The 115343-nt window shown below is 57.7% G+C and carries 79 protein-coding genes and 7 pseudogenes (1 of these 86 running past the window's edge); 32 read left to right on the forward strand and 54 right to left on the reverse strand.

All coding sequences use genetic code 11. The features are described 5' to 3' along the window. From YUU_RS0124445 to YUU_RS0124455, 3 genes and pseudogenes are all read right to left on the reverse strand, one after another. Nucleotides 1-854, reverse strand: a pseudogene (locus YUU_RS0124445) (glutamine--fructose-6-phosphate aminotransferase); the annotation flags it as partial. Nucleotides 855-2102: 1248 nt separating this feature from the next. Continuing rightward, nucleotides 2103-4169, reverse strand: coding sequence for a hypothetical protein (locus tag YUU_RS55210; RefSeq protein WP_027524772.1), 2067 nt, complete (start codon nucleotides 4167-4169; stop codon nucleotides 2103-2105). A gap of 1003 nt (nucleotides 4170-5172) precedes the next feature. Next, complete coding sequence (locus YUU_RS0124455; RefSeq protein WP_084801526.1) at nucleotides 5173-10758, reverse strand: trifunctional serine/threonine-protein kinase/ATP-binding protein/sensor histidine kinase; 5586 nt, start codon at nucleotides 10756-10758, stop codon at nucleotides 5173-5175. 655 nt (nucleotides 10759-11413) lie between these two features. Between YUU_RS0124455 and nolL the strand changes: the two are divergent. Beyond that, a pseudogene (gene nolL / locus YUU_RS62745) lies at nucleotides 11414-12459 on the forward strand (nodulation factor fucose acetyltransferase NolL). Nucleotides 12460-13280: 821 nt separating this feature from the next. Continuing rightward, on the forward strand, nucleotides 13281-13919 hold the full coding sequence (locus YUU_RS61315) for a hypothetical protein (protein ID WP_245288078.1): 639 nt from the start codon (nucleotides 13281-13283) through the stop codon (nucleotides 13917-13919). A gap of 398 nt (nucleotides 13920-14317) precedes the next feature. On the opposite strand, the gene YUU_RS0124470 is transcribed toward YUU_RS61315, so the two are convergent. Further along, entirely contained in the window at nucleotides 14318-14695 is a 378-nt protein-coding gene (locus YUU_RS0124470) for a hypothetical protein (RefSeq protein ID WP_156944493.1), read from the reverse strand. A gap of 570 nt (nucleotides 14696-15265) precedes the next feature. On the opposite strand from YUU_RS0124470, the gene YUU_RS58865 reads away from it, so the two are divergent. The 11 genes from YUU_RS58865 to YUU_RS56560 all read left to right on the forward strand — a co-directional run bounded on the left by YUU_RS58865 (nucleotide 15266) and on the right by YUU_RS56560 (nucleotide 26934). Next, nucleotides 15266-15424: a hypothetical protein gene (locus YUU_RS58865; RefSeq protein WP_156944494.1), complete on the forward strand. Its 159-nt coding sequence runs from the start codon at nucleotides 15266-15268 to the stop codon at nucleotides 15422-15424. A gap of 950 nt (nucleotides 15425-16374) precedes the next feature. Further along, nucleotides 16375-17850 carry an acetyl/propionyl/methylcrotonyl-CoA carboxylase subunit alpha gene (locus tag YUU_RS0124480; RefSeq protein ID WP_027524776.1) on the forward strand — a complete coding sequence of 492 codons (1476 nt, stop codon included), beginning with the start codon at nucleotides 16375-16377 and terminating at the stop codon, nucleotides 17848-17850. Nucleotide 17851: 1 nt separating this feature from the next. Next, entirely contained in the window at nucleotides 17852-18355 is a 504-nt protein-coding gene (locus tag YUU_RS0124485) for an acetyl-CoA carboxylase biotin carboxyl carrier protein subunit (protein ID WP_027524777.1), read from the forward strand. A gap of 1 nt (nucleotide 18356) precedes the next feature. Then, entirely contained in the window at nucleotides 18357-19964 is a 1608-nt protein-coding gene (locus tag YUU_RS0124490) for an acyl-CoA carboxylase subunit beta (protein ID WP_027524778.1), read from the forward strand. A gap of 248 nt (nucleotides 19965-20212) precedes the next feature. Further along, the gene (locus YUU_RS0124495; RefSeq protein ID WP_027524779.1) at nucleotides 20213-20401 is read left to right on the forward strand and encodes a hypothetical protein; all 189 of its coding nucleotides are present in this window, start codon (nucleotides 20213-20215) and stop codon (nucleotides 20399-20401) included. Nucleotides 20402-20834: 433 nt separating this feature from the next. Continuing rightward, on the forward strand, nucleotides 20835-21584 hold the full coding sequence (locus YUU_RS0124500) for a hypothetical protein (protein WP_027524780.1): 750 nt from the start codon (nucleotides 20835-20837) through the stop codon (nucleotides 21582-21584). 14 nt (nucleotides 21585-21598) lie between these two features. Further along, nucleotides 21599-22279 (forward strand): hypothetical protein, encoded by a 681-nt coding sequence (locus tag YUU_RS0124505; RefSeq protein ID WP_027524781.1) that lies wholly within the window; start codon nucleotides 21599-21601, stop codon nucleotides 22277-22279. A 307-nt stretch (nucleotides 22280-22586) separates the two neighbouring features. Next, nucleotides 22587-24122, forward strand: a complete 1536-nt coding sequence (locus YUU_RS0124510; RefSeq protein ID WP_027524782.1) for a class I adenylate-forming enzyme family protein — start codon at nucleotides 22587-22589, stop codon at nucleotides 24120-24122. Nucleotides 24123-25410: 1288 nt separating this feature from the next. Further along, nucleotides 25411-25644 carry a hypothetical protein gene (locus YUU_RS55215; RefSeq protein ID WP_027524783.1) on the forward strand — a complete coding sequence of 78 codons (234 nt, stop codon included), beginning with the start codon at nucleotides 25411-25413 and terminating at the stop codon, nucleotides 25642-25644. Then, nucleotides 25641-26192 (forward strand): transglycosylase domain-containing protein, encoded by a 552-nt coding sequence (locus YUU_RS55220; RefSeq protein WP_027524784.1) that lies wholly within the window; start codon nucleotides 25641-25643, stop codon nucleotides 26190-26192. Before YUU_RS55215 ends, YUU_RS55220 begins: the two co-directional genes overlap by 4 nt. 496 nt (nucleotides 26193-26688) lie before the next feature. After that, entirely contained in the window at nucleotides 26689-26934 is a 246-nt protein-coding gene (locus YUU_RS56560) for a hypothetical protein (protein WP_084801545.1), read from the forward strand. 387 nt (nucleotides 26935-27321) lie between these two features. On the opposite strand, the gene YUU_RS0124525 is transcribed toward YUU_RS56560, so the two are convergent. Next, a complete protein-coding gene (locus tag YUU_RS0124525; RefSeq protein WP_027524785.1) occupies nucleotides 27322-28230 on the reverse strand; it encodes a LysR family transcriptional regulator in 909 nt (302 codons plus the stop codon). A 251-nt stretch (nucleotides 28231-28481) separates the two neighbouring features. On the opposite strand from YUU_RS0124525, the gene YUU_RS61320 reads away from it, so the two are divergent. Then, the gene (locus YUU_RS61320) at nucleotides 28482-28628 is read left to right on the forward strand and encodes a hypothetical protein (RefSeq protein ID WP_245288079.1); all 147 of its coding nucleotides are present in this window, start codon (nucleotides 28482-28484) and stop codon (nucleotides 28626-28628) included. 1319 nt (nucleotides 28629-29947) lie between these two features. On the opposite strand, the gene nifA is transcribed toward YUU_RS61320, so the two are convergent. The 12 genes and pseudogenes from nifA to YUU_RS56570 all read right to left on the reverse strand — a co-directional run bounded on the left by nifA (nucleotide 29948) and on the right by YUU_RS56570 (nucleotide 44731). Continuing rightward, nucleotides 29948-31759, reverse strand: a complete 1812-nt coding sequence (nifA, locus tag YUU_RS0124535; protein ID WP_084801530.1) for a nif-specific transcriptional activator NifA — start codon at nucleotides 31757-31759, stop codon at nucleotides 29948-29950. Nucleotides 31760-32279: 520 nt separating this feature from the next. Continuing rightward, a complete protein-coding gene (locus YUU_RS58870) occupies nucleotides 32280-32459 on the reverse strand; it encodes a hypothetical protein (RefSeq protein ID WP_156944495.1) in 180 nt (59 codons plus the stop codon). 922 nt (nucleotides 32460-33381) lie between these two features. Further along, nucleotides 33382-34353 (reverse strand): nodulation protein NodZ, encoded by a 972-nt coding sequence (locus YUU_RS51585; RefSeq protein WP_035663231.1) that lies wholly within the window; start codon nucleotides 34351-34353, stop codon nucleotides 33382-33384. Between the two features lie 428 nt (nucleotides 34354-34781). Continuing rightward, a pseudogene (locus YUU_RS51590) lies at nucleotides 34782-35871 on the reverse strand (IS5 family transposase). Between the two features lie 73 nt (nucleotides 35872-35944). After that, nucleotides 35945-37993, reverse strand: a complete 2049-nt coding sequence (locus YUU_RS0124560) for a carbamoyltransferase (protein WP_027524788.1) — start codon at nucleotides 37991-37993, stop codon at nucleotides 35945-35947. Nucleotides 37994-38082: 89 nt separating this feature from the next. Then, the gene (locus YUU_RS0124565) at nucleotides 38083-38871 is read right to left on the reverse strand and encodes an ABC transporter permease (protein WP_027524789.1); all 789 of its coding nucleotides are present in this window, start codon (nucleotides 38869-38871) and stop codon (nucleotides 38083-38085) included. Continuing rightward, complete coding sequence (gene nodI / locus YUU_RS0124570; RefSeq protein ID WP_027524790.1) at nucleotides 38871-39785, reverse strand: nodulation factor ABC transporter ATP-binding protein NodI; 915 nt, start codon at nucleotides 39783-39785, stop codon at nucleotides 38871-38873. Before nodI ends, YUU_RS0124565 begins: the two co-directional genes overlap by 1 nt. A 9-nt stretch (nucleotides 39786-39794) precedes the next feature. Then, nucleotides 39795-41501 (reverse strand): nodulation protein NodU, encoded by a 1707-nt coding sequence (nodU, locus tag YUU_RS0124575; protein ID WP_027524791.1) that lies wholly within the window; start codon nucleotides 41499-41501, stop codon nucleotides 39795-39797. A gap of 25 nt (nucleotides 41502-41526) precedes the next feature. Then, a complete protein-coding gene (nodS, locus tag YUU_RS0124580; RefSeq protein WP_027524792.1) occupies nucleotides 41527-42138 on the reverse strand; it encodes a nodulation methyltransferase NodS in 612 nt (203 codons plus the stop codon). A gap of 14 nt (nucleotides 42139-42152) precedes the next feature. After that, nucleotides 42153-43466 carry a chitooligosaccharide synthase NodC gene (gene nodC, locus YUU_RS51595; RefSeq protein WP_084801531.1) on the reverse strand — a complete coding sequence of 438 codons (1314 nt, stop codon included), beginning with the start codon at nucleotides 43464-43466 and terminating at the stop codon, nucleotides 42153-42155. Between the two features lie 15 nt (nucleotides 43467-43481). After that, nucleotides 43482-44141 carry a chitooligosaccharide deacetylase NodB gene (nodB, locus tag YUU_RS51600; protein ID WP_051389870.1) on the reverse strand — a complete coding sequence of 220 codons (660 nt, stop codon included), beginning with the start codon at nucleotides 44139-44141 and terminating at the stop codon, nucleotides 43482-43484. Then, nucleotides 44138-44731 carry a NodA family N-acyltransferase gene (locus YUU_RS56570; protein ID WP_084801532.1) on the reverse strand — a complete coding sequence of 198 codons (594 nt, stop codon included), beginning with the start codon at nucleotides 44729-44731 and terminating at the stop codon, nucleotides 44138-44140. Before YUU_RS56570 ends, nodB begins: the two co-directional genes overlap by 4 nt. Nucleotides 44732-45663: 932 nt before the next feature. Here YUU_RS56570 and YUU_RS51605 point away from each other — a divergent pair. Beyond that, nucleotides 45664-46653, forward strand: a complete 990-nt coding sequence (locus YUU_RS51605) for a LysR family transcriptional regulator (RefSeq protein WP_051389871.1) — start codon at nucleotides 45664-45666, stop codon at nucleotides 46651-46653. A gap of 318 nt (nucleotides 46654-46971) precedes the next feature. On the opposite strand, the gene YUU_RS0124605 is transcribed toward YUU_RS51605, so the two are convergent. The 3 genes from YUU_RS0124605 to YUU_RS0124610 form a co-directional block, all read right to left on the reverse strand. Continuing rightward, complete coding sequence (locus YUU_RS0124605; protein WP_027524794.1) at nucleotides 46972-48081, reverse strand: branched-chain amino acid ABC transporter substrate-binding protein; 1110 nt, start codon at nucleotides 48079-48081, stop codon at nucleotides 46972-46974. Nucleotides 48082-48214: 133 nt separating this feature from the next. Beyond that, nucleotides 48215-48673, reverse strand: coding sequence for a MerR family transcriptional regulator (locus YUU_RS56575; RefSeq protein ID WP_084801533.1), 459 nt, complete (start codon nucleotides 48671-48673; stop codon nucleotides 48215-48217). 231 nt (nucleotides 48674-48904) lie between these two features. After that, nucleotides 48905-49123 (reverse strand): hypothetical protein, encoded by a 219-nt coding sequence (locus YUU_RS0124610; protein WP_245288080.1) that lies wholly within the window; start codon nucleotides 49121-49123, stop codon nucleotides 48905-48907. Nucleotides 49124-50021: 898 nt separating this feature from the next. Here YUU_RS0124610 and YUU_RS0124615 point away from each other — a divergent pair. Beyond that, nucleotides 50022-50921 carry a LysR family transcriptional regulator gene (locus YUU_RS0124615; protein ID WP_027524796.1) on the forward strand — a complete coding sequence of 300 codons (900 nt, stop codon included), beginning with the start codon at nucleotides 50022-50024 and terminating at the stop codon, nucleotides 50919-50921. Nucleotides 50922-51025: 104 nt separating this feature from the next. Next, nucleotides 51026-52762 (forward strand): ubiquinone-dependent pyruvate dehydrogenase, encoded by a 1737-nt coding sequence (gene poxB / locus YUU_RS0124620; RefSeq protein WP_027524797.1) that lies wholly within the window; start codon nucleotides 51026-51028, stop codon nucleotides 52760-52762. Between the two features lie 140 nt (nucleotides 52763-52902). Here the strand turns inward: poxB and metC are convergent, their stop codons facing one another. Continuing rightward, nucleotides 52903-54144, reverse strand: coding sequence for a cystathionine beta-lyase (gene metC / locus YUU_RS51610; RefSeq protein WP_051389872.1), 1242 nt, complete (start codon nucleotides 54142-54144; stop codon nucleotides 52903-52905). 968 nt (nucleotides 54145-55112) lie between these two features. Here metC and YUU_RS0124635 point away from each other — a divergent pair. After that, nucleotides 55113-56204, forward strand: a complete 1092-nt coding sequence (locus tag YUU_RS0124635) for a histidinol-phosphate transaminase (RefSeq protein ID WP_027524799.1) — start codon at nucleotides 55113-55115, stop codon at nucleotides 56202-56204. 43 nt (nucleotides 56205-56247) lie between these two features. Then, nucleotides 56248-57282 (forward strand): LLM class flavin-dependent oxidoreductase, encoded by a 1035-nt coding sequence (locus YUU_RS56580; protein WP_084801534.1) that lies wholly within the window; start codon nucleotides 56248-56250, stop codon nucleotides 57280-57282. A gap of 581 nt (nucleotides 57283-57863) precedes the next feature. On the opposite strand, the gene YUU_RS51615 is transcribed toward YUU_RS56580, so the two are convergent. After that, entirely contained in the window at nucleotides 57864-58388 is a 525-nt protein-coding gene (locus YUU_RS51615) for an ImmA/IrrE family metallo-endopeptidase (protein ID WP_198031815.1), read from the reverse strand. A gap of 98 nt (nucleotides 58389-58486) precedes the next feature. Here YUU_RS51615 and YUU_RS0124655 point away from each other — a divergent pair, with 98 nt between their 5' ends. Together YUU_RS0124655 and YUU_RS0124660 are read left to right on the forward strand one after the other, a co-directional pair. Further along, nucleotides 58487-58675 (forward strand): type II toxin-antitoxin system HicA family toxin, encoded by a 189-nt coding sequence (locus YUU_RS0124655; protein ID WP_027524801.1) that lies wholly within the window; start codon nucleotides 58487-58489, stop codon nucleotides 58673-58675. 46 nt (nucleotides 58676-58721) lie between these two features. Beyond that, nucleotides 58722-59114, forward strand: coding sequence for a type II toxin-antitoxin system HicB family antitoxin (locus YUU_RS0124660; protein WP_027524802.1), 393 nt, complete (start codon nucleotides 58722-58724; stop codon nucleotides 59112-59114). Nucleotides 59115-59579: 465 nt separating this feature from the next. Here the strand turns inward: YUU_RS0124660 and YUU_RS56585 are convergent, their stop codons facing one another. The 3 genes from YUU_RS56585 to trpD are packed head-to-tail and all read right to left on the reverse strand — an operon-like array spanning nucleotide 59580 to nucleotide 62001. Next, nucleotides 59580-60155, reverse strand: a complete 576-nt coding sequence (locus tag YUU_RS56585) for a flavin reductase family protein (RefSeq protein WP_245288081.1) — start codon at nucleotides 60153-60155, stop codon at nucleotides 59580-59582. Further along, nucleotides 60152-60979 (reverse strand): indole-3-glycerol phosphate synthase TrpC, encoded by an 828-nt coding sequence (gene trpC, locus YUU_RS0124670; protein WP_035663235.1) that lies wholly within the window; start codon nucleotides 60977-60979, stop codon nucleotides 60152-60154. The genes YUU_RS56585 and trpC overlap by 4 nt, the downstream gene beginning before the upstream one ends. Nucleotides 60980-60984: 5 nt before the next feature. Then, the gene (gene trpD / locus YUU_RS0124675; protein WP_027524805.1) at nucleotides 60985-62001 is read right to left on the reverse strand and encodes an anthranilate phosphoribosyltransferase; all 1017 of its coding nucleotides are present in this window, start codon (nucleotides 61999-62001) and stop codon (nucleotides 60985-60987) included. Between the two features lie 2554 nt (nucleotides 62002-64555). Here trpD and YUU_RS56590 point away from each other — a divergent pair. Then, entirely contained in the window at nucleotides 64556-64882 is a 327-nt protein-coding gene (locus tag YUU_RS56590) for an H-NS family nucleoid-associated regulatory protein (protein WP_371260501.1), read from the forward strand. Between the two features lie 324 nt (nucleotides 64883-65206). Here the strand turns inward: YUU_RS56590 and YUU_RS0124680 are convergent, their stop codons facing one another. Together YUU_RS0124680 and YUU_RS0124685 are read right to left on the reverse strand one after the other, a co-directional pair. After that, complete coding sequence (locus tag YUU_RS0124680; protein WP_027524806.1) at nucleotides 65207-65860, reverse strand: FkbM family methyltransferase; 654 nt, start codon at nucleotides 65858-65860, stop codon at nucleotides 65207-65209. A 290-nt stretch (nucleotides 65861-66150) separates the two neighbouring features. Continuing rightward, nucleotides 66151-66546 (reverse strand): response regulator, encoded by a 396-nt coding sequence (locus tag YUU_RS0124685; RefSeq protein ID WP_198031817.1) that lies wholly within the window; start codon nucleotides 66544-66546, stop codon nucleotides 66151-66153. Nucleotides 66547-68006: 1460 nt separating this feature from the next. Here YUU_RS0124685 and YUU_RS58880 point away from each other — a divergent pair. Further along, nucleotides 68007-68495, forward strand: a complete 489-nt coding sequence (locus YUU_RS58880) for a hypothetical protein (RefSeq protein ID WP_156944497.1) — start codon at nucleotides 68007-68009, stop codon at nucleotides 68493-68495. 932 nt (nucleotides 68496-69427) lie between these two features. On the opposite strand, the gene YUU_RS51625 is transcribed toward YUU_RS58880, so the two are convergent. After that, the gene (locus tag YUU_RS51625; RefSeq protein WP_051389876.1) at nucleotides 69428-70675 is read right to left on the reverse strand and encodes a dicarboxylate/amino acid:cation symporter; all 1248 of its coding nucleotides are present in this window, start codon (nucleotides 70673-70675) and stop codon (nucleotides 69428-69430) included. 48 nt (nucleotides 70676-70723) lie between these two features. Next, on the reverse strand, nucleotides 70724-71578 hold the full coding sequence (locus YUU_RS0124710; RefSeq protein ID WP_027524808.1) for an electron transfer flavoprotein subunit beta/FixA family protein: 855 nt from the start codon (nucleotides 71576-71578) through the stop codon (nucleotides 70724-70726). 1574 nt (nucleotides 71579-73152) lie between these two features. Between YUU_RS0124710 and YUU_RS0124715 the strand changes: the two genes are divergently transcribed. Next, complete coding sequence (locus YUU_RS0124715; protein ID WP_156944498.1) at nucleotides 73153-73362, forward strand: hypothetical protein; 210 nt, start codon at nucleotides 73153-73155, stop codon at nucleotides 73360-73362. Between the two features lie 328 nt (nucleotides 73363-73690). Here the strand turns inward: YUU_RS0124715 and YUU_RS51630 are convergent, their stop codons facing one another. Together YUU_RS51630 and YUU_RS51635 are read right to left on the reverse strand one after the other, a co-directional pair. After that, nucleotides 73691-74350, reverse strand: coding sequence for a dihydrodipicolinate synthase family protein (locus YUU_RS51630; protein WP_198031818.1), 660 nt, complete (start codon nucleotides 74348-74350; stop codon nucleotides 73691-73693). Between the two features lie 673 nt (nucleotides 74351-75023). Beyond that, a pseudogene (locus YUU_RS51635) lies at nucleotides 75024-75299 on the reverse strand (hypothetical protein); the annotation flags it as partial. Between the two features lie 72 nt (nucleotides 75300-75371). Between YUU_RS51635 and YUU_RS62750 the strand changes: the two are divergent. From YUU_RS62750 to YUU_RS51645, 3 genes and pseudogenes are all read left to right on the forward strand, one after another. Further along, entirely contained in the window at nucleotides 75372-75599 is a 228-nt protein-coding gene (locus YUU_RS62750) for a hypothetical protein (RefSeq protein ID WP_027524810.1), read from the forward strand. 866 nt (nucleotides 75600-76465) lie between these two features. Next, nucleotides 76466-77550 (forward strand): annotated as a pseudogene (gmd, locus tag YUU_RS51640) (GDP-mannose 4,6-dehydratase). Beyond that, nucleotides 77531-78461: pseudogene (locus YUU_RS51645) on the forward strand (GDP-L-fucose synthase family protein). Before gmd ends, YUU_RS51645 begins: the two co-directional pseudogenes overlap by 20 nt. A 307-nt stretch (nucleotides 78462-78768) precedes the next feature. Here YUU_RS51645 and YUU_RS0124750 read toward each other — a convergent pair. Together YUU_RS0124750 and YUU_RS0124755 are read right to left on the reverse strand one after the other, a co-directional pair. Beyond that, a complete protein-coding gene (locus tag YUU_RS0124750; RefSeq protein WP_027524811.1) occupies nucleotides 78769-80106 on the reverse strand; it encodes an IS5 family transposase in 1338 nt (445 codons plus the stop codon). A gap of 275 nt (nucleotides 80107-80381) precedes the next feature. Then, nucleotides 80382-81158, reverse strand: a complete 777-nt coding sequence (locus tag YUU_RS0124755) for a DUF4239 domain-containing protein (protein ID WP_027524812.1) — start codon at nucleotides 81156-81158, stop codon at nucleotides 80382-80384. A 371-nt stretch (nucleotides 81159-81529) separates the two neighbouring features. On the opposite strand from YUU_RS0124755, the gene YUU_RS58895 reads away from it, so the two are divergent. Further along, nucleotides 81530-81667 (forward strand): hypothetical protein, encoded by a 138-nt coding sequence (locus YUU_RS58895; protein ID WP_156944499.1) that lies wholly within the window; start codon nucleotides 81530-81532, stop codon nucleotides 81665-81667. Nucleotides 81668-81823: 156 nt separating this feature from the next. Here YUU_RS58895 and YUU_RS62755 read toward each other — a convergent pair whose 3' ends face one another. The 3 genes from YUU_RS62755 to YUU_RS51650 all read right to left on the reverse strand — a co-directional run bounded on the left by YUU_RS62755 (nucleotide 81824) and on the right by YUU_RS51650 (nucleotide 90952). Further along, nucleotides 81824-82543 (reverse strand): 4'-phosphopantetheinyl transferase superfamily protein, encoded by a 720-nt coding sequence (locus YUU_RS62755; protein ID WP_084801538.1) that lies wholly within the window; start codon nucleotides 82541-82543, stop codon nucleotides 81824-81826. Nucleotides 82544-83067: 524 nt separating this feature from the next. Beyond that, nucleotides 83068-84495: an MATE family efflux transporter gene (locus tag YUU_RS0124765; protein WP_027524813.1), complete on the reverse strand. Its 1428-nt coding sequence runs from the start codon at nucleotides 84493-84495 to the stop codon at nucleotides 83068-83070. After that, nucleotides 84488-90952: a non-ribosomal peptide synthetase gene (locus YUU_RS51650; RefSeq protein ID WP_051389877.1), complete on the reverse strand. Its 6465-nt coding sequence runs from the start codon at nucleotides 90950-90952 to the stop codon at nucleotides 84488-84490. The genes YUU_RS0124765 and YUU_RS51650 overlap by 8 nt, the downstream gene beginning before the upstream one ends. A gap of 2155 nt (nucleotides 90953-93107) precedes the next feature. Here YUU_RS51650 and speD point away from each other — a divergent pair. Next, nucleotides 93108-93443 (forward strand): adenosylmethionine decarboxylase, encoded by a 336-nt coding sequence (gene speD / locus YUU_RS51655; RefSeq protein ID WP_245288086.1) that lies wholly within the window; start codon nucleotides 93108-93110, stop codon nucleotides 93441-93443. An 81-nt stretch (nucleotides 93444-93524) separates the two neighbouring features. Here speD and YUU_RS62385 read toward each other — a convergent pair whose 3' ends face one another. The 14 genes from YUU_RS62385 to sfnG all read right to left on the reverse strand — a co-directional run bounded on the left by YUU_RS62385 (nucleotide 93525) and on the right by sfnG (nucleotide 105502). Continuing rightward, the gene (locus YUU_RS62385; protein WP_256375297.1) at nucleotides 93525-93647 is read right to left on the reverse strand and encodes a hypothetical protein; all 123 of its coding nucleotides are present in this window, start codon (nucleotides 93645-93647) and stop codon (nucleotides 93525-93527) included. Between the two features lie 84 nt (nucleotides 93648-93731). Further along, nucleotides 93732-94259 (reverse strand): MarR family winged helix-turn-helix transcriptional regulator, encoded by a 528-nt coding sequence (locus YUU_RS0124790; RefSeq protein WP_245288082.1) that lies wholly within the window; start codon nucleotides 94257-94259, stop codon nucleotides 93732-93734. Between the two features lie 684 nt (nucleotides 94260-94943). After that, entirely contained in the window at nucleotides 94944-95150 is a 207-nt protein-coding gene (locus tag YUU_RS56605) for a cold-shock protein (protein WP_084801548.1), read from the reverse strand. A gap of 299 nt (nucleotides 95151-95449) precedes the next feature. Then, nucleotides 95450-95818 carry an acyl-CoA dehydrogenase family protein gene (locus YUU_RS61340; protein ID WP_027524816.1) on the reverse strand — a complete coding sequence of 123 codons (369 nt, stop codon included), beginning with the start codon at nucleotides 95816-95818 and terminating at the stop codon, nucleotides 95450-95452. Between the two features lie 155 nt (nucleotides 95819-95973). Next, complete coding sequence (locus YUU_RS0124800; RefSeq protein ID WP_027524817.1) at nucleotides 95974-96990, reverse strand: IS1595 family transposase; 1017 nt, start codon at nucleotides 96988-96990, stop codon at nucleotides 95974-95976. A gap of 10 nt (nucleotides 96991-97000) precedes the next feature. Next, nucleotides 97001-97693 (reverse strand): nucleotidyl transferase AbiEii/AbiGii toxin family protein, encoded by a 693-nt coding sequence (locus YUU_RS51665; protein ID WP_035663245.1) that lies wholly within the window; start codon nucleotides 97691-97693, stop codon nucleotides 97001-97003. Nucleotides 97694-97708: 15 nt separating this feature from the next. Continuing rightward, on the reverse strand, nucleotides 97709-98002 hold the full coding sequence (locus YUU_RS56615; protein WP_084801539.1) for a hypothetical protein: 294 nt from the start codon (nucleotides 98000-98002) through the stop codon (nucleotides 97709-97711). A 70-nt stretch (nucleotides 98003-98072) separates the two neighbouring features. Then, nucleotides 98073-99269 (reverse strand): acyl-CoA dehydrogenase family protein, encoded by a 1197-nt coding sequence (locus tag YUU_RS0124810; protein ID WP_027524818.1) that lies wholly within the window; start codon nucleotides 99267-99269, stop codon nucleotides 98073-98075. 28 nt (nucleotides 99270-99297) lie between these two features. Further along, on the reverse strand, nucleotides 99298-100086 hold the full coding sequence (locus YUU_RS0124815) for an ABC transporter ATP-binding protein (RefSeq protein ID WP_027524819.1): 789 nt from the start codon (nucleotides 100084-100086) through the stop codon (nucleotides 99298-99300). Nucleotides 100087-100156: 70 nt separating this feature from the next. Then, nucleotides 100157-101491, reverse strand: coding sequence for an ABC transporter substrate-binding protein (locus YUU_RS0124820; protein ID WP_027524820.1), 1335 nt, complete (start codon nucleotides 101489-101491; stop codon nucleotides 100157-100159). Beyond that, the gene (locus YUU_RS51670; protein WP_371260502.1) at nucleotides 101488-102495 is read right to left on the reverse strand and encodes a branched-chain amino acid ABC transporter permease; all 1008 of its coding nucleotides are present in this window, start codon (nucleotides 102493-102495) and stop codon (nucleotides 101488-101490) included. The genes YUU_RS0124820 and YUU_RS51670 overlap by 4 nt, the downstream gene beginning before the upstream one ends. A 72-nt stretch (nucleotides 102496-102567) precedes the next feature. Beyond that, entirely contained in the window at nucleotides 102568-103455 is an 888-nt protein-coding gene (locus YUU_RS0124830; protein ID WP_027524821.1) for a branched-chain amino acid ABC transporter permease, read from the reverse strand. Further along, complete coding sequence (locus tag YUU_RS51675) at nucleotides 103455-104384, reverse strand: ABC transporter ATP-binding protein (RefSeq protein WP_084801540.1); 930 nt, start codon at nucleotides 104382-104384, stop codon at nucleotides 103455-103457. Before YUU_RS51675 ends, YUU_RS0124830 begins: the two co-directional genes overlap by 1 nt. A gap of 11 nt (nucleotides 104385-104395) precedes the next feature. Then, a complete protein-coding gene (gene sfnG, locus YUU_RS0124840; protein ID WP_027524822.1) occupies nucleotides 104396-105502 on the reverse strand; it encodes a dimethylsulfone monooxygenase SfnG in 1107 nt (368 codons plus the stop codon). Between the two features lie 1706 nt (nucleotides 105503-107208). On the opposite strand from sfnG, the gene YUU_RS56625 reads away from it, so the two are divergent. Both YUU_RS56625 and YUU_RS0124855 read left to right on the forward strand, forming a co-directional pair. Further along, nucleotides 107209-107544: a helix-turn-helix transcriptional regulator gene (locus YUU_RS56625; protein ID WP_245288084.1), complete on the forward strand. Its 336-nt coding sequence runs from the start codon at nucleotides 107209-107211 to the stop codon at nucleotides 107542-107544. Further along, nucleotides 107531-108814 (forward strand): type II toxin-antitoxin system HipA family toxin, encoded by a 1284-nt coding sequence (locus tag YUU_RS0124855; RefSeq protein ID WP_027524824.1) that lies wholly within the window; start codon nucleotides 107531-107533, stop codon nucleotides 108812-108814. The genes YUU_RS56625 and YUU_RS0124855 overlap by 14 nt, the downstream gene beginning before the upstream one ends. 728 nt (nucleotides 108815-109542) lie before the next feature. Here the strand turns inward: YUU_RS0124855 and YUU_RS0124860 are convergent. Further along, nucleotides 109543-110604: an alpha/beta hydrolase gene (locus tag YUU_RS0124860; RefSeq protein WP_156944500.1), complete on the reverse strand. Its 1062-nt coding sequence runs from the start codon at nucleotides 110602-110604 to the stop codon at nucleotides 109543-109545. Nucleotides 110605-110606: 2 nt separating this feature from the next. Continuing rightward, nucleotides 110607-112181, reverse strand: coding sequence for a bifunctional 3-(3-hydroxy-phenyl)propionate/3-hydroxycinnamic acid hydroxylase (locus YUU_RS0124865; protein WP_027524826.1), 1575 nt, complete (start codon nucleotides 112179-112181; stop codon nucleotides 110607-110609). A 98-nt stretch (nucleotides 112182-112279) separates the two neighbouring features. Here YUU_RS0124865 and YUU_RS0124870 point away from each other — a divergent pair, with 98 nt between their 5' ends. Then, nucleotides 112280-113188, forward strand: a complete 909-nt coding sequence (locus YUU_RS0124870; RefSeq protein ID WP_027524827.1) for a LysR family transcriptional regulator — start codon at nucleotides 112280-112282, stop codon at nucleotides 113186-113188. A 314-nt stretch (nucleotides 113189-113502) separates the two neighbouring features. Here the strand turns inward: YUU_RS0124870 and YUU_RS0124875 are convergent, their stop codons facing one another. Both YUU_RS0124875 and YUU_RS51680 read right to left on the reverse strand, forming a co-directional pair. Further along, a complete protein-coding gene (locus tag YUU_RS0124875) occupies nucleotides 113503-113853 on the reverse strand; it encodes a hypothetical protein (protein WP_156944501.1) in 351 nt (116 codons plus the stop codon). A 239-nt stretch (nucleotides 113854-114092) separates the two neighbouring features. Then, nucleotides 114093-115343, reverse strand: a pseudogene (locus tag YUU_RS51680) (efflux RND transporter permease subunit); its annotated part runs 933 nt beyond the window's last position; the annotation flags it as partial.

Raw genomic sequence — 115343 nt, forward strand, 5'->3', positions numbered from 1 at the left:
GGCAGCTTCACCGGCAGCGACACGCGCTCCGATGCCATGTCGACATAGCGGGCTAGCGTGTGGCCGACGACCTCGGGCTGCTCGTGGATTTCCTTCGCCATGAAGTGGCGGTAGTTGGCCTTGTCGACCAGCGAGGTCGAGGTCGCATGCTTGATCTTGTCGCGCTGGACGGCGCGGCCGTCCTTGTCGAAGATGGCAACGCTGTTGCGGGTCAGCACGACCCAGTCGCCGTCCTCGAGATAGCTGATCGTGTCGGTGAACGGACCAAGCGCGATCGCGTCCGAGCCGAGGAACATCTCGCCATCGCCGTAGCCGATCGCGAGCGGCGGACCGTTGCGGGCGCCGATCATCAGGTCGCCCTCGCCCGCGAAGATGAAGCCGAGCGCGAACGCGCCGCGCAGCCGGCTCAAGGCGAGCTTNACCGCNTCGACCGGCTTGTTACCNCGCGTGAGCAGATCGTCGACCAGATGCAGAACGATCTCGGTNTCGGTCTCGGTGCGGAACANCGTCCCCTTCGCTTCGAGCTCCTCGCGCNACTCGCGGAAATTCTCGATGATGCCGTTATGGACCACCGCGAGGCGCTCNGTGGCGTGCGGATGGGCATTGTGCTCGGTCGGCTTGCCGTGGGTNGCCCANCGGGTGTGNCCGATGCCGNTNGTCCCCTTCAGCGGCTTGTCACGCAGCCGCGCCTCGAGGTTCTTCAGCTTGCCTTCGGCGCGGCGGCGCTCCAGGTGATCGCCTTCGAGCGTGGCAACGCCTGCGGAGTCGTAGCCGCGATATTCAAGCCGCTTGAGCGAATCCACCAATTGCTCCGCAACCGGTTCGCGCCCGAGAATGCCGACAATCCCGCACATGCGGATCAATATCCCCCAACTTCAGTAAAATTGATTTTCAAAGTCGCTTTACTTTCTTGCGACGCTCGATTGCCAAAGATGCTCAAAGAATTGTTGCGAGGTCAGATGGTTTTGGTCCTACGATTCGCTGTCGGACCATTTAACCCCATGCGTTCTTACGTATGAGGTCGCTTCAACAGTGCCATTTCGCCAAGACGCAGTGCGGCTTCGGTGAGTGCGATCGAATACCAGCATGTAGCGGCAGCAAAGGAAACGACAGTTTCGATGTGAGTGAAATAATCACGCGCGAGCCGACGGACGCCGTATCTAATCGCGAGCCACGGCACGCATAGTCCCTTCTCCCGGTTGCAAAGATAGCAATCGTAGCCGCAATAGGGCTCCCGCGTGGACATATCTCGCAAGTAGCCGACTTCTAGTGGTCGATGACACTCGATGCAGATCGACGAGCTGCTTGGTGTCCTGTGATTTACCAAAATGAACTTCATGATCATCGGTTATATGGAGAGTGATTCATGATGCGCCGGCGCGACTGTTAATGGATGCGCGGCCGCTGCCGGAATGAAGCGCATACTGGATTACGAACTGCCGCCTGCACGCTGTCACTCGTCCGCGCCACACAAAAGATGCCCGGCCACTTTCGGTGGCCGGGCAGAAGTCAGTCTCGGAAGGAGCGATGCGACTGCACATCGCGCCAGCTTCCGTCGGCAGAGGGAGGGGCTGCTGCCGACGGTCCATTTGCGGCGAGGGCATTCGCCGCTAACCTTAGCCACAGATCGCCAATGTCCGTCCCGAACGAAATCTGGTGTTGCTTTCTTCTGTTCTATCGAAACGGGATCCACTGAATTCGGCCACATGCCAACCGAAGCACGTGGCCGGACTTGACGTGCGCTGGTATTGACGCTCGACGTACATCGACTGTTTCTCCAGGCCAGTTAAGCAAGGATCGATAACCATCCGATATGACTGAAGGCTTTTCTCCAAGCCGACTTTTGCCTTATGCGGCATCCTATCAGACTGGTAAAATCGATTGTGTTGATGGGCTGCATCTACGCTGTGGATCACTTTAAGACTTACCTTTCGGGGCCGTCGTGGCGACTTCGCGGTTTCGAGGTCCTCGCCTGCGCTATCTGTACGAGCTGGGCAGGTCCGCGGCCTGCCAATTATCGAGTTTGCGCTACAAGGGCTCACCTTCCTTCGCTAAAGCCGAGGATTACCAGATTAGAATGCGTTGCCGTCAAAGCGCGCTCTTCAGCCAAGCTCAGGATGGATCCGAACGCGTTCGCCGCTGTCCGTTTGTACCAACTCGGCCCTGTAAGGCACACCGTGGATGTTGACATACGTTGGGCGCCCGACAGCGGGCATGAGGCCCTCGCCTTCCAAGGCTCGGGCAAGGTAATTCGGAAGCAAGCGTTCGCGATGTTGCCACCCACCGCGGATGAGATAGCCAAGATCGGGTACAGGCCGAAGGGATTGCCCAGTGGCCCGAACGGATGGCCCAGCTTCATCTATCTGGCTAGCGCGCGGATGATGGATGAGACGAACGTCGTTGCGCCCTCCCGGCCCCAGCGTGACCGAGTAAAGCTCTCCGTGGATCTCGACCTGCCGCGGGCCGAACTGGTTTGGCAGTCGATCAATGTTATGGAGGATGTCGATGACCACGTCCGAGGCCGGTTGGGAGCCGTGGCGCCAACCCTCACCGATGATTGGCCCGATATCAGCGGCCTCCTGCTGGGGAACTGATGGCCTAACGAACGATGGCGGTCTGGCCCCGCCAAGTGCGGGCGTAGAGTGCGCGTCGTCGTACAATTCGTACGGTGTGGGAGGATTCAGATTAACCAGTGGCTCAAGATCGCCATAGATGTCCGACGGCATCCGCGTGGCGGATGATGATGACGCGGGTTCTTGCATAAACTCCCTCCAGACGCCCCAAGCCCCTTCGCTCGGTGTCTGTGGCATTGCGGGAAGATCCTGGGCTGGGCTCGGCTGCGCTCCGCGGACCTGTGTGGCTGATGGTGATGCGGGTTGTTGCATAACCTCCCTCCAGAGATCCCATGCCCCGTCACTTGGTGTGGCCGGCATTGCGAGAGGATCTTGCGGTGGGCTGGGTTGTCGAACTGTATTCCCGGCAGCCTCCTCAGGAGGACCTAATCCCAGCGCTTGATTTGCGTCGACCACTTGTTGATATCGCTGGAGCCGGAGCAAATCGGCGTCGATTTTGCCGTCCCCAGTTTGCTGCCTGTACTCCTTGACGTCTTGAGCGAGCCCTTGAGTGAAGAGCCTGCCAGCCATGGCTCCCCTCTCGCGCGTTTGCAGCCAGTCACTCAGCCTGGAAAGACGGCCAGCCTGTCGGTTCACAGTCTCCGGCTCGACCCTATGTGTCCTTTTTTCCGCCGCCCTCCACATGTCGATCAGGGTCGCGTCCATGGCATAAGGAGCCAATCGAAAGCTATCGGTTGTCACAGCCTTTCCGGCCTTGACATCCCGAAGCTTCTTCAAAGCCGCATCCGTGCGCCTTCTGCTGATATTGCGAGCCTTCGCGTAGGCCTCTAAATCGCGATCCAATCCCGGTTCCAGCGCAGGATTACCCAGCCGGTAGGCGATTTGTGCCCTTCCATTCTCGTTAAGCCAGGCGCTGAAATTGCGAATGTCGGCTCGAGCATTCCGAATCGTGCCAGCGCTCAGCCCTGTGGCTTGGCTCTCGAACTCGTTCAAGAGCGCCTCGTCCTCCTCGAAGACGCCGCGTATGCGGGCCGGTTGCTTGGCGTGATCAACTCGAACGTTTGTCGAAAGGATATCATGCTGCGCCTGAGCGCCAGACGATTTTCCGCTGCGTCTCCCTCCGAAAGCCTTCCCCACTTCTGACTTGATGCGTGACCATAGTCCCCGTTTCTTGCTGCTCTTGGCTTGGGTCGGGGACTCCGAATCGGATGACGGGATGTACCGTGCACTGCCGAAGCGATCACTCCGCAGATCGGACTGCGGCCGTTCTTCGATCCAATCTGTAGGGAGAGCGCAGGGGATGTCAACGCTGCGCCGCGTGGGCCTGAACGCGCTCCCCGCCTGTCGCGGCATCCGCATCGAACCACCGATGTCGCCCCCCCGGATCGCTCTACTCCCTCCGGGGCGAGCATCAGGCGAACTAGCTTCTGGGGAGTTTTCGCTAGACGAGCTCAGTTGCAACTCGCCCAATCGCTCCTCAAAAACTTGAACGGTATCGCCGGAGCGCTGATCGCCCTGCGGCTGCTGACCGTACGCCCGCGCGAATCCTTCCACATCAAAGTCGAACGGGTTGAAATTGTTGTTCGTTCGCTCCATGGCACCTCACAAATCCGCGCAGCTGGAAGACATCGAACCTGGCCCACGGGAAACGGCCGAGTGAAGTCGTGAAAGCTCTGGCCCCGGTTCCGCGTATCGAGTCTGCAGCCCAGCAGACTAATCGTGCGTACTATGAGCAAGCAGGCACCCCTTCAGTTCATATTGACATCGGCCAGTCCGTGTCGTTCTCAGTCTGGTAGAGGGAATTGACGTTCAGATTTTGGGACACTCCTCGATAGGTCAGTTAGCTGTTCAGGAGCTGACAAGCCCCAAAATTTCAGCGACCAGTTGCGACTTCTTCCACGGCAGGATACGGCGTGCTCTTCAAACGATTTTGAGCGAGCACGCGACTTCGAAATTGTCCTCACTCGGCACGCCCGACCAAACACGAGCCTTCGCGCAGCTCGCGAATGGCGATTGGTGAGGAGCCGCAAAATGGAGCTCGCATCCATTCCTACGGCGGCGCCTCGAGAGAGAGGCTGCGCCTGTGCCATGTCTGAAGCGGTGAGCGCAACTTAAAGGAAGCGGGGGAGATGTTTTCGTGGTTACTGATCCCGCACGGATGACCGACCGATTGGAGCGGGAGATGATGTTCCGATTGGCAAAACGACGAAAAGATGGCGCGAAATGCCAATTCAAGAGTATTCATTCGACGTAGGCCGCAGAGACACCGCTTATGGAGTTAACGGTTTTCTCTGTGGAACTTGTAGGCTCGATCAGGTTTTCGATTCCGCGTGAAGGCCTGAAGGCCGACCTCTCCGGCGGCCTAAACCCAGATCACCCATCCTCGATCAGAAGCGCAATCGTTCTCCAGTTTGCCACCGTGCGATTTCGATAGTTCCGGTCCACCTGAGAAATTTCAGCGCTTCGGACCGTTTCGATCTGCCAGGAGGCCGGGCTCGACAAATCCGCGCATCAGAAGGCGGACTGACAAGGGACGCAATTGTCTGAGACCGAACCAATCGCTACGCGGACCGACCTTTGCCGGGACTCTCGTCGTGTCTCATGCCGCTGGTATTCCATCAGTTTGTAAGGCGGGATCGGTATCATCGGGATCGACAGGCAGAGTGAACTGAAAGACGGCGCCTCTAGTCTCTTTCGCACTCGCCCACATGCGTCCACCGTGGGCCTCGATGATTGAACGGCAGATGGCCAGTCCCATGCCCATGCCCTGGGCTTTTGTGGTGTAGAAGACCTCGAACAGACGCTCTACACTGTTCGAATCAAATCCTGGACCGGAATCTTGCAAGCTAATCAGTATACCAGTCGAGCCAGATCTGGCAGTGCTGATTACCAGCTCCCGCGCCTCCTCCTCTGCTCCGCTCATCGCCTCGACGGCGTTGATGATCAAATTGATAATCACCTGTTGGAGTTGAACTCGATCTGCCCGAATGAGCGGCAAGGCGCCGGCGAGTTGGGTTTGCACTGAGACACTGTTATTCATCACTTCCGCGCGGGTCAGGGCTACAACTTCAAGTACCACATCATTGATCGCCAAGGGGGCCTTTTGTGGAGGCGCGTTCCTGATTAGCGCGCGGATCCGATCGATGATCTCTCCAGCTCGCACGGCATCGCTGAGAATCCGACCGAATGTCTGCCGGACCCGTTGCAGGTTTGGCGGCTGCGCATCGAGCCAGTTTAGACCGGCCTCCGCGTTGCTGACGACCGCACCGATGGGTTGGTTGACTTCGTGCGCGATCGAGGCCGTCAATTGCCCCATTGTGGTGACGCGATTTGCGTGTGCGAGCTCGATCAGGGTCTCGCGATACCGCCGCTCGCTTTCGCGGGCTTCGGCCTCCGCCCGCTTGCGTTCAGTCAAATCAACCACAAACGCAACACCCTGATCCTGTCGCACATCGAACCCGGCTGCCCCGATCAGCACGGGCACGCGGGTACCATCCTTGCGGATGTACTCCTTCTCGAAAGCTTGGACAGCTCCAGTCATTCGCATCTCCGTCTCGGCGCGCGCAGTGCGCTCCTTCCAGTCTGGCGGAGTTAGCTCGTTCCAGCGCACCCGGCCTGCGAAGAGATCCTCGCGATCGTATCCAACTATCTCGAGAAAGGCATGATTAGCCTCGATAATTTCCCCCTCATCGCTAAAGATAAAGATCCCGATAATGTTGGCGTCGACCAGGCGGCGGATTTTCGTTTCACGTTCCTGAACATCACGGTACAACCGACTGTTTTCTAGGGCTATTGCTGCTTGCGAGGCGAGCAGCTTTAGCACTGAACTCCGCGCCAGCGCGAAGATGCCGGGCGCCAGGTTGTTTTCGAGGTAGAGCACGCCGATGAGCTTGGATTGAGTGATGAGGGGCAGGCACAGAACGGAACGCGACCCGTGTTCGCGGATATAGGGGTCGTTAGCAAATGAAGATTGGACAGCAGCATTCTGGAGAATGACGTTTTCACCGGTGCGCATGACATAGTGGAGCACCGATTCTGGGAGGGCAGCCGCGGTCACCGATTGCTCATGCATGTGCACAACGAGCGCTTGACTGCCGGTTGTGGCTTCTGCCTCGATCCGCGGTTCATTGCCACGGAGCAAAATCAGCAGACCTCGCTCGGCACCGGCCTGCTCAATGGCGGTGCGCATGAGTCTATCAATGAGCCTCTGCAGAATGATCTCACCGGAGACCGCCTGCGAGACTTTGATTACCGTAGCAAGGTCTAGATTTTCAACGGGCGCTCCTATGCTCGTGCCGGACAGCGCTCGCGCGTCATCCTCCTCATTCAGATAAGGAAACAACTCGCTGAGCTGTCGCACTTTCCCATCCGCTCCCCAACGCAGATAGTTGTGCCGTGCATCTCTCAGATAAGTCTTTGCGATCCTCTCATACCCACGCGCAGCGTAAAATCGCCCCGCAAGCTCGCAGGCGATCGCCTCATGGTGAAGGAAACCATCGGCCGCTGCGGATCGTATGGAGTGTTCGTAGAGCCGCATTGCTTCTACATCGCGATTGTCAAGCCTTGCCATTTCGGCTGCAACCAAAGCAGCTCGGTGCTCAAAACTCTGAGGGCAATTCGTCGCCCACGCCAGAAGCTGTTTGTGATGGGCGTCTATGATACCTCGATGCTCTTGCTCTTCACTCACGACTGAACCATCGCAATGACAAGAGTGAGCCAGCGCACCGTAGAAGTGGAAATCCGCTGTTGAGCCTTCCGTCGGTACCGTCCATATTAGAGGTTCTGCCTTTGACCACGCATTGATCGCGGCGACGTAGTCACCCGCAAAGAAACGCGCCTGAAGCTTACGGGTCCAATAGATGGCTCCAAGAGCGGCTACTTCTGGACCTTGCTCAAGCGACCGCTCGACGGCCAGTTCGTCAATTTCGTGAGCGTCAAAGTAGCCGAATCTGCGCGTGAGGCCACGCATGGTGCGAACGAATCCGAGCTGCAGACCTATGATGTCGGCCGCGAAGCGGAACTTCATCTTACGAACGGTAGCGAGGTTTCTCGCTATTTCGCTCTGTACGTCTTTCAGAGGATCGCCCGCGCTGATCATGCTTGAGGTCAAATGCGCCAGACTGTAGGCCTCATAAACGAGATCGCCGACTTCGGTGGCCGCCTTGAACGCTCGCGTTATCAAGTCGCGACCGGCCCGGATGTGTTTGATCCAAGGAATCACGGTGGATCCGACGGCTAGATAGACCGGAGCCTGAAAACGGACCAACCCACGACGATCGACCAGATCGCAGGCGAGCTGACCAAAACGATAAGCGGCTTGATAGTCACCGAACCGGCCACCTAGGACCCGGTTAAGCCAAGCGTAGTGCGCACACGAAGCGTCAGAGTTGCCGTGGTCGAGGCTAAGATTCACCGCTCGGCATATCACCAAAGTAGGTAGGTTGGCGTCAGTAAACGCGGCCGGAGGAACGATCCGCGTCAAGACGGCTAAAATAGCAAGGCATGTCTCGTCTTTCATTAAAGGCAAATCTGCGATTTTTTCAATCTGGCCATCAGCGATCTTTGACCACATCAGCTGATATTCGGATTGAGCCTCCTCCTGCGTTGGACGTGGCGACCACTCAATCCCGACGCTGCGTAAATACTCGAGACCTACCGCCACCGCACGCGCGTTGTGGCCGCGCGTCAGGTACAGGTCCACGCGCAAACATGCTACACTTGCTTGTTCGACCGCATGCATAGTGCGCTTGGAAAGGCCGGATAGGCGCTCCTCGGCGACATCCAGCTCGCCGATCAGGAATTCGCACTCGGCCCGGTTCAGCTCCAGCGCGAAGGTGAGCTCGCGTTGATTTTGCCACGAGTCATTCGCAAGCAGCGCAATACCGGCAATCAGGTAGGTGAGTGCAGATGCATAAGCTGCGGACGCTTTGGCGCGCTGGCCGGCGATCAGGTTGAACTCTGCGAGCTGCTCCCGTTCCTTACTGGAGGTTATTAGGGACAGACCCCGATCGAGTTGATTAACGATATTAAAGATAGCCTCTCGACGGCTCTCCGGAGGCGTATGCGCGGCGAGCATCCGGCCAATCCGCAGATGGGCTGGAGCGCGCGATACTTCCGGAACCAACAAGTACGCGGCTTCCTGAATGCGGTCGTGGATGAAACTGTACGTGTCTCCGTGCCGTTCGACTAGACCCTGATGGATCGCCGGCCACAGCAGTGCGTGTACCTGCGCCTGCGAAGTCGCGTAAACAATTGAAAGTTCCGATGCTTCGGCGATGTTACCGAAACAGGCGAGCTGCTGCAGCGCATTCTGCGTTGCGGCTGGCAGGCGGGTGAGTATCCCGACCATCAGGTCCACCACGTTATCCGTGTATCCCTTTGCGTGGATGCGTTCGAGATCCCAAGTCCAGCGCGCCGCGCTGTGATCGAAGCTCAATAGTTTCTCTGCGGCGAGAGCAGAAATGAATTGAATGACAAAGAACGGATTGCCCGCAGTCTTCTGGTGAACGAGCTGAGCGAGCGGTACTGCGCGCTTTGGCTCGCAGCGAAATGCATCCGCAATCAACTGCTCGACATGCTCAGGGCTCAGCGGCGGAAGCGCGATCTCCTCTATGTTCTTCCCGGTGCTGTTAATGCTATCGAGTTTGCGTTTCAGTGGATGGCTGGAATCGACCTCGTTGCTCCGGTACGCACCGATGAGCAGCAGTTGCAGTTCGGCCTCGGCCAGGAGATGCTCGAGCACGTCAAGAGTTGCCGCATCGAACCACTGCAAATCGTCAAGGAAGATCACCAACGGATGATGTTGGCGGGCGAAAACGCCGACAAACCGGCGAAAGACCAGTTGGAAGCGAGTTTGTGCTTGCTGGGGCGGAAGCTGCGGAACGGCAGGCTGCTCGCCGATGATCAGCCCTAGGTCGGGAATCAGGTCGATCATTAGTCGTCCGTTCGGACCGAGCGCATCCAGGAGTGCGTTGCGCCAATTCGCGAGCTCAGCGTCACTTTGGCCGAGAAGAGGCCGGACAACACCCTGAAATGCCTGAACTAGCGTCGAGTAGGGAATGTCACGCTTGAATTGATCAAATTTGCCCGACGCGAAGACCCCACGCGAGGGCACCAGAGCTTTATGCAGCTCGTGGACAACGGATGACTTGCCGATGCCGGAGTAACCGGCGACAAGTACTAACCTCGGGGCGCCGCTCTTGACCACGCGATCGAAAGCCGCGAGCAACGCCTCGATCTCGGCGCCTCTCCCGTAGAGCTTCTCGGGGATCAGCAGGCGATCCGGCGTATCTTGTTCGCCTAGCACAAAGGGGGCGATACGTCGCCGGCTCGACCATTCGACGAGGCAGCGCCGCAGATCGTGCTCAACACCGGCGGCCGTTTGGTAACGATCCTCCGCAGCCTTGGCGAGTAGCTTCATCACTATTCGGGAGATCGGCTCCGGGATGCCTTCTGCTTTCTCTCGCGGTGATATTGGCTTTCTGGCGATATGACGGTGGATCCACTCCATTGGATCTGACGCGGCGAACGGCAGTGTGCCTGTGAGCATCTCGTAGAACGTGACGCCGAGTGAATAGAGGTCGCTGCGAGAATCGATGGAGCGATTCATCCGCCCGGTCTGTTCTGGCGCCATGTAGGGCAGTGTGCCCGCGATGAACTCGGGCGGCTCGCTCGCCTGCCGCTCGCGCGGGTGGCGCGAAGCAAGGCCAAATCCGGTGAACCGAACCTGTCCGTCTGGGCAATTGACCAGAATATGAGCTGGCTTCACGTCTTTATGCACTAAGCCATTCCGGTGAATGTTACCTAGAGTTGCAGCGATGCTAATGGCCAGATCCAGAAAGCAGTCCAGCTCCAAAGGTACTCCCAGCAGGCGAACCAGGGGTTCACCGGACGGATCCTCCAGAACCAGAGTGGTTCGGCCAGCTTCGCGGAGTAGCTCCAGAGGCCGCACCGCCCATTCCCGGTCGAGCCCTTCCCTTAGTTCATACTCATGGGCCAGGCGGTCGAGCGCAGCACGCGGAGGGTGCGCCGGAGCGGTGCGCACAATCAGAACTGGTTGCCGGTTGCCATCGGCGTCCGGACGCCACGCGCGGCAGAAGACCCAATCATCGTCTTCCCAAAGGACCACCGAATCGTCATGTCTTTCCATGTCGAACTGAGGCGGCTTGAGAGGGTCCTGCGACATTCGACCGTCCGGTCGATTAAACTAGGCTTAAATAGAATCTGCCATATATTCCGCAACATGACAATTTCTGCGCGTTGGCGGGAGTTTCAGATTTGCGCTTGTCTGAGCGATCCGTAGCGGGGACGCGGTCTTCGAACCCTCACGGGGCGGCCTCGGAAAATGTAGGCGCCCGGCATATCCCACTTATCGCATCTTACCAGACACAACCTTGAGACGATTGCCGCCCGCTAGAGGCTATGATCGCTTGCGTTGCCGGCTGCAGTGACGCGTTTTCAACAGACATGACAAGCGTGCACAATCTAATCGCGCGACGAGGCCCTAATACCACTTTCAAAATGGTGGCGGGTACGATCGAGAGTTGCTGAACACGGGCAATCCGCGAATTCAATCCTAACGACTCCACGAACGTTCTATTGCTAGGCATCTGAAGCAGATAGCCGTGCGCCAGCAATCCGATTGGCTAACGTTGTAGATAGCACGCACGTTTTCGGATCGACAATGGACTCATTGCGTCGATCCGGCCGCATCCGAAGAGCGTTGAAATCTACAAAGCGACATCGAGAGTCGCGGTCATCTTCCATTGAGAACGGAAATAGGGCAGAACCGAACCGGCCAATCCGCAAGCGGATGCAGGAAAGAAACGGTTAGAGGCTTGATGACCGATCAGATAGCAACAGCGTCAACAGAACGTAGCTCGCGCTCAGCTGACAGGGATCTGAGTTTTGATTTTGCCAAAGGGATTCTCATTATTCTGGTGATCGTTGGACACCTATTACAATATGTCATCATCAGAGCTGATGAGTATTGGTATTCGCCATATTTCAAGTCGATCTACATGTTTCATATGCCTCTCTTTATGGCACTCAGCGAATATCTTTCCTCGGGTGCACTTTTGCGAAAAGCGTTCGCTCGCAGCATCAAAGACCGCGGGGTGCATTGTTGTTGGCTATGCTGTTTTGGTGCACATTCACGGAAGCAGCTAAGCTGGCCGCATTTTCGCCCGCGCTAAGTGTAGCGAACGGCGTGCTGGACTTCTCAAGAGAATTCGCTGGCACATATTGGTTTATATGGGCAACCTTCGCTTCCTTTGTTGTCGTTGGGCTTCTCATCGCTGCCAATCTGCGATCGACGTGGATGATATACATGTCTGCTGTTATGATCGCACTCGTACCGGTCACATTTTCGATAGTCCCCTTGATCAGGTACACTTAGGCATTCCTTTGCCTTGGGTTCTTGCTTGCCAAGTCTTCTGGCTGGCGGACGAGCGCCTCCGTCCGCTACAATTCTCTTTCGCTCCTCTTGCTCTCTGGTCTCGCTTGCGCGTGCTTTCTTGCTTGGGGCAAGGAGACTTATGCCTACAACAATCTCGTTCTGATTGACGATGTTCAGTCGGCCAAACAAGTATTGCTAATGTACGTTGGCTCTGCAGCGGCCTCTGCTGTCGCCGCGGGAGTTATGCTGCGATGCTGGACCTTTTGTGGTTCAAGTCAGGTCGCTCGCTTTATCGCAATGGACCTGGGTCAGAGCACGCTGCTCGTTTACCTCCTCCAAGCGAGCGTCTTCCGTCTCATGGACCTGGTCCAGTTCGGAGAACTCTGGGACCTCCCGACCAGAATTGCCGTCGCGATTGCGCTTGGCGTGACGATCATCGTGGTTGCGACAGGCATCCGCTGGATTGTCCACGACCTGGGATTCATGTAGCGAATTGTTCTCGGAACGCCGCCACGCTCAGGCTTGCTGAAAACTCAACCTGCGTCCAGCTAGCCTTGTAAAGCAAGTTTCGCCAGACTTTCGACACAACCACTTGTCAAAGCCATACGCCGCGCCTCAAACGTAAGCTGCCGACACAGCTATGCTTCGAGGGCGCGGCGCCATCGTGTCAACGAGCGGCGATCGAACGACCAGTGATTACTCGGCATTGCATCGTGCCCTGACCAACGCACAGGGATTCCGCATTCCGTGATCGAGGCGTCTGCTGCCGAAATTCTGTCTCAATCCGCCGGTCAGCTCCCCCCTCGATTCGAAGTCAGACTTCTCGAAGGCGACCATTTCCTCTGCTTTACCTAGTCTGTGTCGTAACGCGAGAAAACTCGCTCCTTGGCCCACCGTTCGGCAACTCCCCAGCGCCAAGGTCGACCAGGCGCGAAAGAATCGTGATCGTAGCGCGGCATCAACGGCATTTCAATTGCCGCGGACGTAATCCGGAATACGCCATTGCTCGCTCATTCTATCCATGGGGTGAATGCGCTGCATCACAACAATCTATTTTACCAATCCCAATGAATGCTGCTAGTCAACGCAGCGCTTGAGCTCGGGGATGGAGCGGGTCGTGAGGATTAATCGTCGACTGTTGAGGGCAATTGCTCCAGGTGGACTAATTCGCCACCTGTTCAACGGTAAGGCTCCAGGAAGGCCTTTCGAACGGTTATCAGCAGGTCTTATCGGGCAGCATCCTCCCGCGCGCTGGAGGCCAGCGCGTCGCAATAGAAGATTCGTGTACCAGAACGATGCATGAGGCAGCTATGACTTTGACAGTGTACGTATCTCGAAAATCGAGGCCAGTTGAGCGCCTGAACCAAGCATATCGGGTGATGGCATTTGGTTTTTTTACGCAGCTCCTTCGATATTTCGCTCTTCCTTTTCGCGCTTTCGCCAACTCATCTCCCGTTCGACTGAAAGCTGATGCTGACCCACATATCCCCACTGCGCCGCCTGGAGAGCATGCTGCGCTCTCACGTTGCTGCAGTTCCCGTATTCAACACCTTAAACAGAGGATCGAGTTACAAATCGAAGAGATTGCAAGACTAATCTGCGAGGACCAGAGCGCGCTTGAAGCAACTCGGCTCCTCAATGCACTTACAAACGAGCTGGTAGCGGCGAAGCTCGACATGTACTCGAAAGTTGACGAACAAACTGATAGTGCAGTCACAGGAGGGAAAGCGAACCGCATCGAGCAGGAGTACGGCAAACTGTACGAGCCGGAACAGCTTTTGAAGCTGGGACGGCTTTTTGATGAAGCAGTCTTGGCGTTACCCCCAAGCTTGCGAACACCTTCCAACCGGACAGACATCGCCAAACTTATCCTAGGACGTGCATCTCTTACTCAAATCGAACTTGGTCTTCTCGTTAAGTTGATTATCGCCCTTGTGGCTGCCGCTTGAATACTAATAGACCTCGCTCCTCATCGTAACACGATGAAGAACAGTCATGACAATGCCAAAACGAGAAATCGAGCTGCTTTCGCCCTAGCGTCGGCGGCTCGACGCGTCCGAGGCGACTTTCGGCAGATCGCCGATATCTGATCTCATCACTCGATCGCCGAAGTCGCGCCAGAGCAACCGATTTCCGGCACCGCTGGTGCGCTCACATAAGCCAACGCATCGCCCATGCCGTGTCTCTGCACCGATGGGCAATGGACGACCACCTCGTTTGACGAACTCTTGGCTCGACGGATTGCCAGCGAGTGCCGGACTCGCAGATGTTCGCACGGTTCCTCGACACTCTACCGATCCGACAATGCTCAGATCTCTCTGCTTGTAATGACTTCGCGTGCCAACGTTCAACTGACTGCTCGAACCACGGCGAAGACAATGGCCAACCATGTGGCCAGACAGAACAATAGGACGACGCGCCACGCCCTTCCCCTGAATCGATTGCGCCAGTTGACAAGCTCCGATGCGCAACCGGTGAAGCAGCGTCCCCGCACGACGTCCATCATCTGATTGTAGTCGCGGAACTCGAACTGCGAACGATTTTTACGGATGTACTTGATCCGATCCTGAGGTGCGAAGCAGCCGGCCCATATATTTTTGGCCCTCTCTTGCTCGTCTTCCTTAGACCGGCCGCAATTATTGGCGAGAGGATAGTCGGCAGCCGGCGTCACGATGCCATGCTCTCTGCCGAGCACGTAAGTGGGGAGCGTACTCAATTGAAACATGCGCCATTCCTGCATGGTGCATACCTTTCATATTGCGTTCATATTCTGCGCTCCACGCCTACAATGTGACGCTACGTCAGATTCAAGCTATTCCTTTGGTGCCTACCAAATCTAGTTGGCTGCAGCCGCGACCCTGCTCTCCTTATTGAGCCTGAGGACTTGGGCTTTCAATTCGCAACGCAGCAATCGAGCACGTCGAAGTTGGGCTGACAGCTGCTTGTTCGGCTCGCTTCGGAAGCGCTACCCCTTCTCATGCCACCGTCTTTGCCTGCTTGACCGCTCGCCTCATCTCCGCGTGGGCGGACGGCGAACGGGCCTTTTTTGCCTTTTGTCGACGAGTGGTCCCGTTTGGCGGCTGACGTCAGCTTCTGCCTCGCAATCACTCAGGATCGGCCACGATCAACTTTGCGATTTGGTGGGCTGAGCCGCGAAATCGTTTTACCCTCCATCTTTCTTGTCGCCTTGCCCGCTAAACATTGTCGCGAATGAGGTGCCTGCCGCCGCCATACGAATTCACACAATTTCGTCAAACCAACCGCTCGGAGGGCTTGAATCGCACGTGGCGTCAAATTGTACGATCTCGAACAAGTGATGGTGGTCTCCGGCGAGGCCAACGTCTCCAAGGAGTCCAAGGATCGCCAATGTCCCACCCTTTTCATGTTCACCCCGAACGACGCTATCAAGATCCGGACACTCTCGCCCGAAAAAGCGATCGCCGACTTCCTTTAGACCTTGAGTGCCTGCCACCTTTGGCCCAAGTCAGGCGAAAGAGAGCGAGTACTCTGAACTCGATGCCGAGCATGCACACCTCTCCGTCGCCCATCGCAAGAGAATTCCATCCAGCTCGCCAATTCGATCTCGCATCGTGGTTCGTGCTCATCGTCACAAACCCGATATGTCCGATACAGCACCCCTCCTACGCGTCACGAGGATGTCCGACACGGAACACTGTGATGACAATGCGCGACGTGCAGTTCACCTGCGTCCCGAGACGCGCGTTGCGATTGCCCCCTCATCTGTCGCTTTCGGATGCATTCGAGCTCACTTGAAGTCACGTCACTATGGCTCAGGGCAGCGCCCCGCCCCGTGAGTTAAAACGTCGCTCTTGTCGCGATAGTCGCTGATCTGAGCCCTTGGCCAACTGTCTATTGCAGGAGCCGTTGACCGTCGCGCACGACGCTCAATACGGCGCCAATCTACCATCAAAGAGGATCTCTTGACTCGACGCCTGTGTCCCCTCGCTCTCTGGGCCTATAAAACCGGTTGCAATGTAATAGCTATCGTGGCGTTTGCGACCATGCTCTCTCTCACCTTCGAGCGCGCTGTCGCCCGAGATAAACCGGCAACAGAGGAGGCGCAGAGGGCTTGCACGCCGGACGTGTTTCGGCTCTGCAGCGGCGTCATACCGGATGTCGAGGCAATCACTTCTTGTCTCCGAACTAAGTTCACCAGTTTGAGTGACCAGTGTCGCTACGTGATGTCAACGCATGATAGCGTAAAGGTAAAAGCAGGCTCGAAATGACTTCGGCACGGCTTCTATTGGTCCCGGTCGGCCTCGCTCGAGCCCGATCCAAAGGGCATCGCTGCTGTTTCGCCTTTGCGTGACGAGTGCGCGCACTTACTCGTGGACCAACAGCTCTCGAACGTCGGAATTCCGACCTCCTTTGGACGAATACGCGATGCAGACACTACCCTTCGATACGGTCCTGATCGCCAATAGGGGCGAGATAGCCGCGCGCATCATCAAGACGTTGCGCAAATTGGGGTTACGCTCCGCAATCGTCTATCACGATGCCGATGCAGACACGCCAGCGGTTTCCATGGCGGACACCGCGATCGCCATCGACGGTTGCTCCCCCATCGCGGCCTATCTCGATGCCCATCAAATCATCGCGTCAGCCTGCAGAGCAAAGGCCGGCGCCTTGCATCCTGGCTATGGATTTTTGTCGGAGAGCGCGGAGTTTGCGAGAGCTGTTGAAAGGGCAGGCATTGCATTCGTTGGGCCGAGTTCAGAAAGCATCGAACTGATGGGCGATAAAATTCGCGCCCGCAGATTTGTTCAGCGCAGTGGATTTCCGGTCGCACCTTCCGCCGTCGAGGAAGACGATCCAGAGACTTTCCCTTCCAGAGCGCGGGCCCTTGGCCTACCTTTACTGGTGAAACCTTCGGCTGGCGGCGGCGGCAAGGGCATGCGGATTGTCCGCAATCTCGACACCCTTGATGACGCGATCGCTCACGCGCGCCGTGAGGGGCTACGCTACTTCGATGATGGCCGGCTCTATGTCGAGCGATATGCTGAAAACCCACGCCACATCGAAGTGCAGGTGTTAGGCGATTCCTTCGGAAATCTGATCCACCTTTTCGAACGAGAGTGCTCGGTGCAACGCCGTTTCCAGAAAATCATTGAGGAGACACCCTCACCTGCCTTGTCGCCAAAGTTGCGTAAAGAGGTCTGCGAAATAGCGGTCGGCATCGCTCGTAGCGCCAATTATCGAAATGCTGGAACTGTCGAATTCATCTTCGATGGGAGAGAATTCTACTTCCTCGAGATGAATACTCGGGTTCAGGTTGAGCATCCTGTAACCGAGATGGTCACCGGCATCGATCTGGTTGCCGAGCAACTTCATATCGCCGCAGGTCGCCCGCTTCGCCTTTCACAGTCCGATATCGTCTCTAAAGGCCACGCGATTGAGGCCAGAATCTACGCTGAAGCTCCTGAACGCGACTACGTTCCGACGACCGGAAAAATACTCATGCTGGAGTACCCTCAGCGCGAGGGGGTACGAATCGACAGCGGCATTGTTCAAGGTCAGCAGATCACGACGGCATTCGATCCCATGCTCGCAAAGGTCGTTGTACATTCGTCTACGCGCCGTGACGCCGCATTAGCGTCGGAACGCGTAATGCGCGAGTTGGTTCTTCTTGGCTGCGAGACAAACATAGATTTCCTTGCGCGTCTGTTCGCTGACGAGACGTTTTTGAGCGGACAGATTCATACCGGCTATCTCGACGAGAACCCCCACGTGGCGGCTGGCCAATGTGCGAGTGACCTACCCGCCGTCCTAGCGGCCGCCGCGCTTCTGACGCGGCCCGTTCGCGACTCAGCAGACGCCGTGCCCACGCTCCATGCAGAGATCGGCAAGTGGAGAAATTGAGGTGAAGCACTCCTTTGCGCTTGATGTCGAGAACTATGAATTGTGGCTTTCACCTGGCCAACACGGCTATCGTCTTCACCTGGACGACGAGGTATTTGCTCCGGTGTCGTTTTCACACGAACTCGACGGTAGCGGTACCCTTGTCATTGCGAGCGACACCATTCCGGTCAAATTCGCAATCGACGGTGATAGGCTTTACCTGCATATCCGCGGCAGGACGTACATTCTACGATATCGCGATCAACTGCGAACGCTCGCTTGCTTGGATGATCAGGCGAGCCATCTTGTGGCTCGCGCACCGATGCCTGGAGTCGTGATTGCAACCAAGGTTTCGCGCGGTGATGTCGTGTCTGGAGGCGCGACGCTGATGTTGGTCGAAAGTATGAAATTGGAATTCGTCGTACGCGCTCCTCGGGGCGGTGTGGTCGAGCGCATTCATTTTGGCGTAGGCGACAGTTTCGAGCGAGACTCCGCACTGGTTACATTTTCCGAGGAAGGGCGCTGACGTGCAGCGGATTGTTTCCCGGGTGGACACCAAGTCGCAAGATTTTCGCCTCAACGTGCTCCATAACCGACGACTTGCGACCGAATTGAAGGAGCGCCAGCGTTCAGCTCGCTTCGACCGACCGGCACGAGATCTTGGGCGCTTGCGGCAGCAAAACAAGCTATTCGTTCGTGATCGGATCGAGGCGTTGCTTGATCCCCACACTCCGTTTCTCGAGCTTTCGGCTCTCGCTGCCAACAAGGCCTACGACGGCGAGGTGCCGTGTGCAGCGCAGATCGTCGGCATCGGCATAGTGGCGGGTCGCGAGGTCATTGTTCATGCGGATGATGCCAGTGTGAAGGGCGGCGCTTGGTATCCACTATCCGTGAAAAAGATCGTACGCGCCTTGGATATCGCAATTGAGAACCGCCTGATGGTGGTTCATCTTTGTGACTGCGCCGGCGGATTCTTGCCTTTGCAGGCAGAGTTCTTCGCTGATCGCTATCACGCAGGTCGAATTCTGCGTAACCAATCAGTCCTCTCCAAGATGGGGGTGCCGCAGGTTGCCATCGTAATGGGGCACTGTACCGCGGGAGGAGCCTACGTTCCGGCGCTGAGCGATTACAATATCATCGTGCAGGGGACCGGAGCCATCTTTCTCGGCGGACCTCCAGTCGTAAAGGCCGCCACCGGAGAGGTGGTATCTGCAGAAGAGCTTGGTGGAGCTCGCATGCATACGAGCGTTTCGGGAACGAGTGACTACTTCGCGACTTCCGAGATGCATGCGATTGCCATTGCGCGGGACATTGTTGCTCAGATGAAGCGTCCAACGAAAGAAGCGATTCCTCAATCTGCTCCGGAGCCTCCCGCCTATGATCCATCCGAACTATACGGCATTATTCCAAAAGATCCTCGCGCTCAGTTCGACATGCGTGAGATCATCGCGCGCCTCGTTGATGGCAGCCGGTTCCACGAGTACCAGCCCCGCTATGGCCAATCCCTGGTATGCGGTTTCGCGCGACTCCATGGATACCAGATCGGGGTAATCGCAAACAACGGCGTGTTGCAGAACGAGAGTGTTCTGAAGGGCGCCCACTTCATACAACTCTGCGACAACAACCGGACGCCTTTGCTCTTCCTGCAGAACACCACCGGCTTCATGGTTGGACGGGAATACGAAGAACGCGGCATCACGAAGGACGGTGCCAAGCTCATCATGGCCGTCTCCGGAGCGGAGGTCCCGAAACTTACAGTGATTTGCAACGGCTCTCATGGTGCGGGGACATACGCCATGGCTGGTCGAGCCTTCGATCCACGCTTTATGTTTACCTGGCCACACTCTCAGATTTCGGCCATGGGGGCGGAGCAAGCGGCTGGCGTGCTAACCCATGTCAAGGCGAGGCAATTGGCCCGTGACGGCGGGCGTTTGTCCGACCAAGAATTGGCGGCCATTCGAGAGCCGATTTTGGAAGAGTATCGGGAGCGATCGAGTGCCTATTATGCAACATCCGAGCTGTGGGATGACGGCATTCTTGATCCCAGAGACACCAGAAACGCACTCTCAATCGCATTGAGTGCTTCGCTTAATACTCCAATCGAAGTGCCACATTACGGCATCTTCAGAATGTAGGTCGCGCTTCGCGCGCGACGACTTGGACAAGCGATGCCCCGCGCCGACCTACCCTTCACAAAACGGATGACTCCAACTCACCTCGACGAGCCTTCCGACGCGCAACTCACTTCCTCCGGAAGCAAAGTTGTTTTCATCGACAAAGATCACTCGCTAACCAAAGCACGCCGAAAGCCTGATACATGCAGTGCCCCAAATGTCATGCCAGAGATCAAACCGCTTCACATGACCCATGGAGCGGCCGTCCTGTGATCGATTGCAAGGCATGCGGCGACTATGTTGAAGACACGTTCGCCGAGCGACAGAAAGCGTACTCCATAATCACCGGCGTCGTGGCATCTAGCCAGATCGGCGAGCACAAGGGCGGCGCTCAACATGTTGCAAGTGAGATCCTACAAGCGCTCGAGAATGCCGGTCTGGCGATCCGTCTCACCTGAATAGTAGGACCGACCCATGCGCATCCGCTCTTTCCAAACCTTCAGCCGCGGCCTGAAGTCGTTGTTGTTGGCGCATCGAGGTCTTCGAGAAGGCAGGGGTTGGGACAAGCGTACTTTTGTCGCCGCGCTCGCAATCGTGCTTTCGGATGTGATTGGTCCGATGATGCCGCCCGTCCGGAGGTTCGTATGACAACGCGAAGTCGCAATCGCTTCAGTAAGCCACTCGGAGATGGAAACGCAAACATGAACTAAGATACCATCTCTTCCAGAGCGACGATGGACAGCCGCATCCTCAACAGCAGCGGCTGTCAAGATCTCACAAATCGAACGAACTCCACATTAGGCCATGATTGCGTCGAAGGCACGACCGAAGACACGCAGGCCGCGCGCTTCGCGGTCGCATGGATTGAACGAGCATCTTGAGAGGACTTCTATGGTAAAGCCAGTTGTTATTGTGATCGGCGCGGACAAGGGAGGGGTCGGCAAAACGACCGTGTCTCGGACGCTTTTGGATTATTTCAGCGCGAATAATGTGCAGACACGCGCATTTGACACCGAGTCGCCGCGCGGGACGCTCAAGCGCTTTCACCCCGCGATCACCGAAATCGTGGATATGACGAGGACCGCGGACCAGATGAAGATTTTCGACACGCTGAACTCCGGCCTATCCGTCAGCGTGATCGACGTGCGCGCAGGACTGATGTCCCCAGCGCTAGCGTCGCTGCGCGATATAGGTTTTTTGGACGCCGCGCGATCGGGGCAAATCACCTTTGCCGTATTCCATGTATTGGGATCGTCTATCGCCTCGCTGGACGAGATCGCCGAAACGAGCAATTTCATGGCCGGTGCAAAATACTACCTGGTCAAGAACTTCATCAACGACACGCAGTTCTTTCAATGGGACCAGGCGACGTACAGTTCCTATTTCCGCCGCATCAAAGACGCCACTGACTTAACGATCCCGAAGCTCAACGAGATGGCCTATGAACAGGTCGAAGTCGCTTCCGTCCCGTTCGTCAATTTTGTCGCGAACAAAGGACCGCACGATGACGCCGCCGACTACTCTTTCGTGCTGCGCGGTTACGTCAGACATTGGCTTGCCAATGTCTGGAGCGAGTATGACCGCATCAACTTGACAGACCTCGCCGGCGCCAAGTCGGTAACCCGCGCGGGCGAGAGGTAGTCAATCGAGGACTTATGCGGCGCTGGATCGCAGTTTTGGTAACCCCGGTTTACATCATCTGCTCTGCGAGCCCGCAGGTCGGCAAGACGCTGATCGCCCGGCTCTTGAGCGAGTTCTTGCTGCTGAAGAACGGTACAGTGCTCTCCTTCGACCTCAACTTGAAGGAGCCGTCGCTGCTCGACTACCTCCCCACTGTCACCGAGACAGCGGATGTCATGGATACCTATGGCAAGATGCAGCTAGTTGATCGACTGATCCTCAATGATAGCGTGGCCAAGGTGATCGACCTCGGCTTCCACGCCTTCGACGAGTTTTTCAAAATGTGCGACGAAATTGACTTCTTGAGCGAGGCGATACTGCACCACGTCGTGCCAATCGTCCTGTTCATGCCTGACATCGACCGTGTCTCAGCGCGCGCCCATGAGATGCTACGGCGGCTGGTTCCGCCGCAGATACTGATCACCGTGCATAACGAGTTCGTTGTCCGCGGCGAATTATTCGATAACATGAAGCGGGGCCGCGTGCTCCGCTTCGCGGCGCTGCCGGCATTTCTGAACGCCTTTATCTGCCGATTAGGTTTGTCTTTCACTGGCTATCTACGCCATGAAAAGGATTCCTCGAGCGAACTGCATCAATGGATTCGGCAGAACTACACCAGCTTCCGTGATCTCGAGTTGAGTGTGATACCGCAGTAGTCGTGCTGAGGCGTGAGGCGCGAATGACACGAAAAATGCGAGCCGATCGGATCCCACGACAATGCCGAACGCGTCTGGTTCGAAGCCCGCCCCTGCGGCGGCCTGAGTTATACGGAGCCCTGGGCGCCACGATCCCGGCGATTTCGGTTCAGCCAGTTGTTGAATGGCCCTGACGTCTTGTCCGTTTGGCTACATCGGCCTCAGAAGCGTAAAACACAATTACAACCTTCAAATGGACGCCGACAAACGCTGATTCGGACAACTCAGCTGAGAGCCCTGTAAGGACCCCAAGAGAGGATCAAGAATAGTGGATCTCTGCACACTGATTGAGCGCAACGCAGCGTTCGCTCCTAACAAGCCTGCGATCCATTTCGAAGGCGAGACCTTAAGTTACGCCGACCTTAATCGACGCATCGGCCGCGCAGCACGTGCCATGAAAAATGAGCTCGGCGTCAACAGAGGCGATCGCGTTGCTCTCCTCAGCCTCAACCGCCCTGATTACCTCGTTCTCCTCTACGCTTGCGCGCGACTCGGGGCGATATTGGTGCCCTTGAACTGGCGGCTGGCGGTTACCGAGCAGCTATTTATCTTGTCCGACGTGGGGGCCAAGCTTCTGGTCATCGAGCAGGCTTTTGAAGGACTTCTGCCGATTCTAGCAGAGACACTGCCCCAGGTAACGACCGTGGGCTTCGACTTTGCGTCTTCCGGCACGCGGGCGTGGGAAGGCTTGTTGGAGCAGATACAGCGGGACAGCTACACCCCCAACGCGGACCTGACCGACCCGCTTCTGATCGTCTATACTTCAGGGACCACGGGCCGGCCAAAGGGAGCAGTTCTGAGCCAGGAAGCCTTGTTGTGGAACGGCGTGATGAGTCAGCATATGCACGCCCTCACATCCGACGATCATGTGCTGACAGTATTGCCGCTTTTTCACGTCGGCGGGCTCAACATTCAGACGACGCCGGCATTGCATCTTGGCGCGACCGTTAGCATCTCTTCGCGGTTTACGACTGACGCCACCTTTGCCGCACTCGAGCATGATCGGCCGACTCTGACCGCCTTGGTGCCTGCGATCATTCAAACCTTGACTGGCCACCTTAGGTGGTCGACGGCCGATCTGTCGTCGCTGAAAGCGATCTCGGTGGGTTCAACGACTGTGCCGCAGCACCTGATTGATCGCTTGGTTGCACGCCGCGTGCCCGTGCTGCAGGTTTACGGCTCTACGGAAACGAGCCCCATTGCGATTTATACGAGGCTTGGCGGTGACCTTTCGCGGGAGGGGTCGACCGGCCTACCCGGACTGTGCTGTGAAGCGATCGTGATGGACGATGCCGGCAACGAGTTGCCCGCGGGGACGCCGGGTGAGATCGCAGTGCGCGGCCCAAACGTATTGTACGCGTATTGGGACAATCAAGCAGCCACGCGCGAGGCGATGCATGACGGCTGGTATCGCACTGGCGACATCGCCTCTCGCGATCGCGACGGCTATTTTTGGGTTCATGACCGCAAGAAAAACCTGATTATTTCCGGCGGGGAAAACATCTATCCGGCGGAGGTCGAACGTGTACTCCTGGAGCACACTGACGTTGCAGAGTGCGCGGTCATTGGCCGGCCGGATCCATTATGGGACGAGGTACCGGTCGCTTATGTGATCACGCGCCCCGGAGCCGGGACGAACGCAGAGGCTCTCGTAACGCATGCGCAATCGCATCTTGCGCGTTTCAAAGTGCCCCGCGAAATCATTTTCACGGAGGAATTGCCGCGAACGGCCTTAGGCAAGATTCAGCATAGTGTACTCAGAACATTTGATTCCCGATCAGGCGAGCAAGACTTCAGCAATTGACGGAACTTGGATTGTTTACCACCGCAGTTAATGTGCCTCGCCCACGCGTGTGGCCGCTCCATGAGCAACTCTCTCACGATGGCGCGCTTGAAAGGAAATTCCAGCCTGATCCTTAGCAGGATCTCGGACGGCGGATCGTTTTGCACGTCTTCAGCATCCTATCGACCGCCGATTCTGACCCGTTGTGGGTCTACTGCTCGCCCTCCTTTCGGCGTTCAAGATCCGATGCACGCGGGAGTGTCGTTGTGCGATCAATCGATGACCCAGGCAATGTGGCGCGTCTCGCTGGGCCGGTTGTAGATCCTGCTCGCCTGTTTACGACGAGATAATTCCGCAAGCTCGCGCCCTATGCCTGCCGAGGAAGCCGTTTGTTTCAGTTCCCCATTTTGGAAGACGCCACAAAGGTCAAGAAGTACGTCGCAGTGGACCGGCAATCACACTGCGCTTGGGCATAGAGCACAGACTTAAGTCCAGCTGGCTTTCCCTCGGCGCTCCCTCGCCAACGAAACACCATGAGGCCACGGACCGGATCGACTTCAGCTTTCGACAACGCGACAACGCCCTCCCCGTCGATTTTTCCTGACGAAGATTGACGCACCTGCGACAGATGTCAGGTGTTGCCGATCTATCGCTTCACATCTGCGCAAAGGCGCCACACTTGCCCCCTATGTGGGCAGCCGAATCTGCTCGCCGATTTCGAGAGCAGGATCCACATCAGATAGCGGGAGCAATTTATGCCTGGTCAGAACGTCATTTGTTTCGATGCAGCTCATAAGATACGGCGCTCGAAGAAAGTGCGGCTCGAGCGACTTTCGGGTGGGCACCGGCGAGCGATCGTCCTTGCGACCAGCACGGATCCATCAGGATTGTTCGACTTTTCCAAAGACGAACTCCGGCCGTTTTGCTCGGCTTCCGCAATCCTAAGCGGACATGTGAGCTGAAGTCACGACAACCACTCGGCCGCAAGCGCCCTCCGCAGCAGTGGATATGTCAGCCTCGCGCTGGCCTCCGCTGCGCCAAATGGCAGCGGCCTCTTGAGATATCCAGCTCCCGACTTGGGGTTTTCAGTCGGACCTCAGAAAGACGCGCCTGAGCATCCCAGGCCCACGCACATAGTAGAAGTGAAAGATCCACGTGAGTCAGACTATACCGCCGAACTGGAGGACCGCTATCCGGCACTGCTTGTCGAACCGCGAGCTGTCTTTCGTTTCCGCCGGGTATGCGCAAGGGAGTTGCGGACACTATATGACCGTTACTCGAGACTTATAGACCGCATCTGTCTCGTCCAATGGCAGCGCTGGCGCTTCTCGAGCCTGCTTCCGAAGCCCTGACCCTGGCTTTTGGCGGACTGATCCTGTTGCTGGTGTTAGCGGTCCCCACTATTCGCGCTCCCCTACAAGAAGATTGGCTAAAGGTTTCCAACGTCGCGGCGTGTCTGTTTGATCAGTTCTGCGATCCGATTGGTGCAGGCCAATTGACCAAGGCGTTTCGGTCCCTCTTGAGGATTTTCCTGACGCGGTGATCAAGGTCACGCTCGCAACCGAAGACCGCCACTTCTACGACCATCTCGACCTCGATTTCCCAGGTGCTCTCCACGCTCTCTTGACAAGAACGCGGAACGATCACGTTCACCAGGACGGCTCCTCTATCACCCAGCAACTCGCCCGGAGCCAGCTTTCGAACACCGGTCCCGGCTTCGGACACAAGATCAAAGAGGTATTCCTTGCGGTTTGGCTCGAATGGCACCTGACGAAAGATGAAATCCTGGGACTTTACCTGAACTGCGTCAATATGGGCGGCGACGCCCTCGGTGTCGATGGCGCCGCGCGTTCTTATTTCAATAAGCCGGCCCGCGATGTGACCCTCGCGGAAGCCGCCATGCTAGTCGGCCTGATCGAGGCACCGAAAAGTTATGCCCCTCACATCGACTTGACCACCGCGCGCGCTCGCGCCAACATGGTGCTGGACAACTTGGTTGAAGCTGGATTCATGACGGAGGACCAAGTGCGCAGAGCACGGTTCGATGCAGCCAGACTGGTGGTGCGAGGTAAGACGACGTCGCCGAGTTAGCACTGCCCAACTGTCTCCGCCATGTGAAAACATCTAAGGCGCCTTGCTACTTTGTCGACGTCACCTTCCGATAGCAGATCACGGCCGGATCGGAATGCATTCTTCGGCAACTGGCCATCCCTCGACCGAGGCGTTGCGTGAAAGCCTTTATGCACGTAGGCGAGAAACAGCAGTTGGCCTAGCAGCTGTGACGCCAATGGCGTCCTAGCCCGGCGAGCTGCCGGATTCGTCCTGCGGATGGACGATAGATTTTATCCATCACGTGAGGCGCCAATCTCGGCAAAATTTACTAGAATACCGAATTTTGTGAAGTACTGAAGCAGCTTTGCACAGCAGCAGTCATCATCGCTTCAACAAGCACCTGTATAGGCATGGGTTCACGAGCTGAATGACTGCAGGTACTCCCCGACCCGCTTAAGCGCCGTTTTCAACCTACCTTCTCTGACCAGCGACGAAGTCGTTGCTGAAAAAGGATATCTTGTTGGAGTTTCTATCCATGGATCACACTTCACCCAAGCAGGAGCACACATTCGATACTTTGGTCAGCGTGGCGTTTGAGAAGTCATGGCGTTTCGTAGAGAAAGATCCATTCCTGACCCACAATGCTGAGGCGTTGCTGCGGGCTAGGCTACGAGCCCACCTGGAACGTTCATTGAGAACAGGAGAAAAGAATGTATTTGAAATGGCGAACAACGCTATTTGTAATCTACGTACAGAACTAGGACGGCGGCCCGGATTATAGTGTCGCCCTCAGTGGTGGCGTGGTGCGGCTCCCCATGGCACTGATCAAGCGGCCTTGCATAGGCTGCGGCCCTCGTTCTTCCAGCTCCCGGACTTCATCTTCCTACCGAACTGTACTGTCCGCCTGAATCATAGTCGGCAGGGATACACCAGAGGTGGTCGTCCTTCTGCACCCCACACAGCGGGTCGTCTCATCCTCCGCCACAGGATCAACGACGAGCAACTTTCAGATACAAAAATCGAGAGGAGGCTCTTCGTCAAGCTCCTGGCCACGCCCGGCAAAGAAGATTCATGTCGCACCCGACCGCCGAGAAAGCACAAGATCCACCAAACGCGACAAAAAACATGTTTGCCATTCCGACCGTTCAACTCCCTCGCGTGTGGGGGCTCAGCCTAAATTCCTTGCCGTTGCCCTAATCATCTCAAGGAGCCAGATCAAGGCCGTATCGTTCGATCTGTACTTGTGCCACTGCACGGATAGTTGCATGGGCGGGAGCTTGAAGGGAAGTTCAACGATCTTGATCGGTAGCCGGCCAATTGCCTCCTTTGCGAGGCGCCGGTGCGTTGTCGCGATTCGATTGGTACCGGCGACCAGCCCGGGCAGCGCGCTGAAGCTATCGGTGGTCACGTCTATCCGGCGTTCTAGGACGCGCTGCGTCATAAGGTGCGTTTCGGGTGACTGACGGTCTTCGGCGGCTCGCATTACAACATGCGGCGCCCTGGAGAATTCTTTCCTCGAAAGCTTGCGGCTTGCGTAATGCCCCCTGCTCCACGCGACAGCGCAATAATCGTCATACAGGATCACCTCCGACGGGTAGCGGTTCCAGCAGAACTCCTTGGGAATGATCAGTAGATCTGCCGTTCCCTGTTCGAGCAGCCGCTCTGGCGCGGCGAGTTGGCTCACAAGATTGAACTTCACGTCCGGTGCAATTCGCTCACAATGGCGAAGTAGCGCTGGAGCGATTGTCGCGAGCGCGTACTCACACGCCACGATGGTGAAGCAGCGTTCCGACCGCGAAGGATCGAACTGAGAGGATGCGGCTACTGTCCCTTCGATCCGAACGAGCAGATCTCTCACCGAGACCTTGAGCGACTCGGCTCGCGGGGTGAGTTCCATGTTACGGCCGGCTTTGGCTAGAAGTTCGTCTTCAAAATAATCGCGTAGACGCTGGAGCGCGCTGCTCATGGCCGATTGCGTCATGTTCATCCGTGCCGCTGCGGCGCTCACGTTGCGTAAATGAAGCAAGTGATCCAGCGCGACGAGAAGATTGAGGTCAAGCCTGTTGTTGAAACGCATCCAGTTCTTCCTGCTGATCCATTAGCTCTATCAAGGTCATAAATTTCCACAATGGATTTCTAAAATGTGTAACGAACCGCTCGACGCTGCTGGAGGAAAACGCGAGGACTTCCGAATGATCGGATAGTTTCTGAACACCAGCACGAAGCGCTCGTTAAGGATCCTCACCGAGCGTGAGGACGGTTATCAACACGCGAAGCGCAACGACGGCGTCGAACCATGACATCGCAAAATGAACTGGGAATAGAACAATGAAAATCGTCGGATTGGACAGCCTCATCTTCGGTGTCGAGGACGTGGCTGGCTCCGCCCGGTTTCTCACAGACTACGGACTGACGCCGGTGCAGGGCACAGAGATTGGCGATCGCTTCGAGGCCATTGACGGCACTCGGTGGTGATCGCTCACGAGAGCGATCCGCTGTTGCCCGCGCCGCCAAGCCCGGGATGCCGACTTCGGAAGACGGTAATGGGCGTGGCCAATATGGCGACGCTAGATACAATTGCTGCGGAATTGCGCCGCGACCGCGATGTGCGCTATCTCGATGACGGATCCATCGGATCGATCGATGACGCAGATTTTGTGATCGGCTTTCAGATTTCGGTCAGACGGGAGTTCGTGGTTATGGGCGAATTCTCGAACGCTCCAGGGACGTACATATTACGGCCAATCAACAGCCTCGGTGTTTTGTCGCCAGCCTCCGTTATCCGCCCACGAACCCTATCTCACGTCGCATATTTCGTACCTGACGTCCTGGGAGCCGAAACATTTTACGTCAATCGGCTTGGCTTTCGCTGCACCGACCGCTTGACCGGGACTGGCCCGTTCCTGCAGCCGGAACCATCACACGCATTTTCTCATCGCCGCGCCCTCGGACATGCATGGGCTGGAACACTTCGCTTTTCACTTCGGCGGCCCCACCGAGGTGATTACCAATGGTTACCGCCTTATAGAGAAGGGATACCGGGCCTTCTGGGGTCCGGGCCGCAACGTACTGGGTTCAAACTGGTTCTGGTACTTCGATAGTCCATTCGCGTGTCATATTGGGATGGACGCAGACATGGACCGGCACGATGCGAATCGGACGCCGCGTGAGACGGCGAGATATCTGCCGATACCTCGCAGGCCTTCTTCTAAAGATTCGGGAGAAGTGGTTTGCGGATCCGGGAGCCCCCGACGACGATGCTTAATAACGCATGGGTCGACAAAATCGGTTAGGCCGGGAGCTAGTCGCCGAGGGGCGAGACGCCCGGCTTCGATCCGTTTGGAGATGGAAGACATCCGTTCCTCATGCTCCGCTCCCCTAGGAAATGCATGAGCTTGGTGCGCCCGATATCCTCGCATCAATAGCCGAGCTATGGCATGAGCAAGAACGTCTGGACGGGTCCGGCCACGATCAATGCGCAAATGGTACGTGCTCTCGAAACGGGGCTCCGACGCTCGATCAGTCTCGGTGGAGCTACCTGCAAATGAGCCTCCGCTCGGTGCCAAGGTCGACTTTCCCGTCTCTGACAGTCCGATCAATCCCTGCTGGGTTCATTCTGAGGCGCCGCAACCTGCTCGATCTACTAGACATAGTCGCAGAGTAATCAGCCCGATCGTCGGCCCACCACGTTGCCATCGGCGCCGGATCTCCGATGCTGCTTCTTCTTGGACGTGCAGGCCTCTTGTCACTGCACGCTCGCGGTCCTGACGGCATAGACCAAGTCCATCAGCCGTTCACAGGCGCTTGATTTCGATGCCATATTTCCTGAGCGCGTAGCCGATTTGGCGCGGCGTTAGTGCAAGAAGGCGCGCGGCCTTTGCCTGAACCCAGCCAGCTTTTTCCATTGCAGCAATGAGGCGCTCGCGATCCGTCAGCTTCGCACCACTCACGATCGCACCATCGGCCGGCGCGATCTCAACAGGTGGAGTTAGAACGGCAATCGACGCGGCTGTGTCAGGGGCCGGTATAACTGGTTTCGCCGATAGGTCACCGATCACCGTGGCCCGCGGCTTCGTTTGATCCAGTCCGCTCTTCCACAACAGGGCAGAGAGGCATTGACCGTGACAGCAAGCAAAATCGCGCCTGACGATGAACGGCCCTGGCGCCAGTGTTGCGGTCCGCTGCACGCAGTTTTCGAGTTCACGCACATTACCCGGAAAACCACAATTCATCAGCACGTCCATGGCACTCGGATCGAACGTTAACGTACGACTGTTTTCGCTGTTGAAATTTTTGAGAAACTCAGTGGCAAGCAGCGGAATGTCGCTACGTCTTTCGCGCAACGGGGGCAGCAGCAATGGAACTACGCTAATACGATAATAAAGGTCGGCTCGAAACTCGTTCTTTGCCACCGCCCCTTCCAGGTCCTTGTTGGTTGCAGCGATCACGCGGACATCAACTTTCATAGTGTGGCCGCTACCGACCCGCTCGAACTCTTGTTCCTGAAGAACCCGCAACAGCTTTGCCTGAAACGAGCCCGAGATCTCGCCGATCTCGTCCAGAAACAGCGTACCCTTGTCGGCAAGCTCGAAGCGCCCTTTGCGTGAGTTAAGGGCACCAGTAAACGCCCCCTTTTCATGACCGAACAATTCGGATTCCAGCACTGTCTCAGGCAGCGCCGCGCAGTTCATCTTGATGAACGGCCGCTTAGCACGCGGAGATAACTCGTGAATAGCTTTGGCTACCAGCTCCTTGCCGGTACCCGATTCACCTCGCAACAGAACTGTGGCATTCGATTTGGCTACTACCGCGATCTTGTCGAGCAGTCCGCGTAGCGCCGGGCTGGTACCGATAATACCATCGATATGAACCTTCTTACGCTCTCGCGCCGGTTGCTTAAATTCGAGGAGCTCCTTCTGCCACCGGTAGCTCTCCGCCATGAGGCGCTTGCGGTCGCGCACCACCAAGCGATGGAGCTTCACCGCCTGTCCGATTAGGTTGGCAATCATGGTGAGTAGCCGGACATCGGAATCGAGCGGGAACATCGAGTCGATGTCTGGCACACGCTCGATCGATAGGGTGCCGACTACTTTTGCATCGACGCTGATGGGGACTCCGATGAAGGATAACCGTACGTGATCGCTGGCCCCGAGCACATCCATATCAGCAGCGCTAAACGCTGGATGCGTTGCAACGTCTTCAGCCACGAACGGCATACCCGTCGCCACAATCTCCTCAATCGCCTTTTGAGGCAGGCGCATGCGGTAGCGTTCATCGCTTCCTTCGGTCCAACCGGCGCCGACCGCAATCTCCGCCACGTCGTCGTCTGCCAGGAGAGACACGACACCGTGCCGCATCTGCAGTGAAGATTGCAGCAGTTCGATAACGCTTGCCAGAGCGACTTCGAGCCGCGAAGGGCTGGCAAGCATGTTCGAAATTTCGAACACTCCCCTGAGGGCGATTTCGTTCAAGGGCACGACCACGGGATGGTTCGCCTCGCCTTCCGAGCCAGGCCATTCGCACTCGGAAGCAACATGCACTGTGACAACGCCGACGTCGCCCTTCTTGCTTGCACTTAGTTCGAACTTCGAAACATCGTCTTGCATCTCACACTCAATCTCGTGTCCATTCGGATGCCACCAGGAGATAACATCTTTTCATGGCACGACGGTAAACAAGACGCCTTCATTCGATTCACGCTCCTTCACAAACTCGCGCACAAACCTCCGTTGGAATAATATTGGTGCAGACCCCAACAAAAACGAGCAATGATTTCTCACGTATTCGCAGACGATCACATACGGCCTACGTCGCCGATCGCGATCCCTCGTGTTTCGCTTGATTCATTCGAACGCAAGGTGAGCGTTTTTCTTTCCCACCACGGCGTCCCGGAATGTTGCAGCGATATGCCTACCCAGTGTGGCCATGCAGGCCGCATGTGGGTCAAAGGACCGAACGCCGCCGCGACGCCAACAGGCTCCGCCGGCTATAACACATGTTGAACGCGCCCGTCGACGACTGGCGTTGTCGATAATGTCAGCAGCGCGCCCTCCGGCACCTTGGGTGGGCCGGCCGCGCTGTTGCGCAATGCCAGCAACCGCTTGCGCCCAAACTTTTTGAGTTTTGTCACGCGGCGCGGCCGCATCGGGCGGTAGCCAGCTCGACCTCGAGATCGCGTTCAGCCACCGCCCCTTGCGAATATAAATCATCATCGACAGCTCGCCGCGCGCAAGAGATGGTGCGGCAGAGCAAAAATCGATCTTTGGCGGTCGAGCCGAAGTCGCAACTCCCACTGGGCACCAGCATGTTCCAGTCTTTCCTGCTGCATGCAGATCATACCAACATGGAGAGGATCCTGACGTCGACTTCCGACATGCGACACTGGAGCGCATGGTTGTCTGACATGCCGGCCCGAACCCATCTTTCTTCCCTTCCCCTTGCCGCACTCACTTGCGCTTGGATCGGTGCAGGATTTGGGCCAGTGCAACACGAAGAATGCCGATACGATTGCGACGCAGTGTCGCGTTCGCTAACAGCTTAGCGGATCAAAGGCACTAAGCGCGTGTGCTTTCTGACAGCCACACAGGCGACGGGTCCTTATCGTGTTTTCGAGCTCCGAAGTTGTCGGCGGACGCGCGCTCCTGTCAAATTCGCCTCTTTTCTTACTCAAGCGCAACCACGGCAACAGTGCCAGGTTTGTTGGAAATGCTTCAATGCGTCCTTGAGCGAACAGTTTGTCATTTGTCAGCCGAACGACCCGACGTCACAGCCGCTGGTGCGCACTTTTTGTCTGACCACCCTTCGATTCGCGGGAAATGAAGTCGCGCGGCTTCTTCACGTCCCACGACCACCAGGTTGCGGCTCGGCAGCCTTTCGTCTCTCGATCGAATTGGGATCACTCGACTATCTGCGAAACCGTGGACAACGAGCACGACAGCCTGTTGCGCGCGGCATACATCTCAGAACAGCGGCACTCACCGCCGCGCCCGCAACGATGCCCGCTACGCCCGCTAATCGAACGTTACCAGCCCCGTACGTCAGGTTTGTCGGCTCAGTGGCCGCTCGATTCGACGGTGAGCTCGTTTCGGCGCAATGAGCTAAATTAGAGCGACGACCTCGACTTCCACGGCGCCCAATCGGCAAAAGGCCCGCCACCCTCGGCACGGCGGCAACAACAGAACAAACACAAAGTCGCGGCACGATCGGCGAGAGTGTAAGGGCATGCAGCTTATAAGATCGGGTGATGCTCGGACGACTCATCGATCAAGATCAGACGGGTCGGATCATCCAAATCGAACTCGATAACGCGCGGCGCGACAAGGCGCGCATAGCGCGTAAAGGCGCTGGTCGGCGGAAAGCGAATCACGGTATCGCATCGACCGAGGAGGTACATCTCGATCAGAGCGGAGAATCCTCCCTCCGCTCCCAGTTCTGCGCTGTGCAATGGCCCTGCTTGAACCGCCTGGAAGCGCTTTGAGATAGTAAAGAGGTCGGGAAACATGGCCGACACCCGATCCAGAATTTTCGGGCTGTCCGTACATAAAAACACTCTCACTGGCTTTTCGCGGGGCGATGCCTTGGCCTTTTCGATGGCAGTGCATACCTGCCGCAACGCACGCTCCGGATCGGCCCAGTATGGCGTGTGCCCCACGATATCTTCGCCATTGCCGTGTCGAACATGAACCCCAATTACGCTGCGACCCTTGAAGTGCTCCTGATAGATCGCGTCAATCCGAGCTTGAACTTCGGACCGCAGTTTGACGGCCCGAAATACTTGTCGCTCGGCATCCTGATCACAACCCCACATCAAACAAGCATCACACACCACAGTATTCGCGTGAGTGTCATCCCGGGCTTCGAAGAGCTGCCTCAGCTCATCGCGTTCGCGGAAAATCTGTTCGTCTGGTCGATAAACGCAGTCGAAGGATGGCCGATTCCACCAGGTTGGAAAAAAAGGTCCGGGAAAAGAGAGTTGATTGATCCGATCATCGCAAATCACGGGTACACCGGCGATGTCCTGAATTGGCTCGAAGAACACCCCAAAGGCGTTGGTGAAGGGGTCATCGAGATAACAAGATCCGCGCCAATCGATAACCAGCGTACGCCCTGTCCGCTTGGCGTATTGCCAAGCTGACGCGAGCGACCACAGGCAATCACCGAAACCAGTACGTCGCCGGGAAACAACGAACCTGTCTTTCATGGACCACCATCAATTAGCATTTTACCGTCCTCGTCACGACAGACCGGACGGATCAGAACGTAGGGAGCTCTGCGTAAGATCTCCAGAGGTCATCGCGGCCTTATTCGTCGATCGACGTTTAGCAGGCTGTTGAAGAAGTCGCCGATCGACCGGCGATAAAGGGAATGTCGTCGCCGCCTTCGAGGCATATTTCACCTTCAAGGGAGCCATCGGCGAGCTTTTCTGCCCAACCACGACCTCTTGCGGGCTCCATCTCGTCGCTGCCATCCCGTGTGAACTCGACGGCATCGCCTTCGCAACGACCCTGGATTACCCCGTGAGGCAATGCAGGGCAAACTCACCGCCTTCGTTTGTGAACAGAATGTAGGAACCTGCCCCAGCCATGTCGTGATCCGGCGTTTCCACGACGTGCCATTTGCCCCGCACGCTCATAGCTGCAGCGCCACCAGCTTGGGCAGGCGGATCAGATTGTAGGCCGCAAGCGCCACACACGCTCGCGACCCCGTAGCTTTACCTTGGCCAGACCGGCGGAACTCTTGATCCATCCGAACACCCCCTCAACGCGCTTGCGGCAACGTTGGCCGAGCTCGTAGCCAGCATGGCGGGTGGTGCGGGCGTCGACCGCCCTCTTGCGCGGGACGCCTGTCTTGCTGAGGTGTCCATTGATCGCGATGTGCGGCGTCACCGATCGTTCTCTCAAGTCGTGCACGAACTGCGTAACGTCATAGGCCTTGTCCGCGCCGAGCGTGATCCGCCGCCCTTGGGGATAGCGGCTATCAATCAACGCCAGCGCTGTCTCTCGTTCGGCAGTGCCGGTGGCCTGGCTGACGATGCCGCCGGCCGCCAGGCCATGACGGTTCTCCATCAGAGCATGCCCCATGTAGCAGAGCTTGGCCGGCCGCCCGTCTCCCTTCTTGTACAGCCGGGCCTCCGGGTCGGTCGTGCTTTGGTGCGTCTCGTTTGAACGCTTCTCCTTGTGGAAGCTACGCTCAGCGTTGCGTCCCGGCCCCTCACTGTCGTTGTCGTCTCCGTCCTTCTGCGGAAGCTCTTGATCGAAACCCACGCCTCGATCAGCATGCCGTCCACGGAGAAGTGGTCGCTCGACAGCAGCCGCTTCACTTGCGGTTGAGCCAGTACCGCCGAAAGGAACTTAACGGCGATCTCACCTTCTAACAGCCGGTCGCGGTTCTTGGAGAAAGTCGAGTGGTCCCACACCGGATCGTCTACGTCCAGACCAACAAGCCAGCGGAACAATAGGTCGAACTCTAGCCGCTCCATCAATTGTCGTTCCGAGCGAATGCCATAGAAGGCTTGCAGCAACATGGCCCAAAGCAGCCTCTCCGGTGCAATCGAGGGCCGGCCAAAGTCCGTGTAAAGCCCCGCAAAAGCTGTCGATAGATCGCTCAGTGCAGCGTTTATGATCTCCCGGATCTTCCGTAGGGGGTGATCCGGGCGAACCCGCGCTTCAAGGTCCACGTAACTAAACAGCGATCCTGACCGCTCGTCCGATCCCCGCATCCTGGCCTCCCGATTCAACCATCGAGAGATTCACGTCCAACGCCATCTCGCCAGAGATTTCTTCAACAACCTGTTAGGCTGGCTCTGCCATACGATCGCAGTCGTTCTGCACCCAAGTAGCGCGTGAGGGAGGATGCAGGCGAACACGCCGCTGATCCCATAGGCTCCGTAGTTCTTTGACGAGAACTTCGCGCTCGGCCTGATCCAATGTCATCGAATTGAAGAGGTCGCGGAGGACGGCTTCGCCTTTGATCCTCATCAGCAGATCGAACACGTTATCTGAAATGCGCACACCACCACCGCCGGAAAAGGTCATGCGGATCTCGCATACCGTCTCCTGTCGATCTCGTGCTGTGTGTGCGCGGACGCGATACAGGGATGCATAAGGCGGCAGTGAAACCGCGAGCGAGGTCCAATCCTCGAGCGTTGCAGCGCGCTTTTTGACAAGGAACGGCCCAACTACGAGAGCATCGAGTTCGGTCGTCAGAAATGTCGCAACAGCATCTGCAACCGAATCCACGATCGGCTCGGCATTGTTGTTAAAGGAGGTATTGAGCAGAACCGGGATGCCCGTCCGTTTCTTGAACTCATCGATAAGCCGCCAGTAGGCTGGATTCGACCTGCGCGACACTGTTTGCAGCCGAGCAGTACCATCAACATGCGTAATGGCGCCCAGCAAGCCGCGCTTGGCATCACGTACGCCAACTACGAAGTTCATGAAGGGAAATTCGCCCGTTCCGGCCGGGAGATCGAAATATTCGCGCGCATCCTCCTCCAATACGGAAGGCGCGAACGGTCGATAGCCCTCGCGCTTCTTGACCATCGCGTTTATGCGATCCTTGTTCGCCGCAGGTCGGGGATCGGCGAGAATACTGCGGTTACCCAGCGCACGTGGTCCGAACTCCGACCGACCCTGCACCCATCCGATTACTGCGCCGTTTGCCATCCAATCGGCCGCTCTGCCCGCCACGTCATCGCTGCGTTCGACGTCGAGATGTCCGGCCCATGCCGCCAATTCCTGCTCCACGGCACGCTCGGTCCCGAGATCTGGCCCCCAATAGACCTCCTTCAGCCGCTCGCGCGGCGCGGGCCGTCCAACCTCATCAGATGCCATCAACGCAGCGCCTAGGGCGCAGCCTGCGTCATGCGCCGCGGGTTGCACGAAGATCTCCTCGAAAAGCCCCGAATACAGCAGCTTACCATTGACGGTGCAGTTGTGGGCCACACCACCAGCCAAGCATAGCCGCTTCATGCCCGTGGCTTCGCGGTAATGCCGAACTATGTGAAACACGATTCGTTCGAGCGCTTCCTGCAATGACGCGCTGACATCTCGATGCTGCTGGGTGAATGGCATTCCTTTTCGTCGGACCTGAATATTGCGGACCAACGCCGGTCCGATGCGATCCAGGTAGAGCCGGTAGCCCCCGTTCTCAGAGAGCTCGTAGAACCGCTCAAACAGCTTGCGATAAGGCGCGGGATCGCCATAAGGAGCAAGGCCCATGACCTTGTATTCATCGAACAAGCTATAACCCAGATACCGGATCGTCTCGAGATAAAATAGCCCCAAAGAGTTGCTCTCCGGGAAGCTCTCGAGTTGATTGACTTCGCTTCCGGACCCGATCGCTACGAGACCGGAGAGAAACTCACCACCGCCATCGATTGCGAGGACCAGACTCTGCTCAAATCCGGACATTGCAAATGCACTTACTGCGTGCGCCTGGTGGTGACTTACGAATGAGACGCGCGATGGATCAACTTCGGTGTTGAACTCCTGAGCTAGCATCGTCCGGAGCAGGAGCCTGGCATCAATCGGAATGGCGTCGGATGGCTGCGAGACAAACAGGCGTTCGAGCATTGCATTGCAATACGCTTCGGTCGCATAGAACGCGATGCGATCGACGTCGCTAAGTCGAACACCGGCAGCATCGAGACAGTATTGGATCGAGTTGCTTGGAAATTTATTGGAATGCTTGACCCGATTGAGGCGTTCTTCTTCGACGGCCGCTATCACACGACCGTCACGCACGAGCACAGCAGCGCCGTCGTGAAGAAATGTACTTGGAAGCTCGGGTCGGAATTCAAACACCTTGTCTAATCCGCCGCTCAATCCGAGACACAGCATCTTACTCTCCATCTATTGTAAGAGGGCTCTATTGGGACAACCCGGCTCACAGTTGCTCGCTGCGGCGTCGTGTTTTCCACTGCGGCCTCTCAGCGCATGAGGCGCCGGAGAAGTAGCGCAACCGACAACAAGAATGGCACGACCGCATAAATGCAGAGTGCGCCTATATGCATACCGACGCTGCCGATTGGCCGCCCGAGCATCGCCGGGCGAATGAGCTCAATCGAATGCTCCAGCGGCAACAGGCCTGCTACGAACTGGAAGGCCGCGGGCAACTGATTGATCGGAAACACTGCGCCGCAGAGGAACACCATGGGTGTAAGGACGAGTGTTTGGTAGAATACGAAATAGTCGTAGCTGGGCGCTAGGGATACGATGACCATCGCCAAACTCGCGAACACGAAACCAGTAAGAGCGATTGCGGGTAGCGCATACAGCATGGATGGCCACGCCGCGTAACCCAGTCCCGCGGCAACGATTGTGATGCCTGTGCCGGCCAGCACCGCCTTGCTGGCTGCCCATGCCACTTCTCCGAGCAGGATGTCGCCAAGAGTAAGCTGTGTGCACAGCATTGCCTCCCAGGTCCGTTGCGTGTGCATGCGGGCGAACGTTGCGTAAATCGTCTCGAAGCTTGCGGAAGTCATCGCGCTGGTCGCGACCATCCCGCCCACCAGAAAATCGATATAAGAAGTCCCGTTTACACGACCGACGATGAGTCCGAGGCCAAAGCCAAGACCGAGTAGATTGGTCATCGGATCGGCGAGATTGCCGAGAAGCGAGGCAAGCGCGACCTTCCTCCATGCCAGATAGTTGCGTCGCCATACCGCTACCCAGTTAGACGCATTCGCGGGCATGGCCGCGCCATAAGTCATTCTCATCATATCTCTATCTCGCGTCCGGTCAGTCGCAAGAACACATCCTCGAGGTTCGGCGGACGCTCCAGAAGGCGCAAACCCACAGCCCCTCGCAACTGCTTCCGCACCTGCTCCAGATCGGGCGCATAGCAAAAGATCGTCTCGCCGCTTAGTTCGATGCGCTGCGCGTAAGGCCTGATCAGCTCAATAGATTCCTGCGGCTTGCCACCATAGATCTCCATGACATCGCAGCCGATCTGTTCGATGATGAGCGCCTGAGGCTCGCCTTCGGCGATCTTGCGTCCTTCCTCAAGCACGCAGAGCCTATCGCACAAGCGCTCGGCCTCTTCCATAAAATGGGTCGTCAGCAGGATCGTCTTGCCGCGCGCAAGTAGCGCACGCAGGCGCTCCCAGATCAGATGGCGCGCGTGCGGATCAAGACCGGTCGTTGGTTCGTCCATAACAAGCAGATGCGGGTCGTTGATCAGCGCGCGTGCCAGCACCAGTCGGCGCTTCATGCCGCCCGACAACTCGGCAACGCGCGCATCCGCCTTGCTCTCGAGGCGGGCAAATTCGAGAAGTGATGGAATGACCGCACCGATTTCACCTGCGTTCATGCCGAAATAGCGCCCGAACACCAGCAAGTTCTCGCGGACCGTGAACTCGTTCTCGAGGTTGTCGAATTGCGGGACCACGCCCACGCCTGCGCGTGCCAAGCGAGCGTGTGCCGGTACTTGCTTGCCGAGCACCGTAATCTGGCCAGAGTCCGGCGGCACCATGCCGAGTATCATACGCACAATGGTGCTTTTGCCCGCACCATTTGGTCCGAGCAGTCCGAAGCATTCTCCCGCTGCAACGGTGAATGCCAGCTCGTTGACAACGGCTTTGCCGCGGTATGATTTGTTTACAGCGGCAAAATCGATCGCTACGCTCGACATGCGTCCATCTCAGCTTGTCAGAGCCAGCTCGGACGACGGCACCTTGACTTCGAGCGTTTTGGTCCAGAGCAGGCCGTCGCACCAGATATGTTCGATGCGCCCCCATTTGCAGGCAGCCGCGACATCGGGGAAGAAGCCCCGTCCATGGTGATTGGCGCTGGTGTTGCAAAGCAGCGGAATGCCCGTGAGTTTTTCATATTCAATGAGAAGTTCAGCAACCTTATGCTGGGATGTTCTGCCAATCGTCTGTAATCGTGCGGATCCGTCGAGGTGCACAACGGCGGGGATTCTGTCTCGCCACTCTGGCCGCGTCTGATGGTCGAAGAGCATGTAAGGGTCCGGCGATCCAGGATCGAAAATGTCCGACGCTCGGTCCTCCAGGCATATTGGCGCAACCGGACGGAAGTGTTCGCGGAATTTGATGTCGTTGAGATAGTCCTTCATTTTCGGAGATGTCGCGGCAGCAAGAATGCTCCTGCCACCCAAGGCGCGTGGGCCGAGTTCGGCGCGGCCGTTAAGGAAGACCACGGGCTTATCAGTTGCGAGGAGTGCGGCAAGCTCGCTTATGCTGCAGGGCGCTGCGTCCCATCCCGCTGATGCATCGCCGTCTGCAAGGGCCGGACCACTATAGACCGACCACTCGAGGGGCACGAAACCTTTGTCCGCCACCATTGCCGAGCAAGCGGCTCCGATTGCTGAACCACTGTCATTCGGGAACGGCGGCACCCAAACCGCATCGAACAGGCCAGTCGCACGTAACGCACTGTTCCATTTGATGTTAAGACCGCAACCACCGGCTATGCATAGATTGCGCGGCCCCGGAAAGGACGAATGCCGAAGCAAAGCAAGACCCATCTCCCGCACGAGCAGACGCTCAAGGAAAATATGAAACGATGCAAGTACATCCTCAGGTCGCTTGGTGTCTAATCGAAGTGCGCTTTCTTCCAAGAATTCGTGCGTAGCCGCAAGCGACGCCTCGGCATTATTTATGTTCGCGCGGTAACGCCGAGCGTGCTCCGTGTCCGCCGCAAAGCGCTTCTCATAGACTTCCCTAAACACCGTCACAACGTCTTCATCAGGCGCCCCCAGACCGATATAGGCCATCAGTTTGCCCGCAACGCCAAGGTCCCAGTTGGTCCGGTTCGGCTGCCGATACGGCCCGAAGTGGTGGCCTGCGACAGCATAAGCATGGCCTATCATCGGGAATAGGCATTCGAGGAAGCGGCCCCCGCCCGGCTCTACATGATAAAGTCGTGGAAAGATGCAGCCATCCCATACGAGGCAGAAGGCCGGTTCTTTCGTTTTCGCGAACGGGCTAGTGCAGTAAGCGGAGGCAACATGGCCCGTGACGTGCGCATAGCTCTTATAGGAGAAACTCTCGCCCTCGAGCACCAGCCCATCCCCCTCGTGTGAAGATAGGAGCCCATCGGGACGTTCAACGTACGGTGCGCCTTTGAGCGTCAGATGTTCCGACCCACTCAGGACCTGGAATTGCGTTTCGATTTCCCCGTCCCAACCGTCGATAACGAACTGATCAATATCGCGGGGATGAAGGCCGTGTTCCGCCAATGTGAGAACAACTGTGTCGAGATTCTCGATGGCTGAGTACCGTCGGTTGTTCTCGCGTTTCTCATGCTCGATGCAAAAGACCAGACGTCCATCCTCTACAAGAGCGATGGACCCGTCGTGCGTCAGCTTGATGCCACAGATGCGCATAGTGCCTCGATGCTAAGGTCGGTTTTTAGATGGAAGGGAAGACCGAATTCCGAAAACAAGCGAGCAAGCAATCTTCGTTGGCCGACTCGCCCTGACATTGCACCCGGTCGACCTCGACCAATGTTTCGTTCAACATTGCGATGATCGTTTCGGCGCCGGCAGCATGTCCCCAGCCGCGGCAGGTGGCATCACGAGCTGATCCGAAAACCAGATGACCATTCGGCGCAAGCATTCCCACCAAATTGCCGATGGCCGTACGCATCTCGGCAATATCGCGGAGGTAGTAGAGCACTTCCGCCACCACGATCAAGTCGAACCGTTCCGTTCGAGAGAACCGCTGAATGTCAGAGACTATCCATGTGATGTGCGACCATCGCTTCGTCCGTTGACTCGCCCGACCGATCGCTCGCGGCACGACGTCGACGACTGTAAGTCGTCCGCAGTGGGGCGCCAGCTTCTCCGTGAATGCGCCGGCTGCGCACCCGACCTCGAGCGCATTCGTGATGAAGCCGTTGGAAAGCGAAAGCCGGAGCATTTGCGTATGACGCTCTCGCTCGAACGGATTGCCGTCCAACCGCCATGGATCATCGGCAGTTAATTCTCGTTCTAACGATTGATAACTGTTATCCGGGTTCATGAGCTATCCGCTTCTCAGTCCGCATCGCTTGCCGCTGCAAGTGCGGTCGTGTCACTGCTAGTTGGACGGCACGAGCTGCGAATCGGAACTGCGGATCCCGAAGGCCGGATCGGGTCTGGTTGGGACTCTGCCTTGGCTGACTTGCGTGAGAGCCAATCGCTATTGCTTAGCGTACACAACGCATAGGCCTTTACCGGAAGTAGCAGAAAGATATTGATGGGCGTGTGCAGAGCAAAAGCGAAGAATCGCAGTTGACGAGCACGCAAGGCAGCTACGCCGCATCTCACCATGGTCATTGATGCGACTATCAGAACTGTCCACCATGGCACAGTGGCCGTAAGTGCGAGCTGCGCAATGCCCGTTACCACCGAAAGCGCCAGAAGAAGCGGACCGACGTTTTGCCCGATAACGTCCAATGTCAGGTATCGATCCAGACGGGGCAAAAGACGCAACGCAAGTAGGGTATCTCGGAAAGTGCTGCGGGCCCAGCGAAGCTGTTGGCGCAGATACGGCCCTACCCTGTCTGGAACGACTGTTGCGGCGTACGCGTCCGGAACGTACTCAGTTCGAAATCCTGCTTTCAGCATAAGAATCGTCAGATGGCGATCCTCACCAAAATCGCTCGGCTTTCCTCGGAAGAATTGCGCTTCGTACTGATCCAGCAGCAGATCGAGAGCTGATCGTCGGTACATGGCACATGGACCGCAGCAGCACATGACCGCGCCGAAACGAGCTTGAGCTGCGCGCTCTTCGTTGCACGCCAACCAGTACTCCATGTCGATCAACCGAGTTAACCAAGTGGCGCTCCGGTTGCTCGCCGTCAGCTGCCCCATGGCAGCGCCGATCTCATTATCTTGCATCCTCAGTGCAAGCTTCCTGACCACATCGGTCGCGAGTATCGTGTCCGAGTCGACGTTGAGGACCAGATCTCCGGATGACCGGCGGATCGCGGCAATCTGTGCCTTCCGTTTTCCAACGTTCTTTCGCAGGAGAATAAAGTTGAACCTTGAATCGTACGCATAGGCATGATGGACGGGTGCCACATCCTCGCGATTTCCAGAACCGTCATCGACCACGTAGACGCGTAGCTGCCCGACGTAGTCTTGGCTCGCAATGGATTCTAGGCATGCCGACAGCGTGCGCGGGTCCTCGTTGAAGCAGGGCACGATTACATCCACGCTGGGCATCGATTCAGGGCCGCCCCCATCCGATGACACCGACGACACTCGTGTCGGCGAGGCATGGAACGCCTGCACGGACTTGTAGACCGCGGAGAGCAACGCATAAGACGAGACGACAACAGTACTAGTTGTGGCAAGCAGGTTCATTGGGACGCCAATTGTTCAATGAGTTTGCGGAAGCGGGCGGATCGCGAAACCGCGATCGTGCAAGGCTGGAATAAGTTGGGAGAGTGCCTTCACCGTCTGGTGGCGCAGACCGGCATGAATGCCCCGTCCCAACTCGTCGGGCGGGCATCCATCATGCAGGAGAACGATCGCACCTGGGCGGACAGAGGCTAACACTGTTTCGACGATCGTATCCACGCCGGGACAGGACCAGTCGCGCGGGTCCACTGACCAGTGGAGAGCGTTAAGTCCGGCCTTCGCTGACTTGGCCAGCACTGCTTCGGTCCAAATGCCATACGGCGCGCGCACGCGTCGCACCGAGGCCTGAGGGCATGCGCTCCTGATGGCGCTACTCGCGGTCATTATTTCAAACTGCACTTCGTCGGGGTCGCATCTGGACAGATCCGGATGTGTCATCGTGTGGTTCGCGACCTCGTGCTCTTCCGCGATCATCCGACGGATCAGCTTTGGCTCATCCGTCGCGTACGTGCCAATGACGCAGAACGTCGCCGGCGCGCGGTACTCCGCCAGCACATCGAGAATATCCGGCGTGCAGTATGGATTAGGCCCGTCATCGAACGTCAGATAGACGCTGTGGCGAGCGGTGTCCGTGAGGCGCTTGCTGTCCGCTTCGAAGAAGCAACTAGTGTGTTTCACAGCTCTGGCCCATTACGCTCGATGACTGTGCCGGTGGGCCACTCGCTCATCGACCGCGCTATAGGGAACACTACAAGCAGCGCGTCATCGACCCGAGTTGGGGGCAGGTTGGCATAGATATCCGGAAGAGTTGATCGGACGCGAATGCCCGGAACGATTGTCGCCATTCCTGGGCGGCCGAGCAGCCTAAAGATGTGCTCTTTGAGTTCATGTCGAACCGTACCGAAGCCGAAGGGGACGCCGAGCTCCTGCAACACGGGATACATCACGCGCATGGAATGACTGATTCCGAGTCCTTCGAGATCCGGACGTACCGCGTACAATCCAAGTTCGGCCACCAACAGATCGATTTCACCGACTTTGATGAACCGGCGCAATGCGCCGATATGAGCCGCCACGCCGCGATCATCGTAGCCAACTACCCGGAGTTCCGGTCTCGCGCCGGCCCAGCTTCGATTGCCTTCAAACGGTTTTGCGTTGAACGCCCCGGTCGGCCCGTAGGCGCTTCGAAAGAACTCGGAGATTTGGACGTGGTCGGCGAGTTGTAAGTCATTTTCCCAGCACGTCCTCCACTGGAGTTGAGGGCGCATGAAAGACTCTCCTGCTTCTTGCTACGTTCCTGAGGCACGCATCAAGCGAGCGACGGGCAGTGTGACGGTACTCGTTCGATGGGGTCGTCAGCGAATGGGGGGAATGTTGGCTTGTGGACGGCGTTAAGATCGCATCGCGTGGGGAGCCGGCCAATTTGCATGCTCCTCTGGTGTGTGCCGCGGCTCATTATCGCCGTTGTCTCCAGGCGAGTGGCGACCGGCTCTGTTACAGGTCGCGCTCTGTCTACTGTCTCAAATCCTCCGCGGCCGCGATGTGTGGTACTCAAGTTATCGAAGGACCACCCAGTTACCCAATCATATCGAGGTAGACGCCCTCCATTGAATGGTATGCGGAGCATATACGATGGTTTAAATCGCGCTCCTGGCCGCATTATTGAGCCGCCTACAGTTGCAGTGGGAGACGACCCCATTGTAGAAACTGTCTCGAACGGGCGACGGGGCTGCGACTCCGCTGCAAGCGACGTCACGCTCCTCTGGCCGCACGGCAGATATGCTGATCGCGGGCACGGAAAGCAGGACACGAGGGTGTTAGCCGCGGCTTCATTTGCCTCGTCCAATATCTGGCGCCGAGCTTGATGCGCGCGACGAACTTGTTGCCGCTCATTTGTTCTCTTAAAGCGGGCATGACGGCTCGCCGCGTGTGCGCTCGGCCAGCGCTCGCATGAGTGGTTAACACTGGAATCGATGCAATGCATTCGGATGTGACAATACAATGACGGACGCCGAGCTAAGCTGTTGCGCACAACCGCTGACGACACTCCATCACCAATGCTTGCGATTTGCGGTGCCACGCTCTGCTTCTCCGAAACCTACCCGATTGCTCAGGTACTGGAGATTTCCTAGACGGCGCCGAGCGAATTCGTAAAATCGATTGTTTGGATGAGAAACATCTACACTGCGGATAGGTGACAATGCGTTTCCGAGGGCTTGATCTTAATCTCCTCGTCGCGCTCGATGCTCTGATGACCGAGCGCAACCTCACGGCAGCAGCACGCAGCATCAACTTGAGCCAGCCGGCCATGAGCGCGGCGGTTGGCCGCCTACGCGCGTATTTCAAAGACGACCTCTTTACGATGAAGGGCCGCGAACTTATTCCGACTCCACGTGCGGAAGCCCTCGCTGCTCCAACTCGCGAGGCTCTACTTCACATCCAGTTCTCCATTACCTCCAGGGATACATTCAAACCGAGCGAGTCTGAGCGGCGCTTTAGGATCAGCCTGTCTGACTTTGCTACGGTCGTGTGGTTTCGACATGTCGTGGAGCGTGTCGCACGAGATGCGCCCGGCGTCAGATTCGAGTTGATGCCTCTCGCGAATCCGTTCGATCACCCTCTCCAACGCGCCGAAATCGATTTTCTTATCGTGCCAGAGCTATACATGTCGGACGCGCACCCCAAGGCGACCCTTTTTGACGAGACACTCGTGTGCGTCGGCTGCCGCTCGAACAAGCACCTATCGCGGCAGCTTACATTCGAGAGGTACATGTCATTGGGGCATGTCGCGGTCAAGTTCGGGAGCAATCGAGTGCCTTCCATAGACGAATGGTTTATGCAAGAGCACGCCATCAAGAGACGCGTTGAGGTCGTCGTGCAAAGCTTCAGCATGATCCCTCCCATGTTACTTGGAACCAACCGAATAGCGACGATGCCCCTGACGCTCGTGAAGTATTTCGCAAAGGCGATGCCGCTGCGGATCACTAAACTCCCGCTACCGCTTCCGGGCTTTACCGAGGCCGTCCAATGGCCTTCCCTTCACAATACTGATCCAGCAAGCATATGGATGCGTGAGGTTTTGTTGCAGGAGGCAGGGCGCCTGGTCTCTCGCCGCGCCAAGACACGCCTACGGCATCTTCCGAACCACTCTTCGCAAGCTAAAGACACAGCGGTAGATGCTTCGGAATGACAATCGCGGTTCGCAGGACCTTCGCTCGCTCCAAGGAATGTTGGCTCTACGACAGTGAGAAGTCACGAGTCGATACAGCTTTCCGTCCCCGGTGATTCTTCGGCGTCGGCTCTTTTCCGCACATTCTTCCTGTCAAGCAGCTCGAGCGTTCTCTCCCTGATTCACCCGGCCACGTTGATCGCGGTGTCTTTCGACCTGCGATGGTTGCCTCGGAGGATCGCATTCTCGTCCACCGCAACTCTATTGGGCGATCGACTGGCCAAATCAGGCGGCGGGCTTGTTGAAGTTCAGGTCGTTGGTTCGGTCACCGCTACTGGTCTACTCGACCCTCTCGATCGTGTTGTCGCGCCAACGATTGACGACGAAACCGGCAGACGCATTGTCGCCTTTCGCATCAAACCGCACGTGGCCAATCACGGTTTCAGCTTCTTGCGAACGAAGCGCTTTCGCAACGCGCAGAGCGTTGAAGGAGCCAGCGCGCCTCACCGCAAGGGCCCACGCCTGTACAGCCGCATAAGCATAAAGCGTGTAGCCTTCCGCAGTTCGTCTTGTTGCTTTCAACCTGGCTACGACGTCGGCCGCCCCCGCGTTCTTGGTGGCATCGAGCATGAATGTGAAGAGTGTGCCATTTGCGGCACTGCTGGCAATCGCCCAGAATTCGCCCGTCATCAGCGGGTCGTTAGCCATGACCGTGAGATGAGCGTGTGCCTCAGCGGCTTGGCGTACAATTAGGCCTATCTCGGCGTAATAGCCACCAATATAGGCGATTTCGATACCTTCCTTCTTCATTCTTGATACCAGCGCGGTGTAGTCTTTTTCGCCGGCCATATAGCTTTGCCGCATGATAATCTGCAGACCCGCATCTTGAAGACGAGACGCAACGACATCTGCAATGCCCTTGCCGGCTGTGCTCTTGTCATCGAGGACGGCAATCTTGCTCTTGGAGTGGTGCTGCAGGATATAGTTGGCGGCCACTACACCTTGCTGGTCGTCACGGCCACAGATCCGAAACACCGTTCGCAGACCCCGCTCGGTCAGCTGAGGATTGGTTGATCCGGGCGAAATCTGAATAGTTCCGGATTCAGCGTAAACGTCGGAAGCGGGAATTGAGGAAGAAGAACAATAGTGGCCAACAACCAACCTAACCTGATCAGCCGCCAGCCGATTGGCTACCGCAACGGCCTGCTTCGGATCGCAGGCGTCGTCGGCGACAGTCAATCTAATCTTGAATTCTGGAAGCAATCTGGAAGAGTTCAAATCATCGACGGCCGCACTTGCGCCGTAAAGCATCTGAGCACCAACCGCAGCGTTGCTGCCTGTCATAGGTCCGGCCACTGCAACGTAAACATCATCGGCGGAGGCGCCGGAGACCAACACGAAAGCAAGGACCGCTGCACAGGCAAATGAACTCATGCGAAGGAACGCCATTTGAGGCCCCTGACGTCGGCTGATTCGCGCTACAATATGCGCTCGTTTTGGCACCTGCGTCGTGGTTGTTGTAGCACGCATAACGTCGCGCTGTTGACCGATCGTTCGCGCAACCCTCGTTCTCCTGCCGCCACTATCGATCCGCATCATCGGGAGCGCGTGCCCGCCGACGCGTCTGACCACAGCTCTCTCGCGACATTGCATCAAGGCGAGCGGGTAGCTCGTCAACACTGACATCCGATTCCGTATTCTTCGTGATGTTGCGCAGACGATCGCGCAACTTTGTTGCACGCGCGACCTGAAGCTCCGCCCGTTCCAATTGCTCGCTCAATAGGTCAGGAAGCGAGGTTCTGCCGTCCATCGCTTTGCGAATCTCTCGAAGAGAGAATCCGAGCTCACGAAGCGCCAGAATATGATAAACTCTTCTGAGGCTTTCACAGTCGTAGATCCGGTGACCACCGCACGTGCGCTGCGAGGCGGCCAGCAATCCCGTGTGCTCATAGTGACGCAGAGTGCGCACCGTCACGCCGGTCGCATCCGCAAGTTCACCGATGCGTCGCCATCGACGCCTGAGTACTGTAGGTCTGGTCATGTTTCTCAGTTTTCAAACCTACAACCTAACGCCACGTGAGGTTCAAGCGGTTTTGACGGCCGGGAGATCTTGTTGCGAAGTTTTCGCTCGAGATATCGAACTTTGCCTTCCGGGGAAGCGCTTCACCGGGCGGATGTGACATGCAAGAAGCCAGCAGCAACCACACTGTAGACTTCGCGTCGGATGACCTCGTCATGGGCGCATCCAGAGAAGCATTGGACCTCTGCTGAACTAAACGGCAGAAGCAATGGCTACCATCAGCTTCCTGAGGAGGACCAATTCGGCCTGACCAGCGGCTGTGCGTCCAAGCACAAGCTTGGCGATCTCCGTTCTGTTGATGGGAGTTCGCATACTAGCCGGCAGCGCCGCCACCGCCTCGTCAAAGATCTTTCCCAACATGGAAAGGTCTTCCGGATCGAAGACACCACTTCTTACCTGCAACACTTGCACCGTCTCTCCTGTCGAACATCGTGTCGGCGGCTCGGCTCCTTGCAAGAGCATTTGTCTGCGTTAGGGCAAAAAGAAGACCGACCTGCGGCGCGCGCCCATGCGCAGGTCGATTTGTCGCGCGATGCAACATGAAAGCGCGCTGGCCCGATGGAGGCGTGCAAACGCAATAACGACTGGATTATTCTTACTCGTCGACTGGATGTTTCCTAGTGCACAGGGGCGGAAGGAGATGCCCCAGACGCAACGTAGGTGTAGCGACCGTCAGGGGCATTCATGTGCAGAGATCGTGAGATCATTCACGCTCTTCGGCGTTCTTTCGCGGTCGTTTTGATCTGGCTTGCACCGAACTGCCCAGCGCTTAGACAAACGCGTCCGGAAGACTGAGCAGTTTTCGAGCATTTGACACGCCAAGGCATGCAGCACAGATTTTTTGCCTGAAACACGAGGCGGTATACACCCGAGCGGCAGTTCCGATCGACCTCGTCACCAAGTCGAGAGAGCCGTACTGCCTTTTCCGGCACGGCCTCAACGTTGCGCTGCCTCTAGTTGGAGACGATGCGCAGAGAGATCATCGGCGGAAGTTCAGACACCGGGGCCCGATCCTGATTCCGATTGCATTCAAAGAGAATGTTGCTACTAGCGAAAAATGAGCCGCTTGTAATCCTGGGTCGGCGCCAACAAAGAACCACGCTGCGACACTCGACATCAAAGCAGCGTGTCGAGCCGATCACGACCTCGCCGCAAAGTGCAAGAGCATGACCAATATGTAAGACAACTCGTCCGGAAGAGAAAACCCGCGCTAAACAAGCAAGAACAAGAAAACAATTTTCGGCCTGAAGCTCGCGGCTCTCTCTCGAATGAATTGATCGACTAGAGTCTATTCGATTTTGGAATTCACATGGAGTTTCGGACATTACGTGCTTTCGTCGAGGTCGTACGGCAAGGCGGGTTTTCCAAGGCCGGCAAAGTCGTATTCGCGACTCAGTCCACGGTCAGCAAGGCGGTCAAGCAGCTCGAGGATGAGATTGGCGTGCCGCTACTTGATCGGATCGGCCATCGCAGCAAGCTTACCGCCGCCGGCGAAATCGTTTACCGCCGTGCGATCAGGATTCTGATGGAGCGGGACGATCTGATTTCAGAACTGGGCGATCTGCGCGGCCTTGACTGCGGCATTCTCAAGCTCGGTCTGCCACCGGTGGGTAGCGGCACGTTGTTCGCAAAGCTATTTGCGATCTACCGCGAACGTTATCCGGGCGTCGATATCCGGCTCGTGGAGTACGGAAGCGAGCGGCTTGAGGAGGTTTTGCTATCGGGGGAGATCGAACTTGCGGCTTCGCTTCTCCCGGTGTCAGAAGGCTTTGAGTGGCAGGACGTCAAGCGCGAGCCCCTTACTGTCGTGCTACCGGTGAATCACGAGCTTTCGGGGTGCCGATCCCTTGATCTTCCGGCATTGCGGGATCTACCGCTCATTCTCTTCGAAACCGGATTTGCATTGAACCGCGTGATTTTAGACGCGTGTCAACGGCACGGCTTTGAGCCCCGAGTCGTCGCGCGTAGCAGCCAGATTGATTTTATCGTCGAGCTTGCTGCGACGGGTATGGGGGCCGCTTTTCTGCCCCGGATGATCGCGGAACAACGCAAACATCTGTCGATCGCCAGGGTGCCGCTCGATGAAGCTGATATGGACTGGCACATTGCAATGATTTGGCGCCGCGGTGCTTATCTGTCACATGCCGCGAGGGCGTGGCTAGATCTGGTGGCTTGCACGCGCGAAGACAATCATGCCAGTGGCGACTGAATTGCAGTCGAACAATTCATTTACGCGATATCGCGCTGCGCCGTAGATATGTTTGCGAGGCATTCGCGCTTCGCTAAGTCAATCTCTCGGACGAGACATGGGTCATGGCGCAGTCTGTTGCAGATCAGTTCGCACACACTCTTGCTGAGGTGGGGGTCAAGCGCATCTATGGAATCGTTGGGGATAGCCTGAATGGCCTTACCGATGCGATCCGCCGTCACGGATGCATCGACTGGATTCATGTCCGGCACGAGGAAGTGGCCGCCTTTGCGGCCGGTGCCGAGGCACATCTGACCAGCGAGCTCGCCGTCTGTGCCGGAAGCTGCGGGCCAGGCAATCTCCATCTCATCAACGGCCTTTTTGATTGTCATCGTTCGCGCGTGCCAGTGCTTGCGATCGCTGCACATATTCCTTCCGCAGAGATCGGCGTGTCGTACTTTCAGGATAGCCATCCCGAGATCCTCTTTAGAGAGTGTAGCCACTATTGTGAGCTGGTCTCTGGCGCCAATCAGATGCCACGCATCCTTGAGGCAGCCATCCGCGAGGCTGTGGCAAAGCGCGGCGTTTCCGTTGTCGTCATTCCCGGTGATGTCGCGCTTCGTCCTGCGGCCGATAGGATGCGGCCGAAGCTCGCTGGGTTGCGGCCTCCGCAGCCGGTGATCTCGCCGAAGGCCGCCGAACTCGATAGCCTCGCCGACATGCTGAACAGAGCTCAGCGGGTAACCGTTCTTTGCGGGTCTGGTTGCGCCGGAGCCCATGAAGAACTGCTGGCGCTCGGCGAGCGGCTGAAGTCGCCGATCGTGCATGCTCTGCGCGGCAAAGAATGTGTGGAATGGGACAATCCTTACAACGTCGGCATGACCGGGCTGATCGGCCTTTCTTCGGGCTATTACGCCATGGCCGATTGCGACGTTCTTTTGATCCTTGGAAGCGATTTCCCCTATCGCCAGTTCTATCCTCAGGGAAGCAGCGTACGGATTGCGCAAGTGGACATACGTCCGGAACATCTAGGTCGCCGGGTGGCTGTCGACCTCCCGGTGGTTGGTGATGTCCGCACAACTCTGGCGGACTTGCTGCCACGTCTGTCTTCCAAGTCCAATGATGAGCGTCTCAAGAGAGCACAACAACACTATGCCCGGACCCGCAAACAGCTGGACGGGCTAGCCGAGATCAAGCCAGGTAGCCAGCTCATCCATCCTCAACAGGTCGCTAAAGCAATCAGCGACCAGGCGGCTGACGATGCCGTTTTTTCCTGCGACGTCGGCCTGCCTACCGTCTGGGCCGCGCGTTATTTGGCGATGAACGGTCAACGTCGCCTCCTCGGCTCGTTTTGGCACGGTTCAATGGCCAACGCCATGGCTCAGGCTATCGGGGCACAGGCCACGTATCCTCGTCGACAGGTGATCTCCCTCTCGGGCGACGGTGGCTTTACGATGCTGATGGGCGATTTGCTGAGCCTTGTGCAACTCGACCTGCCAGTGAAAGTCGTCGTCTTCAATAACGGTACTCTCGGCTTTATCGAGTTGGAACAAAAGTCGACGGGATTGCTCAATTTCGGGACCGAGCTCAACAATCCAGACTTTGCCGAAATTGCCAGAGCCGCTGGTATGTATGGGGTGCGCCTTGAACATCCCTCGGAGGTAGACGACGGCATCGCCGCCGCGCTCGCGCACGAAGGGCCAGCTTTAATCGACGCCGTCGTCAATCGGACCGAGCTCGCCGTGCCGCCTTCCGTCACGATGGAGATGGCCAAGGGCTTCTCTCTCTACACGCTTAAAGCAATTGTGAATGGCCGGACCGATGAGGTCATTGATCTTGCCAGGACAAACCTCTGGCGCTGAGACCATGAGACACTGCGCGGCCGCGCATTGCCGCTTTCATGTCCCACGCATTCGACGAGACGTTCGTGCCTTACTGATGCGTGTCAGCGCCGCAGCCTCAAGGCACCTTTGCGACACTACTTAAGGTTAAAGCACCAGCGTTAACTGACTACTTGGCATTGACTGACGAGTTCGCTCATTTCCTGGCGCACAATGCCATCAGTTGCAGCGTTGCAGGCGGCGTTCAGTGCGTTGTGCATGTCCGCGATCAACTCGTTGGGACTCTCCAGGCCCGCGTGTACGCGAATCAGCGGTCCTGCGAACGCGTGCGAGGCTTCCGTTCGCTTTGGTGGCTCGACAAGCAGAGCGAGACTTTCGTACCCGCCCCAGGACAGACCAATTCCAAAGAGGCGCAGGCTACTGAAGAGAACCGAAAGTTGTTCCCGTGACATAGGCTTCAGAACAATCCCGAAGAGTCCACTGGCGCCCAGAAAATCCCTTTTCCAAATGATATGGCCGGGATCGTCGGGAAGGGCCGGGTGCAACACCCGGTCGACAGCTGGATGTGTCTGCAGGCTTTGCGCCAGAATAAGGCCATTTTCCCAATGCCGCTTCATGCGCAAAGCCAGACTACGCAGTCCCCGGAGAGCCAGATAAATGTCATCTGGTCCGCCAATTTCGCCGAAATGGTGCGCAGTAGACTTCAGTGCAGGCCATGCCGGTTCATTCGCAGTTGCAACGCCAAGAAATGCATCGGAATGGCCAACGATATACTTCGTCGCGGCCTGGATCGATATATCGACCCCATGCTCGAATGGTCTGAAATACAGAGGTGTCGCCCAGGTATTGTCCATGATCACAAGCGCGCCCGACTGATGTGCAATGGCCACGAGTGCTGGCACATCTTGAACCTCGAAGGTCGTGGACGACGGCGACTCCAGATAGATGGCCCGTGTATTTGCGCTGATCTTTGCCGCCAATTCTGACGGGCGGGTTGGACAAAAATACTGTGCCTCGATCTGCAGTCTCGCAAGAACGCTGTCCGCGAAGGCTCTCACAGGCGCGTAAACGCCGTCGCTGATCAGAATAGCGTCGCCGGCCTTTAGACACGCAAGCAGCGAATGAGTGCAAGCAGATTGCCCTGATGGGAAGAGAATCGAACGGAAGCCACCCTCTAACTTGCAAACGGCCGCTTCAAGCGCGCGAGACAGGGGCGAGCCAAAGCGACCGTAGCTCGGAGTGTCTTTGTTCCGGATATCCCAATCCTCCAAGGTCTCCGAAACAATGGTCGAACCGCGGTAGATCGGCACATTCACCATCCCGGCATGTTCGGCCGGCGCACGACCTAGGCGACAAAGTAGGGTTTCTGTGTCTCCTGGCTCCTTGTCGTTCAGATCCTCCATGGCAATTTCTCTTCCATCGCATTTCCTTCCCGCTCGCGCCATATGGGCACGCTCTATGGGCACGCTCTCGAGCGACCTACCCACTTCGACCGCATAGCTTCTGCAACAACAATGCCACTCTCGAGCAATGCTACTGCAGCTTTCTCGCTCCCTTTGGCGATGAATGAAAGGTCAATGCGGCTTTGAGCTCGTTGTCGCTCACGCAATTTTGTGGGGCGGCTGCCTCGCTGCACTTTTTTGTTCGACCAGTTTCTTTATGGCTTGGCGATTTCGTCGATCGTTAGCGCGCTCGAGTCTCATTGTAGCGAGTAGGACACATTGTCCAATGACTATCGGCCCCCTTGAAACGAACGTAGGGTCAAGTTGTACACTACCAGAACAAGTAGGGCATCGGGGCCGTCGATGGCTCTGGAACAAGGGTTGTGAATGTCTCAAACGCAAATGTTTGCGCCGCGTCAGTCTGTCACGCTCCTCGATCACGTCCAAGAAAGCGCCCAAGAGCATCTATATCTCCCTGCTGGAGAACAACTACGACGTCCCTCAACTCCAAGCATGACCAGCAGCCACACGGCGGGCATTCTTGAGGTCCGCCGTTACCGAACAGCAGACATCGATCTGTCTGAATTCACCGCCGACAGTCTTCATCGAGATGTCGATGTAGTTCTCCAGGCCGACGATGCGCCTTCGCTGGAGTTGAACAGCACCCAATACGGGTATCATGGGGTAGCACACATCCGACCGGCTCGCCCCTCGCAATACAAGGAACGAGTAACGCAAGTTGCGGTTTCGCTCCTGTATTCATGCAACTGTTAGGATAGATATCTAAAAGCGGGTGAAGCCCGCGCCGTCCGACTGTGAAGAGACAGGTCGGCCTGCTGGTGCGGAAGCTCATGCGCCAAGACCAGAGTGTTCAGCCAGATCGGACCATCGCCATGCTCAGAACCCATGCTTTTCGACAGAGCGACCACATGTCAGACGCAAGGCTGCTAAGCGCACTCTCGTCCCTCTCGCACGTGGCAAAACAGTTAGATGTTGCACCGCCTGCTCCGCCCGCGCTTGATGCTAATTGCGTCAAACTCAACATGAACGAGAACCCATTCCCGTTGCCGCCAATCGTCAGACAAAGCGCGATTGCCGCCCTTGAGCAGCATTATCTGTATCCGGAAAACGAGAACGCCGACTTACGCGAGGCGGCGGCCTGTGTGTACGGCCTGTCCGCCGATCAGGTGATTGCTGGGAACGGATCGTCTGAACTTCTCGGTCTCGTCTACAAAGCGTTCCTCGCTCCGGGCGACACCGTCGCGATGATATCGCCCGGATTTTCGTTCAACCGCAAGCTCGCCATGTTGCACGAAGCTCAATTTCTGGAGGTCGGGTGGGGTAAGACCCATTCCTTACCCACGCACCAACTGCTTTTCGGTCCCGCCAGAGATGCCAAGTTCATCGTGCTGGCCAATCCGAACAATCCGACGGGAACGTTTGTTCCAATCGCCGATATCGAAAGGCTCGTAGCACAATCGGATCGACTGATCGTGCTCGACGAAGCGTATGTCGACTTTGCGCCCGATAACGGACTACGGCTCGTCAACCGCTATTCAAATCTTCTGGTACTGAGAACTTTTTCGAAAAGTTATGCCACCGCGGGCCTTCGCATCGGCTTCGGCTTCGGTCACCCCGAGCTCATCGGCAGGCTGCGTACCATGCAGAACCTCTTCAACATGAATGTGATTGGTCATGCGGTCGGCGCGAGCATCATTGCGCATCGGGCCGCCTTCGAGGAGAACCACCAACGTATTATGCTTGCAAGAGAGCGAACGACAATTGAGCTGTCCAAACTTGGGTTTTCGGTATTGCCTTCCCACGCCAATTTTTTGCTGGCTCGGGTGCCCGGCGAGCACGATGGCGCTTGGTGGCAAGCCGCATTGCAGGGCCACAACGTGCTTGTTGCATTCTTTCCTGAAAACGGTCTCGAAAATTTCATACGCATTGCAATCGGCACAGACACGCAAATGGATACGTTTCTTTCAGCGGTCGGTGACATTTCCAGATCTTCGCTCTAAGCCAAGCCGATAGCTCTCCTGCTGCAATTCTCGAGGTGGTCAAGTGAAAAATCCCCCTTCTTCAACATTGACGTTCGGCATCTTCGATCACCTGGACGCGAACGGCCGTGATGTCGCCAAACAATATGACGATCGGCTGCTGCTCGCCGAGGCATGCGATCGCCTGGGGTTCTATGCCTATCATCTAGCAGAGCACCATTGCACTCCACATGGCAGAAGTCCTTCGCCGAATCTGTTCTTGTCCAGCGTCGCTCAACGCACAACCAATCTTCGCATCGGCCCGATGGTTATGCTGCTTAGCCTTCATCATCCGCTGCGAGTCTTTGAAGAGGCCTGTATGCTCGATCACTTGAGCGGCGGCAGGCTTGAACTTGGCATCGGACGCGGCTCCCTCCCGGTTGAGTTGGGATATTTCGGCGTCAGTGCAGACGCGGCGCCGGGACGTTATACGGAAGCCAGCGAAATCCTTGTTAAAGCTATGCGAGGCGGCACGCTCTCCTATGAGGGTATCCATTACCAATTGGACGAGGTTCCATTGACGCTGACGCCTCGTCAGTGGCCGCACCCCCCGACTTGGATCGCTGTAAATCAACCCGCTTCGGCAAGCTGGGCCGCGGAAATCGGTGCAAACATCGCGAGCCTTGGGCCCTCATCGTCCGTTCGAAGGGTCACGGACGCATACCGCTCGCATCGAGAGCAACGCTCAGACGCGAATGGTCAGTCGCCGTTTCTTGGCTTGCTACGCATGGTCGTGGCTGGAAGTTCTGAAGCAGATGCTTATTCACTCGCTGCACCTGCTTATGGTCGCTGGCTCGACAGCTTCAAGTTCCTTTATGAACGCAACAACATCCCCACTCCACAAAACCTGCCCTTGACGTTCGATGCAGCAATCGAGAGTGAGTTGTGCGTTGCCGGAACGCCCGCTTCGATACGACAAACACTTCTTAATCATCTGGAAGAGGCAGGTGCCAACTATCTTCTTTGTCAGCTCGCATTTGGGGACCTCTCGCTAGAGGCGTCATTGAACACCGCAACCATCATTCGGTCTGAAGTCGCTAGGGGAGTTGGCCGAACATAAGGCTTGCCGTCCGGCGCTGGGGATCGATAGTTGAGGCGCCGTCTTTTGAGCCTCACAAATGCTGAGCGATGGTGGTCACCTCGCTCGTTGCGCAGCTGCGCTTTGGACCATGGCCTACCCTCCTAACGCTCCTGTCACTCGCCTTTTGGCTGGCTCATTTCTTGCGCTGCTCACGTGTCCATTCTACCGCCTCTGCCCACAACGCTTGAGGAACAACGACAAACGACTCCGATAAAATCGTGTGCTGCGCCTCCTTGAGCTGCACGGTCCTATCCTCCAAACCAGCTCTCGTCATCCATCAGGCTGAACTTGCCCCGGCGGACACCTTCATGGAATGTCACATTGGCGTTCTGAGCCTTCGACACGTCCGAGGAACTTGAGTCGGCCAATGCACCTGGACCGTCCGAGATGCTAGGTACAGCCTCTCGGGCGGCATCCATCTAGTGAAGCACACCGCGCGATGCGAAGTATGTTTGCCGCGTCGCGGATTGCTCACGCGACTTGACTTCTGCGCGGCTTCCCGAGTCTGCTGTCCCTCTCGTTCCTCGCGGCTCGGCCGATGGGGCTTATCGGATGCGAGATTAGGAACGCTTTGTGGCGTGCGGAAACTCTATTACCTCGCCGCTTTCGACGTCGACTGCTTTCAGCGTCTGCCGTTTCGCCGTCGCAAGGCTACGAACCTCGGCCGCAGGTCGAAGGAAGCCTGGCTCTAAGCCCGCGATCTGCTCAATCTCCTTCTCAGGCAAATTCATCGCGGCTTTGATGGCTACCTTGCTTGTCCCGAGCTCAATGACAACCCGCAATCCACGGCGGATTATTCTCGGCCGTTCGATCGGCATCTTAGACGGGCTGTCGAATGGCTCTTGCAATGGGCCACGCCAGCCTCGCCGCGTCAAATTTCGATAGAGAACGCTCTTTTCCTGCTCGTCGATCATGCCCAGGTCGAACGCTCGATAGATCATAGTGGCGATTGACATCCCCCATCGCTTCTTGAGCGCGCAGAAATAGTCCAGCGTCGGACGCGTCACCTCAAAACGAAATGCTTCTCGTGGAAGCAGAAAGGCGCCGGCAAAACGATGAGCCTGCTGCTCAATCTGCTTGTTCAACAACGGATCCCCCCGCGGCGCTCGAGGAACGGAACCTTTCGAATTAGTGTGTATTTATGTGTTGACTCCTTTTAGCTTCGGTGTGTATATATACACATATGAAATCGGCAGGCATTATCAAAGCGCTTAAGGCCGACGGATGGGAACAGGTTGCCCAGAAAGGCAGCCACATTCAATTCAAACACCCGACTAAGAAGGGCCGGGTCACAGTCCCTCACCCCAAGCGGGACATCCCGGTTGGAACGCTAAAGAGCATCGAGAAGCAAGCCGACCTGAAGTTGAAATGACACCGCATAGAGAGGGCCACCGGCCCACCCAAGGAGGGGAACTCACATGCGACACTATATTGCACTGATCCATAAGGACGCGGACAGCGACTATGGTGTTTCGTTTCCCGATCTTCCCGGCGTGATCACCGCTGGCACGGATCTGGACGATGCACGCGCTATGGCTGCGGAAGCCTTGGCCCTACATCTGGAAGGTATGGCAGCAGACGGCCAAGCCGTACCTGAGCCCTCCTCTCTCGAGGATATCATGGCGAACGCTGAGAACAGAGATGGCGTTGCCGTTCTCATTCCAGCGCCTGCGGAAGAGGTGAAGAGTGTGCGCGTCAACGTCACTCTTCCCGCCGACGTTCTGAGTGAGATCGACAACTATGCCGAACAGCATGGCTTCACTCGATCTGGTTTTCTTGCGCAAGCCGCCAAGAAAGCGATGGCGGCCTAACTAAGGCCATATCCGGTTGAAGCTGCATCCGTCTCCGAGTGTCGAATACGTGCGCGGCTTTCCGGCCAATCGCATCTCTACACGCTGGTGCTGTCTCCACAAACCAAAGCGCGCCAGCTGCGCAAAAGATTGTGCACGATTCAATCCCTACCCAGCACAGTCTCAACGAGCTGTCTAACTGGCTGTAAGCCACGTCCCAACCCCGATCGTCCTACGACCAGGTGTTAGGCACCACATCGATAGGAACCAATGCATTGTCCTGGTCAACGACTGTGATTCCGACCAACCTCGAGGGGACGCCGAGCGTACCTCGCAGAACGAGTTTTTGAACCCGCAAAAGTCGAGCAGCCCCATCAACCGGACGCCACTCTCGGGCGAGTATTCTACGATCATAGCCGGCTCCATCGCTTTTTTCCAACCACGAGCTAGCTGCCCGCGTTGATATGCCGCTTGAAAAAGCTGCATTCAATCGTGCGGTAGTGTTCGAAGTTCGCCGCGACAGTTGATAAGTGGATTGCCCTCGCCTGGGCGCACCGCAACGGTTCGGCCGATAAATATTCCGTGCGTGCCAATGACTTGATAGTGGTGCAAAACGCATTCGAGAGCGCAGATTGCGCCTTGCAATAGAGGCACGCCGAGAATTCCCTGATCCCAAGGAGCGGTATCGAACCGTTGGAGACCTTTGGCGCCATCTCGGCCGGCGAACCGCAGAGCGATGTCGTGATGATCAATAGCAAGAAGGCTCACGCCAAAACTGCCGTTCGCAAGTATCGCATCGTGAGTCCCGGAACTGTTATTGATGCCGACCAGCAAACAAGGGGGCTCTATGCAAACCGAGGTGATAGAACTGACCGTTAAACCACGCCGTTCAAGTGCCGTTCCTGTCGCCACGATCGCAACACCGCCGGCCAGATTTCGCATGGCTTGGCGAGCGTGTTGCACACTGACGCGTGTTCCCGATCTACCGATCATGCGAAAACTGCCGCTTTCAGCGTGGATATGAGTGTGGCGCATCAGCTGATTGGAGACTTTGCGGGTCATTGGTTCGCCCAGGTCGCTGCCGCCTGGTTTGGTGAAAGCAGAGCGCGAGTTGCTGCTGTCAAGTCAGACTGACGCATGAGATTTTCGCCCACAAGGAAGGTCGAGATGCCGGCTCGCGAGAGCCGCGTCAGATCAGTGAACGCGCAGATGCCGCTTTCACTGACGATCAGACGATCCTTCGGGACGAGTGGCGCCAGGGTTTCACTTGTCTTAAGGTTTGTCACGAACGTGCGCAGGTTGCGGTTATTGATGCCAATCATCTGCGAGCGAAGCTTGAGGGCGCGATCGAGCTCTGCGCGGTCATGGACCTCGATCAAGACGTCCATGCCGTACGTTAAGGCCGCAGCCTCGAGGTCGCGGGCAGCCCCGTCGTCCAGCGCGGCCATAATCAGCAGAATGCAGTCGGCGCCATGGGCGCGAGCCTCGATCACCTGATAAGTGTCGAAAATGAAGTCCTTGCGCAAGACCGGCAGGTTTGTGGCCGCGCGCGCCGTGTCCATATAATCAAGGTCACCCATGAAAGATGGTTTGTCCGTCAAGACCGAGAGGCAGGCGGCGCCTCCTGCTTCATACGATCTGGCAAGCGACGGCGGATGAAAGTCAGAGCGAATGAGCCCCCTCGACGGCGACGCTCTCTTGAGCTCGGCGATGAGGGCATAGCTACCTGAAGCGCGCTTCTTGTTGATTGCGCTGACAAAGCTGCGCGGAGAAGGCGCACGCCGTGCGCGCGCGTCGAGCTCAGCACGCGGAAGCTCGCGTCTGGCAGCTGCGATCTCTTCGCGCTTATATGTCTCGATCTTCGTCAGAATGTCGGATTCGATCATGTCGTCTATTTGGCGTTGGAAATTGCAACCAGATGCTTCAAGCGGGCGGCGGCGGCGCCACTATCAAGTGATGCCCGCGCGACGGCCACGCCCTCCTTCAACGTTGTGGCCCGACCGGCTACTATAATGGCCGCTGCTGCGTTCAGGAGAGCAACATCCCGATATGGGCCTCGCATGCCCTCCAGCACGCTCTGCAGTGCAATCGCGTTCGCATCGGGATCTCCGCCCTTCAGTTCCTCCTTTCCGCAGAGAGGGAGCCCGGCTTCTTCCGGCGTCATCTCGAAGCTGCGAATCTCGCCCTTCTCCAGCGCGGCGACAGAGGTGGGGCCGGTGAGCGTGATCTCGTCAAGTCCATCGCAGCCGTGCACCACCCACACCGATTCAGCACCGAGGCTCTTGGAGACCTCCGCTAGAGGCTTCACCCATCGGCGCGAGAACACCCCGATCATCTGCCGCTTGACGCCGGCAGGATTGCAGAGCGGTCCGAGGAGATTAAAGATTGTGCGGGTCGCGAGTTCGACCCGGGTCGCGTTCACGTTTTTCATTGCCGGATGATGGGTCGGCGCAAACATGAACCCGATCCCCGCATCCCGGACACAGCGGGCGACATCATCTGGCTCCAAATCGATTTTCACTCCAAGCGATGCCAGCACATCGGCGGAGCCTGAGCGTGAGGACAACGCGCGGTTTCCGTGCTTGGCGACAGGAATGCCGGCGCCCGCGACAATGAAAGAGGCGCATGTCGAGACGTTGACCGAGCCGGAACCATCACCGCCTGTGCCCGCAATGTCGATGGAATCGGGCGGTACATTGACCGGTCGCATTCTGCCGCGCATTGCGGAAACCGCGCCGGCAATTTCTTCCACTGTCTCGCCGCGCACCCTCAGCGCTAGCAACAACCCGCCCATCTGCGCGGGCGTCGCCTTGCCCGACAGCATAATGTCGAACGCCACGGCCATTTCCTGGTGGCCCAAGGGGACGCCGCTGGCAACTTTGCCCATGATTACCTTTAGATCCATCACGCACTCTCGAGCCAGACGGAATTGTTGGTAGCGCTTTCGGCTCGCGCACGAGCGGCCCCGTCGATCGACGCGGCGATTTCCCAATGCGGCCTGCCGCCCTGTTGAGAGACACCGCCGGCGGCTGTTTGCTCAGGGCGCATTGGATGCCTTCCTTTTCGCTTTTGGTCAGTTCGGGACTTCGGCTGAGGCAGGACGAGTTAAGTCAAGACGATAAGAGTTTCGGTGCCATTATGGCTTTCTGCCTGTCCGATGCCGCTTGGGCTGCCACCACGGCCGCCGCAAATATCGTCGGTGCCGTCCAACGCAACGCGCGAAGTCTGCAAGATGCTTCAGATCTCGTTTCAACCAAACCCGCCACCTTCACCTTGGCATTCGCGCGCACTGACAAGCGCAGCCTGCTCCATTGGAGGACCTCGATTTGGCTACGATCTTCTGGAAACCTACAACTTGACACTGCGACAGCTTCAAGCCATTTCAGCAAACGAGGAGGCAAAAACGCTTGCAAGCGTGGACTCGCGCTAAAAGCGGGAGGCGATCAGTCTGGCTAACATTTGCTACACTGCTCACCCTCGACGTCCCTTCTTCAGGACTCGACCCTTCTGATACGATGTGATTCGTTACGGCGTCGACTGGAATGCCCGGATGTCGCTTGAACTTTCCGCAGTTGTGCCGCCAGTCGCTGTCTGCGCCTGGCGACCACGCCTGCCCGCACACGGCACCTTGCTCAATAACTCTGTCGCGAGAGCGTTGAGCAGCAACACGTGCCACCAAACACAGCGATCCCGCATGCCCAGCCACCGGGGATGGTTCGGCGCAGTTGGCCCAGGAGCGCGCGACGCAACCGGCGAGGGCCGAGGATGCCAATTCTCGAGACGAAATGCGCTTGCGGAACCGCCCTAGTCTTAAATCGTTCAGCGCATAGTTTTGACGCTCAAGTGAGAAGACGCATGAGCGTGTGTGAAAGCGATCGACTTTTCAAATCTAACGACACTTCCTTTCTCACTACGTCCTGCGTCGATCTCGTTCTGTGCCGGGTTTAACGCCACGGCCTTTAGAAGATACCCCCGCCGGTGCACTCGGCGGGGGCCCCGCAGGTGGATGACGCGAGGCTCGCGAACGAGGTGTCGCATCAAGGACCCGCACTCATTGAACGCCCTTGCCACCGGCAAGCTGGACTTCATTGTCCGTGCCGGCCCTTAGCGTCCATAATCGCTTATTGTCGGGAGATTTGTGCCGATGACCTGAAACCGCTCCACCTGCTGTGTCCAATAAAGCGCAAGCCTGCACATCTTCCGTAATCCGCTTCGGTTCCCCTGTCTTTTTGGGTTCCGGCTTGATCACACATCAGAACGCTCTGCGCTTAGGCATTTCTATGGGACGTTCCGTAACGCGGGAGATCGGCCGAAGGTAAGCCGCGTGCAAACGATAGCGCTCACGCCGCTTGTGAGAGCGCCATGCGCGCACGGCGTACCCAACTCCGAAGCCAACAAACAAAATCGGAAGCAGCACTAGAAATATCATCATCGAGAAGTCTCAGCTTGCAGAGCGGTTGCGCTTTTTCGAATGAGCGGCGAGGACATCATGACCGGCCCTTTATTCCTTGTTCGTATTGAAGCCACTCTGCGACCATACAACTTGACGCGACGTCCGATTCAAGCCCTGTGAGACTCTCGCCCGGAACGATATTTTGCCGCAGAAACCGTAGCCGACACAGATTCACTCAAGGTCCGTATTTTCTCGACAAACTTGCGGTTGGTGGAACGGCCCATGCGGGAACGCTCGTCTCTCGCCAGCCGCGCTATGGGAAACGAGCGCCGAGTCACCCGAAAGCATTGACTAGACCGTCAGATCAACTCGCTATGGATTTATCACGATAGGCACCTGAAACGCGGTGCTGTCTTGATAATTTGGCGCGGCATGCGGAGATGGTGCGGCTCTTCGAGTCAGAAAGGAGAGCCCTGCCTGTTGCGGTCGCTCCTGCAGGTTGGCGCAGGGTTGACCGATTCCTCAGAACTCCTAGATGGAGGCTCCTCTCGACTGCAATCCGAAGGCTGCGAAATGAAGGTCAAAGAGCTTATCGAGCTTCTGTCAGGATGTGAGCAAGATGCTGATGTCATCATTCCGGACTCGTCTTCGCCACGCGAGGCTTTCGCAGTGGTGAAAGCCGTCCAGACTGGATGGATTTATAATCCCCGGCTTGCGGTCGAGGATATGTCATTTTGGATAGACGGTGTCGACCATGTTGAACCGCCGCGCGGTAGCTATATAGCTCGTGGAGTGAGGTTGCTCGGTCCGAGATGTGGACCAGTCCTGGCAATCCAATAGATTGCCCAGAAAGAAGCAACTAATGTCGTTGATACTCTAGCCATCGATTGGCTTCGTTGTTCTCCGACAACGCTGTAGGGCCGGCTCCCAGGCTCTTCTGCGGCCTTAGCGAGCTCATTCGTTTCGCTCCTCGAAAATCGCGCCTTGTCTATTACTTCGCGCGCGACTATTTAATGCGATGAAATTTCGAGCATGGCAGATCGCAATGAAGCTGAATGACCTGAAGTCAATGAGTGTCGACGAGTTGTGGAGTCTCCACGAGAAGGTGTCCGCAGCTCTAGCTCAACGGATTGCGGCGGAAAAGGTCAGACTAGAGGAGCGGCTGCGAACCATCGGAAGGGCCGATAAGCTCGCCCGGCCAGGTCGTGAGCGTCGGCCCTACCCGCCTGTGCGGCCAAAGTATAGAAATCCGAAGAACCCGGAGCAAACTTGGTCGGGGCGCGGGAAACCACCGCGATGGCTCAGCCCGCAACTTCGTGCCGGCCGGAAGTTGGATGATTTCCTTATCGACCGATCTGCTCGTAAGCGTCGCCACAAGGCCTCACAAGCCGGTTAGCAATGCTTGCTTCGATCTATGCGGCTATGGGCCCAATTAACTCTGAACGACTACGGTTTTCTTCCTGCCTATGTCGCAAAAGCTCAATATCCCGGCCTCGCCAGGAGTCTCGGCTCCCAGCTCGCCCACTTCCCGGTTACCGATCGTGCAACTCGAAAGAACAACCGCGTGCGGCAAGCGCCTAGGGCATGAATCTTCCATGCCCTTCAACTACCGGCGACGGGTACCGCGCCACGGATCTCGAACAAGCCTATCTCGACTGCTGGCGCATCTGTTCGGGTTCGGCCGAAGCACCTCGGGCAGTAAAGAAATGCAGAGGCCGAGCTAACAGCTCGTATTCCTGAGCAATACATCACCCTCCACTGCGCGGGGATAGACCGTTACCACTTCGAATGATGGCAAGAGATCAAGGATGGCCCGCAATGACAGCTGCCCTTCGTAAAGCTCTCGGTCGCTATATTCCGTGTAGATGAAGCGCGTATTGCTCAAGGTCCGTCTGCCGCCAGCGATGACATCGGACTCCGCTCCCTGAACATCCATCCAGATCAAATCAATCTTGTTCAGGTTAACTTCGCTGCTCCAGTCATCCAGCCTTCGCGTTTCAACGGAGATCGGATGATCGAATCGAACCCAATCATACTCGGCAAGATGATTCTTTGGCCGGCGTATTGAGCCCGAGAGGTCCCATCCCTCCGCCTCTCCATCTCCATTACTTGGATGAAATTCAATATTCCCGTTTCGATCGCTAATCGCGTACTCAAACAGCCTTGCATTCTTGACGTCCTGCATGTTCCTCTTAAAGCGAACCAACGCTCGCGGGTCAGGTTCAAAGCAGTAGAACTGTGCTTCGGGGCGAAGCTGGAGAAAACGTCTCGCATCGGTTCCGTCATAAGAGCCGATGTCCAAGATAACGGGGCTTTGACTTTCCAGAAGTGAAACGATCTGGTGATGAACTTCCAAAGGGTTAGGGTCTAGCATGCGCTTTAGGCCTCTCGCACGGATCGCTTTTGAGCTTCGGTCGACTTCTTTGAACTAGGGCAGTATTTCGGTTGAATGTCTGAACTCCTTAATGCACATGCGGCGCCTGCCATGCGATGATATCAACCGAGCTCTGGTGGCTTGAGTTGACCGTCTTATGCTTTGGAAGGCAGGCTTGTTGCCGAGAAACGATTTAACTTCGGCGTGATTCGAACTCGTATCCGATTTGCGGCCAGGAGCCGACTCCGGTGGTTACGCACGAAGAGGTCGCCAAGCCGGGTCCGATCAAATCAAGGGGCCCTCCGAAGCGTCGTCCGGTCTTTGAGGGTCGCTTTGATGCACGCGAGCAGCTCGCCATTGATGAATGACTTGCGCAGGAAATGCGGCACGCCGGCTTTCAGCGCGCGAGCTCGATTGTCGTCGTCGAGTTCAGCCAAAAGTAGTATGGTGGGAATTTCGTTTCCGGACGCGACGAGCAGCTCATGCAAGTCTAGCCCATTCGTGCTCGGCAGCTGCACGTCCGCGATCAAGCAAGACGTGCTGATGCAACGCTTTGAATTCAGGAAGTCATGTGCACTGTGGAACAGATATGGGACGCAGCCCGCTGAAATCAGCATATTCAATAATGGTTCGTACACCGCCAGATCGTCACACACGACCGAGATGATATCGAGCGTGTGGGCCATTCGCACCAGATCTAACAGGGACCTTTTCTGAACCTTCGGCGCAACTTGACCGCACTGCACACGATCCTTTTGAAGAAGCATCAGACACCTACACTCGACAGCTCTCGCCTTCGTCGCGAGGCTAAGGTGACATCGAGGCGTGCCTCAAGTGTACGGTGGTAGGTAGCCCACATCGAAGAGGTTGGAAGACCTATACGAAGGTTTGCTGACGTCGCCGACCACAGGGCTCCGACAATACTTGGTGCGAGTCGGCGAATACACGTTACTGAAATTGGCATCCGCCCACGATGCTCAACGCAGACTTGAGACTTCCTCTCGCGCCTAAACATCCTGATACGCCCTGACGTCTCTCCGGACCGGTCTTTTTTATCCGCCGTTCCCGGCAGTTCGTAAAATCAATTGTATCGATATAACATATCCGAACAATGGATGGGTTTTCTTGTATCGGGGCAATGCGGGCGAATGACCAGGAGGGAAGGACCGCTCCGCACACTAGGTTATGGACCATGGGCGGAGTTTTTAGACCCTCAAAATGGATCGATGGCCGGTCAATTGCATTCGGCCGGCGGATCGGCGCGCAGCCCGTTATCCTTCACGAGTAGGATGTGCTTCTCCTTGATCGTGCGAGCTCCAGTTTGAGGCGGGTCCAATCGGTCAGTGTCACTTGACCCGTATTTGTGCAGCCAGTGTGGCCGCTTCAGATGGGCCAATCCCGACTATACCGACGAACCCCGAGGGCGGCATCGGAATCTGCTGGCTAGTCGGCCTCCAGAGATGCAGACAGTAACGGCTGTTGTTCACGTATTCGGACTGGGGCGGATGAAGCTGCATCACGCACTCTTCCTCGTCCCAAAAGAGATCCTTGACGAAGCACATCTCCTGCCAATTCGGACAACGCCGCGGGGTCGAGACGGAGACATGCTCCCAACGCGGACGGAGCAATCCAATGATTTTTAGTTTGCAGCCGCAGGGTCCCTGCACAAAGAAGAGACCGCAAGGACCTGATCCTGGTGCGCTGGCGAATTGTCCATATCGCACGCGACCAGCTTCGAGCTGGTCCAAAATCTGCGCTCTCATGCTACCTCCTTTGCCACGCAGATACATCGGATCTGATGTAGATCACGTTCTGCTCGAACCTTCTTCGTTCCAGACTGGCACTGCTGTGCAATGCAAGACTGCCCCCTCTACTGTCACGACCTACGGGCGCATGTCGCTAGGTGCCCTGCCCTCGATGAAGCGGCACCGCTCCCCCGATTGACGAGACGACCACTTCCCGATCCGTTCACGTTCTGCATCGATGAGATGCGCCATTGTGTCCTTACGGACAGATCGGCGCTGCGTGGGCGCGTCTCAACCTGGTGCGAGGAACGATCGCGCTGAAGATGGAAGCGCCCCAAGCCCAGCGCCTTTGAACGCTACAACTCGCGGCAGTCCCCCGTGGCTCGATCGCCTGATCCACTTTGCAGAACACGACCTCGATTCGAGCCTATCAGGCGCGCATGAAGCAAAGCGTTAGTTTAGTCATAACTGACCACGCACCGAGCTCCATTGCTCGTTCGGTACAAGTCACCAGCGCTTCGTCGTTTGAAACGAGCGGCGGCATCTTTACGGCCTTTGGCTTCGACAAGACCATATGTTCACCGGCGAGAGACAACCCTGTCGTTATTTGGCCCGACGGCGGTATCGATGTTATTCAATACAGGCCTCATGCTGCCAATCGCCGACGTCGCCAAGCAGGGAAGACGGACAACTGGATGCGCCGCCCTCCCTCAAGGCTGCCCTCTCCTGCATTGCCGGCCATGAGCAAGCGCCTCGAAACGCGCGTTGGGACCAATGGCAATCCTGACATCGCTCCTCCTCCTTTCGTCGCGCATTCGACTGGAACGTTCCGCACACGCGTTGACCTCGCAGCCAGCCCACTCTTCTCGATGGCCGATTACATCGACTGACGTGTCGCCGTAAGCTTGCTCACGATTGTCGCTAGTCCTACAACCTGACGCTACGTTAGATTCAAGTCATTCCAACAGCGCAGCCAAGCCTTATTTGTCCACCGGCCAGCAACGCACTCTGTTGTCGGCGACATTTGCCGCTCAACAAGATGGTAGCGATTGATGAAACTGGCAGATAAAAGAGCAGCTTCGGTGCGGCGTTAAACCGCCAGGCGCTCGGAGAGGGATTGCCAATTCCGGCCATGAACTCTGCTAAGCAGTTGGCGCGAGTTAAAGAAGGGGACTAGTCATGCAAGCGCGGCGAGCCTGGACCATCAAATCCCTAACACATCGAGATGCGGACATCGAACGACTTCAGGCTCAGCTGAACGAACTGAACCAACGCCTGAACGAACTTAGATGTCCCGTTCTAGATCGGTCGAATGTAGCGGCTATTCGGGCAAAAGCACTTACGCTATCTCGGGAAATTGACGAGATTCGTTGCTCGACGAGCGGGATTGACGCGTTAACAGAACTTCTCCGGAGATAGTCTGGGCTCGTTGCGGCGTCGTAGCAAGGCGGTTCTGCCACGGCGAAGACTCGATCCGGCCACCTCCACATGCCCCTTCGGCCTGTTCGCCAGCTCGCGTCCGATGTTCGCGAGTCCCCAACCAAAATCTGTCCATGGTTTGACCGTGAAGTCCCCTGGCATCTCGTTCTGGCGCAAAAAAATTGGACCGGCGGGTCGCTCTCCGCTCAAGCCTCCTTCGGCAATAGTTACATTAATGCGCAAACCCAACGACGGGTCTCGACGTGCCGCTGCTACTCCTTCCACCAGCGGCGCAGAGATTAGCCTCGCTGCCGAGCCAGCACCAGCTGGTCCCTATCGCACTGCATCCAAGGCGTCAGGCCTGCATAGTTTGCCGTAGTTCTCTGATACTTGTCCGATCGATTTAGCGGCAGACCCGCCCACTGAGCTCCTTGCGGTCGAGTTCGCCTTCCCACCAGGCGACGACCACGCAGGCGACGCCGTTGCCGCAGAGGTTGGTCAGCGCGCGGCATTCGCTCATGAACTTGTCGATGCCGAGCACGATCGCCATGCCCGGCACGAGCCGTGGATCGACCACCGCCAGCGTCGCGGCGAGCGTGATGAAGCCCGCACCGGTGATGCCGGAGGCGCCTTTCGAGGTCAGCATCGCCACCACCAGGATAGTGAGCTGTTGGCCCAAGGTGAGATCGAAGCCGAGCGCCTGCGCGATGAACAGGCTCGCCAGCGTCATGTAGATGTTGGTGCCGTCGAGGTTAAACGAGTAGCCCGTGGGCACCACAAGGCCGACCACGGACTTCGAGCAGCCGAGCCGCTCGAGCTTCTCCATCAAGGACGGCAGCGCGCTTTCCGACGACGAGGTGCCGAGCACGATCAACAGCTCGTCCTTGATGTAGGCGAGGAACTGGAAGATCGAGAAGCCGGCAAGACGCGCGATGGTTCCAAGCACGATGAACACGAACAGCGCAGCGGTGGCGTAGAACGTCGCGATCAGCCCGATCAGGTTGAGGATCGCGCCGGTGCCGAACGTGCCGATGGTATAGGCCATCGCGCCGAACGCGCCGATCGGCGCTGCGCGCATCACGATCGCGATGACGCCGAACACGGCATGGGCGGCATCGTCGATGAAGTTGCGGATTGCGTGGCCGCGCTCGCCGAGCCCCATGATGGCGAAGCCAAACAGCACAGAGAACAGCAGAACCTGGAGGATCTCACCTTGCGCAAACGCGCCGACCACGGTGTCCGGGATGATGTGCAGGATGAAGTCAACGGTCTTCTGTCCCTCAGCATGCTTGGCGTAGTTGACGACCGCCTTTGCGTTCGCCGCTGCGCTACCGAAGCCCGCACCCGGGCGAACCAGATTGCCGACGACGAGCCCGATCACGAGCGCAAACGTCGAAACGATCTCGAAATAGACCAGGGCCTTGACGCCGATGCGGCCGACCTTCTTGGCGTCCTGGATGTGGGCGATGCCCGAGACAACGGTACAGAAGATGATCGGGGCGATCACCATCTTGATCAGCTTGACGAAGCCGTCGCCCATCGCCTTGATCCAGTCGTTGGTGGCGAGCGAGGGCCACAGCCAGCCGACGACGGTGCCCATGACAATGGCGATCAGCACCTGGGCGTATAGAATCTTGTACCAAGGCTTCATGGGTAGCACCACGGCGCGACAATAGCGGGAGATTTCAACGGCTCATCGCTACGGCTTCAGATCAGAAGCGCGCGCCAGGGCTGCAAGTTCAGTTTCTAGCTTTGGCCGGTGCTTAAAGATCGCGTCGATCAACGCCGGTACAGGCTGCTCGGCGTCCTCCACCAGCATTGCTCTCTCGGCGCGCTTGGAGGGGGCGAAGACACGCTTAACGATAGTCGGCGAGCCTTTAAGGCCGCATTTCGAGATATCTGCAACGCCTGCGTCCTGCGCGTTCCATTTGACGATGTCGGTGCGTGCCGCACGCAACGCATCCATCATGCTCCCTCGCCGAATCTCGTTTGTCGCCTCTAGCATGGTAATGAGACATGGCAGCTTTGTGCGCAACACCTGCACACCGCCTTCCGAGCGTCGCTCAACCTCGATCGCGCGCGATGCCAGATCCAGGCTCGTGATCCCGGCGACATAAGTGAGTTGCACCACTCCGAGCCGTTTGGCAATGCCAGGCCCAACCTGTGCGGTATCACCATCGATCGTCTGCTTGCCGGCAAAGATGAGGTCGGGTGGCCCATACTCCTCTCCGATTTTGCGAATGGCCGTTGCCAGCGCGTAAGTGGTCGCAAGCGTGTCGGCCCCCGCGAAAACACGATCGGTGAGCAACACCGCACGATCTGCACCGAACGTCAGTGCCTTTCGCAGCGAGTCTTCGGCGGCTATCGGCCCCATGGTGAGAACAGTGACCTCGCCGCCAAGCCTGTCGCGCAGCTCCAGCGCGGCCTCGAGCGCGAACAAGTCGTAAGGATTGACGATCGTCGGTACGCCCTGGCGCATGATGGTGTTGGTCACGGGATGCACGCGAATCTGCGTGGAGTCCGGAACCTGCTTTATACAGACGACGTTGTGCATCGGCGATCTCTCCAAAGACTGCAGGGAATTGAATTGAAACGGCAAGTCTCATGCCTTTGAACGGACTTCCAAACTAGGACGTCGATGTAGGGATGTGTCGTAGTCACCGAGGACGACGGCCGGTGTCTTAAGCTCAGCAATTCCGACGGCACGTCGCAGATAGGACAATGTTTTTCGCAAGTTCCGGCTGCATACGACAAAGCGATGCTGCGATTCGTGAAGACATTCCATACGCGTATCCTCCGGGCGCCCTTGAGCTTAGGCGGTGTCATTGCGAATTGCCGCCAGGTCGATGGGAGTTCCTGGCTGAGAACGACGGGGCGGGCCTGACGCACGAGCAGGGGCGCACCTGGCCCGCCCCTACATCACCAGGCTGGGTGGCGATGCTACGTTGAACAAAGCAAGCAACGTGCCGCAATCGAGAACGGTGCTTGCACAAGCAATTCGCACGAGCACCTTCCAAGGAAGGGCTACCGAACATCAAATCATTCGAAATGTCAGCAACGCAACAATTGGTTGCTTCGCGAGCCGTCGCGATGGGCTGGCGATAGTCCGCAATCATAGTGATCCTCTGCTTTTTGTTTTTCATCAGAGGCGTCTTTCGGCGTTTGGACTTACCTGGGGTATCCTCGATCACCGAAAGAGATTTGTGCGAGCTGGAGGCACGCGTTCTAAACGTGATTCGTAAGTGGCGGGCCCGGACTGCCTAGCAATCCGAGCCCATAGCCTCAGCAATCCGGCAAGTCGGTTGTTCGGCTACAAATACAACGTTGATGGAGACGCTCGGAAAACGCATTGATGTCGCTCAAGAGATCCGTATCGGAAAGTTCGGTCGCGCAACTCGCATGTGTGAATAGCGGCCGACTTGAGATCGCACAACCTGATGCCATCCAAGATTCAAGACTCCTTATACGCCGGGGGTTGAACCGTACGTAGCGTCAGGTTGTAGGGATAGTTCAACGGCGCTGCTTTCTTTTGAAAAGAGGTCCTGCGACCTCCGACTTTGTGCCTACGCTAGCGGTGCACTTTCGTAGACGCCGGAAAACCCATGATGGTGGGCAGAGTTAAACGGATCTTGGCTTGCTCGACAGGACTGAGTTGCTTGCAGAGTTGGACGTTCAATAGCCCTGTCGGGTGGACGCTCGCGTGATCGCCTTTAAACCAACAGGATATATCATGGCACGATTTGCGCGCCCCGCTGAACGGAGCGCCTATGGAAGGCATTGATTTGTTTGTCTTGGTCATGGCAGGGATGACCTTGGGAGGATTGGCTGCCGCCATCGCACGCGAAGGGTCTGAGCGCGAGTTTTGCTGGTGGAAGCATCTCGCATTGTGGGCTGCCGCAATCGCGCTGCTCTGCATTATCGCCCATAAGATAGTTGAGGCCGAGGCCAACCGCGGCGTCGAATTTGACAGTATAAGTCCAGGCACGACGCTGCCGCTAGCCGCCAGCCCTTCCCGAGACAGCAGTTATGGGCCTCCATCCACGCAGAGTGCGACAAGCTGGCGAGGAGGGTCGCCGCCGCCAGATCTTCACGAGCGTCAAATCCCATGCCGCGAGGCTTGGTGCCCTGATGATTGATCTGAAGGATCTCTGTGAGCTCAACGCGACGGCCGTGCAGGACCGGGCATCGAACAACCGCACAGTCCGATATAAACTCAAACTTGATGTTCCTTTCCCCAGGGGGAGCATCGTCCCCTCTGCCGCTCGGCGTGCGCCGAAAGGTTTGCGTCTCGGCCAGAACAGGCTTGACGTGACCACCGCTGCGGTCCTGCATCACTGATGCGACCGAACTGTCGTCAGCCTCAGCCGCCCCTTTGCGCGCATCAGCGAAGCCGGCACGACTGCTCTATAACACAGATCGCCCGGCAATGGCGCTGCCACGCGCGTAACCACATACAGTACGGGCAGGAACGGCTAATCGCAGCGGCTTTCCCTGACACGAGGTCTATGGCCGGTGAACTGGTCCATGAGAGTGTGTCAACGACCAGATCGCTCGCATATTGTATCTCTTCACGATCATGGTGCGAACACGAACTCGGAGAACACTGATATTCGCATCGATCTGCCGGGAAGTGCGATGGCCCCCGTTGATCCGTCTCTTTGAGCGGCTACGCCGCATTGGGTGCTTTCTTGTCGAGCAACCCGGCCTCGATCAGCGCCTGTTCAATACCCATGATCTCCGAGGGATCGAGCTTCACCAAGGGCGGCCGCACCACTGCGCGCGGCAATCTGCCGAGCAGTACCAGAGCTTCTTTCATGCGGTTGTGCATATCGACGAACGGATCGGCGTAGAACACGCGCGTCAACGGCTCGATACGATCATTGAGCCGCTTGGCCTCGGCGAGATCGTTGCCCTGCACGGCACGGTATAGGCGCACTTGCAATTCCGCGATAACGCTTCCGGAGCCCGATAGCAATCCATTGCAGCCGAGCACCAGCGAAGAGAACAGCCAGGCGCTGTGGGTCGTAAGCACGTTCACAGATCGCGGCAGATTTTGCAGCGTGCGCACGTGCCACTCATGATGCGGCACGTTGCCGACCCAGTCCTTGATGGCGCAAACGGTCGGCACCTCCTCGCACAGCTTCAGCAGGGCGTCCTTCGGATAGGTTTGACCAGTTGCGAGCGGATATTGGAACACGATCAGCGACAGGTCGGTCGCATCAGCGATGCACTTGAAATGAGAGAGAGCCATTTGCGGGGTCTGGCCGAGGCTGAACGCCGCCGGCGGGAACACCAGGAGCGCGGAGGCGCCGCCTAGCGTTGCCATGCGGGCCACGCGCGCCGCCTCGAGGCTGCCATTCGCCCAGATGCCGGTGGATCAGCGGCAGCTTGGCTCCGATGTCGTCCTGCGCGATCTCTAGCACACGGCGCTGCTCGTCGAAACTGCAGGATACGACCTCGCTCGAATGAGCGTTGACGGTGATGGCGGAAAGACCTTCGACGGAGCTCACGTCTCGAAGGTGCTTGCGGAAGCTCCGCCTCGTCAACGGCCTGATTGTTGTCAAACGGTAGCAGGACCGCCGGGATCACGCCGTGCGGAACATAGTTCACGTGCCGGGGCATAGCTCGTCTCCTGTCAGTCGGTCATCCGGAAATCGCGGGCAAAGCGCGCGAACCCAGAATACAGAAACGAACGCTGAACGTGTATGTCTGCATTTTCCGGGTTTGCCGTCTTCGAGGGATGATGAACATTTCGCCATCGCCTTGACCTGGCGCGCTGACTGAGCCGACTTCTCCGATAGTCGATCGGCGGCGACGCGCACCATGCGCGCTTCTGGAGGATCTTTCACGACCGTTGCCAGATCTGACCTGAAATTCCGATCGCGCCGAGGACCTGAGCGGCGAAACATCGCACTTCGGCGCGGCGCAGCGTGACATCACCGGCAGGGATCAATTGATCAATCGTCCGCTTCGCGTTGCTCGGAAGCAGATGCGCTCGTCTTTGACGGCGCCTCCGCGCCAACCTGGCGCGCTTCCATCAGATCGAGGAGGGTGCGACCCTTTTCTGTGATGCGCCAGCCACCATTTAGCCGTTCAACGAGCTTCTGCGAAAAAATGTCGAGGTTCGGGACACGGGCGGCCATTCTCTTGGTGCGCTCGGCCCAGTCTCGACCACTCGTCGCTAGAATGGCCATGTCGCGTTTGAGCTCCGCCATCGGCGCGAAACCGTCCGGGTAGCTCACAAGGATCTTAAGAACGGTAACCTGGAAATTCACCTGCGTGGGAGATCATATTGTCCGCGCCTACCGCCACATGGTCGGTGCATCGCGAAGTGCTTCGAGGCCAATTTGTTTGAGGCGGTCGGGTATCGTTTCACCTCTGGTGGCGGCTTCCAGAAGCTTAGCGGCAACATGCGCGCGGACGCCAGTTTCGTAGCGCGAAATGCGCGCGCAGACCTCCTCGAGGACCGCGCGCAGAAGCTCGGCGGTAGCCGTATCCACCATTTGGAGATCTCCCGCGTGCTCGACATGAGGAAGATAATACGGATCGCGCGTTCCGAAATTCAAGTGGGATGAATGACCTAGCTTCCACCATGCTTTCTGCGCCCTTGTCGCAACGCCACCGGGCGGGTTGCCCTTCGTTGTTCGATTGCGGCGGCTCGGCTTCGATCGCACTTGTCGCCGCATCTACTCTCACTTGAGTTTTCGGAGTTCTGCTTCGGCGCGGCGCTCGAGCTCCTTTACTTGGCGGCCATTTCTATCCGGCACTCCACGCCAGCCTGCGCCCTGTCGAAGTCCAACACAGTCCTACGAGCAGGCTCATCTTCGCTTGGAGTCCAAGCACAATGTCTGGCTCTGGCATCCGCGCGGCGGTAGAGATGGCCAGTCATGCCGTCACCTGCCGAATTGAGAATGTGCTTTAGCTTGTGCTTCTTCAGCGATTCCCAGACAATCGGCGCGTGAAAAAGGTTAGAGCTTGCAGTGCATGGTAGCCAGCTTTCGAGTTTGATGAGTGCAACGAGTTCGTACTTCGGCGCACAAATTCCGCGTCTGGTTGCAATTTTCGACGGATTTCACTTGTTTCGCTCACGGTGCTCTCACGATTTGCATCTATCTTTGCTTGCTCGAAGATTGTGCCACCCGAATAACAGGATGACGAGCCTGCGATTGCAGATAAGGGGTTGAAGCTGGGTTTGAGGCCTTTAGCCGCCTCGGGACGCCTTTGGCGTAGATGCTCTGAACGTCATCACGGCGCCGGAAAACCGAGGAGCAGGCGAAAACTTCGTAAAATCAATGCCGTAAACGTCTATTGTCCTTAGGCATTCATTTCTTTATCACCGTGGATGGTTTTGAGGGCTTGAACAGAGCTTCCGTCGGGGTACGGGCGGAGGGTGACTGAGGGGCACGTAAAACCGATCGGTTCGTTTGCACCAGGGTAGAATTTGACAAGTCAGAACTCTCAACGGCGGGTCGCTTTGATTACCGGCGTGACCGGGCAGGATGGCGCCTATCTCTCCGAATATCTATTATCGCTCGGCTATGTCGTGCATGGCATCAAGCGACGGTCCTCTTCCTTCAATACCGCGCGCGTCGATCATCTCTATCAGGACCGGCATGCCGGGAATGTGCCGTTTCTGATGCACTACGGCGACATGACCGACTCGACCAATCTGATCCGCTTGATCCAGCAGATCCGACCGACCGAGATCTACAACCTTGCCGCCCAGAGCCATGTCGGCGTGAGCTTTGAAAGCCCAGAATATACTGCAAACGCCGAAGCGATCGGCGTGCTGCGCCTGCTCGAGGCGATCCGGATCCTTGGCCTGGAGAAAGAGACACGCTTCTACAGGCTTCTACTTCCGAGCTTTACGGCCTGGTTCAGGAAGTCCCCCAGAAGGAGACCACGCCGTTCTATCCGTGCTCGCCCTATGGTGTGGCCAAACTGTACGGCTACTGGATCACGGTGAACTATCGCGAAGCCTACGGCATATTCGCAAGTAACGGCATCCTCTTCAATCACGAGAGCCCAGTCCGCGGCGAGACCTTTGTTACCCGTAAGATCACCCGCGCCGTCGCCCGCATTGAGGTCGGTCTTGAGGAGACGCTCTACCTCGGCAACCTCGAAGCCAAGCGCGACTGGGGGCATGCACGCGACTATATCGAGGGCATGTACATGATTTTGCAGGCGGACCAGCCCGATGATTTCGTGCTCGCGACCGGCGAGACGCGGTCGGTGCGCGAGATGGTCCAGCTTGCATTTGCCGAGATCGGCCGCCGCATCGAGTGGCGCAGCAAGGGCGTCGATGACTCTGGTGTTGACGCGAAGAGCGGTAAGACCGTGGTTCGAATCGATCCGACCTATTTCCGTCCGACAGAGGTTGATCTTCTCATTGGGGATGCCAGCAAAGCGCGCGAGCAGCTCGGCTGGAAGCCGAAGCGCAGCTTTGCGCAGCTCGTGCAGGAGATGGTGGCAAGCGATCTAGACGAGGCGAAGCGGGAGGCCGCCGGTGGCCGCCACACCGTTTGAGCTGAAAGGGAAATCCGTCTATGTCGCCGGCCATCGCGGTATGGTCGGGGCCGCGCTCATGCGGCGCCTTGTGCAGGAAAATGCGCGCCTCGCCATCTTGGAGCGAAGCGAGGTCGATCTGCGCGACCAGGCTCAGGTGTTCGACTGATTCGCCAAGGCACGGCCACAGGTCGTGTTCTTGGCTGCCGCCAAGGTCGGCGGCATCGTCGCAAATGATACACTGCGCGCCGAGTTCATCTACGACAACATTGCGATCGCCGCGAATCTGATCTACGCCGCTCATCTCAATGATGTCGAGAAGCTGATGTTCCTGGGCTCCTCGTGCATTTATCCAAAACTTGCTCCCCAGCCGCTGCGCGAGGATATGGTGCTGACCGGTCCGCTCGAGCCGACCAATGAGCCCTATGCAATCGCCAAGATCGCCGGCATCAAGATGGTGGAAGCCTATCGCAGTCAGTACGGAAGCGACTTCATCAGCGTGATGCCAAGCAACCTGTACGGCCCCCGCGACAACTACCACCCCGAATATAGCCACGTCGTCGCAGCCCTGATCCGCCGCTTTCACGAAGCCAAAGTCGCTGATAAAAGAAGCGTCGTGGTGTGGGCACGGGCGCGCCACGCCGTGAATTCCTCTATGTCGACGACATGGCGGATGCCTGCGTGCATCTGATGAAGACCTATTCGGGGGCCGATCTCGTCAAGACATCACCATCGGCGAGTTCGCCCGCGTCGTTGCCGACATTGTCGGCTATCGAGGTGAAATCACTTTCGACACCTCGCGTCCCGACGGTCCCCCCCGTAAGTTGCTCGACGTCAGCCGACTCGCAAAGCTGGGCTGGCGCGCGAAAACCTCCCTGAAAGATGGCATCCAGCAAGCTTACCAAGCCTTTCTGACATCAGGCAACGACTGAAGAAGATTGCCCGGCTACAAAGCCCCGTCCACGGCGAGACTTTGTCGCCCGTCAGATCACCCGCGCCGTCGGCCGCATTGAGGCCGGCCTGGAGGATTCGCTCCATCTCGACAAGCTCGATGCCAGCCGCGACTGAGGGCGTGCACGAGATCATGTAAGACAAGCACGTGATCCTGCAGGCCGACAAGTCCCGGGACCGGCGAGCCACGGTCAGTGTGCGAGATGGTCGAGTTCGCGTTTGCCGAGGTCGGCTTCGAATGGCGCGGCAAAGGCGTCGAAGAAACTGGCATCGATACCAAGTCGCTCGTTAAGAAGCCGGATTGAGCTTTGCGGGACAGGCGAGCGTTCGCCATAGGAACAGGCGCAAGAATTCCCTGAACCAGGCGAGGATGCGGCGCAAGTTGTGGCCAACGGCTGAGAGGATGACGTTGGCGGCATCGCCGGCACGGCCTTTGAGGTAACAGCGGCCGAGATGACCTTCTGCTTTCATGTGTCCGATGATGGGCTCGATGGCGGAGCGGCGGCGCAGCTCGCGCTTGATGACGCCGAAGACGCCGCGTTTCTGGCCGGAGATGAAGACGCGACGTGGATTTTGAGCGTCATGGCCGCGGTACCCCTTGTCGACATAGGCTCGCTCGATCGGACAGCCAGTGAGTGTCTCGGTGCGGTCGATGACGCCGCGCAAGGTGTGACCGTCGTACGGGTTGTCTGGCATCGCGCTGGCGTGCAGCACGAACAGGCCGCCGGGGGCCCGGCGGTTGTTGGTGACGATGGAGGCCTTCACGCCGAATTCATAGGGCGCGGCGGCCTTGCCTTTGCCGATGCATTCCACCTCCGGGGCATGAAAAGAATAAAGTTTCCAGCCGCGCTGGCGCTGCTGTTGCGAGCGGATCTGGCTGGCTCGGCCAAGCGGGAGTGCGAACGCCTCCTCCAGTGCCGGCTCGTCCTCGATCTTGCGACGGATGTCGCGGATGATCCGGCCCAGCCGGCTGCGCAGGATACGCAACTGCCGCTGATGCCGCCCGAATTGTTTGGCATGAGCGTAGCGACCCGCCATCATCGCGGCTGCCTTGGCCACGCGAGAATAGGATTGCCGCAGCCTGACGCCGTGCTGTCTCGCCAGGCGGTTGAGACCCCTGATGGCCGCATGCAAGAGCTTGGCATCAGTCGGAAAGGTGATGGCCTTCGGTTGCACCGTGGTGTCGACCGTGACGCGCTTGAGGTCCTGGCCGCGTAACGCGCCGGCCGCGTGCGCCACCCGCAGGCTCTCGGCCAGCAGCAGCTCCAGCTTGTCGCCGAGCCGCTTGCGCCAATGGCTCAGGTCCGAGCGCTCGTGCGGGAAGGTGTGCTGGAAGAACTCTTCGCCGGTGAGGAACTGGAAATACGGATCGTGGACCCAGCGCTCGCACACCCCCTCATCGGACAGCCCGTAAATGTGCTTGAGCAGCAGCAGCCCGATCATGAAGCGGGTCTCGATCCCGGGCCGGCCGTTCTCGCTGTAGAGCGGAGCGATCTCGCCGTCGATCCAGTCCCAATCGACCTTGCCAGCCAGCAGAACCAGCTCGTGCTTCATGTTGATGATCTGGTCCAGCCGCGCCCGGAACAGGTCATTCGATCCCGTGGTCTTGTGCTTCTTCGGCCGCATCGTCTTCTCCGATGCACCACAGAATCATGGCCCGCAGCAAAAGAAAATCCAAAAACCAATTTGCAGGGTTTGGAAGCCTCAAGCCCCAAATCCCTGCAATCTCAAACGCCTCAAAAACCCGAAAACAGACTCCCGCTCAATCGCTTAGAGCCTTGTTCACGGCCGACTACCAAGAGCTATAAGGCCGTTGAGCTCGCCATAACGTCGGTAAGACCATCTCCCGGTTGCATCAATGCCGGAGTGGTTTGCATTCATTGCAAGAAGCTGATGCATCCTCATTCCGCTGCAATTTTGGTGAGCTCTGCCAGTGGTCCCGGTTCTACTCGGATATCACCGGAAAAAGGACGCTCTTGCAGGCCAATGAGTCCCAGCGCTATCACAACGGCGATTGAGAACACGGTTAATGCCGTAATTTGCGCACCGACCTTCTTCAGGTGCACCAATCCGATCGATATTTGGGTGACCACGCCAAGGATGAGGACGAGAATCCATTTGGCATCGATGGTGCGGTCGGAAGCCAAGGCGAGCCGTTCGGAACGCGCGCTGCCCGCTCCGACTGCGGCATTTAACAAGGCTGTCTGCACTGCCCCGCCCGCTACTTGAGCGATCTGCGGATCGCTCACTTCTCGCAGCAAGGCGTCATAGGCGGGACCAGGCGAATGGGCCTTCTGGTCCTTCGCCATCGCCGGCCACTCGTCCTCCACGAGGGCGGCGACGTATTTCGCAACCACTGAGCGGAGGCTGGCCATGTCCGAGACGGAAGCGTGACTAATGGCATAGATGTTGCGCAGCTCCGCCGCCTCTGACTGCACCGCGCGGGCCGCTTGACGGTTGCGATCGGTTATATCATTGGCCAGAAATCCGGTCAGGAACGCAAACAACACTCCGACCGTTCCGAAAAACGGAGCGACCACGCCTTCTACGCGGCGCATCGGCACAACCGTTGCAGGGCTGAAACTCGCGATCACAATGACAGCGCCGGTCGTTGCGTAAAGAGTGATGAGGACAGCGAATAATTCAAATATCGGAAGGTCCAGCCAAGCTTTGATCATTGGGTTAGCCGATCCTCTGATGCAAGGCGCAGGCTCCGATTGAAGCATATGAGCATTCAGCGCCCGATAGTGCATTGCCAGCGAAAGCACAACTCTGGGCCCGCGCTGGAACGGTCCAGGGATTGAGTTCGTTCGCTTAAGGATCATAATTCTCTCAGACCTTTTTCATGGCTTTTGCAAGGGCCAACTCTGGGCAAGAGATTACCTCGCTGCGACATTTGGTCCGCATGGTACAGCCCGCCTACGTGATGCCTTATGTCCACCCGAACAAGACGGATGCCGCGGATCCAGAAGCGGCTTGTGAGCTGGCCGCCGGCCGACAACGGCCGAACAACAAGCCGCGGGCATGAATTGCCGACGCGGAAATGCTGATGAGGCAGCGCAGCCTGATTTTCATGCGTGTCGACAAGGTCGAATTGGACAATGTGGCAGGCACCGCAAAGCCGCTGGCGATTCTTCGGAACGAAAACGACGACAGACTCCGTGGTGCCGCCCGCTACGCCCGCTGAACAGATAGAGCTGCTTATACGTTCAGGCGCGAAAATAACCCGGTCAATGCCCCTTCCTCCTCGACGTCTGACGTGAATGCAGGACGACCATCATCGTCTGCAGCGGCAGGCCGCCGAATCGACTGTGTAGCGGGCACCAATGCCTGCCGGATCAACTCATTTCCATGCGAATGCCCCGGGCAAGCTTTGCAAGCTTCGTAGCGCTACACTCCCGGCCTCGAAATCGCACCGCCAATGCAAGGATGCCTCCGAGAAACGGGAGATAAATTCCATTGATAGTGCGACTGCCGAAACTCGTAGGTTTTTCTGGATTGATGATCTCCGCCTCGAACAACCCACTCTGGTCACCTGCCCTGCATCTTGAAAATCGAGGAATTCACCGGTTTCTGGCGAATAGGACTTGTATACAGCTTCCTTGATGACGAAGATTAGTTTCGGGCCAAGGCGATTGCTGGACCATTCCCGACGCTGTAGTTCCGCGGGGGTGCATATGATTGGCAGAAGGTCGGCTCCGAGCGGCTCTTCATCTTCGATGTCTAATCCCAGAGCGAGGACGTTCCTTGAGCGTCCCGCAACGGCGCCACAGTCGGATGAAGAGTGGGAAATGCTCCCGACGACTCCAAGAGGCCAAAGAGGAGCCCGATCACTTCTAGACAAAATCGGAACAGGAGTGAAGCCGAGGCGACGCAATGCCTCGTGAGCGTGATGCCGCCCCCAAGCGAATTCACGCCGACGGCGCAGGGCTACGTTTCCCAACATTTTCGCTTCAAGGGGAAACAGAGGGGGAGCGGGATCATATATTGGTCCGCCCGAAAAGCTGATATCGTGCGCCAAAGCTGCGCCGATGGCGGCTCCTAACGTCGTGAGCGCTTTCATAGATGTGACAAGCCCCTTCTCTCGCGGTCGTGCGCCTGAGACGACGTCAATAGCATTCGGTCATTTCGCTGAAAGCTGGCACGCGCTTTGTGTGCTCGTGGGGCGATATGCGATCCGAAGTTCCTTTTCTTGAGGAAGCGCAACAGCTGCACTCGTTGCGAGCGGTGGGGAAATGTACCGCATGTTTTTGCGCCGCGGCTTTAGATCGTTCTCGGCTACGTGGCGCGGTTACGCCCCAGCTGCGCGAATGGTTCGAGGCCGAGCCGAGGCGAGCCAGGCAGCGAACTCCTTCTCAAATTAGATTGACCCAAGGGATCACGCGGTGCCAATCTCGGCTGGCTCGCAGGTCCGGCTCGGCGTCCGCTGCCGACTGTCGTTGCGGTGGCCTGCAACACCCAGCGCCAACGCTCAAGACGAATACTATTGCGCATGACTTCTGCACATTGCGCTCGTCATGACTTTGGAGCGCAACGCCTCCCCGGCTAGGCCTCATGCTCTGGGCTCCGGTGACATGTGTTGTCAGGTCACCCCACAATCTCGATTGGTCCTGAAGCAGGGTGCCGGAGCGCCCGTCTGAGCTCAGCGAACTGGTGGAACATGACAAACAGCGCGATCATTCCGGCGCCCAGTTCAGCGATTGCTTGACTGGCCAGCACTCCGTTGAAACCCGATATGACCGGGAATAACAGTACGGCCGGGATGAAAAGATAGCCTTGCCTCGCGAAGGACACAACCGCACTGAGGCGCGCTCTCCCGAACGAATGAAGCATCGTCGTCACGAAGCTCTCAATACCAAAAAGTCCAAAAAAAAGATGGAAGACGATGCAGGTCGAGATGCCAATTTCCCTGACCTTATCGCTATCGCTGAACAGGCTGACCAAAGGCCTGGCAAAAGTCACAACGGCCGCAGAATACGCAACGGAAAAAGCGACAGTTATAGAGAGTATGAGTTTCGCAGCCTTCAGCACTCGAGCAAAGTCCCGTGCGCCCCAGCCGAAACCGAGGACAGCTTGAGAGCCTATACAGAAGCCGGTGATAGGCAGTGCGCCGATCGTCAAGATCCGCACAGCTATTCCCACGGCCGCGATGGACTCGTCCCCGAACGGTGCGGTAGCTCCGTATAAGAGCATAACGGCAATAGCAGATAAAATACTGGTCATCGACGCCGGCGCACCTATCGACGCGAGCTGTCTTATGCGATCCGCTCGCAACGAGATGTGAGATATCCTGACGAGGACTATCCCGCGGAGCGTCGTAAAATACGCGATATAGAGGCTGATCGCAGCGATCTGGGACACAAGCGTTGCGAGGGCCGCGCCTCGCACGCCGAGGTCCAGTAGGAATATGAAGATGGGATCAAGCACAGCGTTCAGTATGAACGCGGTAACCATGGTCCACATGCTGAATCGTGTATTGCCTTCGGCTCTGACAACAAATCCGTTGACGATATTGAGAAGCATCAACGTGTACCCGAACAAAAGCGTCGCTGCGTAGTCGAGCGCCATGGGCATGATGGTTGGGGTCGCGCCGAGCGTTAGGAAGATCCCTCGCAGGCTTGGAAGCAGAGCGAACGTAATTGTGATACCGATCGGAGCGGCGAGCGCAAGTGCGGTGCTCGCGTCTTTACTCGCCTCCAGGTACTCACCAGCGCCAAGATGACGGGATATAATCGACGCTGTTCCAACACCGATCCCCTGTCCAGCCGCCGCGAGCAGGACCACGATTGGCAAGGCCATGCTGACAGCTGCAATCGCCTGTGGGCCAAGTGCGCCAACAAAGATCGCGTTGACGACCTGTTGCAGCGCATTGATCGATAAGCCAACAACAGAGGGAATGGCGAGCCGCAGAATGAGACTCGAGAGATTTGGGTCCGAAAGGTCGATATGCGGGCTCTTCTTTGTTATCACATCGCGATCGCTCTCGACGGCGAATTCCGCATCGGGCTCATTCATGGGTGAACGTGCCGCGAACTGTTCCGAATTCGCTAATCGTCTCCAAAAGCTCCTGATGCAATGTTGTGCAAAGATTACGGGTCGGCTCATAACCGACTTGGTTTGAATCGTACCTTGCTTCGATCTGTAGCTGGCCGGCTTGATATCCGACATCGAACCAGAAGAGATGACCCACGGACGCTTCATCCATGTCTTCGCCGATCCAGAGTGGAGAGGGTTCCTTGGCTAGGAGACGGCGTGGAAAATGGCGCTGCACGCCCGCGCGATAATTCAATCCAATTCTTGGTAGGGGCAGGCGATCGACCCGGCTCCGCACGGCTGGATCTCGGTTTAGGAATTTCATGGCCCGAAACCCTATTCCACTGCGCGGCAGGGCATTGCGCTGGCGGTATATTGAACGCGCACGATCGGAGCGGTGCTCCGTTCCTGTCAGTCTCAAGGGAAGCGGAACAAGCTCGCTGATATTGCCGATGATTTGAGATGATTCGAGATCGTCAAACACCCGACCTCGGATTGAGGTAAGGTTATCGATCCAAAGCGAGTAGTTGCCGCAAACGCGTCCGAAGGCGCCAGATATAGCGGCAAGAAAGACATCGACGTCCTGACAATGCGCCCATCTGGCTGCAATATTGAATAGGTCGGCCGTCGCTTCTTTGTCGATCTCAAGGTGGTATTTGGCCTGATCTTCCCAAAGGGGGCGGCAGTTTGCCTCGTCCATGCGACGTTCAAGTCGCACATAGTGAAGCTCTCTCGCGGTCACTTTCGAAAAGCTCGCGCCGCCTGATGAAGTGTCGCTAACGTGGAGATTGAACTGATGGTAGTCAATTCCCTCCCAGTATTTGAGTTCGGCCGGCGCTTCGCAGTTCGCGTGGTGCTCAAGGCGCTTCCACCATGGTGCGAGCATTTGTATGTTCTCGGCACCAGTCTCGATATGGCCCGAAGCAAGGGCGTTGTACGCCGCATCCAATGCTTCCAAGAACAGTCGATAGCCTATCCCGTCCGCTACAAAATGATGGATCAGGACCAACAGATAGTAATCGCCGCTTTCCGCGGTGCGGAAGGCCGTGAGGTTAACAAGAGACCTCTGGCCGTCAAACCGAAACATGTGCTGACGTCTTGCTGAGATGCTCTCGATTATCTTGCGCTGCTGAAGGACGTTCATTCCGACGAGATCGATCTCTTCCACGAGGCGCTCGGCCACGGGCGGTCCGATTGTCAGACGTAGGCCCTCAACGGTTCGAGCAATATGGAGTCTGAGGCCTTCGTGCCTATCCATGACATGGGCAAGGGCACGCTCCAGCGTTCGGACGTTCAGAATGCCGGCGGGCAAGAAGAACAGATCGCCGATGTTGAAATGCTCATCGAAGCCGGCAAGACGGTTCCAAGATGAGATTGCGGGGGTAACTGGCAATGAACCGTCTGGAGAACGGAAGGCATCGCGTGTAACCGCTTCGTCTGCCGCCAATTCCCTGATGGTCGGTGTTCGATGGAGCCGCTCGACGGTGAGATTCAGCCCGGCTTTGCGCGCCAGCGTGACGCAGCGCACGCTGAGAAGAGAATCTCCGCCGATATCAAAGAAGCTCCGATCTAGTCCGACCGACTTGGCGCCTAATAGATCCTGCCAGATCTCAGCAAGAATGCGCTCCTTTCTCGTGCGGGGCTCAGCACATGGAACTGGCCCGACCTCGCGGGTGGGAACGGACGACAGGCGAGAACGATCTATCTTCCCGCTTGCCGTAAGGGGGATGCTGTCGACCAAACGGAAGGCGGCAGGGATCATGTAGGACGGCAATGTGTGGCGCAGGTGAGTGATGATATCTCCAGAGCTCAGACTATCGCGAGCCTGAACCACGTTAGCGATCAAGCGACGATGATTATCCGTGCCTTCTGCGACCACGGCGGCCTTTGCGATTGCAGGATGAGACTCAAGAGCCGTTTCGACCTCCTCCAGCTCGACGCGAAAGCCCCGTATTTTGATCTGATTGTCCGATCGGCCGCAAATTTCGAGCAGACCGTTGGTTGAGATGCGTGCGATATCGCCACTTCGATAGAGAACGCTGTATTGGCCGTCATCATAGGGATTGCGGACGAAACAGCGGTTGGTCCGATCCTGATCCCGCCAGTACCCAGCGCTGACGCAACGTCCGGCGATGCAGAGTTCGCCGGCAGCTCCGACAGGGACTCTCTTCAACTGGGCATCGAGAACGTAGAGTTTGACGTTATCGATTGGGCGTCCAACGGGGACAAGCGACGAGCCGTTGCAGGCGTCCGATGTTTCATAGACTGCTGCATTGGACGCACATTCCGTAGCACCGTAAAAGTTCCACAATGGCACGTCCGGGAAATTTGCACGCCAGCCACCGGGGAGCGAGGAAGGCATCGGTTCGGCGCTGCTTGTGACCAGCCGCAAGGCTGTCGGTCGCGACTGCCGTTCTTGCGAAGCAATGATGCCGGACAGGAGGGGGGGCGAGGCAAATAAATGTGTCACGCGACGTTTTGCCAACGTGCATAACAACAGATCTGGATCCAGCAACTGCTCCTGGGTCAGGATCAGCGTAGGTACACCCTTCAGAAGCCCCCCAAAGTACTCCCAAGAGGAAGCAACAAGGGAAGCGGACTTCTGGACAACCATAACGTCGGTACGCTCGAAGGGAAAGCGTCGCCACATCCAGTTCAGCCGATTGAGGGTTGCCGATTCCGGTATGAGAACCCCCTTCGGCTTCCCGGTTGAGGACGAGGTGTATATAAGGCTTGCAATTCCCTGATCTGATGGTTTGTCGCTGCGCCCAAAATCGTGCGCGCCCACGCTGGACCCTTCTAGGGTCAATAGACAGACCGACGGCACGTCGAAACCAGGTTCATCGGTATTTGCGTGAACCAAGAGCCTTGCCTGACTATCTCGTAGGATATGTTCGATCCGATCACGCGGACAGTCCGGCGATATTGGGACAACCACGGCCTGCAGGGCTCGTGTCGCGAGAATAACCGCCGCCACGTCAGGCGACCGGTCGACCAGCATGGCGATCATATCGCCAGCCGTCACGTCCGAAGCTCGCAATCGCGACCTGATAGCTGCTACGCGCTCGCACAGTTGGCCGAATGTGATCTCGCCGAAATTGCCAAAATATGCCACCCGGCTCCGATTAGAGACGCTGATTTGCTCGAACGCCTCGACAAGCGAGCATTCAGTCTCATATGGCTGCGCCGAGCCATTTAGCGAGTCCAGCATAGCGAAGTCTAACGCGCTGAGGCAGCTCAGATCTCTAATGGGCGCAAGCGGTTTCTCAATGCAGGCTGCAATCAGACAGCGCAGATTGTCGGCCATGCGGACAATCAGATCGCTCGAAAATATGTCTTCCGCATACGCTAGCTGGAGGACAATTTCATCGCCCAGATCTTGCGCGTACAATGTCAGATCGAATTTTACATAGCCGGTCTCATATTCGCGGAATGTCAGATCCAAATCATGTTTGCCGGGTGGCTCCGCGGCCTCCGAGTACATGTTGAACATGACCTGGAAGATCGGCGAGCGTCCCGCTTCGCGATGTACACGGGCATCCCTTACCATCCAGCCGAATGGATATGCCGAATTTGCGATGGCACTGCTGACGAGGTCCTGGACGCGCAGGGCATGAACCACAAAGGATTGGCCGACATCGATCGCGGTGCGGATCGGCAGCATATTCAGGAAAAATCCAACAATTTCGGTGCTGCCAGGTTGATCCCGTACGACGTGCGGTATGCCAACGAGAATATCGTCCTGGCCGCTATACATCCGCAGCAGCAGCTTGAAGCATGCGAGGAGTGTTGTCGACGTGGTGCACCTATGTCGGCGGGCAAACTCCCGGACCTGATTGGAGAGCTCGCTGCGAAGCAGCACCGCATGCGAGGCGCCGCGGTAGGAATTTGTCTGCAGCCGCGCTCGTCCCGTTCCAAGCGAAAGCACCGGCGGATCATCACCAATCTGACGACGCCAATAATTACGTTGGTTGGCCAGCGCTTCTGTAGTCGTGTGTTGCGTTTCCCAGAGCGCGTAGGTCGAAAGTGACGCGCGGTTCTCTGGCGAGAACGACGCAGGATCTACGTAACTTTGTCGAAGGTCCCTAAGCAGAACGGAGATCGACCAGGCATCGATGATGATTTCGTGAGCGGTGATCAGTATGAGATGGTTGTCGGGGCCAAAACGTATCATGCGCGCGCGGAACAGGTGTCCTTGGCTGAGATCAAAGCTGCCGTTCAGCTCTGTTCGCCGTAACTCTGCTATCAGCTCCTCAGCTTCCTGCGCCGTGAGGTGAGATGCATCGACCAATTCAAGGCTTGCGCATTGCGGAGCATCGAAAAGCTGAACCGGACCGTTTTCGTCTGTGAAACGTGCAGAAAGTGCCTGATGGGAGTGAACAACATCGGTCCAGGCGCGATTGAACGCGGCCAGATCGATGATGCCCCTTACTCGCAGGCCGCCTTGAATGATGTAGTTCCTGGCAGACGGATCGAGCTGCGACAGAAACCATAGGTGCTCCTGAACTCGCGTCAGGGGTGCTCGCGTGCACTTACCGTACGTCGGGGCTGTGCACGGTTTCGATTCGACACGGGTCGAGATCGACGCCGCAAGAGATCGGACCGTTCCATTCAGAACCAGCCTGAAATCCGCTCTTGCTCCGAGCTGGGTCTGCAGCCGGCCCAATATGAGCATGGCCCGAAGCGAGTCTCCGCCGAGGCTAATGAACTCGTCATTGACGCCAATGTTCTCAATACGCAGAATTTCGGACCAAGTTCGGCACAGCTGAGCTTCGAGCTCTGTTTGAGGCTCCTCGAATGGAGTCGGCAAGAGAGGGCGAACGCCGGTCGGGTCCGGCAAGGCTCCAAAATCGACCTTTCCGTTGCTGGTCAGTGGAATACTGTCGACGTGAATGATCCTTTCTGGGAGCATGTAGGTGGGAAGCGCTTCGGCCAGGAAGGTCTGAAGCTCGCCCTCCCCTACTTCAGACGGGGCTGACACATACGCGATGAGCCGCCTCGATCCAGTTTCCCCCTCGGCCCTGGTTATGTCTCTCGCCGTAAGCTTTACGCCTGCGCAGACCGAGGCGACCACGGCGGCGCCACGTACCAATTGATGGGCGGAAAGGCGGGCCTCGATTTCTCCCAGCTCAATTCTGTGCCCGCGAATTTTGACCTGACGGTCCCGTCGACCGAGACATTCCAAGAGGCCATCGGAACGAACTCGCCCGAGATCGCCTGTCCGGTATAGGCGCTGGAACGAAGGATCGTTCGAGAACGGGTTTGGCCCAAAGGCATCCTTGGTGCGGGCATCGTCGCTGACGTAACCAGCAGCGACACCAATGCCGCTAACACAGATTTCGCCGACCTCTCCCGTGTTGCACAGCCGCGGTCCGTCCGCGATATAAACCTCAAGGTTAGAAATCGCTTTGCCGATCGGCACATAAGTGTCAGCCGGCGCGGGCGGGACGGAAAGCAGATGATGCGTAACGCCGTCCGCGCACTCGGTCGGCCCGTAGTGGTTGAGAATGGGAACCGGGGGATATAGGGCAAGCCACGCGCGCGCCAGTCCGGGTGTTAGAGGTTCTCCGACCGTAGAAATACTCCGCAAAGCATCCAAAGCTCGCTCAGCGGCCGCAAGCGACTGCAGATATTCGACAAATACCGCAAGCATCGACGGCACGAATTGAACGACCGTCACGCGGTATTGTTGAATGGCTTGGAGAAGAGATACTGGCGATTTCAGTGTCGCATCATCGATGATCGCGATACAGCCTCCGACGCAAAGTCCCGCCAAAAGCTGCCACAGCGAGATGTCAAAGCAGTGCGACGCTGTCTGCGCGATGCAATCGGTCCGAGTGAGAGTTAAAGCGTCAATCTTTGCCACCAGATGATTATTGAGGGCTGCGCGCTCAATCATTGCGCCCTTCGGCTGGCCGGTAGAACCAGACGTAAACAGAATGTAGGCGAGTCCATCCTCGCTTGATGATGATGGCACAAGAGACGAAGTCTGGCCCTCGCGCAGCGCCGCCTCTATTGTCACGAATTGGGGGGTGGCCGTGTTAGCCTGGAATAGGTTGAGCTGCTCCAACTGGTTCGGGCCAATAATCAGGGCGCAGCGGCTCTGCTCGATCATGAATGATGTACGGGAAACCGGTAACGATGGATCGAGAGGCAGGTAGGTTGATCCAGCCTTCAAAATTGCGACGACCGCCGTCGCCCAGTCGAGGTCTCGCTCACCCCAATAGCCGACCACCGCGCCGTGAGCCACCTTCTCTCGCAACGTCCTCGCGAGCGCATCAGATCTTGATCGCAGTGCTTGGTAGGTGAGTGCGTCTACGCCGTACCTGAGTGCAACCCTTTCCGGGTCCGAGCTTGCAAGCCGATCGATCGCCATGATGGCGTCGAGCGGTTGACCTTCCACGAGCGGATTTTTGCCCGACCGATTTTCCGTAGGCATACGCCTGCCGCCATTCCTCACCCTGTGCGGCCCTTCAGCCAGAACATCGAGGGTCCTGAATGGGTTGTGCGTTGCTTAGCCACCCTGGTTCTGCCAGTCATCATACGCCGATTTGCCTATTTGCTAGCTTCTCGCTTTTTGCGTTCACGATGTCCTCGATGATCGGCAGGGAACATGACCGAACGCTAGGGCCTCAAGTTGGCGGTGGCATCTATCGGATCTTGTAGTAGACACGCGCTAATCTGTATGACACCCGCAATCGGTTCCGGCTTGTGATTTCCTGCATTTGTAGGCGCCTGGGCTATGGTTTGGTGCTGTCTTCATGAAAGAAGACTTGGCGCTCGCCGGGCTGCAGGTCACCCCCGGCGGCGGAAAGCGATGACGTCGATTGTGCAAGAACCAAGACGGAACCGTCTCATCTTCTTCCACGAGGCCCACGTCGTTTGCGTGGCCGCTGAAGGCAGTCGTTAAGTGCTCGAATTTTTGGACGCTCTTCGCTATAGCGAAATGGCTATGAGCAGCGTAACGAATCGTGGACGTGCAGACCCCCCACCACGATTGATATACTGTTCGCAGCCGTCCGCCTTGGTCCACACCAAAACGCACTCAAAAATGTCTATTCTGGACGTGCAGGCTACCCGAAAGGGCGTTCCGATACGCTTTCCGAACCGGGATTGAACGTGGGGTAGCGCTGCTTGGCCGTCATGAGCTGCATGCTCGACAACTCCTTTCAGCGCGTCAAAGCAAGCTTGCGTCTCGCCGCCGACAGCAGATCCGATACGAACAATGTTGCGGAGCCGCTTAGCACTCAGGCGAAGCCGGAGTGTTATCATCGCGCGGGTGTCGGTGGTAAGCTTGAAGGGCTGATGATGAGCCTTTCCTGCCGTGCAGCGTCGCGCAACCGATCGCTCGTGACGTTTTTGCCACGAGCCAGACTTCGATAACCGCAGCCCAGCCAGCAACGAAGGCGGTTTCCTGCAGCGCAGCCTGCTGTACGCTACGCTACAGAGCGATTGTGAGCTTTAAGACCGTTGTCCATAAGTTGACGCATGCACCCGGTACGAAGCAACTGGTGCCCCCTCAATTTCCAAGCGGCACGCTGCTTGCTTCATTCGCGGTGCCATCACCGACGCGAGCTCGAAAATGCTCGGTTGTGAATAGGGATAGCGCTGCGGAGTGTTTAATGCGATCTGGAGTTCGTTCTGGGGGAGCGACAACGATTGCGCTGGAAGCAAGCGGCGTAGCCAATTCGGCGGACCTTGAGCCAGCAGTACATCTGCCATCGGCCCCGCGGAGCTGGTCCGGAGAATATGTAGGCGCGCACGCCCGCAGTATCTGCGCTCAAACATGCTTCAGAAATCCCGACGTTCCGTCTGTCTATGGCGGCCGCGCCGATACTCCCGCCTTTTCTGCAGGCGACCAGATCGGCTACAACTCGCAGAGAAATGGTTGGGTGTTTGGCCTCAAACGCGATGCAAACGGCTCTGTCTCCAACTGCACAAATACCTGTCTTGCCGGCTCCGGCATAGCAGTGAGGATAAACTGCAAGGCGGGTCCAAGCGGCTTTGTCACCGGAGCCGGTCGCTTTGGGCACGCAGAGCCACACCGTGCCCTACCTCAAGGGAAGGGTGGCTTGGCAATGCAAATGTCGGCGACGGCGCGCTCGACTTCTGCAAGACGCGAGGTTTGTTGGGCGCGAACCGAGCGTCTACCGAAGGGGCGATCGACGTCTTGGCCGACAAGCGTTGCGCCAAGTACGGCCGGGCGTTCGAATGCCTGGTCAAGGATCGCGACGCACCCCGAACAGGGATCTCTTGCTAACCACCAATTCCATCGAGAGCCTGTTCGGCACCGGGCAATACAGGAGCATGCGGACGAAGGGCTCCTTGATGCCAACCACCGCCAGGCCGATGGTGTTCGAGCTGCTGCATAAGGGACCCGGCGGCGGCTTAAGGCACACATAAGCGCCAAAGGTCGCGGTTGTCAGATTCAATGACGGCGTTGAAATCATCCAAGTGCCGAGCGCGCCTGATCACCTCGTCATCCAAATCCCGAATAGCTCAGCCTAATGGGCCGATAATTCAATGGAGAATTCTCAATGACTATTGATGGCGAGAAGGCAGCCCCGCCGGCTCTGTCCTCGGGTGGGACGCATATGCTCATCGACCTATGGGGAGCGAAGAACCTTGACGACCCGGCCGTTGCGGAAGACGCAATCCGAAAAGCCGTGCTTGCGGCGAGTGCGACCTTACTCCACCTTCATGTTCATGAGTTTTGTCCGGGTCACGGCGTCTCGGCAATAGCCTTGCTGGCGGAATCGCACATCACCTTGCATACTTGGCCTGAGAGGTCCTACGCGGCCGCTGATGTTTTCGTATGCGGCAACAGCGATCCTGCGAGCGTCGTGCCGGTTCTAGTTCAGGCCTTTCAGCCCGAACAGTCCGACGTTCGTCGTTTCCGCAGATGCGCGTCAATCAAACCAACGCGATGAAGCAGATGGTCGATCTCCCTGGAACAGCAGCGGATGCTGCTTCGCTCGCGCGCGTCGCACCGGCAGTTTTCCGAATGCCGTTTAGGGGCCGCCGTTGTGCGCAATCTTGCGGCCATTGGCGCGGATGACAGGATTCGGAGTGTCTTGAGTGCCCGGTCGGCGGTTTGCATTGATGGAGCGGATGGCCTCCGTATCCGAGATCATGGTGGCCTCCCGAAGATCACGCCAAGGAGAGCCCGTATGGTGCCAGCGAGCAGGCTCTGATGCTCAGCATTGCGTCAATTAGGCCTACAATATTCCGATACTTAGCTTTTGAGATGCCAATCGGCTGTTCTTGGCAAGCAAGGTTAGCCGTTTGTTGACGTAGTGAAGAGATTCCTCGTCGAGCCCGTCAAGCATTGTAGAGTTAAGAGCTTGTCTTTTGATCGACAGCTTCCTGATGTCCGCCTGCGCCTTTTCAGTCAGCGATATCCGCAGGTATCTCGCATCATCAGGCGAGGTCACGCGGGCAAGGAGTTCCAGCTTTTCGAGTCGCTTTGTTTGATGGCTGACGAAGGCGGGATGGATACGCAGCTTGTTCGCAACTGCTATTCCCGAGACCCCTCCACCGTCGTCGAGTTCGTCAATGGCCATCAAGATCAACCACTGCGGCTCGGTTATGCCTAATAGCTGAGCCCAACTCCTGTGTATTTCCTCGAGAATGGAATGCACCTCGACGATATTCCAGATGAAGTCACTAACGGCTCGATCGAGTCTTTCTTTCATTTGCATCTGGCGTCTTGTTTGTTCCCAGCAGGTCTCGGTGTCGCCAATCACGGTTGGTGTTCACTTCGGCCGAAACGTACGTAACCTTCTTGTGTGATCGAAAATGGGCTCAGGCAACACGATGCATCAAAACAACTGAGATCAGCAATTGTTGAGTGCCGATCTCAAGGAATAGCCGGTTCTTCAGCGCCAGCTTGGGCCCTATGCACAAATAGTAGCCGGCAACACAGACGAAACTTCACGGTAGTAGGCCATATACCGCCGAAATTCTGCTCTTTGTCGCGGGAACCGCGCAGCTTTTCATCCGAATAAAGCCATCAGATGTTCCTCGACTGAGATGATGCTCGCATCCTATGAATTGGGGGCGACCGGGCGCCAGCGGCACGGTGAAAGCGGAGCTTGGTTCGTGAGTTGGCGAAACGAGCGGCAAAAGCCATTCTGATGATGCGTTCGGGAATTCCAAGAGAGGCTGTCCAAAGCTCCTTGCTCCTGGTCGCGGCGAGCTGGGATTCAAGCCAAAAACAGCGCTCAGACTTCTTCAGGGCATCGTCCGTTAACGAACCCCACACAATTGGCCGCGCTCTTCAGGGCTCGAGGAATTACAGCGCCAAACAAGGAAACGGCCTCAGCGGGCTCCGGGGGGATATGCTGAGGCCGAACCTACGCCTCGCGGACAAGCCGGAGGCGGAGCCAGAACGAGGAATGGTTGGCTGATTTTCGTTTGCGCGAGGAAGACTATCCAAGTCGGAGATTTTCGGCGGCGACTTTGCCAGAACGTCCGGTCGTTATCTTATAGCTAATCTTTGCACCCTCTGCCAGCTCGCTATAGCCGGCCCTTTCAACGGCACGAATGTGCACGAAGACATCAGGGCCGCCATCATCCGGCTTGATACAGCCGTGGCCCTTAGTTGCGCTGAACCATTTCACAGTACCTATCGCCACCACGGTAACTCCAAGTTGAACGCGCGCGATTTAGCCAGAGTTCCCACTGAGCATCAAGACCATCCGCAGTGTGAAACGTCCGTGTTGCTAGACCGCGCGATCGTAACGAATCCGCAGCCGCGTACCATAGCGGCGCCTAGGGCCCCGGTCGCATAGAACTTCTGACCATTGATACGATATCCGTCGCCATCAGGGGTCATCGTTGTCTCGAAAATTCCGGCATGCTTGCTTTTGGCTTCCGAGACCGCGTTACCGAAGCGATAACCTTGCAAGGCCTTACTGAACCAGAAGTTCTTCTGCTATTCGGAGCCGGTCAGTCGCAGTAGGTCCAGGACTCTCAGATGACTTTGTGGAATTTGCCCAAGCGAGGGGTCGGCAGCCGAGATGATCTTGACCACTTCTCCAACCGTCACGAACGAGACGCCCGCCCCGCCATAAGATTTCGGCACGGAGATGCCCCAGAGACCGCTTGATGAAAAACGATCAAGTTCGGCTACCGGCTGACGCCGTTCGCGATCGCGCGCTGGAGCCTCGAGCGCAAGTTCGGCGGCCACTTTGTGCGCGATGTCGATGGCTTCGGCATCGGACCTGATGATCTGCGCTTTCGGTACGACGCTGAATTCCGATCCCGGCCCGGATCGGTCGGCCCGTCCAACTCGTGCGCTCATGAAGAACTCCCAACGCCTGCTCGTCACCCCGGCTGGCCGGCGCCGTAACGTGCCGTTCACTATCCGATTCTGATCGCCGCATCTCCCGCGGCATGCACGAGGTTCCAATGCTCCGCGGGTTGCCCTGCGAAGTTCGAACTATGCCTATTCGGTTTTCACCCATCGTTGCGACATGTAGGGTGACGCCATTCGCCGGAATAAAGCGCTTCGTAAGTCGGCGCGGTCACTTCGCCGGTGATGCCGAGTAGGGAGCGGAAGGCGTTGAATGGATAGAATCGCCGATTGAACCGGAAGGTAAACTCGTTGAGGTAGGCTTGCAGGTGCTGCGGGCTGACGCCGTGGTGGGTGCCGATCAGCCAAGTCTTCAACTTGGCGAACACCAGATGAACTATCGGCAGGTGCTCCTCGGCGACTCGCGGATCACTCCGTTCCGCGACTGCATGATGGTCATACCCAAGCTTGGTGAGATCTGCGTACCCGGACCAATTGTCGGTGACGACCTTCGCCCCAGGCGCGACGGCTTGTTCAACAAAGCCGCACAGTGATCCGGCGCTGCGGTCCGGAATGACCGCGAGTCGGATCCGCCCGGCGTAGCGTCCGTTCCTGCGCGCGTCGCGTTTGGTCCCCGGTACACGTTGACGTACTTCGGTAGCGGCCGCAACTAGCGTCTTGTGGTGGACGCCGCTGCCTTCGCCGCGCGTGCGTCCGCCAACCCAAGTTTCGTCGACTTCGACATGCTCGTTGGCGCGCCCACCGATGCGGTCATGGGCCGGCCGCACCATCCCGGCGCGCAACTTGTGCAGGATCTGGAATGCCGTCTCATAGCGCTTTAATCCAATCTGGCGCTGGAACTGCGCGGCGGACATGCCGGGCGTTTGACTAGAGACAAGATACGCTGCCCAGAACCAAACACTGAGCGGCGTATGCGAGCGCTCCATCACCGTGCCCACAGTTAGCCCTGTATTCTTCCGGCAGTTGCGGCAGCGTAAGACCCCGGGGCGGTTGGTGAAACGGAATGGTGAACCGGAAACTCCGCAATGAGGGCAAACGAACTCATCCTTCCAACGGACCTTTTCGAGGTAGCCAGCGCAAGCCGCGTCGTCGGGGAACAATCGCTGAAACTCAGGCAGAGACTGCGGGAACGGCAGGTCGTCGCGCTGAAAAATATCCATCAAGCTGCGACTATGGCTTCGGATTTTTGGACTCCTGGCAACAAAGCGTCCGCGAGAAAATGGAAATCCTTCCCCAGGATTTCGGGAGACCGCTTATGGCCATCGTTATCGTGGACTTCATATCGTCGGTAAGGCGCCACGGCTCGTTCAAGTCGTTGAAGTAGGTCAGCGACTTCAACGTGATCATCGGAGGCACACTCGACCCGAAAAGGGCCTCCAACGCGGCTAGTCCGCGCGGCAGGCTCTGCCCGTTTGCAAGTATGACAGCGATATCCTGGTAATCCTTGGCTTCGCCCCGATCATGAATCAGCTTATGTGCGAATAAGTCGTACATCGACGCGACGCACAGGACATCGTCGTCGGTCTTGTCCGGTTCACATACGCAACCGTTCTTCACGCCCCCGAAGAATGACACCTTGATCGGCGCGCCCATATGATCGACGCTGACTGTCAACGTATCCTTCTCGTTTTGCAGTACGGAGGCGCCTTTGAGCCACGCGATTTCGTTCAGCAGGTTGTACTTTTGTCCGTCGTCGAGATCAGCGTCCGAAAAAAAGTCGAAATCGACGGATTGGCGATGTCCGAGGCGAAGCGCAATCGCCGTGCCGCCATATAGAACAAAGTGGCCAGGTACTTGGGCGAGATGAGGCCATAGGCTGCGTTGAGCAGGGGGTAGAATGTCGAGGCGCGGCGTAAACACCATAAGCAAATTCCAGCGTCAGGAAAACCGGCGACGCGACTTCGGCGGTGTTCCATGCCCGCCCAATCGATAATGCCAAAAAGCGAGCGATCGGTTGGAGACTACGCCAACTGGGGGAGATTTTAAAACTTCCCTAAACATATCAATTCCGACGCATTCGATCAGCGCGGAAGCGTCTTCCCAGGTACCCATCTCCATCACATTAGCAACGAGCCTAGACATTCCGTCGGACGCAACAATATCGGGCGGCGTCCACCACACGTACTTGGCCGCAAGCCGCAGTATTTCCGAACTTCGAAAAGTCTCGTTCATTGCGGCATCTCCAGTGGTCTGAAACTAGCACTAGCCGGTGTGGGCGTCAACCGGATAGGCTTAGTTCGAACTATTCTCCGCCTTCGTAGAACAGCTCTAGCGGAAGGCCGACCAGCGATTTGCCAATCCAGTCCCGAGCAATGATGTTGGACGGCCCCATTGCGATGGCAGCACGAGCGTCGCGGAAGGAACGCTCGATCGGCCCTCGGTGATAGCCGTAACCTCCCGTCACCGTCAGTGCAGCGGCGGCGACCTTGTTCGCGACCTCGGCGGCGTGCACCTTGAACTCGGTCAGCGGGATCAGGATTTCACTTTGCGGCTTGCCGACGCGCCAGAGTTCGTCCAGCCTTGCAGCTAGTTCAAGGCGCCACGGCCGCAACGATTCGACGAGCACCTTGGCCACACCGAGCTCCTGTCGGATTGCCTGATAGTCCGCAAGTCTTTTGTTCCGATCCTTGTGTACGAAACTTGCGGTGTGCTTGACGGCCGCATTCAACACGCCCCTCGCCAGGCCTTCCCAGACGGCCCCGAGCCCGATCAGATAGACTGGCGAGACACCGTTGTAGATGATTTCCTTCCCCTGTCCTTCTGCGCCGAGCCGGTCCCGTTGCGGTACCCGCACGCTGGTGTACTGGATGGGCCCCGAGTGATTGGCGCGCACGCCGAGGGCGTTCCAAGGCTTCGATTCGATCCCGGGAGACTTGCCGTCGACGATGAAAAAGACAATGTCGGCCTGATCCTTGGCGCCGGGCGTACGTGTCTGCACGACATAGAAGTCAGCCTGACCGGAGCTCGTTGTGAAGGATTTCTTGGCATCGAGCAGATAGTCGTCACCGTCGCGCGATGCCTCCGATAGATTATACCACCAGTGTCCCCCGGTCGCGCGTTCGCTGGTCGAATATGTACCCAGCAAGGCACCGTTCTTCGCCTTGAGCCAGCGCTCCTTCTGGTCGTCGCTGCCATATAGATTGATGGTCTGAGCCGCGCCGACATGCATGACGTAGATAAGGCCAGTCGATGCATCAACCTGGCCAATACGATAGGCAGCTTCGGCAAAATCGATATGGCCTAGGCCAAGGCCGCCAAACCGGGTTTCGTTCAAAACGCCGGTCCAGCCCGCTTCCGCCAACGCCTCCAGATTCTCTTTGGGAAAGCGGCTTTCGAGATCGTTGCGATCGGCATTGACCCTTACGGTCGCATCGACGGCGGCATCCAGCCGGGAATAGAGGTCATGGTCGAAATTGTGTACCAGCTTGGCTACGGCCATAGTTAGTCTCTCCTTTTTTCTGACGAATTCAGGCAACGGCGTGCGTCAGCACTTTCTTAGTGGAGTCTGTTTGCAGTGAGCCGCCGAGGTAAAGCGCCTTGATATCGTCGCGGTTGCGCAAGGCGACTGATGCGCCGGACAGGACGCTATGGCCGTTCTCGAGAACGACCGCGTGGTCGGAAAAGCGTAGCGCGACCGTCGAATTTTGCTCAGCTACCAGGATCGAGAGGCCCCGCTCTCTGTTGAGCCGCTTCAGCGCTCGGAAAATGCCCTCAACGACAAGCGGGGCGAGCCCCATGGACGGTTCGTCGAGCACCAACAGCCGCGGCCGCGACATCAGCGCGCGGCCGATCGCTGTCATCTGCTGTTCGCCGCCCGACGTTAGTCCCGAGATAGACCTGCGATGATCCTTCAGTCGCGGGAAAAGCTCGTAGATCTCCTCCAGATCCGTGCGGATCATGCGAGACTTGGCCTCTCGGCCAATGGCACCCGTAATAAGGTTCTCTTCGACGGTCAGCGATAGGAAGCAATGCCGACCTTCAAGCACCGGAACGATCCCGGATCGGACCAATTTGGCGGGCGACGCAGATGCGATGTCGCGGTCTTCAAAAGCGATCCGCCCGGCAGCTCTCTGACCGCGCCGCGCCGGTAAGAGGCCCGAGATCGCCTGAAGCGTTGTCGATTTGCCCGCACCATTGGCGCCGAGGAGAGCGACGATCTCGCCGCGCCGAACCGCGAACGATACCTCGTTCACGGCACGGATGACGTAATTGTACGTCGCCGCAAGCCCCTCAACTGAAAGCAGAATGTCACTCATGCCGGATCCATCCATCCCAAGGCGGTACCGTTGCGCGGGCTGACGCTCCCGAAAGGTACCGCCTATCCCTTCACCACTGGCTCACCGGATCATCACCGGAGGTACGGATCTTGATGCCATGCTCCTTGGCATAGGCCGTCGACGACTTCTCGATGATCGGCCGGAGGAACGCCCAGTCGGGCGCGATCCAATCCGAGACGACCTTCCACTTGCTGCCGTCCCATTGCTGAAACGTGACACGGCCGTCACCCTCATGATTGTTCCAGGTAACGTTGATCGAATGAAACAGCCCCTTCGCGCCCAGTGCTTCCACCCGCGCCGGATCCAGCTGGAGGTGCTCAAAGCCCCAGCGAACCTCGTCGCCCGTTAGGGTGCGCTTGCCGAACTTGGCCTGCGCGATCCGGACAGCTTCGACATTGAGGATACCGTTTACAATCCCGAGATTGTGGTAGACGCTGCCGATCCGCTTCTTGTCGTCGAGATTGCCCTTGTTCGCGCCGTAGACGGTTTTGATCACCTCCTGCAGCACCGGATATTCGGCGCCGGACGCCTGGGTCGTAATCGCGATATAGCCCTTGGCCGCATCACCCGCGGGAATAACGTCTTCCTCGGAATTGGACCAAACATTGCCGATGATGTGGTCGGCTGGGAAGCCGACCTTTTGTGCGGTCTTCAAGGCCACTGGATTCATCACGCCCCAGCCGCGCAGTACCACATAGTCCGGCTTTTCCCGTCGGATCGACAGCCACTGCGATTGCTGCTCGTTGCCCGGATGCGGAACCTCGATCTGCTCCAGGCCAAAGCCGTACTTGTCCGCGAGCAGCTTATAGATTGGGATCGTCTCCTTGCCGTAGGGCGAGCCATGATAGAGCACGACGATCTTCTTGCCGTTCAGCTTGTCCGGGCCGCCCTCTCTCGAAGCGATATAGTTTATGATTCCAGAGGTCTCGCTATAGGGATTGAGCAGCAGCGGAAAGACGTAAGGAAACACCCGGCCATCGGTCGAATCGGTACGACCATGGTTGATCGTGATCAGCGGCACCCTATCCTTGGTGATGCGGTCGATCATGGCATAGGCGATGCCGACCGACAGTGGATTCCACGCAGCGATGCCGGGACGGTTCTTCAGCCGCTCATAGACCTCTATGCCGCGCTCGACTTCGTATTGGGTCTCGCCCTCATCCCAGGTCAATTTCACGCCATTGACGCCGCCATCGCGGATGTTGATCAGATTGAGGTAGTCGATGAAGCCGCCAAAGAAGCCGGTGCCGCCGGCGGCATAAGGACCAACGCGGTAGCTCTGCAGCGGGAAAAACTGTTCGTCGGCGTGGGCCGCCGGCGTACTGGCAAGGCCGGCGGCGAGTACCGCCCCCATGATCAATTTGAAGCGTCTTAGTTTGCTCATTGCAAGCTCCTTTGAGTAAGAGAACAAGTCGGCGCTGCCGTGCGCCTTGCAGACCAAAGGGTAGACCAGGTGCGATCCCATAAGGCGATCAGCCCGCGTGGTTCTGCGATCAGAAACCCAATGATGAGCGCACCGATCACGATACGTTGGCTCATCTCCAGAATGCCGGAATCAAAGACGCTGCCGAGCAGAGCCGCCCCGACGCGCGACAGCAGAAGCGGGAATACAACGATGAAGGCCGCCCCGATGAAGGAGCCGCGCAACGAGCCGAGCCCGCCGATGATGATGATGATGAACAGAATCTGGAACGAACGGTCGAGATTGAAGCCGGCCGGCTCGACTGTGCGCAAATAAGCAAAGGCCCAGAGAACGCCGGCAACGCCGATAAGAAAGGACGAGATGCCGAAGGCGAGCAGCTTGGTTCGAAGCAGTGGCACGCCGATCACTTTGGCCGCGACCTCATGGTCGCGCACCGCGATGAAGTTACGGCCTGACTGGGATCGTAGCAATCGCAGTGTCAGCAAGGTCGAGATAACCACGATCGTTAGCGAAAAGACATACCGCTCCGCAGCGTTCGTGAACGAAATGCCCGCAATGGTTAGAACGGGTGCATCGATCACGCCGGACGGATTGTCGTTAGAGAACCAGCCGAATTTGGTGAGCGCCCATTGAACGAAGAATTGTGCAGTGAGAGTCGATACCGCCAGATAGAACCCCCGCAGCCGTAGGCTGGGCAATCCGAACAGGATCCCAACGGCAGCAGCGATGCCGCCCGCCAGCACCAGATCAATCAGCAGCGGCAAGCTCGGGATGCGGAGATGAAGGTTATAGGCAGCGTACGCGCCGACCGCGAGAAAGGCGGCCGAGCCGAGCGAGACCTGTCCGGTGTATCCGGTGAGAACGTTGAGCCCCACGGCGGCCAGTGCCAGCGCCAGGAACGGCGTCAGCACTGCATCGAGCAGATAGTCGGATCCGACGAACGGAACGACACCGTAGGCGACCATCAAGACAATCGCGCCCCAGAGAGTTTCGGCCGACGGACAGCTTGATTTGCTGGAGGCGGGAATCGCCATTGCCTATACCCTCTCCACCAGCTTCTTTCCGAACAGGCCCGATGGCCGGATCAAGAGGAGCGCAAGTGCCGCGACGTAGGCTACCCAGGTCTCGATGCCACCTCCAAAGGAGGGCCCGACATAGACTTCGGCCAATTTCTCGATTGCCCCAACCACAAGCCCGCCGACGATCGCGCCTAGGATGGAATCAAAGCCGCCGAGCACCAGCACCGGCAGCGCCTTCAACACAACCAACGACAGCGAAAACTGCACACCGAGCCGCGCGCCCCACAATAGCCCGCCGACCAGCGCCACGATCCCGGCCACTGTCCAAACTGCGGCCCAAACACGTGGCAGCCGCAGGCCGACTGCAAGCGCTGCAAACTGATCGTCAGCGACCGCACGGAACGAGAGTCCGGTGCGGGTGTAGCGAAAGAACAGCGCAAACACCGCCACCAGGCTGCCCGCAACCGCGGCCGCGAACAGGTCGAACCGGCTGATCAGCACGCCGGCGACTTCGAATGTATCACTGATTCCGATGTCGAGCCCATGTACTTGCGTGCCCCAGAGGAGCTGTGCGGCGCCTTCGATCACGTAGGAGAGCCCGAGCGTCGCCATGAACAAGGTGATCGGGGGCTGGTTGACCAGCGGCCGCAACACCGTGCGCTCGATGGCGAGGCCCAGTACGATCATGGTGGCCAGCGTTGCCACGAGCGCCGCGGGAAGCGACGCGCCGCGTTCAACCAGGCTGACAAAGGTCAGCGCCGCGAACAGCAGCATCGCGCCTTGGGCAAAATTGAGTACGCCGGAGGCCTTGTAGATCAGCACAAAGCCGATCGCGACCAGGGAGTACATCACTCCCGACAGCAGGCCACCAATCAGCACCTCAATGAAGAACTGATAGTCGAACATCAAATCGCAAACTCCATATCGTTCCCGTGGTCGCCGAGATAGGCATCGATCACGGCCGGATCGGCTCGGACTTCCTCAGGGGTGCCGTCGGCTATCTTCCGTCCGTGGTCGAGCACGGCCACGCGGTCGGACAGCCCCATCACGAGGCCGATGTCATGCTCGATCAGGACAACGGTGGCCCCGAAGCTATCGCGGGCTTTGCGCACGTAGTGCGATAACTCCTGCTTTTCGGTCAGCGTCACACCGGCGAATGGCTCGTCCAGGAGCAGGAGCTTTGGCCGGCCCACCAGCGCCCGCGCAAGCTCGACGCGCTTCTGCACGCCATAAGGCAGCGTTCCGGCTAGACTGTCCTGAACGTGATCGAGATACAGGAAGCCGATGATCTCCTTCGCCGCCGACCGGTTCTCCGCCTCGATCCGCCGCGCCAGCGGCGAGCCAACGATCTGCCGCAGAAAGCCTGCCCGGACACGGTGCGCAAGCCCCATGAGCACATTGTCGAAGACCGAAAATCCCTTGAACAGGGCGAGATTCTGAAATGTCCGCGCCACGCCGTGGGCGGCGAGCTTTGACGTCGGCACCTCACGGAACGAATGCTCGCCGAACCACACCTCGCCTTGATCGGGACAATAGAGTCCGCTGACGACATTGAGCAGCGAGCTCTTGCCGGCCCCGTTCGGCCCAATGACCGCACGGATTTCGGCCCCGGCGACTTGTAAATCAACATCGCGCAGTGCTGCGACACCGCCGAAGCCCAGCGAGATGTTCGAAAGTCCGAGGACCGGACTTTGAAGCGTAACAGGCTCCGCGCGGCTCACAATCGCCTTGCCGCGCTCTTGCCTCGCGTGACGGACATGTTTGTCGGGAGAATCGTCCTCCAGACCAAGCGCAGCCGCTCCTGTCGCAATCCCCGCCACTTGGCCCCCTTCCATAACGAACTCGATTATTCGGCAGCTTGCGCCCGCACGGGCGCGCTCGCCTCGAGCTCCCGAACGAGTGGGATCACATGCTTGCCGAAATATTCGACCTCTTCCTGGAAATGGAGGAAGCCGAGCAGGATCAGATCGGCACCAGCGCCCTTGAGCTCGATAATGCGTTCGGCGACCTGTTGCGGGGTTCCGATCAGGTTCGAGCGGAAGCCATCATTGTATTGAACGAGGTCCTGGAAGGTGGATTTGGCCCAGTTGCCCTCGCGCTCGGGGCTGGCATTGCCGGCATTCTGGACCTCGTGGTGGAATCCGCGGACCGCATCGGGGATCGCCTTATCGATAATCTCCTGCAAGACCTCCTTGGCTTCATCTTCTGTTTGCCGGACGATACCGAAAGCATTGATTCCAATCTTAGTGCGCCAGCCCTTGCCGAAAGCCTGTTCCTTGGTCCTGATGTCCTCAACCTGGGCCTTCAGGCCGTCCGGCGTATTGCCGTTGGTGAAATACCAGTCGGATACACGGGCTGCCATGTCGCGGGCTGCTCGCGAAGAACCACCCTGAAAGATCTCCGGCAACGGATCGAGCGGCTTTGGCTTGAGCGAATAGTCGTTGAACCGATAGAAGTCGCCTTTCAGGGTGAAGCTTTCTTCGGTCCAGATTCCACGTAGCGCGGTGATGAATTCCTCCGAGCGGCGGTAGCGCTCGTCATGGTCCAGCCAGGGCTCGCCGATCGCATGGAATTCGCCGCGGAACCAGCCCGAGACGATGTTGACCGCAACGCGTGCATTGGTGAGCTGGCTGATCGTCGCAATCTGCTTTGCCGCAAGCGCCGGGTTCCAAGGTCCGGGAAGGAGAGCGGCGATAACCTTGAGCTTCTCGGTCGCGGCAAGGAGCGCGTGGGAGAAGCTGACGGACTCGTGCTGCTTGTCGGCGCCATAACCTGCGGTGAACCGGATCTGGCTTAAGGCATAGTCGAAGCCAGACTTCTCGGCGATTTGAGCAAGTTTGCGATTGTAATCGATATCCCAGCTGGTGCGCTGCTCGATCGAAGAAATCACAAGGCCGCCGGATACGTTCGGCACCCAATAAGCGAATTTGATCGGATTGTTGCTCACAGTCATCCTGTTTGTCCCTCAAGAATTAGGCTTGCGTGGAGAAGAGCGACGATCTGAGTTGGGCAGCGTTGTGCCATCACGCCCATCAAGACGGGCGCGGCTCACGTGTTGTCATAGTCGTCGTTTAGGCTATTGATTCAGAAGCGCGCTACAGCCGTCTCAGATACATTCCTGTGCGCGCGCGCATTTCAGCCGCTTCAACACAGGCACGCGCAACAGCATCGACCAGCTGTGGGCTTGGTCAAATCACTCAACTGATCGACGATATTGTTGCGCATCATGAGCGTCCCCGGCTGTCATCATTGCGTGACCATCGTCTCAGAGAAGTCTCGACTACGCGAGTCGAAGACGAACTATTTTTCCGACGTTGGAGATAATCCGATTTTGTAATTTTTCATCAGACGCGACGTTTATTGCGCGAATGAGAACCCTCACTGGCTGAATGCCTACGACCTTGTCGCAAAGCTCACGATCGTCAGCCGACGTCTCTCTTGTTCGTCGAAAGGACTTTCGCCGATTTTCTGACAGTCAGGAGCACTCTTGCTTATTGTCCCATAAGCTTTTCTAAAACCCTCGCCATGCCCCTTCTCGGGGCAACGCACGCACCCGCTAGGATCACTGGTCCTCGCGATTTCGTCTGCATGCTGGAGCGGCCTTTTGACTGGCTGCCGAGGTCCGCATGCTGCTCATCAAGACCAGCTGTCGCAAGCAAAACAGACATCTGGAGCGCTCGACGGGGGGATGCCTTCGTACCGCCGTGGCTGGACGCTAACTCATGCCATGCGCCATGATGACAGGCAGACGCCTCGCGGCGTCGCGCCTTGAGATGTTCATCGCTCATGGAACGGTTTTTCATTAGTGACCGTCCATAGGAAACAATCATGGGATAGCGCACGAACCATGTCCGCCGCCGACGGCGAGCGGATCGTGCAACTTTGGATCGCGGCGGCGTCTATGCTTGTGTGCGCTCCCGCCGACATCGGCGCTCTCATCTGCGACTGGGGCAAGCGCCTCAAGCTTGATCAGTCAACGCTGGCCAAACGCATCGGCGGTGATCGAAGCCGAGCACGGTCACCCGCGTGCAGAGCTGCAACTGGTGCTCCGAGCCCTCGGCGCCTCGGACTTTGGCCTGGATGCAAGGGACGAACCAATCAGTCCTAGCGCGTTCAAATCCCGCGTCGACATCCACGCCATCGCGACAAGAGCCAGAACCAGAAAGAGCACCCTTGTTTGATCCGTTCGGTGGGCTATCCGCGGCCGGTCGATTGAACGATGGACGAGGCTCTGCCTCTCAGTGGCGAGCTGGACGCCACCGCGACGAAGCGTTCAATGCCCCCCACATTCATGGACGGCGGCTAGGGCTGACCCTAGTTGGTGAGCCGGTGCGTCAGGATTTGGTGAGGGGCGCTGGTCCGCGACCTTGTCGAGCTAAGTCTCGGGTAACGCCGGTACAGTTGGGTGGGTAGCTTGCTTGTAGCTTGCTCGCGTTAACAGCCCAGCAAAACCCATGCAAGTTAGGGGGAAATCGCCGCCGCATCGCCGCACTCAATAGACGGAGGGATTCCAAAATGGGCTTTGTCCATGAATCTATTGGCTTACTAATGAGCCATCTCTACGTATTGCGGTCTATTTATAGATCAAATCATTGACAATTCTCGATTTGGGCTATAAATGGCCCAGTTGGGGGCATAAGGTCCATTAATGGCTCAGTGATGATGAAGAAAACGAGACCCTATTCCCGCTACGCAAAGGAGGCGGCTGTCCTTTTAGGTCAGCTCATTCGTAAGGCGCGCATCGACCGGAAGATGACGGCCGAAGAACTCGCCGACCGCGCGGGCCTTTCTCGCGGACTCCTGCGGCGAATCGAGAACGGAGATCTCGGCTGCACGCTGGGCGCCGTCTTCGAAGCCGCCGCTATCGTTGGCGTGCCGCTGTTTGCTGCCGATGAACGCGCTCTGACCAGCGCTCTCGCATCGAATACAGCCGTAATGACGCTGATGCCGAAAGCCGTCCACACACCGCGCGCGAAACCCGATGACAGCTTCTGACAAGAAGCCGACTGAAACCTATGTGTGGGTCTGGCTGCCCGGCGAGACGGTGCCGGTCGTAGCCGGCCGCTTGTTCGCTTCGGGCAATCAGTTCCTCTTCAACTACGGCCAAAGCTATCTCGCGCGCAACAACGCGATTGCACTCTACGATCCGGAATTGCCTTTACGCCGCGGCACCATTCCACTGACGCCGGGGCTGATGATGCCGAATTGCATCCGCGACGCCGCCCCTGATGCCTGGGGTCGCCGCGTCATCATCAATCGCAAATTCGGGAAGAGCGGCAAGGAGATTGATGCGGCGGAGATCGACGAACTTACCTATCTGCTCGAATCCGGCTCGGACCGCATTGGAGCCCTCGATTTTCAGTCCTCCGCAGAAAAGTACGTCCCGAGGGAAGCTTCAGCGGCCTCGCTCGAAGAGCTTCAGGCCGCGACCGCACTCGTCGAAAAAGGAGAGCCGCTGACGCAAGACCTCGATCGCGCGCTCCTGCACGGAAGCTCGATCGGCGGCGCCCGGCCCAAGACGGCGATTACTTCAGACAGGACGAAGTACATCGTCAAGTTCTCCTCGCAGAACGACCTTTACAATGTCGTGAAAGGCGAGTTCGTGGCCATGCGACTGGCCGCCAAAGCGGGGCTCGCCGCAGCTTCGGTCAGCCTCGAGCGCGCCGCAGGCAAAGATGTGCTGCTGATCGAGCGCTTTGATCGGAAAAAGGCCAATGGCGGATGGGAGCGCCGTGCCATGGTGTCAGCCCTGACCCTGCTTGGGCTCGATGAACTGATGGCGCGCTACGCAAGCTATGAAGATCTTGCCACCATTATCCGCCACCGGTTCACCTCGCCCAAGGAGACGCTACGCGAGTTGTACGGCCGGATGGTGTTCAACATCCTGTGCGGCAACACGGACGATCATGCCCGCAACCACGCGGCGTTCTGGAATGGAAAAGATCTTACGCTGACGCCTGTCTACGACATCTGTCCACAAACCAGGACGGTCGGAGAAACAACGCAGGCGATGCTTATCGTAGGCAATCACCGCACGAGCCAAATTTCAGTTTGCCTTGAAGCGGCTCCGTTGTTCCTGCTCAACAAGAATGATGCCGTCGACCTGATCGCTCGCCAGATCAAGACAATCAAGACATCCTGGAATGAGGTATGCGACGCCGCATCGCTGACGGAGGTCGACCGCAATTTCCTCTGGGGACGCCAATTCCTTAATGCGTTCGCCTTCGTCGATGCTCCTGCGGTTCTCGCCGAACTTTCCGACTGAAGCCTGTCTTCATCGCCGAGGGGCGACAGCATCCCACGCGCGCGCCGGAGCCCACAGCTGCGGCACGGCCGCGTCGAGACATTTGCCGAGCATATCTGACCGCCGAGGCCGTCGGGCCGGCTCGCTAGCAATCAAGCCGTCAAAAAAAATACACAGAACGGTATTTCTAGGGCTCTTTCTGCGCAGTTGGCACGACTCTTGAGTTTCTCTCTTTGCGCAGCGGCAGGAGGGGCTGAGCAGCATCTTTGACTGATTTTCTCATTTGAAAGGAGACAACAATGAGGACGGCGATTGTGCTGAGGCACGGGAAGCAGGGCCCCGAGGTCCTAGAACTGTGCCGGCACCTGGCTGATTAACGCCGCGAGCCGGCGAATACGGAGCGAAGAGAGTCGGCTCGGCGCGCCTCGTGCAAGTGCTGCTCAAAGTCCTCTGACCCGGACCGCCCCACTTCCTGCTGTTGCAACATGGCATCGTCGGCCTGCCAATGACCTGGATCGAATCGATTGGAATAGTTTAGGTCCACACCAACCCTCCGTGTCCGAAGTCAAATCAGATCAGGTTGCCTACCCCGCCTGGCTGTCGAGAAGCTGACGAGCCCCGCCCTCCAACGCAGAAAGGCACACCTTGAGTGCAGGCGACTCTGCTTGAGTGCAGGTGGCCGAGCCGTTCGTGGACCCGACGCTCGAACCGGCTTGGCCCGATGCGAATCTCGCTCCAGCCGCTTCCGGCTACAATCTGAGCACCGCGCTAAACCAGTCCGCTGCTAGCGTGTTTCGCTCGTCCCGATGGTTATAGAGCGTGTGCTCGCCGTCTGGCCAGGACTTGAGGCGCGATCGGGGATCGGTGTTGCCTTCGAGAAACGCACTCTGAGATCCCGGTTTGACCAGCGCATCGGCGCCGCCCTCCAGCACCAGCGTCGCGCAGGCGATAGAAACGCGGCCGTCGAAGACAAGCGCGGAAACGCGCTCGGCAAGCAAATCCGGATCGTGGCAGCCGAACATCGCGGCGAGTTGCTCTTGCGCCGTTCGGAACGGCGGCACCTCCGTGCGCGCCGGCGCACCATTAATGCAGCAGGCGCGCACGCGGGTGTCGCGGATGGCGGTGAGTGCCGCGAGCAGCCCGCCATAGCTGTTGCCCCACAGCCCAATCCTCTGACCAGGCGAACGCATCAGGGCAAGATCGACGAAGCGGCTCAAACCGCTTGCGACGTCCTCATCGGCGAGGATGCCTCCCTCAAGCCTGCTCTCGCCCTGCCCGGGACCATCTACCAGGAAACACGCGATCCCTCGCGCGCAGAGCGCTTCCGCCATCGAGCGATAGGCCGTGGACCAGCCACTCATGCCCCCTAACACGATCACGCTCGCACGGGTCCGCTCCTCGACCGGTTGAAAGTGCCATCCGAACAGCGTCCCCTGCCGGTATGGCACTTCCACCTTCGTCGCCGGGTAATTCGACAGCGCAGCAAAGCGCGCGAAGCACTGGGTCATCCGGCGATAGAGCTCCCGCTTACGGTCGCCATCCGCATTGAAGGCCATTTGAGCAAAGATCAGGCTCACAGCAGCGGCGTGCCAGCTTTCGCGGGCAAGCGCTGCGTCATCGGCCACCTCGGCAAGGCGCTCCTCCTCGTGCGCCATCTCTTCAAGCACGAGGTCCCAGGGCCTCCCCTCGCGCACCCGCTGATGTGCGAGCTGTGCCTTATCGCGCGTCATGCCATAGTCGACCATGCGCGTGACCGACATCGCGCGGCACAGTGCCTCGATTTCTTTGGCCTGTTCTTCGGATATCGCCATGTTCACGCTGCCAAGGCCGTCGCGCGCCACGACAGCTTCTGCTGGAGATTTTCCACAAGGTCGGCGACGTCCTTCAGCCCAGCGGCAAAGCCAAACAGATTGGTGTCCGGACGGGTGACCATCGCGGCAGCGTTCTTTCCGGCGAGACAAGATGAATAGGTTCCATCGATATCGAGCATACGTTCAACGCCGGCGCCGGCATCGTCGGCGAGCGTGAATGCGCGACAGCCGAGACTCCTAAGAAAGCCCATCCGCGATGGGCCAAGAATAGCCGCTGGATTGCGTTCAGCAATGAGTGCGAAACTGTAGCCGACCTGGTCGTCGAGCCTTGCAATGCGATCGCCGATCCTGACACGCCCCTGCGGCGGTACCGAGCCCACGGCCTTGCCCCAGGCGGCGCGACGGTCGTCCTGGATGATGCCGGCGGAAAGGGACGGAAACGGCGGCGGCGGCGGGAACAGATTGAACCGGAAAGCAAGATCACGGAAAAACGCGACCGTGCGGCTATGTGTATTGGCGATTTTCCCCAACATCACCGCCGTGCGCATGATGTGGGCGACATGTGGACGGCGCTCGGGCTCGTAGCTCTCAAGGACTTCCGGTGAAGCGACGTTTCGGAGCACGAGATCAAGCTTCCAGGCGAAATTCGCGGCGTCCCTGATACCGGAGCAAGCGCCCTGCCCGAGATAGGGCGGCATGGTATGCGCGGCGTCGCCTCCCAGGAACACCGGCCCGCTACGCCAGCTCTGCGCCATACGGCATTCGAAAGTGTAGACGATCTGCCTGATGATCCGAAGGTCGTCGGGGCCGACATCGTGATATTGCTTCAAGAGTCTCCACGCGCTCTCCGCCCGCTCCATCTCGTCAGTGTCCTCGTCCGGCAGCAGCGCAAATTCGAACCGCTGCCGATTTGCGCCGATCGGCAGGAACATGTGGCCTCGTGCCGGGTCGCAATACTGCTTGGTTTCTTCGAAGCTTGCGGGAAGCGGCCGCTTGCGCTCCCCGTCGATATTGAGCCAGCGCTCGTTGAAGCCGGAGTCGTCGCGCTCAATCCCGAGCGCGGTCCTCACGAAGCTCCTGGCACCATCGGCCGCAAAGACGTAGCGCGCGTGCGCGGTTTCCGCGGCGTCGCCCGCCCTTAGCACGAGTTCGACCTTGCCGGCTGAAATCTTCAAGCCGGTGAGCTCCACCCCCTGGCGCACCGTTACATTCGGCAAGCTGCGCACCTTGCGGTCGATCGCCGCCTCGATATCAGGCTGATGAATCGAAATATGCGCCGGAAATCCCATCGGCAGGCTAGGAATATCGACGACATCGACCAGCCGCTTTCCTTTCGCGTTATAGAAAATGTAGGACTCGATCGGCGATGAGTCCCTGAGCGCCTCCTCGATGTCGCATGCGAAGCTGAGCAGCCTTGCGGTCTCTGCATCGATGTGCGTCAATCGCGGAAGACCATAGAGAGAGGGCCATCGCTCGACGACCAGGACGCGGTGGCCGAGCTGCCCCAGGAGCGATGCCGCCGTCAGGCCCGTCGGCCCATATCCGATGACGGCGACATCGAAGTCGGTCTGAGCCATGAACGTCCTCCCGGCTTTTTTTGCAGCTTGTGATACTGAGAGGCATTGGTACAATCGATTGTCTTTATGAGCCATATCTATAGCGTGGATGCCTCATCATGCGCTTCAAAGGTCTCGACCTGAACCTCCTCGTCGCGCTCGACGCGCTGATGACCGAGCGCAGCCTAACTGCGGCGGCGCGCAGCATCCATTTGAGCCAGCCGGCCATGAGCGCGGCGGTCGCAAGATTGCGTGCCTATTTCCGCGACGATCTCTTCACGATGCACGGCCACGAACTGGTTCCGACGCCGCTTGCCCAAGCGCTGGCTGCGCCGACCCGCGAAGCGCTGCTGCACATCCGGCTTTCCATGACCGAGCGTGACACGTTCGACCCGGCCAAATCGGACCGCCGCTTCCGGGTCATTCTGTCTGATTTCATGGCGTTGGTGTTCTTCCGAACGGTGATCGCGCGTGTCGCGCGCGAGGCCCCCAACATCACGTTCGAGCTGATTCCGTTTGACGACCAACCGGACGAGCCGCTTCATCGCGGCGAGGTCGATTTCCTGATCTTTCCGCAAATGTACATGTCAAACGCGCACCCCAAGGCAAAGCTGTTTGACGAGACGCTGGTGTGTGTGGGCTGTCACACGAACAAGCAGCTTTCACGCAAGCTCACCTTCGATCGGTACATGTCGATGGGTCACGTTGCGGCGCAGTTCGGACAAACGGGCAAGCCCTCCATCGAGGCTTGGCTCCTGCTCGAGCATGGTCACAAGCGGCGTGTCGAGGTTGCAGTGCCGAGCTTCAGCTTGATCCCGCCCCTGCTGCTGGGCACCGAGCGGATCGCGACAATGCATTCGCGGCTGGCGCGACATTTCGCAACGACGATGCGGCTAAGGATCGTTGATCTTCCAATCCCGCTACCGGCCTTTACGGAAGCCGTGCAATGGCCGGCTCTTCACAACGATGATCAGGCAAGCATCTGGATGAGGGAGATCATGTTACAGGAGGCGTCCCGCATGGCGTAGGACCACAAGACGTCGCATAGCTGCTTGGAGAGCCGAGCGTTTCGCTTCAATCTACCGAAAGCGCCACCTGAATAAAATGTTCGCTTTCTACGACAGACCGTGATTCGTCACATCCAACAACCTGAGCGACTTTCGCAATCGGATTGAGGCGGAAATCGCAGCTCAAATGGAATTTGCGATCGCATGTGAAAAAGGCCTCATACAAAGCCAGCAATCCAAATTTCCGTGGCGTAATTCTATTGGACAATTTCCGATCAAGAAAACAGGCGCGCCCGGCATTTCGAGACACAGTACGCCCGCAAATCGCATTTTTTTCAGAAATGCTTAGCAGCGCGCAGGCCCTGCAGTCGTGATGTCCGCCCACTGTCGGCAAAAGCCGGAGCTCGCTGGTCCGCGCTCGGCAAAGACCGGTTCTGGGATGAGGGACCGCTGAAATATTCCCGATCGGTAAAAAATATCTCATTTCCCGGAAAAGCTTCCGATCGGGAAGATTCGCCCATTTTCGCGACGGGGACGCGGGAGCTGTCCGGAACGCATCGCCTCTTCGTCGGTCGCTGGCGCCGGCTGTTCCGGTCCACCGTGCGTCGGCGCGACGCATCAATCGTCAGCACCAGCAACAGTAGCAGTCGTAGCCGGTTCAGCGCGGCGATGATCGCCGCGAACATGCCGACCATCATTAGCGGTACCGCGTCCGGCGATCTTCTCGCCTCTCGAGCGCCGCAGAGGCTCTTGTCGATGCCTCCAATTGTGGCCAGCAACCAGGCCGCAAAAGGCGCAACCGCTGCATGCATCCATAAAAGGAGGGGCGGTGCGTACCGGTCGGATCAGGGCCGGCGGTAGTCATTTGATTTGGTCGGACGCGCGCGACCAGCAGCTCTCCGACGCACGCCCTGATCAGAGCGCTTCAATTCGAAGCCCCTACTGCGTCCTCTCGCCCGCGACGGGCGATGAGCGAGTAGGCGACCGGCACCACAAACAGGGTGAAGAGCGTTCCGATCGACAGGCCCGTGGCGATCACAAGGCCCATGTTGTAGCGGGACACCGCGCCGGCGCCGCTCGCTGTGACCAGCGGCAGCACGCCAAGCACCATGGCCGCCGTCGTCATGAGAATGGGCCGCAGCCTGATCGTCGCCGCTTCGATGATAGCCTCCGTGCGGCTTCTCCCTTCGGCGCGCAACTCGTTCGCCACCTCCACCATCAAGATCCCGTGCTTGCTGACGAGACCCATCAGGGTGACGAGCCCGACCTGAGTCTAGATGTTGATGCTGGCCCCGCCGATGCCGACGCTGATGAAGATCAGTGCGCCCGCGAGGGACATCGGTACCGATATCAAAATAATGATCGGATCCAGGAAGCTATTGAACAACGCGGAAAGCGAAAGATAGATGATGATCAACGCGAACAGGAACATGGTGACGAAGCCGCCCGATTCCTGCTCGAGTTGGCGGGAGGCGCCTGCGAAATCGGTCGAGTAGCCCGCCGGAAGGGACTTAGCGATGGTCTTCAAGGTCGCGAGCGCATCGCCCATCGCGACGCCCGGCATCGCTACCCCGGAAATGGTCGCGGCGTTTATCTGCTGGAAATGGTTGAGTGCCTGCGGAGCGGCCTTATTGTCGAGATGGGCGACCGTTGCCAGCGGCACCATGGTGTTGTTGCTGGTCCGAATCTGGTAGCTCAGCAGTTGCTCGGTGGTGAGGCGGTCGTTTTGCCGGACCTGCGCGATCACCTTGTAGGAGCGGCCGTCCAGGTTGAAGTACTCGACGTAATTGCCGCCCAGCATGGTCGCCAGGGCGCCACCGAGATCGCTCATCTTCAACCCGAGATCGCCGGCCTTGTCGCGGTCGAACACGACGGTGCTCTTCGGCTTGTCGATCTTGAGGTCGTTGTCAAGGAACATGAACTGCCCGGTCTTGAGCGCCTCCGCCATGAAGTTCCGGGCGACCTCGTCAAGCTCGTTGAACGAGCCCGTCGTGCCGATGACGAACTGGATCGGCAAGCCGTTGCTGCCCGGCAGTGGCGGCGGTTGGAATGCCACCGAACGCGTGCCTGCGATGCCGTTGAGTAGGTCCTGGAATTCAAACTGAAGCGCGCTGGTGGTCACGTTCCGCTTGTCCCACGGCTTGAGCACCCAGCCGGCGATCGCCTGGGAGGGCGT

The sequence above is a fragment of the Bradyrhizobium sp. Ec3.3 genome (assembly GCF_000472925.1).
GTDB lineage: Bacteria > Pseudomonadota > Alphaproteobacteria > Rhizobiales > Xanthobacteraceae > Bradyrhizobium.

Coding starts and splice junctions, on each gene's coding strand:
- sfnG (WP_027524822.1), bottom strand. CDS start 105,502: ATGACTGTGAGCAACAATCCGATCAAATTCGCTTATTGGGTGCCGAAC.
- YUU_RS51630 (WP_198031818.1), bottom strand. CDS start 74,350: ATGGCAACGCTAGGCGGCGCCTCCGCGCTCCTGGTGTTCCCGCCGGCG.
- YUU_RS0124480 (WP_027524776.1), top strand. CDS start 16,375: ATGCAGACACTACCCTTCGATACGGTCCTGATCGCCAATAGGGGCGAG.
- YUU_RS0124815 (WP_027524819.1), bottom strand. CDS start 100,086: ATGAGTGACATTCTGCTTTCAGTTGAGGGGCTTGCGGCGACGTACAAT.
- YUU_RS0124655 (WP_027524801.1), top strand. CDS start 58,487: ATGAAATCGGCAGGCATTATCAAAGCGCTTAAGGCCGACGGATGGGAA.
- YUU_RS0124855 (WP_027524824.1), top strand. CDS start 107,531: ATGACAGCTTCTGACAAGAAGCCGACTGAAACCTATGTGTGGGTCTGG.
- YUU_RS0124875 (WP_156944501.1), bottom strand. CDS start 113,853: ATGTTCGCGGCGATCATCGCCGCGCTGAACCGGCTACGACTGCTACTG.
- YUU_RS0124455 (WP_084801526.1), bottom strand. CDS start 10,758: ATGTCGCAGGACCCTCTCAAGCCGCCTCAGTTCGACATGGAAAGACAT.
- YUU_RS0124865 (WP_027524826.1), bottom strand. CDS start 112,181: ATGGCTCAGACCGACTTCGATGTCGCCGTCATCGGATATGGGCCGACG.
- YUU_RS56570 (WP_084801532.1), bottom strand. CDS start 44,731: ATGCGCCCTCAACTCCAGTGGAGGACGTGCTGGGAAAATGACTTACAA.
- YUU_RS61320 (WP_245288079.1), top strand. CDS start 28,482: ATGAAAATCGTCGGATTGGACAGCCTCATCTTCGGTGTCGAGGACGTG.
- nodU (WP_027524791.1), bottom strand. CDS start 41,501: ATGCGCATCTGTGGCATCAAGCTGACGCACGACGGGTCCATCGCTCTT.
- YUU_RS0124710 (WP_027524808.1), bottom strand. CDS start 71,578: ATGCACAACGTCGTCTGTATAAAGCAGGTTCCGGACTCCACGCAGATT.
- poxB (WP_027524797.1), top strand. CDS start 51,026: ATGGCGCAGTCTGTTGCAGATCAGTTCGCACACACTCTTGCTGAGGTG.
- YUU_RS0124870 (WP_027524827.1), top strand. CDS start 112,280: ATGCGCTTCAAAGGTCTCGACCTGAACCTCCTCGTCGCGCTCGACGCG.
- YUU_RS0124830 (WP_027524821.1), bottom strand. CDS start 103,455: ATGTTCGACTATCAGTTCTTCATTGAGGTGCTGATTGGTGGCCTGCTG.
- YUU_RS0124820 (WP_027524820.1), bottom strand. CDS start 101,491: ATGAGCAAACTAAGACGCTTCAAATTGATCATGGGGGCGGTACTCGCC.
- YUU_RS0124765 (WP_027524813.1), bottom strand. CDS start 84,495: ATGAATGAGCCCGATGCGGAATTCGCCGTCGAGAGCGATCGCGATGTG.
- YUU_RS0124810 (WP_027524818.1), bottom strand. CDS start 99,269: ATGGCCGTAGCCAAGCTGGTACACAATTTCGACCATGACCTCTATTCC.
- YUU_RS56560 (WP_084801545.1), top strand. CDS start 26,689: ATGGATCACACTTCACCCAAGCAGGAGCACACATTCGATACTTTGGTC.
- YUU_RS0124565 (WP_027524789.1), bottom strand. CDS start 38,871: ATGAGAATGACTTATGGCGCGGCCATGCCCGCGAATGCGTCTAACTGG.
- YUU_RS56590 (WP_371260501.1), top strand. CDS start 64,556: ATGAGTGTCGACGAGTTGTGGAGTCTCCACGAGAAGGTGTCCGCAGCT.
- YUU_RS61340 (WP_027524816.1), bottom strand. CDS start 95,818: ATGAGCGCACGAGTTGGACGGGCCGACCGATCCGGGCCGGGATCGGAA.
- YUU_RS0124635 (WP_027524799.1), top strand. CDS start 55,113: ATGTCAGACGCAAGGCTGCTAAGCGCACTCTCGTCCCTCTCGCACGTG.
- YUU_RS56575 (WP_084801533.1), bottom strand. CDS start 48,673: ATGACCAGACCTACAGTACTCAGGCGTCGATGGCGACGCATCGGTGAA.
- YUU_RS0124615 (WP_027524796.1), top strand. CDS start 50,022: ATGGAGTTTCGGACATTACGTGCTTTCGTCGAGGTCGTACGGCAAGGC.
- nodS (WP_027524792.1), bottom strand. CDS start 42,138: ATGAACCCGGATAACAGTTATCAATCGTTAGAACGAGAATTAACTGCC.
- YUU_RS0124800 (WP_027524817.1), bottom strand. CDS start 96,990: ATGGATATTTTTCAGCGCGACGACCTGCCGTTCCCGCAGTCTCTGCCT.
- nodC (WP_084801531.1), bottom strand. CDS start 43,466: ATGAACCTGCTTGCCACAACTAGTACTGTTGTCGTCTCGTCTTATGCG.
- YUU_RS62755 (WP_084801538.1), bottom strand. CDS start 82,543: ATGAAAGCGCTCACGACGTTAGGAGCCGCCATCGGCGCAGCTTTGGCG.
- YUU_RS55215 (WP_027524783.1), top strand. CDS start 25,411: ATGGCAGCGCTGGCGCTTCTCGAGCCTGCTTCCGAAGCCCTGACCCTG.
- YUU_RS58870 (WP_156944495.1), bottom strand. CDS start 32,459: ATGCTGGTGCCCAGTGGGAGTTGCGACTTCGGCTCGACCGCCAAAGAT.
- YUU_RS56625 (WP_245288084.1), top strand. CDS start 107,209: ATGATGAAGAAAACGAGACCCTATTCCCGCTACGCAAAGGAGGCGGCT.
- YUU_RS0124500 (WP_027524780.1), top strand. CDS start 20,835: ATGGTAAAGCCAGTTGTTATTGTGATCGGCGCGGACAAGGGAGGGGTC.
- YUU_RS62385 (WP_256375297.1), bottom strand. CDS start 93,647: ATGATCTCGGATACGGAGGCCATCCGCTCCATCAATGCAAACCGCCGA.
- YUU_RS0124470 (WP_156944493.1), bottom strand. CDS start 14,695: ATGTTTCAATTGAGTACGCTCCCCACTTACGTGCTCGGCAGAGAGCAT.
- YUU_RS0124505 (WP_027524781.1), top strand. CDS start 21,599: ATGCGGCGCTGGATCGCAGTTTTGGTAACCCCGGTTTACATCATCTGC.
- YUU_RS0124560 (WP_027524788.1), bottom strand. CDS start 37,993: ATGCTGTGTCTCGGATTGAGCGGCGGATTAGACAAGGTGTTTGAATTC.
- YUU_RS51585 (WP_035663231.1), bottom strand. CDS start 34,353: ATGAAAGACAGGTTCGTTGTTTCCCGGCGACGTACTGGTTTCGGTGAT.
- YUU_RS0124680 (WP_027524806.1), bottom strand. CDS start 65,860: ATGCTAGACCCTAACCCTTTGGAAGTTCATCACCAGATCGTTTCACTT.
- YUU_RS51675 (WP_084801540.1), bottom strand. CDS start 104,384: ATGGAAGGGGGCCAAGTGGCGGGGATTGCGACAGGAGCGGCTGCGCTT.
- speD (WP_245288086.1), top strand. CDS start 93,108: ATGCTCATCGACCTATGGGGAGCGAAGAACCTTGACGACCCGGCCGTT.
- YUU_RS0124660 (WP_027524802.1), top strand. CDS start 58,722: ATGCGACACTATATTGCACTGATCCATAAGGACGCGGACAGCGACTAT.
- YUU_RS51650 (WP_051389877.1), bottom strand. CDS start 90,952: ATGCCTACGGAAAATCGGTCGGGCAAAAATCCGCTCGTGGAAGGTCAA.
- YUU_RS51605 (WP_051389871.1), top strand. CDS start 45,664: ATGCGTTTCCGAGGGCTTGATCTTAATCTCCTCGTCGCGCTCGATGCT.
- YUU_RS51670 (WP_371260502.1), bottom strand. CDS start 102,495: ATGGTCGCCTACGGTGTCGTTCCGTTCGTCGGATCCGACTATCTGCTC.
- YUU_RS58895 (WP_156944499.1), top strand. CDS start 81,530: ATGAGGCAGCGCAGCCTGATTTTCATGCGTGTCGACAAGGTCGAATTG.
- YUU_RS51665 (WP_035663245.1), bottom strand. CDS start 97,693: ATGGTGTTTACGCCGCGCCTCGACATTCTACCCCCTGCTCAACGCAGC.
- metC (WP_051389872.1), bottom strand. CDS start 54,144: ATGGAGGATCTGAACGACAAGGAGCCAGGAGACACAGAAACCCTACTT.
- YUU_RS0124605 (WP_027524794.1), bottom strand. CDS start 48,081: ATGGCGTTCCTTCGCATGAGTTCATTTGCCTGTGCAGCGGTCCTTGCT.
- YUU_RS55210 (WP_027524772.1), bottom strand. CDS start 4,169: ATGGAGCGAACGAACAACAATTTCAACCCGTTCGACTTTGATGTGGAA.
- YUU_RS0124755 (WP_027524812.1), bottom strand. CDS start 81,158: ATGATCAAAGCTTGGCTGGACCTTCCGATATTTGAATTATTCGCTGTC.
- YUU_RS51625 (WP_051389876.1), bottom strand. CDS start 70,675: ATGAAGCCTTGGTACAAGATTCTATACGCCCAGGTGCTGATCGCCATT.
- YUU_RS61315 (WP_245288078.1), top strand. CDS start 13,281: ATGACTTTGACAGTGTACGTATCTCGAAAATCGAGGCCAGTTGAGCGC.
- nifA (WP_084801530.1), bottom strand. CDS start 31,759: ATGCAAGACGATGTTTCGAAGTTCGAACTAAGTGCAAGCAAGAAGGGC.
- YUU_RS0124525 (WP_027524785.1), bottom strand. CDS start 28,230: ATGCGTTTCAACAACAGGCTTGACCTCAATCTTCTCGTCGCGCTGGAT.
- YUU_RS0124750 (WP_027524811.1), bottom strand. CDS start 80,106: ATGCGGCCGAAGAAGCACAAGACCACGGGATCGAATGACCTGTTCCGG.
- YUU_RS56585 (WP_245288081.1), bottom strand. CDS start 60,155: ATGACCCGCAAAGTCTCCAATCAGCTGATGCGCCACACTCATATCCAC.
- nodI (WP_027524790.1), bottom strand. CDS start 39,785: ATGTCGAGCGTAGCGATCGATTTTGCCGCTGTAAACAAATCATACCGC.
- trpC (WP_035663235.1), bottom strand. CDS start 60,979: ATGATCGAATCCGACATTCTGACGAAGATCGAGACATATAAGCGCGAA.
- YUU_RS0124860 (WP_156944500.1), bottom strand. CDS start 110,604: ATGGCGATATCCGAAGAACAGGCCAAAGAAATCGAGGCACTGTGCCGC.
- YUU_RS0124715 (WP_156944498.1), top strand. CDS start 73,153: ATGATTGATCTGAAGGATCTCTGTGAGCTCAACGCGACGGCCGTGCAG.
- YUU_RS0124685 (WP_198031817.1), bottom strand. CDS start 66,546: ATGGCCCACACGCTCGATATCATCTCGGTCGTGTGTGACGATCTGGCG.
- YUU_RS56615 (WP_084801539.1), bottom strand. CDS start 98,002: ATGAACGAGACTTTTCGAAGTTCGGAAATACTGCGGCTTGCGGCCAAG.